Annotated in this window: 132 protein-coding genes, 1 tRNA gene, 8 pseudogenes and 1 riboswitch (1 of these 142 only partly in view); of the genes and pseudogenes, 73 read left to right on the top strand and 68 right to left on the bottom strand. The window is 24.0% G+C overall.

All coding sequences use genetic code 4. From position 1 onward, the window contains the following. Positions 1 to 179 (bottom strand): annotated as a pseudogene (locus tag ACI2WJ_RS05530) (IS5 family transposase); it reaches 610 nt to the left of the window's first position. 105 nt (positions 180 to 284) lie between these two features. Here ACI2WJ_RS05530 and ACI2WJ_RS05535 point away from each other — a divergent pair. Then, positions 285 to 1127: a hypothetical protein gene (locus ACI2WJ_RS05535; RefSeq protein WP_400255081.1), complete on the top strand. Its 843-nt coding sequence runs from the start codon at positions 285 to 287 to the stop codon at positions 1125 to 1127. 6 nt (positions 1128 to 1133) lie between these two features. On the opposite strand, the gene ACI2WJ_RS05540 is transcribed toward ACI2WJ_RS05535, so the two are convergent. The 4 genes from ACI2WJ_RS05540 to ACI2WJ_RS05555 all read right to left on the bottom strand — a co-directional run bounded on the left by ACI2WJ_RS05540 (position 1134) and on the right by ACI2WJ_RS05555 (position 2688). Then, entirely contained in the window at positions 1134 to 1421 is a 288-nt protein-coding gene (locus ACI2WJ_RS05540; RefSeq protein ID WP_400255082.1) for a hypothetical protein, read from the bottom strand. A gap of 191 nt (positions 1422 to 1612) precedes the next feature. After that, a complete protein-coding gene (locus ACI2WJ_RS05545; RefSeq protein WP_338956858.1) occupies positions 1613 to 2128 on the bottom strand; it encodes a hypothetical protein in 516 nt (171 codons plus the stop codon). A gap of 69 nt (positions 2129 to 2197) precedes the next feature. Beyond that, on the bottom strand, positions 2198 to 2437 hold the full coding sequence (locus tag ACI2WJ_RS05550; RefSeq protein ID WP_400255083.1) for a hypothetical protein: 240 nt from the start codon (positions 2435 to 2437) through the stop codon (positions 2198 to 2200). A gap of 26 nt (positions 2438 to 2463) precedes the next feature. After that, positions 2464 to 2688, bottom strand: coding sequence for a hypothetical protein (locus tag ACI2WJ_RS05555; RefSeq protein WP_400255084.1), 225 nt, complete (start codon positions 2686 to 2688; stop codon positions 2464 to 2466). A 282-nt stretch (positions 2689 to 2970) separates the two neighbouring features. Between ACI2WJ_RS05555 and ACI2WJ_RS05560 the strand changes: the two genes are divergently transcribed. The 9 genes and pseudogenes from ACI2WJ_RS05560 (at position 2971) to ACI2WJ_RS05600 (ending at position 11687) form a co-directional block, all read left to right on the top strand. After that, positions 2971 to 4329 (top strand): DEAD/DEAH box helicase, encoded by a 1359-nt coding sequence (locus tag ACI2WJ_RS05560; RefSeq protein WP_400255085.1) that lies wholly within the window; start codon positions 2971 to 2973, stop codon positions 4327 to 4329. Between the two features lie 19 nt (positions 4330 to 4348). Then, positions 4349 to 5248: a deoxyribonuclease IV gene (locus ACI2WJ_RS05565; RefSeq protein ID WP_400255086.1), complete on the top strand. Its 900-nt coding sequence runs from the start codon at positions 4349 to 4351 to the stop codon at positions 5246 to 5248. Continuing rightward, a complete protein-coding gene (locus tag ACI2WJ_RS05570; protein ID WP_338956847.1) occupies positions 5248 to 6345 on the top strand; it encodes a nicotinate-nucleotide adenylyltransferase in 1098 nt (365 codons plus the stop codon). The genes ACI2WJ_RS05565 and ACI2WJ_RS05570 overlap by 1 nt, the downstream gene beginning before the upstream one ends. 131 nt (positions 6346 to 6476) lie before the next feature. Beyond that, on the top strand, positions 6477 to 7313 hold the full coding sequence (locus ACI2WJ_RS05575; RefSeq protein ID WP_400255087.1) for a DNA-methyltransferase: 837 nt from the start codon (positions 6477 to 6479) through the stop codon (positions 7311 to 7313). 2 nt (positions 7314 to 7315) lie between these two features. Then, a pseudogene (locus tag ACI2WJ_RS05580) lies at positions 7316 to 7871 on the top strand (hypothetical protein). A 114-nt stretch (positions 7872 to 7985) separates the two neighbouring features. Continuing rightward, positions 7986 to 9746: an ABC transporter ATP-binding protein gene (locus tag ACI2WJ_RS05585; protein ID WP_400255088.1), complete on the top strand. Its 1761-nt coding sequence runs from the start codon at positions 7986 to 7988 to the stop codon at positions 9744 to 9746. Between the two features lie 23 nt (positions 9747 to 9769). After that, positions 9770 to 9922, top strand: coding sequence for a hypothetical protein (locus tag ACI2WJ_RS05590; protein ID WP_400255089.1), 153 nt, complete (start codon positions 9770 to 9772; stop codon positions 9920 to 9922). Further along, a complete protein-coding gene (locus ACI2WJ_RS05595) occupies positions 9882 to 10601 on the top strand; it encodes a hypothetical protein (RefSeq protein ID WP_400255090.1) in 720 nt (239 codons plus the stop codon). Before ACI2WJ_RS05590 ends, ACI2WJ_RS05595 begins: the two co-directional genes overlap by 41 nt. A 135-nt stretch (positions 10602 to 10736) precedes the next feature. Beyond that, positions 10737 to 11687 carry a hypothetical protein gene (locus tag ACI2WJ_RS05600; RefSeq protein WP_400255091.1) on the top strand — a complete coding sequence of 317 codons (951 nt, stop codon included), beginning with the start codon at positions 10737 to 10739 and terminating at the stop codon, positions 11685 to 11687. On the opposite strand, the pseudogene ACI2WJ_RS05605 reads toward ACI2WJ_RS05600, so the two are convergent. The 3 genes and pseudogenes from ACI2WJ_RS05605 to ACI2WJ_RS05615 form a co-directional block, all read right to left on the bottom strand. Continuing rightward, positions 11580 to 12818, bottom strand: a pseudogene (locus tag ACI2WJ_RS05605) (IS256 family transposase). The gene ACI2WJ_RS05600 and the pseudogene ACI2WJ_RS05605 sit on opposite strands and share 108 nt — an antisense overlap. Positions 12819 to 13187: 369 nt before the next feature. Then, the gene (locus ACI2WJ_RS05610) at positions 13188 to 13475 is read right to left on the bottom strand and encodes a hypothetical protein (protein WP_342267261.1); all 288 of its coding nucleotides are present in this window, start codon (positions 13473 to 13475) and stop codon (positions 13188 to 13190) included. Between the two features lie 372 nt (positions 13476 to 13847). Beyond that, positions 13848 to 14012, bottom strand: coding sequence for a hypothetical protein (locus ACI2WJ_RS05615; RefSeq protein ID WP_174481083.1), 165 nt, complete (start codon positions 14010 to 14012; stop codon positions 13848 to 13850). 291 nt (positions 14013 to 14303) lie between these two features. On the opposite strand from ACI2WJ_RS05615, the gene ACI2WJ_RS05620 reads away from it, so the two are divergent. Beyond that, positions 14304 to 14783: a hypothetical protein gene (locus tag ACI2WJ_RS05620; protein WP_339040048.1), complete on the top strand. Its 480-nt coding sequence runs from the start codon at positions 14304 to 14306 to the stop codon at positions 14781 to 14783. Position 14784: 1 nt separating this feature from the next. On the opposite strand, the gene ACI2WJ_RS05625 is transcribed toward ACI2WJ_RS05620, so the two are convergent. From ACI2WJ_RS05625 to ACI2WJ_RS05635, 3 genes and pseudogenes are all read right to left on the bottom strand, one after another. Next, a complete protein-coding gene (locus tag ACI2WJ_RS05625) occupies positions 14785 to 15498 on the bottom strand; it encodes a sugar phosphate nucleotidyltransferase (RefSeq protein WP_400255092.1) in 714 nt (237 codons plus the stop codon). Positions 15499 to 15508: 10 nt separating this feature from the next. Then, positions 15509 to 17947 (bottom strand): leucine--tRNA ligase, encoded by a 2439-nt coding sequence (leuS, locus tag ACI2WJ_RS05630; RefSeq protein ID WP_400255093.1) that lies wholly within the window; start codon positions 17945 to 17947, stop codon positions 15509 to 15511. 406 nt (positions 17948 to 18353) lie between these two features. Beyond that, positions 18354 to 19459 (bottom strand): annotated as a pseudogene (locus ACI2WJ_RS05635) (IS3 family transposase). 288 nt (positions 19460 to 19747) lie between these two features. On the opposite strand from ACI2WJ_RS05635, the gene ACI2WJ_RS05640 reads away from it, so the two are divergent. Continuing rightward, complete coding sequence (locus ACI2WJ_RS05640) at positions 19748 to 20977, top strand: amino acid permease (RefSeq protein WP_400255094.1); 1230 nt, start codon at positions 19748 to 19750, stop codon at positions 20975 to 20977. Positions 20978 to 21002: 25 nt separating this feature from the next. Here ACI2WJ_RS05640 and ACI2WJ_RS05645 read toward each other — a convergent pair whose 3' ends face one another. After that, positions 21003 to 21212, bottom strand: coding sequence for a hypothetical protein (locus ACI2WJ_RS05645; protein WP_400255095.1), 210 nt, complete (start codon positions 21210 to 21212; stop codon positions 21003 to 21005). A gap of 112 nt (positions 21213 to 21324) precedes the next feature. Further along, the gene (locus ACI2WJ_RS05650) at positions 21325 to 22305 is read right to left on the bottom strand and encodes an energy-coupled thiamine transporter ThiT (RefSeq protein WP_400255096.1); all 981 of its coding nucleotides are present in this window, start codon (positions 22303 to 22305) and stop codon (positions 21325 to 21327) included. A 127-nt stretch (positions 22306 to 22432) separates the two neighbouring features. Beyond that, positions 22433 to 22520: riboswitch (TPP riboswitch) on the bottom strand. 203 nt (positions 22521 to 22723) lie between these two features. On the opposite strand from ACI2WJ_RS05650, the gene ACI2WJ_RS05655 reads away from it, so the two are divergent. Next, positions 22724 to 24400 (top strand): hypothetical protein, encoded by a 1677-nt coding sequence (locus tag ACI2WJ_RS05655; protein WP_400255097.1) that lies wholly within the window; start codon positions 22724 to 22726, stop codon positions 24398 to 24400. A 156-nt stretch (positions 24401 to 24556) separates the two neighbouring features. Here ACI2WJ_RS05655 and ACI2WJ_RS05660 read toward each other — a convergent pair whose 3' ends face one another. Both ACI2WJ_RS05660 and ACI2WJ_RS05665 read right to left on the bottom strand, forming a co-directional pair. After that, positions 24557 to 24796 carry a hypothetical protein gene (locus ACI2WJ_RS05660; RefSeq protein WP_338957050.1) on the bottom strand — a complete coding sequence of 80 codons (240 nt, stop codon included), beginning with the start codon at positions 24794 to 24796 and terminating at the stop codon, positions 24557 to 24559. Positions 24797 to 24874: 78 nt separating this feature from the next. Next, positions 24875 to 26353 (bottom strand): ATP-binding cassette domain-containing protein, encoded by a 1479-nt coding sequence (locus ACI2WJ_RS05665; protein WP_400255251.1) that lies wholly within the window; start codon positions 26351 to 26353, stop codon positions 24875 to 24877. Positions 26354 to 26557: 204 nt separating this feature from the next. Between ACI2WJ_RS05665 and ACI2WJ_RS05670 the strand changes: the two genes are divergently transcribed. The 3 genes from ACI2WJ_RS05670 (at position 26558) to ACI2WJ_RS05680 (ending at position 28301) form a co-directional block, all read left to right on the top strand. Continuing rightward, positions 26558 to 26686 (top strand): hypothetical protein, encoded by a 129-nt coding sequence (locus ACI2WJ_RS05670; RefSeq protein WP_400255098.1) that lies wholly within the window; start codon positions 26558 to 26560, stop codon positions 26684 to 26686. 37 nt (positions 26687 to 26723) lie between these two features. Further along, positions 26724 to 27513, top strand: a protein-coding gene (locus ACI2WJ_RS05675; RefSeq protein ID WP_400254448.1) for an IS5 family transposase whose coding sequence is annotated in 2 segments (ribosomal slippage) — positions 26724 to 26984 and positions 26986 to 27513 — 789 coding nt in all. Because the reading frame shifts where the segments join, the coding sequence is not laid out codon by codon here. Between the two features lie 503 nt (positions 27514 to 28016). Then, positions 28017 to 28301, top strand: coding sequence for a hypothetical protein (locus ACI2WJ_RS05680; RefSeq protein ID WP_400255099.1), 285 nt, complete (start codon positions 28017 to 28019; stop codon positions 28299 to 28301). A 271-nt stretch (positions 28302 to 28572) separates the two neighbouring features. Here ACI2WJ_RS05680 and lon read toward each other — a convergent pair whose 3' ends face one another. The 4 genes from lon to ACI2WJ_RS05700 all read right to left on the bottom strand — a co-directional run bounded on the left by lon (position 28573) and on the right by ACI2WJ_RS05700 (position 33417). Then, positions 28573 to 30957, bottom strand: a complete 2385-nt coding sequence (gene lon / locus ACI2WJ_RS05685; protein ID WP_400255100.1) for an endopeptidase La — start codon at positions 30955 to 30957, stop codon at positions 28573 to 28575. 260 nt (positions 30958 to 31217) lie between these two features. Continuing rightward, entirely contained in the window at positions 31218 to 32528 is a 1311-nt protein-coding gene (gene tig, locus ACI2WJ_RS05690; RefSeq protein ID WP_400255101.1) for a trigger factor, read from the bottom strand. Between the two features lie 15 nt (positions 32529 to 32543). Beyond that, on the bottom strand, positions 32544 to 33305 hold the full coding sequence (locus ACI2WJ_RS05695) for a DUF3196 family protein (protein WP_400255102.1): 762 nt from the start codon (positions 33303 to 33305) through the stop codon (positions 32544 to 32546). Positions 33306 to 33341: 36 nt separating this feature from the next. Beyond that, a tRNA-Arg gene (locus tag ACI2WJ_RS05700) sits at positions 33342 to 33417 on the bottom strand. A 283-nt stretch (positions 33418 to 33700) separates the two neighbouring features. Between ACI2WJ_RS05700 and ACI2WJ_RS05705 the strand changes: the two genes are divergently transcribed. The 9 genes from ACI2WJ_RS05705 (at position 33701) to ACI2WJ_RS05745 (ending at position 38127) form a co-directional block, all read left to right on the top strand. Further along, on the top strand, positions 33701 to 34171 hold the full coding sequence (locus tag ACI2WJ_RS05705; RefSeq protein WP_400255103.1) for a hypothetical protein: 471 nt from the start codon (positions 33701 to 33703) through the stop codon (positions 34169 to 34171). Between the two features lie 214 nt (positions 34172 to 34385). Then, a complete protein-coding gene (locus tag ACI2WJ_RS05710; RefSeq protein ID WP_400255004.1) occupies positions 34386 to 35333 on the top strand; it encodes a rolling circle replication-associated protein in 948 nt (315 codons plus the stop codon). 222 nt (positions 35334 to 35555) lie between these two features. Then, positions 35556 to 35831 (top strand): hypothetical protein, encoded by a 276-nt coding sequence (locus ACI2WJ_RS05715; protein WP_281748222.1) that lies wholly within the window; start codon positions 35556 to 35558, stop codon positions 35829 to 35831. A gap of 59 nt (positions 35832 to 35890) precedes the next feature. Then, the gene (locus tag ACI2WJ_RS05720; protein WP_400255003.1) at positions 35891 to 36094 is read left to right on the top strand and encodes a hypothetical protein; all 204 of its coding nucleotides are present in this window, start codon (positions 35891 to 35893) and stop codon (positions 36092 to 36094) included. A gap of 217 nt (positions 36095 to 36311) precedes the next feature. Next, a complete protein-coding gene (locus ACI2WJ_RS05725) occupies positions 36312 to 37151 on the top strand; it encodes a hypothetical protein (protein ID WP_400255002.1) in 840 nt (279 codons plus the stop codon). Between the two features lie 25 nt (positions 37152 to 37176). Further along, complete coding sequence (locus ACI2WJ_RS05730; protein ID WP_400255001.1) at positions 37177 to 37596, top strand: hypothetical protein; 420 nt, start codon at positions 37177 to 37179, stop codon at positions 37594 to 37596. A 15-nt stretch (positions 37597 to 37611) separates the two neighbouring features. Next, on the top strand, positions 37612 to 37737 hold the full coding sequence (locus ACI2WJ_RS05735) for a hypothetical protein (protein ID WP_338956920.1): 126 nt from the start codon (positions 37612 to 37614) through the stop codon (positions 37735 to 37737). Beyond that, positions 37737 to 37925, top strand: coding sequence for a hypothetical protein (locus tag ACI2WJ_RS05740; protein WP_338960158.1), 189 nt, complete (start codon positions 37737 to 37739; stop codon positions 37923 to 37925). The genes ACI2WJ_RS05735 and ACI2WJ_RS05740 overlap by 1 nt, the downstream gene beginning before the upstream one ends. A gap of 1 nt (position 37926) precedes the next feature. Beyond that, the gene (locus tag ACI2WJ_RS05745; protein WP_338956925.1) at positions 37927 to 38127 is read left to right on the top strand and encodes a hypothetical protein; all 201 of its coding nucleotides are present in this window, start codon (positions 37927 to 37929) and stop codon (positions 38125 to 38127) included. A gap of 93 nt (positions 38128 to 38220) precedes the next feature. On the opposite strand, the pseudogene ACI2WJ_RS05750 reads toward ACI2WJ_RS05745, so the two are convergent. Beyond that, positions 38221 to 39461, bottom strand: a pseudogene (locus tag ACI2WJ_RS05750) (IS256 family transposase). 171 nt (positions 39462 to 39632) lie between these two features. Between ACI2WJ_RS05750 and ACI2WJ_RS05755 the strand changes: the two are divergent. The 12 genes from ACI2WJ_RS05755 (at position 39633) to ACI2WJ_RS05810 (ending at position 50025) form a co-directional block, all read left to right on the top strand. Continuing rightward, the gene (locus tag ACI2WJ_RS05755) at positions 39633 to 39806 is read left to right on the top strand and encodes a hypothetical protein (protein ID WP_400255104.1); all 174 of its coding nucleotides are present in this window, start codon (positions 39633 to 39635) and stop codon (positions 39804 to 39806) included. Positions 39807 to 39818: 12 nt separating this feature from the next. Then, entirely contained in the window at positions 39819 to 40142 is a 324-nt protein-coding gene (locus tag ACI2WJ_RS05760; protein ID WP_400255105.1) for a hypothetical protein, read from the top strand. Positions 40143 to 40351: 209 nt separating this feature from the next. Continuing rightward, a complete protein-coding gene (locus tag ACI2WJ_RS05765) occupies positions 40352 to 40543 on the top strand; it encodes a hypothetical protein (protein WP_342257242.1) in 192 nt (63 codons plus the stop codon). A 2-nt stretch (positions 40544 to 40545) separates the two neighbouring features. After that, on the top strand, positions 40546 to 41604 hold the full coding sequence (locus tag ACI2WJ_RS05770; protein WP_400255106.1) for a hypothetical protein: 1059 nt from the start codon (positions 40546 to 40548) through the stop codon (positions 41602 to 41604). A gap of 9 nt (positions 41605 to 41613) precedes the next feature. Further along, a complete protein-coding gene (locus ACI2WJ_RS05775) occupies positions 41614 to 41823 on the top strand; it encodes a hypothetical protein (protein ID WP_400254463.1) in 210 nt (69 codons plus the stop codon). Positions 41824 to 41840: 17 nt separating this feature from the next. Continuing rightward, positions 41841 to 42464, top strand: a complete 624-nt coding sequence (locus ACI2WJ_RS05780; RefSeq protein WP_400254998.1) for a hypothetical protein — start codon at positions 41841 to 41843, stop codon at positions 42462 to 42464. Positions 42465 to 42571: 107 nt separating this feature from the next. Beyond that, on the top strand, positions 42572 to 42832 hold the full coding sequence (locus ACI2WJ_RS05785) for a hypothetical protein (protein WP_342257245.1): 261 nt from the start codon (positions 42572 to 42574) through the stop codon (positions 42830 to 42832). A 175-nt stretch (positions 42833 to 43007) separates the two neighbouring features. Next, positions 43008 to 43247: a hypothetical protein gene (locus tag ACI2WJ_RS05790; RefSeq protein ID WP_400255107.1), complete on the top strand. Its 240-nt coding sequence runs from the start codon at positions 43008 to 43010 to the stop codon at positions 43245 to 43247. A gap of 31 nt (positions 43248 to 43278) precedes the next feature. Continuing rightward, positions 43279 to 43587 (top strand): hypothetical protein, encoded by a 309-nt coding sequence (locus ACI2WJ_RS05795; RefSeq protein WP_400255108.1) that lies wholly within the window; start codon positions 43279 to 43281, stop codon positions 43585 to 43587. 317 nt (positions 43588 to 43904) lie between these two features. Continuing rightward, positions 43905 to 48254 (top strand): PolC-type DNA polymerase III, encoded by a 4350-nt coding sequence (locus ACI2WJ_RS05800; protein ID WP_400255109.1) that lies wholly within the window; start codon positions 43905 to 43907, stop codon positions 48252 to 48254. 32 nt (positions 48255 to 48286) lie between these two features. Beyond that, entirely contained in the window at positions 48287 to 49102 is an 816-nt protein-coding gene (locus ACI2WJ_RS05805; protein WP_400255110.1) for a Pr6Pr family membrane protein, read from the top strand. Positions 49103 to 49185: 83 nt separating this feature from the next. After that, on the top strand, positions 49186 to 50025 hold the full coding sequence (locus tag ACI2WJ_RS05810) for a class II fructose-bisphosphate aldolase (protein WP_339040029.1): 840 nt from the start codon (positions 49186 to 49188) through the stop codon (positions 50023 to 50025). Positions 50026 to 50194: 169 nt separating this feature from the next. Here the strand turns inward: ACI2WJ_RS05810 and ACI2WJ_RS05815 are convergent, their stop codons facing one another. The 8 genes from ACI2WJ_RS05815 to ACI2WJ_RS05850 form a co-directional block, all read right to left on the bottom strand. Next, a complete protein-coding gene (locus ACI2WJ_RS05815) occupies positions 50195 to 51316 on the bottom strand; it encodes a site-2 protease family protein (protein WP_400255111.1) in 1122 nt (373 codons plus the stop codon). Between the two features lie 24 nt (positions 51317 to 51340). Then, complete coding sequence (locus ACI2WJ_RS05820; protein ID WP_400255112.1) at positions 51341 to 52345, bottom strand: phosphatidate cytidylyltransferase; 1005 nt, start codon at positions 52343 to 52345, stop codon at positions 51341 to 51343. A 34-nt stretch (positions 52346 to 52379) separates the two neighbouring features. Next, on the bottom strand, positions 52380 to 52922 hold the full coding sequence (locus ACI2WJ_RS05825) for a ribosome-recycling factor (protein WP_400255113.1): 543 nt from the start codon (positions 52920 to 52922) through the stop codon (positions 52380 to 52382). 142 nt (positions 52923 to 53064) lie between these two features. Further along, a protein-coding gene (locus tag ACI2WJ_RS05830) for an IS3 family transposase (protein ID WP_400255114.1) occupies positions 53065 to 54179 on the bottom strand; the annotation gives its coding sequence in 2 pieces (ribosomal slippage) (positions 53065 to 53936 and positions 53936 to 54179; 1116 coding nt in all). Between the two features lie 97 nt (positions 54180 to 54276). Then, positions 54277 to 54525: a hypothetical protein gene (locus tag ACI2WJ_RS05835; protein ID WP_252319735.1), complete on the bottom strand. Its 249-nt coding sequence runs from the start codon at positions 54523 to 54525 to the stop codon at positions 54277 to 54279. Between the two features lie 230 nt (positions 54526 to 54755). Continuing rightward, entirely contained in the window at positions 54756 to 55634 is an 879-nt protein-coding gene (locus ACI2WJ_RS05840) for a hypothetical protein (protein ID WP_400255115.1), read from the bottom strand. A gap of 760 nt (positions 55635 to 56394) precedes the next feature. Then, complete coding sequence (locus ACI2WJ_RS05845) at positions 56395 to 56652, bottom strand: nuclease-related domain-containing protein (protein ID WP_400255252.1); 258 nt, start codon at positions 56650 to 56652, stop codon at positions 56395 to 56397. Next, positions 56607 to 56951: a hypothetical protein gene (locus tag ACI2WJ_RS05850; RefSeq protein WP_400255116.1), complete on the bottom strand. Its 345-nt coding sequence runs from the start codon at positions 56949 to 56951 to the stop codon at positions 56607 to 56609. The genes ACI2WJ_RS05845 and ACI2WJ_RS05850 overlap by 46 nt, the downstream gene beginning before the upstream one ends. Before the next feature lie 564 nt (positions 56952 to 57515). Here ACI2WJ_RS05850 and nusA point away from each other — a divergent pair. The 11 genes from nusA to ACI2WJ_RS05905 all read left to right on the top strand — a co-directional run bounded on the left by nusA (position 57516) and on the right by ACI2WJ_RS05905 (position 67470). Next, on the top strand, positions 57516 to 58697 hold the full coding sequence (gene nusA, locus ACI2WJ_RS05855; protein WP_400255117.1) for a transcription termination factor NusA: 1182 nt from the start codon (positions 57516 to 57518) through the stop codon (positions 58695 to 58697). An 11-nt stretch (positions 58698 to 58708) separates the two neighbouring features. Next, complete coding sequence (gene rnpM / locus ACI2WJ_RS05860) at positions 58709 to 58999, top strand: RNase P modulator RnpM (RefSeq protein ID WP_338957115.1); 291 nt, start codon at positions 58709 to 58711, stop codon at positions 58997 to 58999. A 27-nt stretch (positions 59000 to 59026) separates the two neighbouring features. After that, positions 59027 to 60856, top strand: a complete 1830-nt coding sequence (infB, locus tag ACI2WJ_RS05865) for a translation initiation factor IF-2 (protein ID WP_400255118.1) — start codon at positions 59027 to 59029, stop codon at positions 60854 to 60856. A 1-nt stretch (position 60857) separates the two neighbouring features. Beyond that, on the top strand, positions 60858 to 61217 hold the full coding sequence (gene rbfA, locus ACI2WJ_RS05870) for a 30S ribosome-binding factor RbfA (RefSeq protein ID WP_252320089.1): 360 nt from the start codon (positions 60858 to 60860) through the stop codon (positions 61215 to 61217). Between the two features lie 191 nt (positions 61218 to 61408). Continuing rightward, positions 61409 to 62263, top strand: coding sequence for an agmatine deiminase family protein (locus ACI2WJ_RS05875; RefSeq protein WP_400255119.1), 855 nt, complete (start codon positions 61409 to 61411; stop codon positions 62261 to 62263). Positions 62264 to 62385: 122 nt separating this feature from the next. Then, a complete protein-coding gene (locus ACI2WJ_RS05880; RefSeq protein WP_400255253.1) occupies positions 62386 to 63618 on the top strand; it encodes an IS256 family transposase in 1233 nt (410 codons plus the stop codon). A 287-nt stretch (positions 63619 to 63905) separates the two neighbouring features. Beyond that, positions 63906 to 64343 (top strand): hypothetical protein, encoded by a 438-nt coding sequence (locus ACI2WJ_RS05885; RefSeq protein WP_400255120.1) that lies wholly within the window; start codon positions 63906 to 63908, stop codon positions 64341 to 64343. Further along, the gene (locus ACI2WJ_RS05890) at positions 64255 to 65817 is read left to right on the top strand and encodes a hypothetical protein (RefSeq protein ID WP_400255121.1); all 1563 of its coding nucleotides are present in this window, start codon (positions 64255 to 64257) and stop codon (positions 65815 to 65817) included. The genes ACI2WJ_RS05885 and ACI2WJ_RS05890 overlap by 89 nt, the downstream gene beginning before the upstream one ends. Beyond that, positions 65804 to 65980 (top strand): hypothetical protein, encoded by a 177-nt coding sequence (locus ACI2WJ_RS05895; RefSeq protein WP_400255122.1) that lies wholly within the window; start codon positions 65804 to 65806, stop codon positions 65978 to 65980. The genes ACI2WJ_RS05890 and ACI2WJ_RS05895 overlap by 14 nt, the downstream gene beginning before the upstream one ends. Further along, positions 65958 to 67235 carry a hypothetical protein gene (locus tag ACI2WJ_RS05900; protein ID WP_400255123.1) on the top strand — a complete coding sequence of 426 codons (1278 nt, stop codon included), beginning with the start codon at positions 65958 to 65960 and terminating at the stop codon, positions 67233 to 67235. The genes ACI2WJ_RS05895 and ACI2WJ_RS05900 overlap by 23 nt, the downstream gene beginning before the upstream one ends. A gap of 49 nt (positions 67236 to 67284) precedes the next feature. Continuing rightward, on the top strand, positions 67285 to 67470 hold the full coding sequence (locus ACI2WJ_RS05905; protein ID WP_400255124.1) for a hypothetical protein: 186 nt from the start codon (positions 67285 to 67287) through the stop codon (positions 67468 to 67470). Between the two features lie 600 nt (positions 67471 to 68070). Here the strand turns inward: ACI2WJ_RS05905 and ACI2WJ_RS05910 are convergent. The 5 genes from ACI2WJ_RS05910 to ACI2WJ_RS05930 form a co-directional block, all read right to left on the bottom strand. Beyond that, entirely contained in the window at positions 68071 to 68343 is a 273-nt protein-coding gene (locus ACI2WJ_RS05910) for a hypothetical protein (protein ID WP_174480666.1), read from the bottom strand. Continuing rightward, positions 68343 to 68528, bottom strand: a complete 186-nt coding sequence (locus ACI2WJ_RS05915; protein ID WP_400255125.1) for a hypothetical protein — start codon at positions 68526 to 68528, stop codon at positions 68343 to 68345. The genes ACI2WJ_RS05910 and ACI2WJ_RS05915 overlap by 1 nt, the downstream gene beginning before the upstream one ends. Beyond that, positions 68521 to 68703 carry a hypothetical protein gene (locus ACI2WJ_RS05920; RefSeq protein WP_400255126.1) on the bottom strand — a complete coding sequence of 61 codons (183 nt, stop codon included), beginning with the start codon at positions 68701 to 68703 and terminating at the stop codon, positions 68521 to 68523. Before ACI2WJ_RS05920 ends, ACI2WJ_RS05915 begins: the two co-directional genes overlap by 8 nt. Before the next feature lie 119 nt (positions 68704 to 68822). After that, positions 68823 to 69377, bottom strand: a complete 555-nt coding sequence (locus ACI2WJ_RS05925; RefSeq protein WP_400255127.1) for a hypothetical protein — start codon at positions 69375 to 69377, stop codon at positions 68823 to 68825. After that, on the bottom strand, positions 69370 to 69561 hold the full coding sequence (locus tag ACI2WJ_RS05930; protein WP_400255128.1) for a hypothetical protein: 192 nt from the start codon (positions 69559 to 69561) through the stop codon (positions 69370 to 69372). Before ACI2WJ_RS05930 ends, ACI2WJ_RS05925 begins: the two co-directional genes overlap by 8 nt. Positions 69562 to 69745: 184 nt before the next feature. On the opposite strand from ACI2WJ_RS05930, the gene ACI2WJ_RS05935 reads away from it, so the two are divergent. Together ACI2WJ_RS05935 and ACI2WJ_RS05940 are read left to right on the top strand one after the other, a co-directional pair. Further along, positions 69746 to 70024, top strand: a complete 279-nt coding sequence (locus ACI2WJ_RS05935; protein WP_400254803.1) for a transposase — start codon at positions 69746 to 69748, stop codon at positions 70022 to 70024. Positions 70025 to 70056: 32 nt separating this feature from the next. Next, positions 70057 to 70779 (top strand): IS3 family transposase, encoded by a 723-nt coding sequence (locus ACI2WJ_RS05940; RefSeq protein WP_400255254.1) that lies wholly within the window; start codon positions 70057 to 70059, stop codon positions 70777 to 70779. Here the strand turns inward: ACI2WJ_RS05940 and ACI2WJ_RS05945 are convergent. Then, positions 70766 to 72004 (bottom strand): annotated as a pseudogene (locus ACI2WJ_RS05945) (IS256 family transposase). The gene ACI2WJ_RS05940 and the pseudogene ACI2WJ_RS05945 overlap by 14 nt on opposite strands. A 57-nt stretch (positions 72005 to 72061) precedes the next feature. Next, entirely contained in the window at positions 72062 to 72235 is a 174-nt protein-coding gene (locus tag ACI2WJ_RS05950) for a hypothetical protein (protein ID WP_400255129.1), read from the bottom strand. 133 nt (positions 72236 to 72368) lie between these two features. Between ACI2WJ_RS05950 and ACI2WJ_RS05955 the strand changes: the two genes are divergently transcribed. Continuing rightward, positions 72369 to 73158, top strand: a protein-coding gene (locus ACI2WJ_RS05955; protein ID WP_400254448.1) for an IS5 family transposase whose coding sequence is annotated in 2 segments (ribosomal slippage) — positions 72369 to 72629 and positions 72631 to 73158 — 789 coding nt in all. Because the reading frame shifts where the segments join, the coding sequence is not laid out codon by codon here. Here the strand turns inward: ACI2WJ_RS05955 and ACI2WJ_RS05960 are convergent. The 4 genes from ACI2WJ_RS05960 to ACI2WJ_RS05975 all read right to left on the bottom strand — a co-directional run bounded on the left by ACI2WJ_RS05960 (position 73144) and on the right by ACI2WJ_RS05975 (position 77889). Beyond that, positions 73144 to 73818: a hypothetical protein gene (locus tag ACI2WJ_RS05960; RefSeq protein ID WP_400255130.1), complete on the bottom strand. Its 675-nt coding sequence runs from the start codon at positions 73816 to 73818 to the stop codon at positions 73144 to 73146. The genes ACI2WJ_RS05955 and ACI2WJ_RS05960 overlap by 15 nt on opposite strands. Positions 73819 to 73896: 78 nt before the next feature. Beyond that, entirely contained in the window at positions 73897 to 75741 is a 1845-nt protein-coding gene (gene typA, locus ACI2WJ_RS05965) for a translational GTPase TypA (RefSeq protein WP_338956865.1), read from the bottom strand. Positions 75742 to 75860: 119 nt separating this feature from the next. Continuing rightward, positions 75861 to 76526, bottom strand: a complete 666-nt coding sequence (locus tag ACI2WJ_RS05970) for a hypothetical protein (RefSeq protein WP_400255131.1) — start codon at positions 76524 to 76526, stop codon at positions 75861 to 75863. Between the two features lie 241 nt (positions 76527 to 76767). Beyond that, a complete protein-coding gene (locus tag ACI2WJ_RS05975; protein ID WP_400255132.1) occupies positions 76768 to 77889 on the bottom strand; it encodes an Mbov_0401 family ICE element transposase-like protein in 1122 nt (373 codons plus the stop codon). Positions 77890 to 78283: 394 nt separating this feature from the next. Between ACI2WJ_RS05975 and ACI2WJ_RS05980 the strand changes: the two genes are divergently transcribed. Further along, on the top strand, positions 78284 to 78469 hold the full coding sequence (locus ACI2WJ_RS05980; protein WP_400255133.1) for a hypothetical protein: 186 nt from the start codon (positions 78284 to 78286) through the stop codon (positions 78467 to 78469). Here ACI2WJ_RS05980 and ACI2WJ_RS05985 read toward each other — a convergent pair whose 3' ends face one another. Beyond that, positions 78470 to 79084, bottom strand: a complete 615-nt coding sequence (locus ACI2WJ_RS05985; protein WP_400255134.1) for a hypothetical protein — start codon at positions 79082 to 79084, stop codon at positions 78470 to 78472. Positions 79085 to 79192: 108 nt separating this feature from the next. Here ACI2WJ_RS05985 and ACI2WJ_RS05990 point away from each other — a divergent pair, with 108 nt between their 5' ends. From ACI2WJ_RS05990 to ACI2WJ_RS06005, 4 genes and pseudogenes are all read left to right on the top strand, one after another. After that, complete coding sequence (locus ACI2WJ_RS05990) at positions 79193 to 79471, top strand: transposase (protein ID WP_400254803.1); 279 nt, start codon at positions 79193 to 79195, stop codon at positions 79469 to 79471. Between the two features lie 119 nt (positions 79472 to 79590). After that, entirely contained in the window at positions 79591 to 79878 is a 288-nt protein-coding gene (locus tag ACI2WJ_RS05995) for an IS3 family transposase (protein ID WP_400255135.1), read from the top strand. A gap of 37 nt (positions 79879 to 79915) precedes the next feature. Beyond that, positions 79916 to 80705, top strand: a protein-coding gene (locus tag ACI2WJ_RS06000) for an IS5 family transposase (protein ID WP_400254448.1) whose coding sequence is annotated in 2 segments (ribosomal slippage) — positions 79916 to 80176 and positions 80178 to 80705 — 789 coding nt in all. Because the reading frame shifts where the segments join, the coding sequence is not laid out codon by codon here. A 4-nt stretch (positions 80706 to 80709) separates the two neighbouring features. Continuing rightward, positions 80710 to 81180: pseudogene (locus ACI2WJ_RS06005) on the top strand (IS3 family transposase); the annotation flags it as partial. Between the two features lie 2 nt (positions 81181 to 81182). Here ACI2WJ_RS06005 and ACI2WJ_RS06010 read toward each other — a convergent pair. Further along, positions 81183 to 81458, bottom strand: a complete 276-nt coding sequence (locus ACI2WJ_RS06010; RefSeq protein ID WP_400255136.1) for a hypothetical protein — start codon at positions 81456 to 81458, stop codon at positions 81183 to 81185. A 3-nt stretch (positions 81459 to 81461) separates the two neighbouring features. After that, entirely contained in the window at positions 81462 to 82673 is a 1212-nt protein-coding gene (locus ACI2WJ_RS06015) for a hypothetical protein (RefSeq protein ID WP_400255137.1), read from the bottom strand. Positions 82674 to 83057: 384 nt separating this feature from the next. Here ACI2WJ_RS06015 and ACI2WJ_RS06020 point away from each other — a divergent pair, with 384 nt between their 5' ends. Then, positions 83058 to 84296, top strand: a complete 1239-nt coding sequence (locus tag ACI2WJ_RS06020; protein ID WP_400255219.1) for an IS256 family transposase — start codon at positions 83058 to 83060, stop codon at positions 84294 to 84296. On the opposite strand, the gene ACI2WJ_RS06025 is transcribed toward ACI2WJ_RS06020, so the two are convergent. The 10 genes from ACI2WJ_RS06025 to ACI2WJ_RS06070 form a co-directional block, all read right to left on the bottom strand. Further along, positions 84283 to 84558 (bottom strand): hypothetical protein, encoded by a 276-nt coding sequence (locus ACI2WJ_RS06025; protein ID WP_400255138.1) that lies wholly within the window; start codon positions 84556 to 84558, stop codon positions 84283 to 84285. The genes ACI2WJ_RS06020 and ACI2WJ_RS06025 overlap by 14 nt on opposite strands. Before the next feature lie 126 nt (positions 84559 to 84684). Further along, positions 84685 to 85758: a hypothetical protein gene (locus ACI2WJ_RS06030; RefSeq protein ID WP_400255139.1), complete on the bottom strand. Its 1074-nt coding sequence runs from the start codon at positions 85756 to 85758 to the stop codon at positions 84685 to 84687. A gap of 18 nt (positions 85759 to 85776) precedes the next feature. Next, a complete protein-coding gene (locus tag ACI2WJ_RS06035) occupies positions 85777 to 86061 on the bottom strand; it encodes a hypothetical protein (RefSeq protein WP_400255140.1) in 285 nt (94 codons plus the stop codon). Continuing rightward, positions 86054 to 86182: a hypothetical protein gene (locus tag ACI2WJ_RS06040; RefSeq protein WP_400255141.1), complete on the bottom strand. Its 129-nt coding sequence runs from the start codon at positions 86180 to 86182 to the stop codon at positions 86054 to 86056. Before ACI2WJ_RS06040 ends, ACI2WJ_RS06035 begins: the two co-directional genes overlap by 8 nt. Then, the gene (locus ACI2WJ_RS06045) at positions 86175 to 86351 is read right to left on the bottom strand and encodes a hypothetical protein (RefSeq protein ID WP_400255142.1); all 177 of its coding nucleotides are present in this window, start codon (positions 86349 to 86351) and stop codon (positions 86175 to 86177) included. Before ACI2WJ_RS06045 ends, ACI2WJ_RS06040 begins: the two co-directional genes overlap by 8 nt. Positions 86352 to 86456: 105 nt before the next feature. Next, on the bottom strand, positions 86457 to 86660 hold the full coding sequence (locus ACI2WJ_RS06050) for a hypothetical protein (RefSeq protein WP_400255143.1): 204 nt from the start codon (positions 86658 to 86660) through the stop codon (positions 86457 to 86459). Continuing rightward, positions 86653 to 87018, bottom strand: a complete 366-nt coding sequence (locus ACI2WJ_RS06055; RefSeq protein WP_400255144.1) for a hypothetical protein — start codon at positions 87016 to 87018, stop codon at positions 86653 to 86655. Before ACI2WJ_RS06055 ends, ACI2WJ_RS06050 begins: the two co-directional genes overlap by 8 nt. Continuing rightward, positions 87011 to 87133 (bottom strand): hypothetical protein, encoded by a 123-nt coding sequence (locus ACI2WJ_RS06060; protein ID WP_400254871.1) that lies wholly within the window; start codon positions 87131 to 87133, stop codon positions 87011 to 87013. The genes ACI2WJ_RS06055 and ACI2WJ_RS06060 overlap by 8 nt, the downstream gene beginning before the upstream one ends. 18 nt (positions 87134 to 87151) lie before the next feature. Continuing rightward, positions 87152 to 87364 carry a hypothetical protein gene (locus ACI2WJ_RS06065; RefSeq protein WP_338957990.1) on the bottom strand — a complete coding sequence of 71 codons (213 nt, stop codon included), beginning with the start codon at positions 87362 to 87364 and terminating at the stop codon, positions 87152 to 87154. A gap of 319 nt (positions 87365 to 87683) precedes the next feature. Beyond that, the gene (locus ACI2WJ_RS06070; RefSeq protein ID WP_400255145.1) at positions 87684 to 87860 is read right to left on the bottom strand and encodes a hypothetical protein; all 177 of its coding nucleotides are present in this window, start codon (positions 87858 to 87860) and stop codon (positions 87684 to 87686) included. A 326-nt stretch (positions 87861 to 88186) separates the two neighbouring features. Here ACI2WJ_RS06070 and ACI2WJ_RS06075 point away from each other — a divergent pair, with 326 nt between their 5' ends. The 3 genes from ACI2WJ_RS06075 (at position 88187) to ACI2WJ_RS06085 (ending at position 90493) form a co-directional block, all read left to right on the top strand. Further along, positions 88187 to 88849, top strand: a complete 663-nt coding sequence (locus ACI2WJ_RS06075; protein WP_338956870.1) for an FMN-dependent NADH-azoreductase — start codon at positions 88187 to 88189, stop codon at positions 88847 to 88849. A gap of 237 nt (positions 88850 to 89086) precedes the next feature. Further along, a protein-coding gene (locus ACI2WJ_RS06080) for an IS5 family transposase (RefSeq protein WP_400254448.1) occupies positions 89087 to 89876 on the top strand; the annotation gives its coding sequence in 2 pieces (ribosomal slippage) (positions 89087 to 89347 and positions 89349 to 89876; 789 coding nt in all). A 191-nt stretch (positions 89877 to 90067) separates the two neighbouring features. Beyond that, a complete protein-coding gene (locus ACI2WJ_RS06085; protein WP_400255146.1) occupies positions 90068 to 90493 on the top strand; it encodes a BspA family leucine-rich repeat surface protein in 426 nt (141 codons plus the stop codon). A gap of 49 nt (positions 90494 to 90542) precedes the next feature. On the opposite strand, the gene ACI2WJ_RS06090 is transcribed toward ACI2WJ_RS06085, so the two are convergent. Together ACI2WJ_RS06090 and ACI2WJ_RS06095 are read right to left on the bottom strand one after the other, a co-directional pair. Continuing rightward, the gene (locus ACI2WJ_RS06090) at positions 90543 to 91781 is read right to left on the bottom strand and encodes an IS256 family transposase (RefSeq protein WP_338980932.1); all 1239 of its coding nucleotides are present in this window, start codon (positions 91779 to 91781) and stop codon (positions 90543 to 90545) included. 127 nt (positions 91782 to 91908) lie between these two features. Then, positions 91909 to 93174, bottom strand: coding sequence for a rod shape-determining protein (locus ACI2WJ_RS06095; RefSeq protein ID WP_400255147.1), 1266 nt, complete (start codon positions 93172 to 93174; stop codon positions 91909 to 91911). Positions 93175 to 93471: 297 nt separating this feature from the next. Here ACI2WJ_RS06095 and ACI2WJ_RS06100 point away from each other — a divergent pair, with 297 nt between their 5' ends. The 8 genes from ACI2WJ_RS06100 (at position 93472) to ACI2WJ_RS06135 (ending at position 97527) form a co-directional block, all read left to right on the top strand. Further along, entirely contained in the window at positions 93472 to 94239 is a 768-nt protein-coding gene (locus tag ACI2WJ_RS06100) for a fructose PTS transporter subunit IIA (RefSeq protein WP_400255148.1), read from the top strand. Continuing rightward, positions 94196 to 94633 (top strand): hypothetical protein, encoded by a 438-nt coding sequence (locus tag ACI2WJ_RS06105; RefSeq protein WP_400255149.1) that lies wholly within the window; start codon positions 94196 to 94198, stop codon positions 94631 to 94633. Before ACI2WJ_RS06100 ends, ACI2WJ_RS06105 begins: the two co-directional genes overlap by 44 nt. Beyond that, positions 94608 to 95531, top strand: coding sequence for a hypothetical protein (locus ACI2WJ_RS06110; RefSeq protein WP_400255150.1), 924 nt, complete (start codon positions 94608 to 94610; stop codon positions 95529 to 95531). The genes ACI2WJ_RS06105 and ACI2WJ_RS06110 overlap by 26 nt, the downstream gene beginning before the upstream one ends. Positions 95532 to 95540: 9 nt before the next feature. Then, entirely contained in the window at positions 95541 to 95879 is a 339-nt protein-coding gene (locus ACI2WJ_RS06115) for a hypothetical protein (protein WP_338956877.1), read from the top strand. A gap of 145 nt (positions 95880 to 96024) precedes the next feature. Then, complete coding sequence (locus tag ACI2WJ_RS06120; protein ID WP_400255151.1) at positions 96025 to 96384, top strand: hypothetical protein; 360 nt, start codon at positions 96025 to 96027, stop codon at positions 96382 to 96384. Positions 96385 to 96535: 151 nt separating this feature from the next. After that, on the top strand, positions 96536 to 96793 hold the full coding sequence (locus tag ACI2WJ_RS06125) for a hypothetical protein (RefSeq protein WP_338956883.1): 258 nt from the start codon (positions 96536 to 96538) through the stop codon (positions 96791 to 96793). A gap of 60 nt (positions 96794 to 96853) precedes the next feature. Beyond that, positions 96854 to 97132 (top strand): hypothetical protein, encoded by a 279-nt coding sequence (locus tag ACI2WJ_RS06130; protein ID WP_342258150.1) that lies wholly within the window; start codon positions 96854 to 96856, stop codon positions 97130 to 97132. Positions 97133 to 97290: 158 nt separating this feature from the next. Continuing rightward, positions 97291 to 97527 carry a hypothetical protein gene (locus tag ACI2WJ_RS06135; RefSeq protein ID WP_400255152.1) on the top strand — a complete coding sequence of 79 codons (237 nt, stop codon included), beginning with the start codon at positions 97291 to 97293 and terminating at the stop codon, positions 97525 to 97527. A 394-nt stretch (positions 97528 to 97921) separates the two neighbouring features. On the opposite strand, the gene ACI2WJ_RS06140 is transcribed toward ACI2WJ_RS06135, so the two are convergent. The 4 genes from ACI2WJ_RS06140 to ACI2WJ_RS06155 form a co-directional block, all read right to left on the bottom strand. Continuing rightward, positions 97922 to 98140: a hypothetical protein gene (locus tag ACI2WJ_RS06140; protein WP_400255153.1), complete on the bottom strand. Its 219-nt coding sequence runs from the start codon at positions 98138 to 98140 to the stop codon at positions 97922 to 97924. Continuing rightward, complete coding sequence (locus ACI2WJ_RS06145; RefSeq protein ID WP_400255154.1) at positions 98112 to 98465, bottom strand: AAA family ATPase; 354 nt, start codon at positions 98463 to 98465, stop codon at positions 98112 to 98114. Before ACI2WJ_RS06145 ends, ACI2WJ_RS06140 begins: the two co-directional genes overlap by 29 nt. Positions 98466 to 98513: 48 nt before the next feature. Further along, positions 98514 to 99482: a hypothetical protein gene (locus tag ACI2WJ_RS06150; RefSeq protein WP_400255155.1), complete on the bottom strand. Its 969-nt coding sequence runs from the start codon at positions 99480 to 99482 to the stop codon at positions 98514 to 98516. Between the two features lie 237 nt (positions 99483 to 99719). Next, positions 99720 to 100142, bottom strand: a complete 423-nt coding sequence (locus tag ACI2WJ_RS06155; protein WP_338979546.1) for a hypothetical protein — start codon at positions 100140 to 100142, stop codon at positions 99720 to 99722. A gap of 218 nt (positions 100143 to 100360) precedes the next feature. On the opposite strand from ACI2WJ_RS06155, the pseudogene ACI2WJ_RS06160 reads away from it, so the two are divergent. Beyond that, positions 100361 to 101603: pseudogene (locus ACI2WJ_RS06160) on the top strand (IS256 family transposase). A 142-nt stretch (positions 101604 to 101745) separates the two neighbouring features. Here ACI2WJ_RS06160 and ACI2WJ_RS06165 read toward each other — a convergent pair. From ACI2WJ_RS06165 to ACI2WJ_RS06185, 5 genes are all read right to left on the bottom strand, one after another. After that, positions 101746 to 103332: an ankyrin repeat domain-containing protein gene (locus tag ACI2WJ_RS06165; protein ID WP_400255156.1), complete on the bottom strand. Its 1587-nt coding sequence runs from the start codon at positions 103330 to 103332 to the stop codon at positions 101746 to 101748. 146 nt (positions 103333 to 103478) lie between these two features. Next, positions 103479 to 104294 carry a cation transporting ATPase C-terminal domain-containing protein gene (locus tag ACI2WJ_RS06170; RefSeq protein ID WP_400255255.1) on the bottom strand — a complete coding sequence of 272 codons (816 nt, stop codon included), beginning with the start codon at positions 104292 to 104294 and terminating at the stop codon, positions 103479 to 103481. Next, positions 104239 to 104769 (bottom strand): HAD family hydrolase, encoded by a 531-nt coding sequence (locus tag ACI2WJ_RS06175; RefSeq protein ID WP_400255256.1) that lies wholly within the window; start codon positions 104767 to 104769, stop codon positions 104239 to 104241. Before ACI2WJ_RS06175 ends, ACI2WJ_RS06170 begins: the two co-directional genes overlap by 56 nt. Further along, complete coding sequence (locus tag ACI2WJ_RS06180; protein WP_400255157.1) at positions 104770 to 105966, bottom strand: HAD-IC family P-type ATPase; 1197 nt, start codon at positions 105964 to 105966, stop codon at positions 104770 to 104772. After that, positions 105947 to 106204: a cation-transporting P-type ATPase gene (locus tag ACI2WJ_RS06185; RefSeq protein ID WP_400255257.1), complete on the bottom strand. Its 258-nt coding sequence runs from the start codon at positions 106202 to 106204 to the stop codon at positions 105947 to 105949. Before ACI2WJ_RS06185 ends, ACI2WJ_RS06180 begins: the two co-directional genes overlap by 20 nt. 403 nt (positions 106205 to 106607) lie before the next feature. On the opposite strand from ACI2WJ_RS06185, the gene ACI2WJ_RS06190 reads away from it, so the two are divergent. From ACI2WJ_RS06190 to ACI2WJ_RS06205, 4 genes are all read left to right on the top strand, one after another. Beyond that, a complete protein-coding gene (locus ACI2WJ_RS06190; protein WP_400255158.1) occupies positions 106608 to 107141 on the top strand; it encodes a hypothetical protein in 534 nt (177 codons plus the stop codon). Positions 107142 to 107271: 130 nt separating this feature from the next. Beyond that, positions 107272 to 107679 (top strand): hypothetical protein, encoded by a 408-nt coding sequence (locus tag ACI2WJ_RS06195; RefSeq protein WP_338956939.1) that lies wholly within the window; start codon positions 107272 to 107274, stop codon positions 107677 to 107679. Positions 107680 to 107701: 22 nt separating this feature from the next. Continuing rightward, on the top strand, positions 107702 to 108172 hold the full coding sequence (locus tag ACI2WJ_RS06200; protein WP_400255159.1) for a metallophosphoesterase: 471 nt from the start codon (positions 107702 to 107704) through the stop codon (positions 108170 to 108172). 134 nt (positions 108173 to 108306) lie between these two features. Next, positions 108307 to 108651, top strand: coding sequence for a hypothetical protein (locus ACI2WJ_RS06205; RefSeq protein WP_400255160.1), 345 nt, complete (start codon positions 108307 to 108309; stop codon positions 108649 to 108651). 56 nt (positions 108652 to 108707) lie between these two features. On the opposite strand, the gene guaB is transcribed toward ACI2WJ_RS06205, so the two are convergent. The 5 genes from guaB to ACI2WJ_RS06230 form a co-directional block, all read right to left on the bottom strand. Next, complete coding sequence (guaB, locus tag ACI2WJ_RS06210) at positions 108708 to 110174, bottom strand: IMP dehydrogenase (RefSeq protein WP_400255161.1); 1467 nt, start codon at positions 110172 to 110174, stop codon at positions 108708 to 108710. Positions 110175 to 110177: 3 nt separating this feature from the next. After that, positions 110178 to 111719, bottom strand: a complete 1542-nt coding sequence (gene guaA, locus ACI2WJ_RS06215) for a glutamine-hydrolyzing GMP synthase (protein WP_400255162.1) — start codon at positions 111717 to 111719, stop codon at positions 110178 to 110180. Positions 111720 to 111919: 200 nt separating this feature from the next. After that, positions 111920 to 113560: an APC family permease gene (locus ACI2WJ_RS06220; protein ID WP_400255163.1), complete on the bottom strand. Its 1641-nt coding sequence runs from the start codon at positions 113558 to 113560 to the stop codon at positions 111920 to 111922. A 299-nt stretch (positions 113561 to 113859) separates the two neighbouring features. Next, a complete protein-coding gene (locus ACI2WJ_RS06225) occupies positions 113860 to 114612 on the bottom strand; it encodes a hypothetical protein (RefSeq protein WP_400255164.1) in 753 nt (250 codons plus the stop codon). Between the two features lie 2 nt (positions 114613 to 114614). Beyond that, a complete protein-coding gene (locus tag ACI2WJ_RS06230) occupies positions 114615 to 114806 on the bottom strand; it encodes a hypothetical protein (protein WP_400255165.1) in 192 nt (63 codons plus the stop codon). Positions 114807 to 115343 lie beyond the last annotated feature (537 nt).

Below are 115343 nucleotides of genomic sequence, written 5' to 3' on the forward strand. Positions count from 1 at the left end.
GGAAAATCTTTTGGTAACATTCTTCATTGACAACCACTTTTTAATACATATAAAACTGCACAAAATACTTCATATAAATCTAAGCTTCTTGGTTTAGTTCTCTTTTTAGTATTTTCTAAAATTGATTTTATATTTTCAAATTGCTCTTTGCTAACATTACTAGGATAATTTTTACGCATATATACCTCTTATCTTAAAATATATAATCATTTTACCCTATTTCTCTAAAAGATTTTAAACAGGTTCTTAGAGCAATTAGTTTAATTATAGGTTAGGAGTTTATTATGCCTTGATATGGTTATGTGTTATTAGTTATAGGTTTGATTATAATTATTTATCCAATTCTTATAACTATTCGTAATGTTAAAATTTTAAAACGAGTTGGTAGTTATATTATTTCAGCACCTCCAAGAACTGGTAAGTCTGCTCTTGCTTGTTGTTTAGCACAAACTCATAAGAAAAGAGTAGTTAGTCCTTTCCCTATTAAGTTAAAGACTGGTTATTCTTATTTGGTTAATTATAATGATGTTTTTACTTTTAATCAGTTAGCAAGTAATTATGCTTTTGAGGAACAAGATTTAATAATTTTAGATGAATTAGCATTAAAAATAAATTCTAATGATTTAGGAGTACAGTTTAAAAATCAACAAGAAAGTTTAGGACAATTTTGTAAGTTAATAGGTCATATGTTTAATGGTACTATGTATTTGATTGAACAACACCCTAATAGAATACCAGTACAAGCAAGAGAAAAAGTAGAATATGTTGTTCAAGTTAAGCGTATGCGTTTTTTTGGTTTTATTGTTATATTTAATCTTAATTTATATACTAATATTGACGATTATAATAAAGTAGTGTTTTCACGTCGTAGAACAAAGAAAATGATTAAAAGAGGTATTATGCCTCCAAGTTATAGTGGTGAAGCAATGGCTATGACTTTATTTTTTCCTAGACACTGGTTAAAAAGGTATAATTCACGTGCTTTACATTATGTGCATGAACTTAAAAGTGAATTGTCACCTAAGAAATACCTTAAAGAAGCAAGTAGTATTGATATGACTTATAGTGATATTAAATCTGCTGGTTTGGATAAATTAGATAATATTTTAAAGAAAAAAGATAAATAAAAATAGTTATAGTCGCAGTGAACCTACTGCGACTATAATTTGGGTGAGCCACGTAGTGGCGAGGGACGTAGTCCCTATATACTTGTTAATATTATTTTTTAATCTCTTTTCAATATTTTGAATTTTTATATCAATTTCATGATATCAAGTGGTATCTAAAACATTGCAAAGTGGTTCTTGTACTCAAGCATGGTACATTTTTCTTTCTTCAAATCCTTCTGGAAGTTTTATTTCTTCTTTAATTTCAGCAATTAATTTATATATACTTTTTATTTTTTTAACTTTACTATACATATCTTTTAATCTTCCTTTCAAAAAAATAAAAAACCCATATACTTTAAAAAAAAAAATAATGAGTTGAAAACTTAAATTAAGTTTAAAGAATTATATCATAATATCTAGAATATTTGGTGTTAAATTTTTATACATATTTTTAAAAGATAAAAAATAGTTATAAATAAATAAAACTACTCAGTTGAGTAGTTTTATTTATCTTCTTCAATTTTTACTGTCATTTCTTGATCATCAAAAACAAATTTAACTTTTTTATCATCTTTTTTATTAACAGCATCACTGGGTTTATCATTTTTTTTATTTTCAAATAAAGGTTTTGGTTTTTTCTTTAATTCTTTTTCATTTTTTAAATAATATTTTTGAACTATATCAAAAAGTTCATTATTTAAACTACCATCTTTATATCTCTTTTTAAATTTATAAAAATACTTATAACGCTTATCTAAAATTATTGATTTAATTTCATTAAAGAGTATAAAAGCATTTCTACTTGAAAATTTATAATTATTTTTACCTATTTTTACTAAATTATCACTTATAATATTGTTTATTTTAAACTTAAATCTTTTTCTTTTAAAAAGAAAAATAACTAAAATAAAAATAAAAGTTATTATTAATAATAATATTGATAATCCTATGATTATTCAGTCCTTTATTGAAAAATCTGATCAATTAACTAAAAACATTATATTTAAATTATTTTGCATATAAATAACCCCCTAAATTTTCTTAATATATAAATTTGCGTCATTTTATAAACAAGTTCTTCTTATCTTTTATTTTGGATAAATTACATTTAAAATTACACTTCCAATAACTAAAGGGTCATCATAAGTCATTTCAACTGTTAAAGTAGTTGGTTTAATGTTCATATTATTATATTTTAAATTACCTAAAATAATTTTTTCTTTTATTAAATTTGATTGTGGATTACTTTCAATTAGTCTCTCTTTAATAACCTCCTTTACAGTTTCTGGACTTGTCATTTTCAATTTGTCTTCAGTTTTTAATTGCAAATTTGTTTTGCTTTTTAAAATTACTGCTAAAATTCGTTTATTATCACTAATTGATGATTGTTTAGAGATCGAACCATTTGATTTTTTTTATTTTTTTCTTCCTCTTCTTCTTTTTCTCCTTCTGTTTCAGCAATAGCTGTCATACCACCAGCAATGGTGGCTCCAATTAAAGCTGCAGAGCCGATAAGACCAGCAATAATTTTTGTTGATTTCTTCTTCTTTTTCTTTTCTTCTTCATCTTCTTCTGACATAAATTACAAACCTCTTTTCTAAGTCCTTAAATTTTTTCTAAGTTAATTTTACATGATTAAAAATAATCTATTGACATTTTACTTTTATTAGATTAGAAATTTAGATAAACAATTAGTTGTATAAATTACTGATGTATTTTTTTATTTTTTGAAAATTAATAATCTTAAACATTAAAATAGTAATTATTATTAATTTTAATAAAGTTTTTTATCTTATTTTTTAAAGAACTTAGTAAAAATAAGATAAAATATTAATATTGCATTAAAGAAAAAGGTGAACGTATGTCATTTCAACAATTTAATTTACAACCATGACTAATTGAAAATTTAAAAAAAGAAAAACTAATTAATCCAACACCAGTCCAAACCGAAATCATTCCTTTAGCATTAACTAATAAAAACTTAATTATTAAAAGTACTACTGGTAGTGGTAAAACTCATACTTATTTAATTCCAATTTTAAATAATTGTAATGTTACTTTAAAAGTAACACAAGCAGTTATTATTACACCTACTCGTGAACTTGCTCAACAAACGTTCAATTTTTTAAAAGCTTTAATCAAAGATCAAAATATTAGCATTGCTTGTTTAGTGGGTGGCAAAGATATTATTCGTCAAAGTAATAATTTAAGTAATAATCAACCACAAATTGTAATTGGCACTCCAACTAGATTAAAACGTTTATATGAACTTAATATGTTAGCAATTACTACTACTAACACTTTAGTTATTGATGAATGTGATATGTTATTTGATATGGGATTCATGGAAGATTTAGATTTTTTAATTACTAAAATGAATAAAAATACTCAAATTATGACTTTTTCAGCAACAATATTACCCCAACTAGTTACTTGATTAAAAAAATATATTACTAATGCTACTACAATTAGTATTGATAACAAATCTCAAAAAATTCAACATATTTTTATTAATCGTCATCATCAAGATAGTAAAAAACAACTACAATCATTATTAACAATGTTTGATCCTTATTTATGTTTAATTTTTGTTAATAACAAAGAAAATATTGAAGAAATTGCAAACGTCTTAATTGAAGAAAATAAAAAAGTAGCAATCTTACATGGTGGATTACCAGCACGAGAACGTTCTCAAACTTTTAAACGTATTAAAAATTTTGAATATCAATATGTTGTTTGTTCAGATATCGCAGCACGTGGTATTGATATTGAAGGGGTATCTCATGTTATCTCTTTACAATTACCGACAAATAATCTAGAATATTATTTTCATCGAGCAGGGCGAACAGGACGAGCTAACTATTCAGGTATTTCTTATGTATTTTATGATAAGAGTGATAATTCTACTATTCATAAGTTAAAAAATTTAAACGTTCCAATAGAATACTATAAAATTAAAGATAATAAGTTACTACCAGAAATTACTAATGACAACATCATTGCTCATAAACGAAAAATAGAAAGAAATAAAGAAGAGCAATATGTTATTAATCGCTTTAAAAAAAATAAAAATGTAACTCCTGGTTATAAGAAAAAATTTAATAAAGATTTAGAAGCAATAAAAAAAGAAACAAGAAAACAACACATTAAAGCATCAATTAAGAAAATTAAAAAAACACAAGCAATTGCAAGAAGAAAAAAAATTTTTGATGAAAATTAATAATGGAAGAGGAAGCAAGATGGAAAATGACAAATTAATTATTGGATCTCATGTTTCAATGAAAGCACCAAAATATTTATTAGGTGCTCTTGAAGAAGCTCTAAGTTATAATGCAAATACGTTTATGTTTTATACAGGTGCTCCACAAAATACAATTCGTAAACCAACCAAAGCATTATTTATTAAAGAATTTACAGAAAAACTAATTGAAAAAAATATTAATATTAATAATCTTATTGTTCATGCTCCTTATATTATTAATCTGGCTAATAGTATTAATAAAAGTACTTATCAATTAGCAGTAGATTTCTTACGACAAGAAATAATTCGCTGTCAAGATATTGGCATTAAAACTTTGGTTTTACATCCAGGTAGCGCTGTTGGTGCTTTACCACAAACTGCTTTAGATCAAATTGTTAAAGGACTAAATGCAGCATGTTTAGAAAAACAAACTGTAAAAATTGCTTTGGAAACAATGTCAGGAAAAGGTAGTGAAGTAGGAACTATTTTTGAACAACTTCAATATATTATTAATAATGTAAAAAGACCCGAACTAATTGGTGTTTGTTGAGATACTTGTCACTTATCTGATGCTGGTTATGATCTTAATAATAATTTAGAACAAGTAATACAACAATTTGATCAACTTATTGGATTAGATAAATTATTAGTTATTCATGTTAATGATTCTAAAAACCCAATCAATGCTCATAAAGATCGTCATGCTAACTTAGGAATGGGTTACCTTGGTTTTCAAACTTTAATTAACATTATTTATCATCCATTGTTGCTTACTAAAATAAAAATTTTAGAAACGCCATGAATTAATGGACATCCACCTTATTTACATGAAATTAAAATGATAAGAACAAAAAAATATAATAAAGAAATTTTAGAATCATTAGGAACTAGCAAATAATGAAAAGAATTGGCATTTTTGGTGGAACTTTTGATCCATTTCATAATCAACATTTAAACATTGCAAATACAGCTTATCATAAACTTTCACTTGATGAAGTTTGAATTTTACCAACAAAACAAAATCCGTTAAAAGACAGTGTCAGTGCCAGCGATCAACAAAGAGTCGATATGATTAATTTAGTTATTAAAAACTATTCTTGAATAAAATTAAATGATTATGAACTAACAAGTAAACAACCTAGTTATACTATTAATACTATTAACTACTTTATTGAAAACTATCCAAATCACAAATTCTTTTTTATTATCGGTTCTGATAATTTATATACCTTAAATAAATGACAAGGAATTGAACAGTTAATTAATTTAGTTAAAATTATTGTTGTTAATCGCCCTCATTATCGTAAAACATTAGAACTAATGTCAAAATACAAGTGTCAAAATTTAGTAGTTCGACCAAGTAGTGATATTAGCTCTGCCAAAATTAGAAATGGTGAAATTATTAATCAAATTGATATAAAAATTAATAATTATATTAACAATAATTTAATATATAGTTATGAGCGTTTAAAAGCAAATTTGGATAACAATAGAACTGAACATTGTATTAATGTTGGTAAAATGGCTGTTAAATTAGCAATCCATTATAACGAAGATGCTAATAAAGCCCTAATTGCAGGAACTTATCATGACCTTTGCAAACAATGAAGTAAAAATAAAATGACTAAATTTTTAACAAAATATAATAAAGAAATTTTACAAGAACCATTTCCAATTTGACATGGTTATGTAGCAGCATTGTATTTAAAAAATCATTATCAGTACCATGATGATTTAGTTCTTCATGCAATTGCTAAACATACTACTGGTGCAACTGAAATGAAACCTTTAGAATTAATAGTATTATTAGCAGATAAAATATCAATTGAACGTAACCATTATTATGTTGAAGAATTAAGAAAACTTGCCTTCCAAGATTTAACTGTTGCTTTTAAATACTATCTAGAAATTTTAAAAAAGCATTTACTAGAACAAAAAAAACCATTAAATAATAAGTTTTTAACAATATATGAAACGTGAAGTAATAAAAATTAACAAATAGTATCTACAGTAAAATACTTATTTATTAATTATTTAATATATAATATTAAAGAAAAGGAAAGTATAATAAACTAAATAGTATTGTAATAATATAAACAAATAATTGTAACTAAGGAGTACTAATAATGAGTTTAGTGAGTAAAGAATTAGAAACCAAAAATGGAAAAACAATTAAACTTAAAATAGATAATTCAAATTCAAATCAAGTTAAAAAAATAAATCTTATTTTTGGAGATAGTTTTGTTGAAATGAAAAAAATGAAAAATGAATTAGTTGATTTTATATTTATCGATCCACCTTATTTTTTATCAAATAATGGTTATAGTGTTAACGCTGGCAAAAGAACATCTGTTAATAAAGGTGAATGAGATAAAAGTAAAGGTTTTCTTGAAAATTATAAATTTCATCAAAAATGAATTAAAGAATGCAAAAGAATTTTAAAACCAAATGGAACTTTAATAATTACTGGAACTTATCATTCTATTTATATTTGTGGTTTTATTTTACAAGAACTAAATTTTCACATTCTTAATGACATAGTTTGATACAAACCTAATTGTACACCTAATATTGGTTGTAGAAATTTTACTGCTAGTCATGAAACATTAATATGAGCAAAAAAAGATAGTAATTCTAAACATGTTTTTAATTACAAAGATATGAAATATTCTAAATGAGAAGAAGATAATTTTAAGAATGAAGATAAGCAAATGCAAAGTGTTTGAGCAATAACCACCCCTAAACCATTTGAAAAAATTTATGGTAAACATCCTTCACAAAAACCATTAGATCTTTTAAAAAGAATTATAATTGCTTGTACTAATGAAAATGATATTGTCTTAGATCCGTTTATGGGCAGTGGCACAACTGGTCTTGCATGTAAAATACACAATAGAAATTTCATAGGAATTGAAAATAATATTGAATATTTTAATCTAGCAAAAAAAAAGATTGGATGATAATAATGGTTAAAAATGGAATCGGTGGTGCAAATACAAAAACTGGTCTCGCTTTTGAAGGAGAAAAAGAGTTATATTCATTTTTTAAAAAACAGGAAAATTATGAAATTAAAAATATGATTGGAATTCACAATTTAAAAAGAAATGATGCATTTGAATTGTTTTATATGGGAGAACATGTTGCTAATATTTTCAAAAAACATGCAATCTATGTTTATTTAGAAAAACACCACAATTTAAACTGAAATTACTTTTTATCAAAAAAAATTACTAGCAGATGACAGTATTTTTGTATATAAGAATAATACTTTTTTCATTATTGAAATTAAAACACAAAATGTTGCTGGAAGTGTTGATGAAAAACTACAAACTTGTGATTTTAAAAGAAAACAATGACAAAAACTTTTATCAATATTAAATTGCAAAATTGAATACTGATATTTATTAAGTGATTGATTTAAAAAACCAGAATATAAAGATACTTTAAATTATATAATAGATAGTAATTGTCGTTATTTTTTTAATTATATTCCATTAAAAGAATTGGGTTTACCACTATAACAAATAAAAATAAATTATTAATAAGGAGATCAAATATTATGTCCAAAAAAAATAAAACAAAAATTACTGCTTCGCCGACAAAAGAAAAAACAACAGCAAAAATAAAAAAAAAGCATGATTGATTATAATGAATTAAAAATAAAAAAAAGTGGTTTCTTAAGCGCAGTTATTAAATACTTTAAAAAATATCCACTACTTTATCTAATTGCAATACTAACTACTATTGCTTCTTCAATAATTTCAGTGATTATTCCTAAAATTACTAATAATTTTTTAGCTACCCCCGATGGTTTTCAATGAGAAAAAATTACTACTTTAGCTTATATTTTAATTAGTTTACAAATTGCATCAGGATTATTTATGTACTTTCGTAATTTAACAGGAAGCATCATTGGTGTTAAAGTTGAAATTGAATATCGAAATAAAGTTTTAAAACATTTACTAGATTTAGATATGTCATATTATGAAGATCGCAAAATTGGTGACACTTTAACAAAACTAATTAGTGATACTAGTGTTATTGGTGAAAATATGCAATCTATTCCTTTAACTATGCTTAGTTCAATTGTGACTTTTTTTGGTTCAATTTACGTTATTTTTTCTTTAAATTGACAATTATCATTAATTGTTTTAGGTATTGTTTTATCAATTTTAATAATATCAGTATTAAATGTTCAAATTATTCGTTATTTAAACTATAAATGAAGAAAAGTTTACACTGAAGTTAATGCTGATATTACTGATCGACTAAATACTATTACTTTAATTAAAAGTAATGCTACAGAAAAAAGTGAAAATAAAAGATTTTCTAATGAACATCTTAAATATTACCAAGCAGCAAAAAAAACTATTACTTTTGAAAGTTTTACTAGAGCATTACTAATTACATTGCTAACAGGAATTAACATTGTTGGTTTAGTTGCTGGTTTCATGTTTGTAAGTAAACACATCATTAGTGTTCCAACACTAATTGCTTTTTTATTAGCAGTCAACACTTTAATTTTCCCAGTTATTCAAAGTATTCAATTCTTAGGTAATTGAGCTAAAACATCAACTTCAATTTTAAGAGTTAATGAAATTCTTAATATTAAACCAAAAATAGTTAATAAAGAAAAAGCCTTACCAGTAAAACAAATTACTAGTGATATTATTTTTGAAAATGTTAATTTCCGCTATGATGAAAAAGAAGACTGAATTTTAAATAACTTCTCTTTCACTTTTGAAAAAGGTAAAAGTTATGCTATTGTTGGTGCAACTGGTGTCGGAAAAACTACTATTTCTAAGTTATTACTACGTTACTATGACCCTGCTAAAGGAAGAATTTTAATTAATAATAATACTGATTTACGTGATATTGACTTAGCACAATACTTACATCATATTGGCTATATTGAACAAGATCCACAAATTTTATTTGGCACATTTTCCGAAAACATTAGTTATACTAAGCAAGGAGCAACTTTAGAAGAAATCAAAATTGCTGCAAATAAAGCTAACTTACATGATTACATTGAACAATTACCTAATGGTTATAATACAATTTTAGGTGAACGTGGGATTAACTTATCTGGTGGTCAAAAACAAAGAGTAGCTATTGCTCGTATCTTTTTAAAAAATCCAGAACTATTAATTTTAGATGAAGCTACTAGTGCTTTAGATAATATTGTCGAAAAGGAAATACAAGCACAATTTAATAAATTAATGATTGGTCGTACTAGTATTATTATTGCCCATCGTTTATCAACAATTAAAACTGTTGATAAGATTTTAGTTTTAGAAAAAGAAAAAGGTTTAGTTCAAGTTGGTACTTTTGATGAATTAAAAGTTAAAGAAGGTCACTTTAAACATTTATATGAAGCTGGAATTATGGGGTAATAAAGATAGGAAGATAAATTATAATGAAAGAACAAAAGCAACAATTAAAAGAAATGTCTTCTTTTTTTAAACAATTATTAAATCAAGATTCTTGAATTAAAGAACTTCATTCAGTTACTAATACTGAAGAAAAGAATGAGAATAAAAAAAATAAAAAATATTCATCTCATTGATAATAAACTATTAGCTTCTTTTTGAAAAAAATATTCAATTTATAATATTGAAATTTATGATCTTTGAAAAGCATTTAAAAATATTTCTTTAAATAATATGCAGCAAGTTAATAATAAAAATATACTTCAAACTTTCTTGTCAACAGAATTATCAATTTTTTTAATAAGATTAATTAAGACAGAAAATAAAATTAACTTTAATCAAACTTATGATTTTTTAGATTATGAATATATTCAAATTCAAGATATATTTAATTCACTAGTTAATATTTTAGATAAATTAAATTTAATACCCATCCAAATTAATTTAATAAAAGAAAATAAAGAACAAGCAATAAAAATTTCAAAAAAACAAAATTGAACTGAATTTGATGCAGAAGATATTCAATTTTTGAAAAAAGTTAAAACTGATTATTTTAAAAACAGATTCTATAAAAAATATTTCAATAAAAACATAGATAAAATTAATTTTTACGAACATTACTTAGCAGATGCTAGAAATCAAATTACACACTATCCAATTATTAATCATAGTTTAAAAAATAATGAAGAATTCAAAATAATTTTATTTAACTTACAAAATAATACAAATAATAAAATTCCATTTAAAACTAGTTTATTATTTTTATCTTTTAAGCGTGGTATTGTTTTAGCAACCTTATATTTATTTTTAGTTTATTAAGAAATGCTAAAAATAGATATTAAAAATATAGATTTATTTTTTTAATATTTGATAAAAATAAACCCTAAAATTTTTAATAAAATAAAAAATTGTTAATAAAATAAGAAAAAATATTCTTACTTAAGGAAATATATAATGTCAAATAATACATGAAATCAATTATGAAAAAATATAGTAAATAATTATAAAGAAATTTTAAACATAAACAAAAATTCTGAAATTATAAACAGTGATAAAAATATAAAAAAAATATATATTAAAAAAATTAATAAAAGATTTAAACAAGATAAAAATTCAAATAAAATAATTATAAATTTGAAAGATCAAATTTACTTAGAAACTAGTCAATGATATTTAGATGAAACAAAAAAATTAGAAACACAAATAATAAAATTCAATCAAAATGATATAAATTTTAAAAACGCTTCTTATCAAAATTCTATAAATGAATTTTGTCAAAAAATATTCAATAAAGAAAAAGATTATATTAATATTATTAATAATAAATGTAAATTTTTAAAAAAAACTACATTTGACTTCTTAATTGGTTTAAAAAAATATTTTTTTCTTTATCAAAGAATTATTAAAGAAACATATGATGCTGGTTATAATTTATCTAAAAATCCAAATCAACAAAAAAAATTATTAAGTAAAATTAAAACTAAAATACCTACAGTTTTTAATGAAGATATAAAATTATTTATGACACTATATTCTCTTCTTGATAAAATTACTTGAGAATATAGTATATCTAAAATTAATGAAAGTGAAAACATTAGCATACTTAAAAAACATCCAACAATGTATTTATATTTTAATAATTTGTTAGCAATATATAGAACAAAAAATGATAAATTTAAATATTGAATTGTAAAAAAAATTAATTTAGAAAATGAAATAATAGAATTAATAGAAGAAAAAACTATTTTAAAAAAAGGAGGCTTTTTAATAATCTGTGTATCTTTGTTTTGCAAAGTACTAGTTCAGATTAATTCTGTCTTCAAATTTTATCATAAAATGAGCAATTGCTGTATTTCAATTTTGAATGGGCATTGTTCATTTTTTTGTTATATTTTCAATTGCTAAGTAAAATATTTTGAAAACTGCCATATCATTTGGAAAAACTTTTTTATTTCTGATGACTTTTCGTAATTGACTATTAACAGATTCAATAGAATTTGTAGTATAAATCACTCTTTTGATTTCTGGAGGATAACTAATAAAAATCATTAAATTATCTCAATTTTTATATCAAGATTTAGCAATTTGAGGATAGTGTTTATTTCATTTACTTTCAAATGATTCTAAAGCTTGCATTGCTTGTTCTTCACTACATGCATTATAAATTGGCTTTAAATCTGTAACTAGTGATTTTCGATGTTTGTATGAAACATATTTTAAACTATTTCTGATTTGATGAACTATACATAATTGATGTTCAGTTTTAGGATAAACTGATTGTATTGCTTCTGACATGCCTGTTAAGTTGTCACTACAAGCAATAAGAATATCATTTAAGCCACGATTTTTCATTTCTGTGAAATTTGCTAATCAAAATTTAACGCCTTCATTTTCACTAATTCATAAACCTAAAACATCTTTTTTACCTTCTAAATCAACACCTAAAGCTATATAAACTGATTTGTTAATAATGCGTTTATCTTGTCGTACTTTAACTACTATACAATCAAAATAAACAATGGGATAAATGCCTTCTAATGGTCTATTTTGTCATGCTTTGACATCATCAATCACATCATCAGTTAATTTGACTAATAACACTTTCACTAATATCAGCACCATGATATAACTCTTGTAACTGCATTCTAATATCTGATAATGTCATACCTTTTGCATATAAGGAAAGAACTTGTTGATCAAAACCATCAAATCTTCTCTGTCTTTTTGGCACTATTACAGGAGTAAAATTACTATTACGATCTCGTGGTACATCAATCTCAATTTTACCTTGTTGAGTTATTAATTTTTTTGAACTTATACCATTACGAGCATTGTCACTATTACTATGTTGATTTTTTTCATATCCTAAATAATTTTGCATCTCAGAATTCAACATTTTTCAACTAAACGTTTTGTTAATTCTTTATATAAACCCCCTTCTTTAAAAACTGTTGTTAAATCTTCAGTATTTTCTAATAATAAATCTACTGCTTTTGATATTTGATCATTATTATTAAAGTTATCTTTTTTAGCCATCTGTAACTCACTCTTTCTAGTCATTTAATTATATTTACTAGAATTAATTAAACATAGTTATTTTTGTAAGTTACACAGATTACTAAACATTACCTAAAATACCAATACCAGCCCAATCAACTACAAATATTGTTATTTTTAATACTTGTCATAAAACTTTTCTTACTTTTTTATTTTTTATATCTACTTGTTCTTCTTTTTGTTTCTCATTAAGGTTATTAATGAAATCAAAAAATGGTATTCTAATAATAGTTGTATCCTTATTTTCTTCTAATTTAATAAAACTTTCATCATTTTTTACTTCATTAGAAAATTGTTCATAACTTAAATGTCTAATTTGTTTAATTACTTGATCTGCTTCAAGATAAATTAGTTGTTGTCAAATTTCTTTTTTTCATCATCATGAATTTCTAATAATAAAACTGGTTTATTATTAATTTCTATTATTTCATCATAAACAAAATACTCTTTACCTCCCTCTACTATAGAAGTTTCAAATTGAAGATATTTTAGTTCATTATCTTCACCTGATTGATTTTCAAACATAAACGTTTCACCATTATGTCAATTTTCATTATTTTTCTTGAATTTATTAGTGAACTCACTTTCTGCAGTTTTGAATTGTTCTGCAAGAATTGTTTTTATTGGTAAAGCCATTTTGGTATCTCCTTTTATTTAAAAACCCATTTACTTTAAAATAAAGCAATGGGTAAAAAACTTATATGTTTAATATTTACATTTTATCAAATATTATATAATTTACAATATTTTATTTAAATTAATATTTATTTAATTTATGAAAAATATCTATTGTCAGTAAGTATATTAACATAGTAACTAAGCTTTTAATTATTTTAATTTATGGATATTTTTTGAATTTATAAATGTTATTTAATTTTTCTGAATAACCTTTAATTTCAATATATTTATTTTTAAAATAAAAAAAATAATAAATTTAAAATTGTATTAAAACTATATAAAATTACAATTTTATTACATGAGTTTTTATCTAAAATTAAATAATGAAATTTAAATTTTCGGATTTCTTGATTTATGTTTGTTTATTTGTTTTTCTTCTTCAATTTTTTTTAATGTCTCTTCTTGTTTTTTAGCTTTTGCAAGTAATAAATCAAGTTTTCTACTTTCTTGTTCTACATCATGTAATAATTTTGCTGCTTTTTCTTTTTCATTCATAATATTTTTTCTCCCTTTCTTTTAAATATTTATTTTTAAAAATATCCAAAATACAGTATAAAATTTTTCATAAAAATTAAAAGATAAAATAAATATTTTTAAATAAAATTATGATTTATTAACTCAAAAGTAAGGATGTTATTTTTTTAAATTGTTGTGCTTAAAAATTGAAAATATGTTATACTAACATCATAATAAACTAAATTATTAAAGACCATTAGGTTCGACTTATTCTTTTTTATTAGATAAGTGGAACCTAATTATTTTTAAATAAAAAAGGATGTGAAAATTATGTCAGCACAACAACAGCAACAACCAAGTAAAGAAATTTTTGATAAATTACAAGGTGAAAAAGATAAAAAAGAAAAAGCAACTTCTTCTGGTGGTGGTAGTAGAAATTGAATTGTAAAATTTGCAAAAGATGTCGCTTATATTTCTTTTTTTCCATACATATGATTAAAAAAACTTTTAGTTTCACTATTTAATAATCGAACTAAAAAGCCTAAACTAAATCAATCAGTTAATATTATTAAAAATAAAGATAATGTTAATCAAAAAAATAATGTTTCTACAAATAGTAATGGACAAGTTAGTTTTAAAGAAGTAGATGCACTAGATCCAGAAAATGAATCAGTAGCAGAAACAACAGCAGAAGCACTAAAATTAAATGGTAATACTACTAATCCATTCCAAAATGTTGCACATAGTTGTAATCGTGAAGAAATTCCAGTAGTTTCAACAACAACTTCTGGAAAAAAATTAACTACTTAAATTATTTAAAATATTTATTAGTTCGTTCTAAATTAATAATATTATCAACATCCCAATGACAATCAAATGATAAAACATAAGGTTTTAATTCAAAATTATGTTTAATACTATTACTAATTAAATATTTACCAACCATTGTTGTTTGCAATACAAGTTCTTGTTGTGGATTTATTAAATCTTCACCAAGAACTTTTGCTCATTTTTTAGTAATATAACTTCATTCTCCCGCCAAGAAACTATCCTTTTTTTTACTTTTAATAATATCAATAATATTACCATTCTTGTTTAATTTATAACTTCAATCTTCTTTGATATTATCATGATCACGCTTAATAGCGGCCATCATATTAGTTGAAAAATTATTTAAAAAAATATTTTTTGTACTAATCATATCACCAGAAATAATAAAAATATCATCTTGACCATTAAAATATGATGATACTAATGTCAAAGCATAACCACTATTATAATCAAGGAAATGTTGATTATTTATTAAGATTAATTTTGAATATTTATGAGTAAGAAAATTAAATTCATCTTTTAAATGACCAGTAATGACAATAATTTTTTTTAAATCATGTATTTCAATTAAATGATTAATTATATGTTCAATTAAAGTTAAACCTTTAAATTTAATTAACGATTTATGAACATTATTTGAGACAGGTTGTAATCTACTGCCAATTCCTGCTGCAAAAATAATAGCAACTTTCATTATTCCTCCTTTACTTAACAACAAAATTAATAATCTTATTTGGTATACAAATTGTCTTAATAATTGTTTTATCTTGCAATCAATGTTTTACTTTTTCTTCATTATTAACTGCTTTTAAAAGTTCTTGATTATTTAAATTTTCTTTTACTACTAAAGTTATTTTTGTTTTACCATTAATCTGAATAGCAATAGTAACTTCACTAGTAATCAAAAATTTTTCATCATAACTTGGAAACTGACTTTTATTAATACTTTCTTTATTACCAAATTGAAATCATAATTCTTCAGCAATATGTGGAGCAAATGGATTTAATAATTTTAAAAAATTAACTAAATATTGTTGATAAATAGTTGGTGCTTTATAACAAGCATTGATAAAAATCATAAGTTGTGCAATAGCAGTATTAAAATTTAAATCATTAATATCATTAGTTACTTTTTTTACAGTTTGATGATAAATTGTATCTAATGATTTATCATTCTTAGTAGTAATTTTTATTTTATACTCATCTTTATTAACAAGACGATAAATACGCATTAAAAACTTATAACAACCAACTAAACCACTATTTAATCACGGTAAAGATGCTGTTAATGGCCCCATAAACATTTCATATATTCGCAAAGTATCAGCACCATATTCATTAATAATATCATCTGGATTAACAACATTACCGCGTGATTTAGACATTTTTTCATTATTTTCACCAAGAATCATACCCTGATTTACCAATTTTAAAAATGGCTCTTTAACATTAACTAACTTTAAATCATATAGCACTAAATGTCAGAAACGAGCATACAATAAATGTAAAACAGCATGTTCTTGACCACCAATATATAAATCAACCGGTAATCAATAGTTAAAACGTTTTTGCGCAATAGCACTATTAAAATCACAATAAGTACCATCATCATTTTTTAAAATATATGCTAAATAATATCAACAACTACCTGCTCATTGTGGCATTGTATTAATTTCTCTTTTTCCTTTTACACCATCTTTTCTAGTTACATGTAATCAGGAATTTGGTGCATTAGTTAAAGGTGCATTCCCCGAATTAGATGGCTTAATATTAGTCATTTTTGGTAATAATACTGGTAATTGTTGTTTATCTACTGTTGAGATTGTACCATCTTCTCAATAAATTATCGGAAAAGGTTCACCTCAATAACGTTGACGAGAAAAAAGTCAATCTCGTAACTTATATGCAGTATGTACTTTTCCTTGTTTTAAAGTTAGTAATTTTTTAACAATTAAATTAGTAGCTGTTTCTAAATCCTTACCATTAATAAAATCAGAGTTAATATATTCACTAGTACCCAAAAATGGTTCATTTTTATTATTAGTTTTCATAATAAAATTGATTGGTAACTTTTTATTTTTAGCAAAAATAAAATCACGACTATCATGTGCAGGAACACCCATAATGGCTCCTGTCCCATAATGATTTAAAACATAATCACCAACTCAAATTGGTAATTTACTTTTAGTAAAAGGATGAATAGCATAACTTCCAGTAAAAACACCAGATTTTAAAGTATCATCTCCTTGACGCATTAAATCTGTTTTAGTTTTAGCAGCTAAACAGTATTGAGTAACTGCTTGCGAATATTCACTAGTTGTTAAATCATGAATTAATGGATGTTCAGGGGCAAGTACTAAAAATGAAACACCAAAAATAGTATCAACCCTTGAAGTAAAAATAGAAACCTTACATTTATTATTTTCAACTATAAAATCAACTAGTGTTCCAACACTTTTACCAATTCAATTACGTTGTAATTCCTTAACACTATTTGGTCAGTCTAAATCATCTAATCCTTTTAATAATTTTTCAGCATACTTAGTAATTTTTAAAACCCACTGACGCATTGGTTTTTTAATAACTGGGAAATTACCACGTTCAGAAACCATATGACCATTAATGTTAATTATTTCTTCATTAGCTAAAACAGTTCCTAACTGTTCACAAAAATTAACTTCAACATCTTTAATTTCAGCTAACCCTTGTTCATAAAGTTTAATGAAAATTCATTGTGTTCACTTATAATATTGAGGATCTGTAGTATTAACTTCTTTATTATAATCAAAACTTAGACCAATACTTTGTAATTGTTTACGAAAATTATTAATGTTTTGTTTAGTAAATGTCTCTGGATTATTACCTGTATTTAAGGCATATTGTTCAGCTGGTAAACCAAAAGCATCTCAACCAATTGGATGCAAAACATTAAAACCATTCATTATTTTAACTCGTGAAATAACATCAGTAGCACAATAACCTTTAGGATGGCCAACATGTAAACCTGATCCTGAAGGATAAGGGAACATATCAAGAATATATGATTTTGGTTTTTTATTATCATCAATGTTTGTTTTAAAAGTTTCATTTTTTAATCAATACTGCTGTCATTTTTTTTCTATTTGTTGGTGATTATAACTCATGTTTTTCTCCTTTAATATGTTCAGGTAAAGTAATCATAAAACCATAATATCATAATCATTTAACAAGTTGCAATGTTTACTTATTGATTAAATTATATTTTAAATATTTTGTTAATTATCAATCAATGTTATTAAACTATTTACTAATATTTATTTTCTACAAAAATGAAATAGTTTTTATTGTATTTCAAATAAAATATACTATATAATTATCGTTAATATTAAATAAATTCAAAGGAGGATTCTATGAACACACAAAAAGTTTTAAATAAGTCTTTAAAACAAAAAACAAAGCAGCAAAAAATAGGCTTAGGAGAACTGGTGTGACTTTGGATTTAATTATACTTGCACAATAGCTTTTCCTATGTCTTTTATAGGAATATTGGAATGGCAACCCTTTTTAGGACTATTTTTTGGTAGACATTTTTTCATGATATTTAACTGGAGTTAGGTAGTTTAAAGTGCTGTGGATTCGTATGTTGTTGTATCAATTGATATAATCAAATAATTCTAATTTTAATTGGATTAATGATGTAAAATTTTTATCATTAATAAATTCAGTTTTGAAAGTTTTGAAAGTTGCTTCAGCAACAGCATTATCATAAGGACAACCTTTTTTGCTTAAAGAACGGGTAATATTGAATGCTAATAAAAGTTTATCAATAGTTTTATTATTGAATTCATTACCGCGATCACTATGAAATATTTGAATATCTTTTAAACAGCGATTTGATTGAATAAATGCTTGATATACTAATGATGCATCTTTTTTAGTACCTACACACTATGTCCAATAATTTCGCGGTTAAATAGGTCGATTAATAAGCAAATATAGTTTCACTTACCATTAACTTGAACATAAGTTAAATCACTAACAATAACTTCATTTTTAAGCCTATTATTAAAGTTTCTATTCACAAGATTGCTTATTTGGCTATCATTGACTTTGTTATGATGATTTTTATTTAAATGATAATTTAGTGTATTTTGATATTAAATTATGCTGATTCATAATTTCTTTAATTTTTTTGCGTGATAAATAAATTTCTTTATTTTCTAGACTGACTTTTAATCTTCTTGTTCCATAAACTTCTTTATTTTGTTTAAAAGCACTAATAACAGCTTCATCATACATATTATTTTTGATTTTATCTTCTTTTTTCTTTAAATTAAAATAATATGTTGATTTAGAAAGTTTTAAAAAACGACAAATTGGACGAATTTTATATTTAGATTTATTATTTGTAATAATCTCTACTTTCTGCCTATTATTAGTGCTGCTTGCTTTAAAATATCATTCTCCATTCTTAATTGTTTTAATTCTTTATTTGCTTGAATTAATTGTTTTTCTAAATCCGAAAGATTATCTTTAGTTTTAAAACTGCCTGAATTTGTAAATTGCTTAATTCATTTATAAGTAGCTGCTCTTGTAACGTTGTATTCTTTAGCAAGGCAAGATACTGATTTGCCATTTTGATATAAAGATACTATTTGTTTTTTTAAATTCATCATTATATGAGTTAATATTGGCCATAATTATATTTCCTTTCTTTTAACTAATTTGTTCACTTGTCTACGTAATTAGTGTCCAATAAAGTGTAACCCATCCAATATATTATTGAAATAATGGTGGAGTTGGATTACATCTAATCTGAATTATGATTTTAGGAGCTATAATGGCTAGTATTAGTGCATGTGCTTTTTTAAAATGTAGTAAAGTTTATGCTGGTAATAATGGTTGGAGCATATATTTATGTTAGGGCAACTTTTGGTCGTTTTTGAGGATGAATAATCGGCTTTATGCAATATATCATTTTACCATCTACTGTTATTGGTGGTATTATTTCAATGTTTAGAATTAACTTAAACCAATTATCATTTTTTTCTTGATTACCTGATAGATGATCTAATTTATTTATTGATAGTTTAGGAATTATAGTTTATTGTTTGGTTACAAGTTGTATCTATTTTGGATTAAGAGGTTTTCGTTGATTTGTTAATATTTCAGGAATCATTAAATGACTGTCAACTTGTTTTTTGATTATTTGTGCCATTATTCTGGTAATCAAAAATGGCACTATAGTTTATCAACAAGCATTTGTTGGTACTAAACATCTTCATTTTACAATTAATATTTTTAATAATGCTTTTAGCAATTTTTTCTACTTTTTCCTTGGTTTTGAGACCTTTACTGTTATTGGAAAAAATGTTAAAAATCCTAATAAAAATTTAGGTAGGGGAACAATTATTGTCTTATTTTTGACAACTATTTTTTATTTAATTATTACAATTTTAATTATTGGTGCCATCAGTTCACAGGGACCTAATGGTAATAACGGATGAGCAAATGGTGATAATAATTATAATCCAAATAATGTTATTGTTGGGATTGCTGGTACAACAGGTATCATTTTACTAGTTATTTGTACTTTATCAATTAAATTGAATGGTGTAATACAAGTAACGCTATATTCTGGAGCTATGCTACAACCATTAGCGAAAGAAGGATACATTAGTGAAAAAATAGCCAAATTAAATAAAGAAAATATTGCAATGTATGGTAATACTATTAATTTTATAATTACAATTATAGTTTGTATTATTATGCTAATAATTCCGGATTTAATTGGAATTAGTTTTAATTACAACCAAATGTTGGGATTTACAACTAATATAACAATCTTTGTTTATCTTTTTGTTATAACAGCAACTTGTGTTATGGGTTATTATAAAAAAATAAAAATAAAAGTTATCGAATGAATTATGTTTATTATCTGTTTATTATTTTTAATTAGTCAATTCATTATTTTTAATTATAATATGATTCATGATTTAGTAAGCAACAGAGGAATCATATTAATTGCAATTACAATTAAGTTTTTAATGTTTTGAGTATTTATTATAATTGCTACTATTATTTATTTTACTTATTATAAACCAAAACTAAAACAAAGATTAATAACAAATCCAGAATATCAAAATCAATTAGATAAAGAATTTATTTTTAATTCTCATCTAGTAGTTAATTAAATTATTTAAAAATTATATTATCTTATTATCGTCAAAAATAAACTAAATGAGTTGCTGGTTTTTTACAAAAACAAGTACCAGTAGTAGTTGTACTTTTTAATTTAGCATATGCTTGAAAATGTTCAGATCAACCAATATCAATTGTATGTTGAGCATGTTTTCCTAATTCAATTGCTGCTAATACAACCTTTTTCTCATTTAATGCTTTATTCATTAATTTAATATTACCATCCATAATAATAATATCTTCTTTGAATTATTTCATCATTTTTCATTATAATCACCCTTTCTATCAATTAATATTATAACGCTATTTAAAAAAAGAAATAGTAATTGGAATTACTATTTTAACGATATCTTTCTACATAGTGACTAACTAAACCACGATAAATAAAAGGTATTGTTAATTGCATAATTGGATAAGTAAACAAAAAAATATGAATAAAATTGTAAACTAATGAGTAAAAAAGAGGATTAAATCCTGATCAAATATTTTTACTTCCATCAGCATTAGTAATTTGTGATCAAATAAAATATCCTGCTATTGTTTGTCAAAAATAAATAATTAAACAAACTAAAAAACAATGTAAAAAATAATTAATATAAGTAAAAATTGATTTATCAGATTTTAAATTAAAACGTAATAATGAAATAATAGCGGGTGTTGTCATTGGCAAAAAATAATCTAATAAATAACTTCAAGCACTAATAACATAACCACCACTAATAAATAATAATGACATTAAAGCACTAATCATACCCGTTAATCATCCACCTGCAAAGCCAATAATATAACTAATAACCATTAAAGGTATATATTTAATAGCAATACCGCCGCCGTATGGCATTTTTGGTAATAAATTTTGTTCAATAAAAGCACAAGCAATAGTTACACCAGTAAATAAACCAATAATTGTATAATCAATAACTAATCATCGTTTAATACCAAATGCAAATTTAAAATTAGTTCATCATCTTGTTTTTAAAATGGCAAAAGTTTCTTCTTTTTGTCATTGATAATGTTTAATTAAATTAAAAATTAATGCAATGGGATTGATACTAAAAATTGATAGTAATGTAACAATAACAATATTTTTATGAATATCTTCTATTTTAACTGTTCATGTAATAACAGATAATAAAATTGATGAAATTAATAATAAACAAAGAATTAATATTAAATAAATTTTACTGCTATAAAATTGTCAACCAGTAATAGTAGTAACTTTAAAAAAGTGATTAATACTACTAGCAGGTAAAATACTAATAATAAATGTTAATGTTAGAAAAGTAATTAAACTAAAAATGGCTGATGCTTTAATTAACATTCCTATCTCCAGTTTGCTTTTAACTTTATTATAATTGATAGTTGTTAATAGTTGTTCTTTAAACATAATAAAATGATAACTCCTTTAATTTATCTTACATAACAAAAAAGGAGTTATCATTTTTTAAAATATAAAAAATAAAGTCTCCCTCCGCTAGTACTAACTAGATCAGGTTATAGGGTATTTCTCAGGCAATGCCACCCCTGCTTTATATAATATATGCAAATTAATCCATATTTACTACTATTATAACATTCAAAATATTTTTTTAAATATAAAATATATTTTTTTTATGATTTTTAGTTTAAATTAAAATTTGCTCTATTTTTATTTGAAATTTATTTGAAAAAAAATAAAATATATTCACTTCTTAAAAATAAGAAGTTATTGGGAAAAAATAAAAAGGAGTTTTTAAAATATGAAAAAGATATCAACACTAATTACAACAACAATTTTAGCAATAGCAAGTACAAACAGTTTAAATACCTTATTTATCAATAACACAAATAATAAAATTAAAACAAGTATTAAAAATGAAAATAATAATTGAAAAATAAATGAAATTAAGTCTTTAACAACTGATAGAAATAGAAATATTTATGCACTTGCTAATAATACTGTTTATAAATGTTTAGCAGAACAAACAGAGTTCAAACAAATGATAGTACCTAAAGAATTTGCTAATGGTAAATTTATAAAAACTGATAAAGATAAAAATACTTATGTCGCAACTAATAATAATATTTATAAATGTCTTGCAACACAAACATATTTTCAACAAATGATAATACCTAAAGAATTAGAAAATATTAGATTTTTAAAAATTAATGAGAGAGACGGAAATGTTTTTATAATAGCTAATAATAATATTTATAAATGTTTAGCGGGAGAATGAGAATTTAAAAAAATGACATTACCAACTAATATTAATTTTCTGAGTCACATAAGTATTGATAAATATGGAAATATTTATATCACTGCTAATAATACTCTTCATGTTCCTTTTGCGAATAGTATTTATAAGTGTTTAGAAAATGACAACGAATTTAAACAATTAAATATAGATACAAATAAAGAAACACTACAAATTTCTCTTTTAACAACTGGTAAAGACGGACACATTTATGTAATTGCAAATAATAGTATTTATAAATGTCCAGCAGAACAAACAGAATTTATAATAATAAGTGAACATTGAGGACTACCTGTTAATGCTATTTTAGTAACAGATGAAAATGGAACTATCTATATTGCAGATAATAATAATATTTATAAGTATTCAGTAAAACAAAAAGACTTTAAGAAAATAAATAATTCATCAATAGATGGAATAATCAAAAAAATAATAATAAATAATAAAAATATTTATATAATAACTAATAATAACTCTGTAATAAATAAAGTTTATAAATTTGATTTTTTACAATCAAATTTTATTGAAATGAAAGTAATTGATAATGATACATATGATGTTAGTAATATTACTTTTGATAGTAATAAAAATATTTATGTTTTAACTATTAATGGCATTTATAAATGTCCAGTAGAACAAACAGAATTTAAAAAAATGACAAAAATATGATGAAAAACAACAGAATTTCATTTTAATAACGGAAAACTAACTGATATAAGTTATTGAAAACAGACTAGAAATAATTCATTTATCCATACATTTGAATGAAATACAGAATATGGTTTACCAATTGATTATCGATATATTACTTTTTTTAATGAAAATGGTACAGAAGATTATGTAGATTCATCTTATAGTTGAGGTGATACAGGATATCCAACTATTAACATTAATCAAGTTGTTAAAAATCTAAATTTTCAAAAATATTTAATAAATGCAAAAGTAACAAAAAATGGACCTATTAACCCAGCAAATTTTTGTAATATTATCATATGTAATAATAAAGAAAATTTCCTACTTGCCAGTTTATTAATAACTATTAAATTAGGGTTAACTTTTTATGAAGAAAATGGAAAATGATTTTTTCAAATTATCATTGCTCATTATGGTGAAACATGAGGATCTGAAAGTGGAGGACAAATTAAAACAATTTTAGGAAACGGTTTTCGATTATACTCATAATTTATTTTTTTAAATATTCATACTCCTTTAAAAATAAATTTAAAGGAGTATTTTTAATAAACCTATTGTTTCAAAATATTGTTAATATATAAAAAATCTAATTATTTATAAAAAATAATTAGATTATAAATTAATAAAAATAAGTAAGTTATTATGTTAAAACATTTTCAATTTTTGATTTAAATTTGAAACATTTGCCAAATATTTATTTTCTAATTGATTTATTACTTTAGTATTTAACTTATCACTTTGTTTTAAATAGTTTTGTTGAGATGCAACTTCTGACAATAGTTCTAAATTTTCAAATTTATTTTGATTATCTAATCATGCTTTAACTTTATCAAAATAATTAATTGGTTGTTCATCAATAACATAATTTCTTATATTTTTAGGCATTGTATATTTTCACTCCTTTGTTATTTTATAATTCATTACATACTTTTATAAAAATTAATCAAATCATTTAAATAGTTTTTAAGTTAAATAATAAATGCCACAACTAATAAGATTTAAAGCAATAAATATACCTACTAAAATACCAACAACAGCACCAACACCAATACTTGAAACTAATCCTTCACCAATAAGACTAGCTAAAAAGTAAGTTAAAATAATTAATGGTGCAACAATTAATAAACTAGTAAATAAACTAACAATTGCTTGTCCAGTACGACTTTTAATAATAACTGACATTAGCAAAGCAATACTAGTAATAGTAATAGAAAAAAATAATGTAAATAAAATAATAATTAATAATTGTCAATTAAAAATGGAACTAATCATTCCAGATAAAGGAACAACATAACCAATAATAATAACACCAATAAAAATAATAATATCAGAAATTAAAACTAAAGCTAAATTAAATATTGATGTTATAATAATAAAGTTGGTTTTGCTAATTCTTGTTAAACCAATGCGTCGATAAACTACGCTTTGTTTTAAATCTAATAAAATAGCTAAAAAAGTTTGAATTGAAAAGGAAGCAGTTTGTGTCAATCAAATAATCATCAAAATAAATCGTCCAATGTTTTTACCAGCAGGTGATGATAATATTTGATTATTTCCACCAATTGATGCACCAATAAAAATCAATGGTGAAACGAAAACTGAAAAAATAATAATTGAACGATTACGTTTTAAATAACTTCAAAATAAATTAAGAAGAGATCAATCGTTATTTTTGTTTTTTAAGGTGTTTTTTCAAGACTTAGCTCATTTTTCATTATTTTCCCCTCCTAATCTTTTTAATAACGCTTCGCTATCATACATACCTATTTTATATTCTTTAAATTTAGTTTTAACATATTTTTCAATACTTCCATATTCTTTAACAACAGTTTTAACATCATTTATACTAATAATTGAACCTTCAAACATGAAGATAATTTGTTGACAAAAACGTTCAATTTCTTGCATATTATGTGAAACAATTAATACTGAAAGATTAGGTTTAATAAAAACTTCTTTTTCTAGTAATTCATAAATTCGCTCACGTACCTCTAAATCTAATCCCGTAGCTAATTCATCTAAAATTAATAAATCTGGTTCAACAATTAATGCTAATAAAATATTTATTTTTTGTTGTTGACCACCCGATAAAGTAATAATAGGTTTATTAATAAATGCTTCGGCGTCCAAATAGTACAATAACTTTTGAATGTCTTCAACAGACTTATTTAAACGATAAGCTCTCATATAATATTGGGCCATATCTCAACCAGTTAAACCACGAGGAAATTTAGTTTCTTGTAATTGCATGCCTATTTTTAAATCAGATTTAATATTAATAGTACCTGTTGTTGGTTTACGAAGTTGGGAAATCATTTCACATAATGTTGTTTTTCCAGTACCATTGGGGCCAACAATACCAATTTTGGCACCAATAGCAATATTCAGACTAACATTTTTAATGACTTCATTACTATCATAGTTTTTACTGACATTAATGATTTCAACATTATTTTTTTATCTTTAATCATAATTACTTCCTTCCTATAACTTTATAATTTTATCATAATTACTACATAAATATTACTTGTTTTTTAAGATATAAAAATTAAAATATAATATAATATAATGTAAACTTCATTAGGTTTTTACTCATTATTTTCATAAAAAGTAAATGAGTTTTTATTTTTAAAAAAGGAGAAAATTATGAAAAAAAATGTACAAAAAAAAGAAATAAAAAAATTAAAAAAAGAGAAAAAAGAATTAGAAAAAAGTTTGAATCCATTTAACAAAAATTTTAGTCTTAGAACCTGTTTAGAATCTTTTCGAAAATAATGTAAAATGATTATATATTTTAAAATAAGAGGTATATATGCATAAAAATTATCCAAGTCATGTCACCAAAGAACAATTTGAAAACATAAAATCAATTTTAGAAAATAGTAAAAAGAAAACAAAACCAAGAAGTTTAGATTTATATGAAATATTTTGTGCAATTTTATATGTATTAAAAAGTGGTTGTCAATGAAGAATGTTACCAAAAAATTTTCCAAAATGACAAACTGTATATTATTATTTTCAAATTTGAAGTAAAAATAATGGTAAAGAACCTAGTGTATTGCAATTAATTTTAAAAAAAATTAGTTAAAAAAGTTCGTATCAACAATAATCGCAAAGAACAAACTAGTTTTTGTATAATTGATTCGCAAAGTGTTAAAAATACAGATACTACTGAAAATAAAGGTTATGATGCTGGTAAAAAGATTTCAGGCATAAAACGTCATATTGTTGTTGATTCTCAAGGTTTACCACATGCAATTTACATAACCACGGCAGAAAAAACAGATCGTAATAGCGCTATAATAATGATTGAAAATGAAAAAGAAAATCTTTCTGCAGTTCAAAAAATAATAGTAGATGCTGGTTATACTGGTGAAAAATTTGCTTCTGAAATCAAAACAATCATAAATGCAAATGTTGAAGTGATAAAACGCAATGAATTACATACTTTTGTAGTATTACCAAAAAGATGAATTGTAGAACGAAGCTTTGCTTGATTAGAAAAATACAGAAGATTATGAAAAAATTGTGAAAGAAAACTAAATACTAGTTTACAAATGGTTGTTCTTTCATTTATTTCAGTTTTATTAAAAAGATTCTAAACAGGTTCTTAATAATAAAGAAAAGGTATTAAAAGAAATTGCTTTAATCAATGAAAAAATTATTAACTTAAAACAAAAATTATTAGTAGATTATGAAGAAGATTTAGATGAAATTGAAAATGGAAATCTAGAATTTAATTTTAATATCCAACAGTTAAATAATGAAGATCAATATTTAAAAGATAGTACTTTTCTAATAACTAATGATGATATAAATAGTATAAATTCAGAAGAATTAATTAATATGCAATATGGTAAAAAATGTTGTCCACCATGCACAATTTTCTAATTTTAAACATTTTTATATAAAAGTTTAAATAATTATTAATAACAACACTTTTATTATTTATAATTTAATTTTTGAATTATAAAATTAAAATAATATATAATATAAAAACAAACTTGATCAAAGTTTTAATCAAAGTTTTAATCAAAGTTTTAACCCATTACTTTATTTTAAAAGTAAAGGGTTTTTTATTTTTTAAAAGAGGAGACATTAAAAAATGGATATTAATGACTTAGAAAGAGAAGTTAACTTTATAGCAGATAACTATCATATTATTAATCTTTATTTACATTTTCCAATTGAAACTTATAGTAAAGATTACAATGATATTTTTGACTTTTGAGAAAATAATAAAAAAAATACTCAAAATCATTATCAATTTTTAAATAAAAAAATAAAAACTTTAGAATCTTTAAAAAAATTAGAAAATAATTTTATAAATTCAATAAATAACCTATCAAAAAAATTAAATAATAAAAGTACTTACTATTGGATTATTTAATTGAAATAAAAAAATAAAAACAAAAATAACTATTTTAACAAAAATCAAAGAAATTAAACAACAAAATTTAGTAAAAATAAATGAACTAATATTACGAATTAACAAAAAAAATATAATTAATAATGTAAATTCAGAAATTAATTTTTCTGTAACAAATAAAAGCAAATCAAATTTATCACAAATATAAAAAAATTTTATATAAAAAAAGTAAATACTTGTTTTTAGTATTTACTTTTTTTAAAGTTATAGTTATTAATAATTTAATTAGATTTTAACCTTCATCAATAATACTTGAAGTTGGTTTAATATTATTAATAGGTGAGTGAATTTTTGCTTTATGTTTATTAAAAATAAAATCATATACTTCAGAATAAAATTCAACTGAAACAATATTTAATTTTTTCTTTACTTCTTCTGGAATATCTTCTAAGTCTTTTATATTAGCTTTTGGAATTAAAATTGTTTTTAGTCCACTACGATGAGCAGAAATTGATTTTTCTTTTAATCCACCAATTGGTAATACATGACCACGAAGTGTAATTTCACCTGTCATACCAATATCTTTTGATACAGGTCTACTTGTCAGAGCAGAAATAATTGCAGTTGTTAAAGTAATACCAGCACTTGGACCATCCTTTGGCACTGCTCCTTCAGGAACATGAATATGAATATCATGTTCTGCAAAGAAAGTATCAGGAATATTGAAAGTAATAGCATTTGCTTTAATATAATCTAAAGCAATAGTAGCAGATTCTTTCATGACCTCACCTAATTTACCAGTTAATACTAAATTACCTTTTCCTTTAAAGTAGTTTACTTCAATTGGTAAGATATCACCACCATATTGAGTATAAGCAAGACCAGTTACCACTCCAATTTGTGATTCATTTTCTTTTTTAGTATAATCGAAAATTTGTTTTCCTAAATAATCTTTAACATTATCACCAACAATTTCTTCAGTACTAATTTTTTTATTTAAAAGTTTAACAATAAATTTACGAGCAATTTTATTTAATAATCTTTCTAACTGTCGAACACCTGATTCTCTTGTATAATATTTAATTATTTCTTCAATTGAATTTGGTTTAAATTTTAACATTTTATTATTTAAACCAGTAATTTCAATAACACGAGGAATTAAATATTTTTTTGCAATTTCAAGTTTTTCTAATTCTGTATATGAAGAAAGTTCAATAATTTCCATTCGATCTTTTAATGGTTCAGGGATACCTTCCATATAATTAGCTGTTGCTAGAAACATAACTTGTGATAAATCATAATTTTCTTCAATATAATGATCTGAAAAATTAGCATTTTGTTCAGGATCTAATACTTCTAACATAGCACTAGCTGGATCACCACGATAATCAGATGACATTTTATCAATTTCATCTAATAAAAATAATGGATTAATAACTTTAGCACGTTTCATACCTTGGATAATTCTTCCTGGCATCGCACCAATATAAGTTTTACGATGACCACGAATTTCAGATTCATCTTTAACTCCACCAAGTGAAATTTTAACGAAAGTACGCCCCATCGCTTCAGCAATTGATTTAGCTAAAGAAGTCTTGCCAACACCAGGAGGGCCAACTAAACAAATAATTTGTCCTGGAATTGCCTTAGCCATTTTTTTAACAGCAAGATATTCAATAATTCTTTCTTTAACTTTTTCTAAACCATAGTGATATTTATCAAGAATTTTTTTTGCATTAATTAAATCAAATTTTTCTTCACTTTTTTGAAATCAAGGTAAAGTCATCATTCAATCAATGTATGTACGAATTATATTTGATTCACTTGAAGCTTGTGGCATATCTTCATAACGACTAATTTCTTCTTTAACACGCGTTTTGATTGCTTTAGGAAACTCTTCTGTTTCTAAGCGTTCTAAATAACATTTCATTTCATTAGACTTACCATCAATTTCGCCTAATTCTTCTTTAATAGCACGCAATCTTTCTCGTAAATAATATTCACGTTGTTGTTCATCAATACGATCTTTAATTTTAGCTGTTAAATCCTTTTCAATGGCACCAACTTGTTTTTGACCACCAACATCTTTCAATAATAAATCTAAACGTTTATTAATATCAGTTTCTTGTAAAATTTCTTGGCGTTTATTGATAGTTAAAAATGGTAAAAATTGAGCCATTTTATCAATAATTTCACTAGCTTTCATTCCATCGGTGATTTGACTAATTACACCTTGTGGAATTGAACCATGAACATCTAAAATCTGTTGTAAATTATTTACAATTCTTTGAATCAACTCTTCTTCTAATGATTTTGAAACATTAGGACTAACTAAAGTTTCAGCATCTCCTGTATAAAATTTATCATCATAAAACTTAGAAACTTTAACTCTTTGTTGTCCATAAAAAGATACGGTAAGTGTACCATCATTATGACTTTTTTGAATTTGCACTTTACACAAAGTACCATGATTGTAGACTTCACTTAATTGCGGATTATCTACTTTCGGATCCTTTTGCGAAACTAAAATAATTTCTGAATTAAACTTAGCTACCGATTCATTAATTGCCGCTACTGATTTATGTCTGCCAACTTCTAGTTCTATTTCAACTGTTGGGAAAACAAAACTTCCTCTTGTTACTAGTACTGGAATATTAGTAATATTTTTTATCTTCATTGTCTCACCTCAAATAATGTATTAACTGGATTATAATATAAAACATTAGCACTTGCAATAGTTAATTGCTAAAATATCTAATTTTTGATTTATACTATACTATTACAGCAGCACTTATTAATTCATATTTAATTTATACTAGTAGTATTTTATTACATTTATTTTTTTTTTGATAATTTTTACTTTTTGAAAAAAATAAACGATAAAATAACCTAATTATTAAATTGGTAATTAGGTTATATAATAATTATCAAATTAAATTAAGCACTTGTTGTTTGCTTTTGGTTTTTACCGTTACTTTCTCATAATAAATCAAAGGCTTTATTACGTTTTAGGGTAGTAGTAATTAAACTTAAATCTTTAATATTTGCTTTAACTTCTTCAATACTTATTTTAAATTGGTCGGCAAATGTTGTTAATTGTTTTTGAACTTCTTCTTCGGTAATTTCTATTTTTTCTTGTTTAATAATTTCTTCAATAACTAAAAAATTCTGAAGTTGCATAATTGCATCCTTTTTTATTTCATTAATAATTTCTTCATGAGATAAACCAGTTGCTGCCATATAGTTTTCAATTGTAAAGTTTTGATTAGCTAATTGTTTTTTAAATTCATTTTCTAAACGTTCAGTTTCATTTTTAACAGCAAAATTTGGAATTATTATTTTTGAATCTTTAACAATTTTAGCAATAAGTTCTTCCATAAATTGTTCCTTAATTGTCATTGTTTTTTGTACTTCAATTTGTTTTTTAATATTTTCTAATAATTGTTCAGTAGTAGTAAGATCTGGAATGTTAACATCTTTTACTAATTCTTCTAAATCTTCATTAATAACTTTTGTTTTTATTTCGTTTAATTCAATTTCAAATTGTACTAATCGACCTTTTAAATTTGGAACATGATAATCTTCTGGGAAAGTTACTTCAATAGTTTTTTTAGATTTAGGTTCCATACCGATCATTCCTTCTTCAAAACCAGGAATAAATTTACCAGAACCAATTTCTAATTCCATGTTTTTAGCTTCACCGCCAGGGAATTTTTTACCGTCTAAAAAACCAGTGAAATTAAAAACTGCAGTATCATCTTTTTCTAATTTTCCTTTTTCTTTTGGATTAAAAATAGCAAAACGATCTTGTAATAGTTTAATTTGAGTATCAATTTCTTCTTGATTAACAGTTGCTACAGGTTTTACTATATCAATACCACGATATTTACCAATAGTAATTTCTGCTGGTAAATCAAATACAAACATTATTTCACACTCTTTAATAGTAGATTTTTCCACATTAACTTCGGGTTGATTAGTAGGCATTAAGTTAGGTTTTTGTTTTAAGGCAAAATCATAAGCAATAGTAATAACTGCTTTAGTTGCTGTTTGTAAAGTTTGTTCTTCAGTTACATGTTTTTTAGCCATTTTAGTAGGAACTTTTCCTTTACGAAATCCAGGAATTTCTACTTGTGCAATCAATTTATTTTCAGCTTTTGCCAATTGATCTTTTCAAGTTTTAGCATCAATGGTAACATGTCATTTTCCAAGACCATTTTTTTCATCTTTTATAATATTTAATGTCATTTTTCAAATCTCTCCTTATGTAATTTGTTGTTGAATCATAATACTTAAGTATTTTTTTATTAAAGTAGTAGTAGTTTTAAATTTTTTAGCACTTTCTATCAATTTTACACTAATAAACTGGAAACTACAAGCACGAATATACAAAGCAGCTGCTAATGCTGCTGCTTGATTTTTATTAGGTAATGTTGGAAACAAATTCTCAAAATAACTATCCAATAAAAATAAGCAAATACCATAAATACCTGGATTATCAATATGAACTTCATCTTCAAATATTTTTGTAATTTTTAAATAAACGAGTGATTCTTGTCATTGTGTTATTTTTTTTGGATTAATTTTAAATGTATCATGACCTTTTATTACTTCTATTTCTTCATCAATACCTTGATTATTTAATATAAATAATAGTTGTGTTTTATTTATATTATTTATATTTTTATTTGTAAGATAAATCTTAATTGTTGGCAAAATTAACCTAGCATTATGACTTTGTAAATAATAAAATGCCACCGGATGAAGATCTTCATCAAATGGATTCATTAATACACGACTTATTCTCTCTAAATTTCACTCATGACTTTCATTTTTACTATTTAATCTAATATGAGTAGTAATATTATGATGTAACTCTTGTAATGTAATTTCATGATGAATAGGAATATAAGGCATCTCTAATTCATGTTTGACCAACTTCATTGCTTGATCTCATTTATTTTCACTAATGAGGTGGTTAATTTTACCAATAATGTCTTGATAATAATTGTCATGATTTATCATTATTTAGTTAAACCTTCTTAGTATTTTAAAATTTAATGGCGCCCACGAGAAGATTCGAACTTCTGACCCCCGCCTTAGAAGGGCGGTGCTCTATCCACTGAGCTACGTGGGCATAACATTTACCATAAGTAATCTTAACTTGTTTGATTAAAAAATGCAATTATTAATTGGTTACTTTTCAATAAAAAAATAATATTATTATATTTAATATTATTTTGATATTTCATTATGTACTTTTAAACAATAATTTTTTTTAAAAAAATAAAATATTTTCATTTTTTTATATTATAATAATTTTTGTAATTTAATAATTGTTCATTCCTAATATAGAAATTATTTCTATATTAGGATTTTTATTAAATTAAATATTGAAAAAGAAAAGGAAGAAAAATATTATGTCTAGTGAAATAAGTACAAAAAGAAAAGTAATTGCTGGTGTCACAATAACTACAGGAACATTAACAACAACCGCAGGAATAACAGCAGCTTGTGTTGCTGCAGCACCTATGACTGGTGGTGCTTCATTATTACCAGCTGCTATTGGTGGAATTGCTGTTGGTACAACTTTAATAGCTAGTGGAATGGCTACTACTACAAATTTTGAAAGAAAAGAATCAAGAATTAACAAATTTTTAAGAACAAATCCTACTATCCCCACAGTAAGAGTATCAAAAGAAAATGTTAATCCTAATGACATTAAAGAATCACGATTTAACGAATTTTTAAGATTAAGTGGTTTTGTTTCTACAAAAAGAGTATCAAAAGCAAATATTACTCCTGATTACATTAAAGTATCTAATGAACTAGCAAATTCATCAAAAGAACCAGTTATGAGAACCAGAAGTTTAACAGTAACTTCTGTCTAAAAAGAAAACAAATTACATATTCATTTAAAAAACATTAAATTATAATTCATAAAATGCATAATATAACAAAAATAATTAATTTATATTATAATTACTTTATAAATTAAGTATCGTTTTTGTTTATGTTTGCTTTTATAATTTTTTATGTTAAAATTTGTTTGTTATTAAAATATATAAAATTAGTTTTTAAAACTAGAATTACGGAGTTTTATATATGAATATTCAGCAAGATTTTTATGTTAAAAAGATTTTTTATGCTTGTTATGTTAAAAATGTAGTTTTACCTATTTCTTTTTTGAATAATATTGGAAATAAGAAAGGTAAATGTTATGTTGGTAATAAACAAAAGTTAAGAAATAATACTGTTCGTACTAAAACTAATTTAATTCAAAAAGCATTACATAATTTTTATGATAGTAAAATGTTGAGTTTTGTTACTTTAACTTATAAAGATAATATACAAGATATTAAAAAAGCAAAAAAAGATATTCGTTTATTTTTTCTTAAATTAAAAAAATGATGAAATGACCCTAAACGTTTTGAACATTTGGGAGAATTAAAATATTTTTATGTTTATGAATATCAAGAACGTGGGGCTATTCATTTTCATATAATTTTTAATAGAAAGATATATAAAAGTATGTTAGCAGAATGATGAACTCACGGTTTTAATGATTTAAAAGTAGTTAAAAAAGGTACAAATGAATTTGTTATTAAATATTTAGGAAAATATGTTACAAAAGCATTAGATGATGTTAAATCTATAAATCAAGCAGATGTAGGTGTAAAGGCTTATGCTTTTAGTCGTAATTGTAAAAATCCTATTGTAGTTCGTGGAATTAAGAAATTAACAATTGGAGATATAATTAAAGCAAGTTTTAATGCTACAAATGTATTTTATTTTAAAACTCAAAGAGATAGTAGTGGTGATACTGTTATGATTGGTGGTATTATTGAAAGTACTGTTGTAAATGATTATTTTAAAGAATATGAAGATTACGAAAGATATGTATATTTAAGTGCTTTATCGTATAAGCATTATTTACGAACTAGTGAAATCGGTTATTTAATTCAAAGAGATAAAGATGTTTTGATTTGGGCAGAGAAAGTTTTTGGTAATAAAGTTGAAAAAATAGATTTTAAGAAAAAAGTTTTACATTAGAAAAAAAACTAGTTTTTCTATATTTTTACTTGTATATATATATATATATATATATAATGGTTAATGAATACTAGTAATTACCGTAATTCTTACTAGTGTTCGTTTTTTTTATTGTATTTTTATTTTTTATGTTATAATAATTTTGTAAGTATAGGTTTACCCTACTATGCTTAACTTATTAAATTTTTAATTTAATGAATTACGGAGGTTAAGTATTTTTTTATGTTTAAAGTACAGTTAGTTAATATTGAAAAAGGGCGTATTATTCCCGATAAAAATAATAAAGGTCAAACATTAAAGTTTGATGTTTTGAAGTTTGTAGAAATAAATAAACAAACAAGCGTGCCAACTGGTCAAACACGTGATAAATGATATAATCCGGAATTTGCTAGTGATTTTAATAATTGTTTATCTACTGTTGATTTAAAAGTTGGTAATTTTTATTCACTTGAACTTGATTTAAGCGGTAATATTAAAAAACTTTCTAATTGAAAATAATTATTTTTAAAAGGGTAATTTTAAATAATTATTAATATGTTAGGAGTTAATTTTAAATTATGGTTAAAAATGATAATTGTTCATGTGAACAAGCATTTCATTTAGCAATTTATATATGTAAACTTTGTGACCAAGTTATTTGTCCTAAAAGAGTTTTACAAAACTTATATACTAAAAAATATTATTGTCCGAATTGTATATTAGATATTGCTTTAAATAAATCAATGAGACAACAAGAAAGTAAGTTAAATTATGAGACATAAGTGTAGTGATTGGACTTATGAAAGAGTATTTGGTTGTGAAATGTGTTACAGAGTTGCTAATGAAATGCAACGAATAAGAAAAGAGAATAAAAGAAAAAAGTAAAAATTAAATAAGGGGCTTATATATGGATTATATATTTTTCATTAAGCCCCAATGGATTAGATTATAATTCATAAATAAGCTCCTTATTAGTATATAAAGTAAGGAGTTTTATTTATGCCCAATGAGTTAGAACAAACTAGCAATTATACTTTAACTAAAATTTTAAGAACTGGATTAAGTCCATTAAGTGCTATGGTAGGAGTTAGTGCTTATTATGGTCAATATTTAAAAGACCCAATTTTAGGTTCTATTAATTCTTTGCTATTTAGTAAAAAATTAGGTTTAGATATATGAAATTTAAATCAAAGACCAAATACTAAAACTAAATTAATTAATAGTAGTAAAAAAATATTATTAGGTTTAGGAACAATTGGTTTAATTAATTATGCTAAGTTTGTTCAGTATGTAGATAAGTCTGTGTCTTTATTAAGAGATGAACCTTGTTTTTGACCACCTTGTCCAACTGAACCACCTAAACCAACGTATCCACCATTTACAACTGTTAAACCGATAGTTGATAATCCTTTTGTAGATTGAGATACTTATATATCTTTAAATAGTTTTGGTATATCAAATCTTATTAGTGGAATAACTGAGTTAATACCTAATAAATTTGAAGCAATAAGAAAAATTTGTAATATGGCAACTGGTGGTTGTTTAATTTCAAGTGGTGTTGCTATGGGTATAAATAATGATTTTAATAATGCTTATGCAGTACCTACCATAATTGCTGGTGCAAGTGAGATTATTAATACTTTATTGTTACCTTTGGGAAGTACATATAATAGTACGGAATTACAAGAAGTATTTACAGATGAAAGAGCAAGATTAATTAATGGTAGTGTTAATGATTATCAAAGTACAAATGACAGTATGGTTGATGTTGATTTAAATGATGATAATATGTCGGAGATTAATTTAGATAGAGCAAGTTTAAATTGGGATTATTCTTAAGCTTATACACTAGGTGGTGTTTAAAATGAGAAAATATATGCTATGAATTTTAAAATTTTTGGTATTAACTGGATGTATTACATTTGGTTTATTTTTAGGATTAATTCCTAGTATTGTAGTTTTAGGAATAGTTGCAATTAAACCGTTAGTATTTGTTGTTAGTATAGGTATGGGTTATATTGCTATTCCATGAAATAAAATGAAAAATAAAATAATGGATTGAGTATTTAAAAAGAAAGAAAATAAATTTATTAAAAATAATGATTTAAAAGTTGAAAGAAAAAGATATGAAAAACAAAAAATAGAAAGAAAATTTGAAAATTTAAATAATCAAATAAAAGATTTAAAACAAACATTAGAATTTCAAAATAAATTATTGGAAATTAATAATGAAATTCCAAAGATTAATGAACAAAATAAAACAATAAAAACGTTTATTTTATAAGGAGCGAATTAATTTATGAAAAAAGATAAATGAAAAAATATGCCAAGACAAAAGTTGCATAAGAAAAAGGCAAAAAGAAATTTTGAACAGAGATTATATGAAAATATGAGTTTTGATAGTTTTTTAGGAGGTAAAAAATAATGGTTAAATGAATAGTTGTGATAATTGCTGTGCTTGGTACTTCTTGGGCTTTTAAAGGTACTATTAAAAAGTTAGTTTGAAAATTTAAACATAGAAAACACAATGTAGTTGACCCAGATTGTTGATATTGTAAAGAACAAAAGCGTAAAGAAAGAGCAAGAAAAGAATTAGAGGAGGGAGGTGATTAGTATGCCAAAAGGATTAAGTGCTTTAATAGAAATGATTGGAGGTATTGGCCAAAAATTATTAGAATCTTTTAGTTATGTTTTTAACTGAGTATTTGCGGGTGATTCTATAATGACAAATTGACCGGTATTAATTCCAATATTTATGATGGTCTTAGTATTTATTAAAGAATTTATTGGACATATTATTCGTGGATTTAGATAGAAAAAATTAAATTTGTTTTTGGGAGGTAATAGTTATGATTAAATTATTTTTTGAGGCTTTTATGTAATCTGTGTATCTTTGTTTTACAAAGTACTAGTTTAGATTAATTCTATCTTCAAATTTTATCATAAAATGAGCAATTGCTGTATTTCAATTTTGAATGGGCATTGTTCATTTTTTTGTTATATTTTCAATTGCTAAATAAAATATTTTAAAAACTGCCATATCATTAGGAAAAACTTTTTTATTTCTGATAATTTTTCGTAATTGACTATTTACAGATTCAATAGCATTTGTTGTATAAATCACTCTTTTAATTTCTGCAGGATAACTAATAAAAACCATTAAATTATCTCAATTTTTATATCAAGATTTAGCAATTTGAGGATAGTGTTTATTTCACTTATTTTCAAAGGATTCTAAAGCCTGCATTGCTTGTTCTTCACTACATGCAGTATAAATTGGTTTTAAATCTGCAACTAGAGATTTTCTATGCTTATATGAGACATATTTCAAACTATTTCTAATTTGATGAACTATGCATAATTGATGTTCTGTTTTAAGATAAACTGATTGTATTGCTTCTGACATGCCTGTTAAATTATCACTGCAGGCAATAAGAATATCATTTAAGCCACGATTTTTCATTTCTGTTAAATTTGCTAATCAAAATTTAGCACCTTCATTTTCACTAATTCATAAACCTAAAACATCTTTTTTACCTTCTAAATCAACTCCTAAAGCTATATAAACTGATTTGTTAATAATGCGTTTATCTTGTCGTACTTTAACTACTATACAATCAAAATAAACAATAGGATAAATGCCTTCTAATGGTCTATTTTGTCATGCTTTGACATCATCAATCACATCATCAGTAATTTGTGACTAATAATACTTTCACTAATATCAGCACCCTGATATAACTCTTGTAACTGCATTCTAATATCTGATAATGTCATACCTTTTGCATATAAGGAAAGAACTTGTTGATCAAAACCATCAAATCTTCTCTGTCTTTTTGGCACTATTACAGGAGTAAAATTACTATTACGATCTCGTGGTACATCAATCTCAATTTTACCTTGTTGAGTTATTAATTTTTTTGAACTTATACCATTACGAGCATTGTCACTATTACTATGTTGATTTTTTTCATATCCTAAATAATTTTGCATCTCAGAATTCAACATTTTTTCAACTAAACGTTTTGTTAATTCTTTATATAAACCCCCTTCTTTAAAAACTGTTGTTAAATCTTCAGTATTTTCTAATAATAAATCTACTGCTTTTGATATTGGATCATTATTATTAAAGTTATCTTTTTTAGCCATCTGTAACTCACTCTTTCTAGTCATTTAATTATATTTACTAGAATTAATTAAACATAGTTATTTTTGTAAGTTACACAGATTACTAAACATTACCTATTTTTTGCAATAATTTTTGTTTTTCCTTTATTAGGTAAACTTTTACCTTCTTTAAATAATATTGTGCAAAATATTTTGCAAAGTTATATTACTGATTTTTCTGGTTTACATAATTTGTCTTTGGTTATTAAAAGTTTTATTTTTGGTGATAGTTCACAACAAATAGTTTCAATGCCAGCACCATTGTTAGCAATTATTTTAGTGCTTTTTACTTTTTCATTAATTTTAAAATTATTAAAAATAATATAGGAGTAGTTTATTATGGGTGTTGCTTTTATTTCAAAAGTTTTAGAACTATTTGGACAAATTTTTATGAAATTTTGAAATTTGCCAATAGCAGATTTAGGTTTTAATTTGGGAACTTTTGTTGTTTTTATTCTTTTAATAAAGTTTGCTATGTCAGTTTTTTTAAATATTGATATTCAGCCAGTTTCTACATCGGGGACTGTAAAGCAAAGTTATAGAAATATTAAAGGCAGTTCAAAATTTGTTGGAAAGCAAATTGCTAAACAACATGAAAGAAAACGTTTAAGAAATAAGGCTAAGGGTGTTGAAAATAAAAAAGGGAAGTTTGTAGGTACTTAATTATGAGTGATTTTGTGAATAGTATATTGCATTTAATTTTTATATTTTCTAGTAATGATATTGGTATATTTTTAAATCAAACTAATATTACTGATGAAGTTTATATTTTGTTTAATTTGACTTTTTGGTTGGTATTAGGTGTTTTTTTTAATTTTATTTATCGTAGTATTAAATTTATTTTTAGGTCATTGTTTGGGTAGGTATTAAGTATGAGTGTTTGAGATATTTACAATAAAATACATCAATGTATAGTTGATTATTGAACTATGTTTATAGGTAATCCAGTTGATGATTTTACTACTATTTTATGAAATTTAGTAGTTTATGGAACTCAGTTTTTTATTGGATTTATTATATTTTATGGTTTATGATGAGTTTTAAGATGTTTGTTTGGTAAATAATTATGTGATTTAAATTTGCTAAATTATTTTTTGTTGTAAATACTTCTGTTCAAGCACCAACTAGTTTAATTGCTTCAAATGACCCTAATGTTGTTAATTATGATATTACAAAAGAAATGGTTAAGCATGTTAAATACCATAGTTTTGATGATTGAGCAACAATTCCATGAAATTCTGCTTATTTTGATGTTGACCAACCAGATTTAAAATTAGTAAGTGGTGAATTTATAGGTAATAATGAAGGTTTATATACGTGTTATTATTATAGTGATACAGTTGGTGTTCCGTCACAAATGATAGATATGGGAACTGGTGTTTATACTTTTAATAGAAAACAATTAGATGAATTTTCACGTATTATGTTTAATCATAATTATGTTGCAAAGAATAATACTAATAATTTAAATTTTGTTAATATTGGTAAAAGTATTATAAATTTTCAAACACAATTAAATTTTGAAATTGATAAACCTTTAAGTTTTTATATTCAAGGTTTTATGTTTTATTTTGAATATGAATATTTTAAAACTTTTACTGCTAATTTTACTTTTAGTTTTTTAGATTATGTTGGTGATACAAAATATGTTTTTAAAGGTAAAGTTGATAATGATATTTATCAGCAAGATTTATATAATTTTGTTACTATGCCTATTCGTGTTCCAAATTTAAGACATTTAACAGTATTTTTTGATGTTCATGGTGAATCAACTAGACCAACTTTTTCACCACAGTTGAATTTTGGTCAAATCAATATTTTTTCAAGTGAAAATATAACGCCAGTGCCACCAAATAGTCCTTTTAATCCCGAATATGAAAGACCAAGTTGATATGATGTTTTTGCACATTTACGTAATGCTTTTAGATGAGTACTTTATGGTGTTGTTGGTAAAGTTTTACCAGTTGAACCATTAAGACAATTTCTTTTTACAACAGATAGTTTATTACGACATATTTTTTCAGATACGATTAGTACTGCTTTAAATGTTGATATTGTTAGTGGAATAGAAAATATTATACCTTTATGATTATTTGTTAGAGCAATTAGTTTAATTATAGGTTAGGAGTTTATTATGCCTTGATATGGTTATGTGTTATTAGTTATAGGTTTGATTATAATTATTTATCCAATTCTTATAACTATTCGTAATGTTAAAATTTTAAAACGAGTTGGTAGTTATATTATTTCAGCACCTCCAAGGACTGGCAAATCTGCCCTTGCTTGTTGTTTAGCACAAACTCATAAGAAACGAGTAGTTAGAGTCCTTTCCCTATTAAGTTAAAGACTGGTTATTCTTATTTGGTTAATTATAACGATGTTTTTACTTTTAATCAGTTAGCAAGTAATTATGCTTTTGAGGAACAAGATTTAATAATTTTAGATGAATTAGCATTAAAAATAAATTCTAATGATTTAGGAGTACAGTTTAAAAATCAACAAGAAAGTTTAGGACAATTTTGTAAGTTAATAGGTCACATGTTTAATGGTACAATGTATTTGATTGAACAACACCCTAATAGAATACCAGTACAAGCAAGAGAAAAAGTTGAGTATGTTGTTCAAGTTAAACGTATGCGTTTTTTGGGTTTTATTGTTATATTTAATCTTAATTTATATACTAATATTGAGGATTATAATAAAGTAGTATTTTCACGTCGTAGAACAAAGAAAATGATTAAAAGAGGTATTATGCCTCCAAGTTATAGTGGTGAAGCAATGGCTATGACTTTATTTTTTCCTAGACACTGGTTAAAAAGGTATAATTCACGTGCTTTACATTATGTGCATGAACTTAAAAGTGAATTGTCGCCTAAGAAATATCTTAAAGAAGCAAGTAGTATTGATATGAATTATAATGATATTAAGTCTGCTGGTTTGGATAAATTAGATAATATTTTGAAGAAAAAAGAAAAAAATAAATAAAAAAATAGTATAATAAATAAATAAAAATTATAATAAATATAAGTTTTTAACTCATTATCTTTTTTAAAAGTAAATGGGTTTTTTTATTTTGAAAGGAAGATATAATTATGAAAATAGAAAATAATTATAAGGAAAATCAAGATTTGAATAATAATTTAAATTTATTAGCAGATGTTGCTTGTAAACAAACATTATTGTTTTCAAAATGTGATGAAGTTAAAGAATTTGTTTTTGGAGAAATTAATAAATTAAAAGAATATGCAATATATTATAATAAAAATATTAAAAATTTAGATATTAAAGAAATAAATAATTTAATTGAAAATGAACTTTTAAAAAATGAAAATTCAATCTTACTAAAAATATAAACAAAAATATAGTTCCAGCGAACCTGCTGGAACTATAAATTGGGTGAGCCACATAGTGGCGAGGGACGTAGTCCCTATATACTTGAATAAATGTTCATACCTAATATAGAAATAATTTCTATATTAGGATTTTTATTAAATTAAATTTAAATGAAAAGGACAAAGATTAAAAGATATGCCTACAAAAAATCAAATATTATTTAGCAAAGCAGAACTTAAAGGGCTTACTAAAACACAAATACAATCATTTACAAACACTGTCAATAAACAAGAAATTGATAAATTTATTTTAAGTATCATTAAAGCAAATGATAATAATGGGTTACCAATTTGAAGACAATTATTGCAACTATTAAGTCCATATCAAGTTTCAACAATTAACACCAACTTAATTCCCTTATTTACAAAAAAATAATTTACTGCTTTATGCTTTTTCAAAAAAACAAATGAAAGCACTTACAAAAAAACAAATTCAAGCATTTACAACAGAACAAATAAAAAATTTCAGTTATAATAAGTTTTCGCTACTAGAAAAAGGAATGAGAAAAGCATTAAAAACAATTAATAATCAATTAACAATAGAATATGATTTTTATGAATTTAAATTTCAAATTGAATCATTAACTCCAAAACAATTAGAATGATTTACTTCTAATCAAAAGGCAGCATTTACCAAAGAACAAATACAAGTTTTTACAAAAGAACAAAAAAAGCTTTTAATAAACCATCTATACAAACAAGAAATCAACAATTAAATTCAAATTTTAATGTGAATAATATAAATGCTATTTTTGAAACTGAACCATTACCTAAAACAAATAATTCAATAATACCTTCATGATAAAAAGTAATGCCTAATATTTAGGCATTACTTTTTATTGCAATTAAATTATTTTGTTTTTATTTTTTATAACTAAAATTTCATACTTTTTTTTATATAAGAATAAGAATTTTAATTAAGTTATAATTAAAATATGAAATTTGATTAAACATTAGAATAATGATTTAATATATTTTAATTAAAATATAGTTATTATTGTCAATTATTTAGTATTAAGAGAGGGAAAAATATATGAATCAAGATTTACAAAAACTTTTCCATGAAATGGATTTTAATGATGTTAATAATGAATTTAATCATGCTACTATTAAAAAAGTACAATATTTTCATCATAATCAACAAGTAATAATTACCATCAACTTACCTAATTTTCTAACAACTACTACTTTAAAAAGTTTTGAACAACATTTTGAAAAATTACCTGTTTCGAATATTAGTGTCGATTTTAATGTTTCCCTTACTGCTGATGAATCAACTGTATTAACATATTTTCATTATATTAAAACTCATAAATTGCAACTATTAGCTGGCATTTATTATTCTTTACCCGACTCAGCAATTAATTATAAAAATAATATTATTACCATTACCATTCATAATAGTATTGAAGAAAAATTAATAACTAATGAATTTTTACAATTTATTAACTACTTTCAACAATATGGTTTTAAAAAAATTCAATTAAAAACTAAAATAAATAAAGCAGAGCAACCATTTATTAGTTATGAAAATGAATCTAAAGCAGAAATTATCAAAATTACTAACAATTTAAAAACTAAAATTCCTAACAATAATATAAGTAAAAATTTTAATACAACTACTTATCGCAAAAAAGCAAAAGTTAATTTAGAAATAACAGACCCAACTCATAGCATTAAAGATATCATTGGCGATGAACCCAATATTATTATTAGTGGTAAAGTTTTTAAAATTAATAAATTTTTAACTAAAACTCAAAAATGATTTTATTCATTTTGAATTACTGATTATAGTGATGCAATTACTTGCAAAGCATTTATTAATAGCGATCAACCAGATGAGAAATTTGATAATATTAAAGTTGATGATTGAATAAAAATTAATGCTAATAGTCGTTATGATAATTATAGTAAAGAACAAGTACTATGAATTGATGATTTAATTATTGATTTAAATAATAAAAATACTAACAATAATGATGATGCTAAAACTAAAAGAATTGAATTTCATACTCATACTAAAATGAGTGCTATGGATGGTATTACTTCAGCAAGTGATTATATTAATCAAGTAGCTAAATGAGGACACCAAGCAATTGGTTTTACTGATCACTTAAATGTACAAGCATACCCAGATATTGCTAATGCCGCTAAAAAACATCCAAACTTAAAAGTAATGTATGGTGTTGAAATGGATTTAATCCCCAATAATATTAGTATTACTAAAAATAATATTAATACATCATTATTAGATTTAGAATACATTGTTCTTGACTTAGAAACAACTGGTTTATCAACCAATTACCACGAAATTATTGAATTTGGTTATACAATTGTTAAAGACAATATGATTTTAAAACAAGATACAATTTTAATTAAACCAAATAATTCCGTACCTGAACATATTACTGAACTTACTAGTATTACCAATGTTATGTTAAAAGATAAACAAACATTACAACAAATATTGCCAACAATTATTGAAATAATTGGCAATAAAACAATAGTTGCTCATAATGCTAACTTTGACTTTGGTTTTTTACAAGCAGCAATGAAACAATTGGGTTTCATGCCTTTAAATAATCCTGTCATTGATACTTTGCAATTATCTAGAGCAATTCTACCACAACTAAAATATTATCGATTAGGTACTATTTGTCGTACTTATGGCATTAAATATGATGATGAAATTGCCCACCGTGCTGATTATGATGCTAATGTATTAGCACAAGTATTTTTAAAAATGTTACAACAATTAAAAACAGAATTTAATTGTATTAATTTACAAGAAATTAATAACTTAATTAATGAACAAATTAATTTTAAACTTCGTGGTGAACATATTACTATTTTTGCAAAAAATCAATTAGGATTAAAAGATTTATATCAATTAGTTTCACTATCTCATACAAAGTATTTTTATAAAACACCAAAAATCATATCAGAAGCAATTAATGAAAATAGAAAAGAATTATTAATTGGTAGTAGTTGTATAAATGGTGCTGTTTTTGAAACAGCATTAAATAAAAGTGAAGAAGAACTAATTAAAATAATGAAATGATTTGATTTTATTGAAATCCAACCACCTGCTGTTTATAAACACTTAATACAGTTAGGAAATATTACTAAAGAACAATTACATGATACTATTAAAAAAATTATTAATAATGCTCTTAAATTAAATAAATTAGTAATTGCTACTAGCGATGCCCACTATTTACATCCCCATGAAAAAATGTATCGTGATGTTATTATTAATAGTAAAGCAATTGGTGGTTTGTTACACCCATTATTTGATCGTAAAGGTAAAGTTACATCATATCCCGATCAACATTTAAGAACTACTAATCAAATGTTAACAGAATTTAACTTTTTAGATGACCCTAATTTAATTAATGATATTATTATTAATAATCCTTTGCAATTAGCAAAACAATTTGAAATGGTTAAACCAATTAAAGATGGATTATTTACACCAAGTATTGTTAATGTTGATACTAAATTACGTAATCTTTGTTATGAACAAGCATGAAATCGTTACGGTAATCCATTACCAACATATGTAGAAAAACGTTTAACTCGCGAATTAGATGCAATTATTACTCATGGTTTTGCTGTTGTTTATTGAATTGCACACAAATTAGTAGAAAAATCTTTACAAGATGGTTATCTTGTTGGTAGTCGTGGCTCAGTTGGTTCATCTTTAGTAGCTACTTTTGCTAACATTACTGAGGTTAACCCACTACAACCACACTATTTATGTCCACAATGTAAAACTAGTGAATTTATTAGTAATGGTTCTTATAAGTGTGGTTATGATTTACCAAAAAAAATATGTTCACAATGCAATATTGATTTAATTACTGATGGTCATGATATTCCTTTTGAAACATTCTTAGGATTTGATGGTGATAAAACACCTGATATTGATTTAAACTTTTCTGGTGAATATCAAAATAAAGCTCATGATTTTACTAAAGAAATGTTTGGTGAAGAAAATGTTTTTCGTGCTGGAACAATTTCAACAATTGCCAATAAAACAGCTTATGGTTATGTTAAAGCTTATGCAGAAAAAATTGGTCAATCAGATATGCGTGCAGCAAAACTAGAGTTACTAAGTCAAGGATGTGTTGGTATTAAAAGAACAACTGGTCAACATCCTGGTGGTATTATTGTTGTACCAAAAGAATATAATATTAACGATTTTACACCAATTAATTTTCCAGCTGATGATACTAGTTCTACATGAAAAACTACCCACTTTGATTTTAATGCTATTCATGATAATTTATTAAAATTAGATATTCTAGGTCACGTTGATCCAACAGCATTAAAAATGTTAGAAAATTTAACTGGTATTGATCCAAAAACTATTCCTAATCAAGATGAAAAAGTTTTATCATTATTTTCTAATTTAAGTGCCTTAAATATTACTAGTGATGATTTACTTGGCGAAAAAACAGGAGCAATTGGTATCCCTGAATTTGGTACTGGTTTTGTTCGTAAAATGTTAAGTGATACATTACCTACTTCATTTTCTGAATTAGTACAAATATCTGGTTTATCACATGGTACTGATGTTTGATTAAATAATGCTGATGAATTAATTTCACAACAAGGTTTAAAACTAAAAGATGTAATTGGTTGTCGTGATGATATTATGACTTATTTAGTATATCAAGGGTTACCAGCAAAAATTGCCTTTAACATTATGGAAGATGTCCGTAAAGGAAAAGGCATTAAACAAGAATATGAAAAGTTAATGCAAGAAAAGAAAGTTCCTAATTGATACATTAAATCTTGCAAAAAAATTAAATATATGTTTCCTAAAGCACACGCTACTGCTTATGTATTAATGGCATGAAGAGTAGCTTGATTTAAAGTTTATTATCCGCATGAATATTATGCTACTTATTTTACAACAAGATGTGAAATTTTTGATATTAAAACTATGTTACAAGGCATTGGTGCTATTACTAATAAATTAAAAGATATTAATAACAGATTAAGAAAAAATGATGGTCAAAAAAATACAGTTACTACTAAAGAAAAAGATTTAATCCCATTATTAGAAGTAGCATTAGAAATGAATGCTAGAAATATTAAATTTAGCAATATTAGTTTAGAACATTCTGATGCTAAACTTTTTCAAGTTAAAGTAATAAATGGTGAAAAACAAATTTTACCACCTTTTATTACTTTAGATGGATTGGGTGAAATTGTGGCTAATTCAATTGTTAAAGCAAGGAGTGAACAAGCAATTACTTCAAAAAATGATTTACAACTACGAACTAATATTACTAAAACTAATTATCAACTATTAAATGAGTTAGGAGTATTAGAACATTTAGAAGAAAATACACAATTAATGTTAGAATTATAATACAAAGAAAAAAGAAAAGATGTGGGATTATTATGTATAAATTAAGTAACAAAGCCAACTTTTATATACGTTTATCTGCATTAATAATGATAATTTTATTTTTAATTATTGATTTAATTAGTGCAATATATTATCCAATGGAAAAATTTGAAGATTTAGGATATGGTGAACGAGTAAGTAACTACTATGCTTTTTTTACTACTGAGAGTAATTATATGGTTGTTATTTATTTTTGTGTTTATTTATTTGATTCTTATTTTCGTGGTACTAAACCAAGTTTTCAAACTCGATTAGCAGTAACTGTTTATATTACTATTACGATGTTAGTATTTTGAATAGGTATTTTCACTGCTGAGCAAGATCCAAAACAATACAGTGCTTATAATTGAATTGCAACATTAATTTTACACTTATTAATGCCAATAATTATGATTACTAGCTTTATTGTTACATCAGGTCATAAATATATTAATATGAAACAACAACATAAAATATATTTATGATTAATTGTTATTTATCCAGCAATTTATTGTATTGTTATTCTAATTAGAGGTCATTTACGTTATTTAGATTTTATAGAAACTGGTCATCCACCAAGAGATACATGATATCCATATTTTTTCTTTGATTATTCAAATGGTGAATATGGATGATTAATCGCTGCTAGTGCCGTTGTTTTTGTTTTTGGTTTAGTTTTCAGTTTACAATATTTTTATATTTGAATTAATAACTTAATGTTCAAACGTTATCAAACTTCTGAACATCGTTTATATGATTTTTATCAAAAAATATTACGTCAACTTAATAAAAAAAAGAAAAGCAAAATTAAAAAGAAAAGAAAAAAGTAAAAATTTAAAATATATCTTATATTCCTTACATGATAAATATTATTGATATAATTAAATAAAAAAGAAAAGTTAGGTGATTGTAATTGAAAATTAACTTGAAAACAATGTTAAAACATGCACAAATTAACAAATACGCAATCCCAAGTTTTAACTTTGATAATTTAGAAATGTTAATTGCAATTACTAATGCAGCCGAAAAACAAAAAGCACCAATATGTTTAATGATAACACCTAACACTATTAATTGTATTGATTTAAAATATGTACTTGCTATTACTAACAATGTTATTAATCGTGCAAAAGTACCAATTTTTTTACAACTAGACCACTGTCTTGATCCACACTTTATTAAAACTAAAATTACATCTGATTTTAGTTCAGTTATGTTAAATTACAGTAACTATCCAATTAAAGAAAATATTGAAAAAACTAAAGATATTGTTCATTTTGCTGCTCCTTTGGGTATTATTGTTGAATCAGAGATTTTTTACAATAATACAAAAGGAGATATTACTAATGATATTAATTTAATTGAACAAGCAATATTATTTAGAAATAAAACTAATATTAATGGTCTTGTATTTACTGCTATCAATAGTCATCATCAAGATAATAGACAAGATTTAAAAATTTCTCTAATTAAAGAAATTGCTATTAAAATGCCTGAAATTTTTTTAGTATTACATGATAATGTTACTATTAATAATGAACAATTAACTCTAGCAATTAAAGCTGGTATTACTAAAGTTAATATTAGCAGTGATTTAAGAAAGATTTATGTTGAAAGTCTAAAAAAAAGTTTGCAAACTAACTCTAATTTATCTAATATTAATACCTTAATAGAAAATGCAATGATAGCTATTCAGAAATTTGTTGAAGAAAAAATAATTCTCTTAGGAGCAAATAATCGATATAAATTTTAGTTTTTATACTTATAGATTTTATTTCAAAATAAAAAGTGAACAATATTGTTCACTTAAAATAGTAACTATTTTATTTTTTTAAAATATAAATAATTAAGAAAATTGCTCAAAACTTTTTCATTCAAATTTATTATCCTATTTATAATAGGATTTTATTATAAAGTAAAGATTAAAAAAATATATCTTTAATAGTAATAGCAATAAAGATAACTAAAAATAATATAGCTCCAGCAATACTGACAATAATTTTATATTTTTCATTTAATTTTTTTCTTGTTACCGCTTCAACTGCATTTTCAACAAATTTATAACCATCCAATGGCGGAATTGGTAACATATTTAATAAAAATAAATTAGATGATAATAATGCTGCTCAACGAAAATATGTACTTGCTGCTTGTGTTGATGATAAATCAGGATTTAAAAAACTATTAGTTGATTTAACAATACCAACAGGTCCTGATAAATTTTGTCAATGAAAAGTAACTAATTGTCCTAATGCTTGTAAAAGACTGTAACTATCTTTAAAAGTATCAATGATACCATTACTAATAACTTGCCCTGCATTTAAATAATAACTACCTTGACTAACACCAATGAATAATACTCCTTTTTGTTCTACAGGTTTAAAAGTAACAGTTTTATCATCTTTACTATCAAAAGTAATTTTGTAGTCAGCAATAACTGTACCATTAGTAGTCTTTTTATTATATTTACTTAATCATGTTTGTAAATCATAATATGATTTAATTGATTGTTTAGATTCAATATCACCAGTATTATAAATACCAGTAATAGCATCAGTATCTAAAATTGGTAAACTTGGATTATCTTTATTATATTTTTGAACAGCTTCATATAATGGTCCTGTTGTTGCATAGGTTGGTGGCAAGTTAGGATCATATTTATGTGGATAAATTCCATATCCAATCATTAATAAAATAAAAGCTAATAATAAATTCATTAGTGCACCTGCACTAATGAAAGCTGCTTTTTTACCACGTTGCAAGTTTTCCATCATTCGTTTACTATCAATTACTTCATCTTCTCGTCCTTTAGGAGCATCAGCAATTTCTGAAGCAATAGAAACATAACCACCCAATGGTAATAGTCTTAAAGTATAACGTGTTTCTTTTTTACCTCACTGCAAAAGTTTTGGTCCCATACCAATAGCAAATTCATATACATATGCTCCTGATAATTTAGCAATTACAAAATGAGCAAATTCATGCAAGGTAATTAAAAATAATATTGTAAATAAACCAATTAAAATGGCAAAAAATATATACATAACTTCATCCTTAAATTTTATATATTAAGCAATAGCTGCTAGAGTAATTAGAAAACCAAAAATAACTACTGTTGAAAATGAATCTAAACGATCTAATAATCCTCCATGTCCAGGTAGAATATTTGAAAAATCCTTAACATGATAATTACGTTTCAAATAAGAAAATAATAAATCACCCATTTGACTAGCAATTGAAAGAATAAAACTAGTAGCAAAATAAGCAATATAGATTGGTGCTTTACTATTAACTTCTAAAAAAGGTAAGGGATTATAATTACTTGTTTCTAAAAAAACAGTTACTGTTATCATACTTAAAATAATTGCTGTTATTAAACCAGTAATAGCACCTTCTCAAGTTTTATTTGGTGATACACTTGGTGCCATTTTTATTTTACCATAAATTATACCACCAATAAAAGCACCAACATCATTAGACATAACAATAATGAATAAAAACAATAATGTTGGTCATCCTAGTTTTGAAAGTTTAATTTCTGATAACATTAAAAAATTAACAGCTTTAACAACAAACACTAAATAAATAATTCAAGTAAAAATAAAAATAACATCACTTAATTGAAAATTTTTACTTCGTCAAGCAATTAAAATAAACATACAAATGAAAAGTAATAAAGTCATTCAAGTTTCAAATCAATAATGATTATAAATATATGGACCAAAAGTTTCTTTACCAAGCGGAACTCATAAAAGTATGATTCCTGTTAAAATTATAGAAATTTTAAGTACAATTGATCAATTTGATTCTTTTTTTAAATTAATAATTTCTCATAAACAACCAATAAAAATTAAAGTATTAATTATCATAAATGTATACGCTGATCACTGTGGTTTATTACCAAAAATTGGTTCTAAATAAACTGCCCCAATAAACATTCATAATACACCACAAGCAATTAACATAAAGCTTGTAAGAATACGATTTCGATAGGTTCTAAAAAAATTACTAAGTTTTGCAAAAAAAGAAACTTTAGATTTTATATTTTCTTTATTTATTATCTTTTTTTTCACAATATTTAACCCCTAACTATTTATTGCTTTATTGCTAAATTTTCATTAAATCGGCTTTTTTATTGTTTTCTATTAATACAAGTTCTTTAATTTTACTATCAGTTAAATCTTGAATTGTAGTTTCTGCATGCTTTTCTTGATCTTCTGGTAATTTTATTTTTTTCAGATTTTGAACAGCATCACGTCGACAATTACGGATTTTAACTTTATATTCTTCAGTTTTTTTACTCAAATCTTTAACTAAAGTTTTACGAACGTCTTCTGTTAATTGTGGGAAAATTAAACGTATATTCTCTGCTTCGCTTTTAATTTGTAATTTCAAATCAGCTTTTGTAACAGCTTCTGTAATGTCTTTAATTAAACTACGATCATATGGTTTAATTAATAATTGATGTGCTTCTGCTAGTTTAACTTGGGCAATATTACTTAAACTATCAACACCACCATAACATCTAACATTAATTCCTTCTAAGATATTAGGATTAGCTCTTCTGGTGCGAATTTTGTTAATTTCATTTTTATAACGTAAAATTATTTCATTCATCAGATTTGTGGCTTCTAAAATAATAACTTCCATATTTGTTTTCCTCCTAGTTAATAATTTTAAGTTGTTTTTAAATCAAACTATAAAAATTATATAATAATTTTTATTAAAACCAATGGAAAACTATTTAAAAAAATAAAAAACATCATTAATGGAATGGTAACCCTTTTTAGGACTATTTTTTGGTAGACATTTTTTCATGATATTTAACTGGAGTTAGGTAGTTTAAAGTGCTGTGGATTCGTATGTTGTTGTATCAATTGATATAATCAAATAATTCTAATTTTAATTGGATTAATGATGTAAAATTTTTATCATTAATAAATTCAGTTTTGAAAGTTGCTTCAGCAACAGCATTATCATAAGGACAACCTTTTTTGCTTAAAGAACGGGTAATATTGAATGCTAATAAAAGTTTATCAATAGTTTTATTATTGAATTCATTACCGCGATCACTATGAAATATTTGAATATCTTTTAAACAGCGATTTGATTGCATAAATGCTTGATATACTAATGATGCATCTTTTTTAGTACCTACAACACTATGTCCAATAATTTCGCGGTTAAATAGGTCGATTAATAAGCAAATATAGTTTCACTTACCATTAACTTGAACATAAGTTAAATCACTAACAATAACTTCATTTTTAAGCCTATTATTAAAGTTTCTATTCACAAGATTGCTTATTTGGCTATCATTGACTTTGTTATGATGATTTTTAAATGATAATTTAGTGTATTTTGATATTAAATTATGCTGATTCATAATTTCTTTAATTTTTTTGCGTGATAAATAAATTTCTTTATTTTCTAGACTGACTTTTAATCTTCTTGTTCCATAAACTTCTTTATTTTGTTTAAAAGCACTAATAACAGCTTCATCATACATATTATTTTTGATTTTATCTTCTTTTTTCTTTAAATTAAAATAATATGTTGATTTAGAAAGTTTTAAAAAACGACAAATTGGACGAATTTTATATTTAGATTTATTATTTGTAATAATCTCTACTTTCTGCCTATTATTAGTGCTGCTTGCTTTAAAATATCATTCTCCATTCTTAATTGTTTTAATTCTTTATTTGCTTGAATTAATTGTTTTTCTAAATCCAAAAGATTATCTTTAGTTTTAAAACTGCCTGAATTTGTAAATTGCTTAATTCATTTATAAGTAGCTGCTCTTGTAACGTTGTATTCTTTAGCAAGGCAAGATACTGATTTGCCATTTTGATATAAAGATACTATTTGTTTTTTAAATTCATCATTATATGAGTTAATATTGGCCATAATTATATTTCCTTTCTTTTAACTAATTTGTTCACTTGTCTACGTAATTAGTGTCCAATAAAGTGTAACCCATCCATTAATTAATGATGTTTTTTTATTAATATCTTTGGATTTTATTTTCATCATTGTTTAAATCAACTAATATAAAAATACCACCAATAATACCTAATGCAGCACCAAAGATAATTCCTAATATTGCTAAAGCAATTTTTTGATCAGTAGTCGCTTCACCTTTACTTACTTTTTTGTATAAAATAAAACCGGGTATTGTTCATAATAAAGGAATTATAAATATTGATTCTAAAATAAAAACAATAAATATTAATATACTTCCTGCTTTTAACATTTTTTTTCTCCTTCTTTAATTTTTATAATTAATAATATCACTTAATAAAATTGAAATATACAATTGTGTCCTCATTTAAAGTTTAGTTTTTTAACTTATCAATGTTATCACTTTAATTACTATCGATTTCAAATGTCTAATTATTAATAATTTTCATTTATATTAATAGTAACAAAAAAATATGATAATTAACAACAACTGTCATTATATTTTTTAAAATATTTAATGATTTAAACAGTTGATGGTATACCACAGTCTATTCTAGGTAAAAGATGAACATCACCAAAATATATTGCTAAATAAACTTTTAAATTTCTAAAATTTCCTGTTACTAATAGACCATCAGCAACTCTAGCATGAAACTGGGTACTAACATTTGTATTTAATAGTTGAACTAGAGAATCAAATTGTTTTTGTTTACTTTCTGATTTTATTACTAATTTAAAATCAGTAACAGATTCACCTTGTTTAAATCCTTGCGCAGCAGTTAATTTTAAACCATTTTTATCACTAATAAGTTCAGTAATAACTATTTTTGAAATGTATAACCCATCATTTTTAGCAGTATTGATAGTATAAGATTTTAATACACTATCATCATCTTTACTTATAATATCAATTTTACAAGTACCAACAAGAACTTTAAAATCAGTTCCTGTATTATTTTCTTCAGTTTTACCTGCTTCAGTACTTGTAACTTTTGCAGATAAGGTAGTAATTTTTTTAACATCATCAGGTGAATATTCTTCATTTTCACTACCACTTGTAATTCCTAATTCTTTCAAAAATGCTGCAGCATCAGCATCTTTTGCTTGATTTGGATTTCTAATTTCGTTTGCGTTTAATAAACTGTTTTTAAAATTAGTCATTATAATTTTTGTGTCATCAGCCTCAATTGAATACTTCTCTTTACCAGTAGTATCATCCTTCTTTAATTCTTGATTAATTAAACTTGTATTTTCATCACTATATCATCCTAATAATTTTGCATATTTACCATTTAATATTGGTGCTTTTGTTTCAAAGTCACAGGCAACAATTGAACTTGCTGCAGTTGTAGTTAAAGCAGTAGCAGCCATTAATCGTAATAATGTTTTTATATTTTTCATATAATGTTTTCTCCCCTTTTAGATAATTTTCTAAAAAATATAAATTATTTTCTGCTATTTATTATACATTCTTTTTTATTTGGTGCTCTTTTTATAATATTTTTCATTATTAAGTGTTATTTTTATTTTTTTAAGAAAATAATTTCAAAAATGTTAGGATTAAATTGTTTATTAACTGAACATTCTTATTATTTTTTATATATACTCTACAGTACTTCCAAGATTATTGAGTAATATAATGTAAAAAGACCTGAAAATTTTTCAGGTTTTTTTATATTTAAAAATTAAGAACAGAAAATAAAAATACATTTTTTTAATTAAAATTTCAAGGACAGAAAATTATTAGAAAAATTAATTTATTAAATTTTGTTCGCTTATAACTGTGTTTTTAATAGTCTAATTGTTCTTTATGAATTTGAATGTTTTCTGGATTATTATTATTTAAAATAATTTGATTCATTATATTTCTTTGACTATTAGAAGTAGAAGTACATTTTCCTGAATTTTCTTCAATTTTATTTTTAATATATTCAGATAATTCAAATAAATTTAATGCTTTCTCATTTATTTTTAAGTTACTATTTTCAGTAATTTGTAAATTATTTTGAACAAATACTACAAGGCTAAAAAATTTAAATTGTTTTAAATTAATGTTTTCTTTTTTTAAAAGATACAGAATAGTTCTAACATGACTTCTATTTTGATAAAGAGGTGATGGAATAAATTCTTGTCTTTCACCATGATATTGGATTCAGTTTTTTTAAAAATAATCTCCATAAGTTTTTAAAGATCAATTTTTAGTCTCAATTATAAAAATACAACTATTTAAAATTAATAAATGATCAATTTGATTAATTTTTCCTTCAATAGATGGTAAATATAAATTGTTAAATAATTGTAAATCTTCTTCATTAAACATACTTATTATTTTTTCTTTAACAATTAATTCACCTTTAATACCTAACGTATTATTTAAATTATCATTATATTGATAAGGATGTTCAAAATTTTTTCATAATTTTTAATTCGATTTTCTAATTCTATCATTTGATAAGAATATTCTATTTCTTTACTTTTTTCTAAATTAAAATAATTTTTTTTATATTTTAAATATTTATTTGTCAATATAATAGTAGTTAAAATTGAAACAATAATTATAGAAAATATAATAATTATAGTTATTCAAACATTATTAACAATTCATTTTTCTAAACCTTTAAATAATGACTTAATCAAAAATATAATAGTGATAATAATTATTAAACAAATAAAAATTATAATACCAATATTTTCATTCTTTTTCTTATTTTTACTCATAATATTTACTCCAAATTTTTATTATTTAATAAAATTTAATAAATAAATCTTAACATTTTTACTAATGTTTGAAAATATTTTAAAAAAATGTCTAATCTTTGATAAGCAGAATATATAGGAGATTAATATCAATATAAGAACAAATTAGTATTGAAAAGCAATTTAGTTCCCATTGATTTTAAAAAATAGAAACTTTAAAATGAATGTTATATCTTTCAATGATAATAGAACAAAAACAATTACTACTATATAAATAATTATATTTAATCAGTTTAAAACTTGAAAATTACCATTAATATAATGAAAGATATTTATACAATATAATCTACGATAATAAAACTCTATCATTTAATATAATAAATTTCTATTGTTTTCAAATTAATAATATTGTATAATGAACAATGAATTAGAATTATAGCAAGACAGCTACCAGCTGTCTTTATTATTTCTAGTGTAATATATTTTATTTTTTTATTTAAGTATATTTTCATTTTGAAATAAATCTATTTCAAATACTATTAAATAATAAACAACAATGTTTATAAAAAACAAGGAGGAGAAAAAGTGGACAAAGAAATTAGTCAAATCATTTTAAATGCCATAAATGAAATTGCTGAAGAAAAACAAATAGCAAAAGAAGATATCATTGAAGCTTTAAAAGAAGGACTAAAAAAAGCATATGAATATCAAAGTCATCGTGATGATAGTACAAATATCAGAATTGAAATTGATCAAAATAAAGGTACTATTAAAATTTTAAAGGATTTAATTGTTGTTCCAAAAGTTGAAGATCCTGAATTAGAAATTGCACTTTCAACTATTAAAACAAAGAATCCCGGCTTAACAATTGGTGATACATATACGCAAATAATTCCTAGTGATCAATTCTCTCGTTTATCAATTTTTAAAGCTATTCAAGTAGTGAAACAATCAATTCGTGAAGCAGAAAAAACATCAATTTATGATGAATTTATTGATAAAAAAGATCACATATTAATTGGTACTATTGAAAGCGTTGAAGAAACTTATATGTTAATTAAAATTGGTAGAGCCTATGCTTTCTTACCAAAACAAAATCAAATCCCTAGTGAGATCTTACCAAAAAATAAACCAATCGCTAATAATACTTACATCAAATTTTATGTTGAAGATATTATTAAAAATAAAAACTATGGTCAAATTTTAGCATCAAGAACTCACGTTAATTTTTTACGTTGTTTACTAGAATTAGAAGTTCCTGAAATAGCACAAGGTGTAATCGAAGTTAAAGATATTGCTCGTATTCCTGGAATTAGAGCTAAGGTTGCAATTGTTAGTCATGATCCAAGCATTGATGGTATTGGTGCATGTATTGGTCCAAAAGGCGAAAGAACAAAATTAATTACGCAAGAATTAAGTGGCGAAAAAATTGACATTATTGCCTGAAATCCTAATATAAAAGAATATATAATTAACGCTTTAACACCAGCTAAAGTTATTTCAATTGATATTAATGAAGAAGAAAAACAAGCAAATATTATTGTTCCTACTGAACAATTATCATTAGCTATTGGTAAAAATGGTATGGCTGCTAAATTAGTTGCCGGTGTAACTCACTGAAATATTAATATTACTTCATTAGAACAAGCAAATGAAAATAATATTAAATTTACTTGAAATGGTAATATTAAAGAAAGTGAATATGAAAAGTTTATATCTGAATTATTAAAAAAACACAATGAAAAAATAAAAATCAATAAACAATAAAGTAGGTCGTTATGAATAAAATACCTTTAATTCAACGTAAAAAAATACCAATGCGTAAATGTATAGTTACAAATACTATTTTACCTAAACGTGAATTAATTAGAATTGTTATTAATAAAGAAGGACAATTATTCATTGATAAAACTGGCAAACAAAATGGTCGAGGTGCCTACATCCAACCTAAACTTGAATTAATACCTTTGCTTATTAAAAATAAGGCATTAGAACGAGCATTAAAAACAAAAATTCCAAATGAATTTTATGAACAATTAATTAATGAAATTAAAAAAAATTGAGATTAATTTTCCCAAGCGAAAGGCGGGATGCAAATGGCAAAAAAACGAATATCTCAACAAACACAAAATATTAATCAACAACTAAAACAAAAAACATCTCAAATTAATGAAAAAGGAGTATTTTTATATAACGAACCTTTAACTATTTCAGAATTTGCTAAAGCATTGCATCATCCAGTAACTGACATTATTAAATACTTCATGAAACAAGGCAAACTATTTAATCAAAATCAAATATTAACTCAAGAATTAATGCTTGAACTTTGTTTGGAATGAAATATTGATTTTGAAAAAGCTAAAGTGGTAACATATGAAAACTTATTAGAAAATATTAATCTAGAAGATGATAAAAAAAATTTAGTAACTCGACCACCTGTTGTTACAATTATGGGCCATGTTGATCATGGAAAAACAACACTATTAGATACTATCCGTAATTCTAAAGTTACTAATCAAGAACACGGTGGTATTACTCAACATATTGGTGCTTATCAAATTAAAACTAATAATAAATTAATTACTTTTATTGATACCCCAGGTCATGAAGCATTTACTGAAATGCGTTCACGTGGTTCTAAAATTACTGATATTGTTGTTCTAGTAGTTGCTGGTGATGATGGTGTGATGCCACAAACTCGTGAAGCAATTGACCATGCAAAAGTAGCTGGTGTTTCAATTATTGTTTTTGTTAATAAAATGGATAAACGAAATGTTAATACTGATCGCATTATGAATGAACTAGCTAATTGTGATTTAACTAGTGAAGAATGAGGTGGCGATACTATTTTTGTTTATGGTAGTGCTTTAAAAAATCAAGGAATTGATGAATTATTAGAAGCCATATTAGTAATTGCTGAATTAAAAGAACTAAATGCTAATCCAAATCGATTTGCTAATGGAACTGTTATCGAATCTCATCATGATAAAAATGTTGGTTCAATTTGTACTTTATTAATACAAGGTGGAACACTAAAAGTTACTGATATTGTAGTTGCTGGTAGTGTTAAAGGAAAAATTAAACGCCTTATTAATGATACTGGTAAAATAATTACTAAAGCTGGACCTTCAATGCCTGTTCAAGTTTTAGGATTTGAAACAGCCCCTACTCCTGGTGAATCTTTTATTGTTTTTAATGATGATAAATTAGCAAGAAAAGTAGCACTAGTACGACAAACAGAAGAAACAAATAAAATTAGAAATAATCGACAAATTAGTTTAGGTAAATTAACACAAGATGTTGCTACAGGTGAATTAAAACAAATTAATGTTATTTTACGAGCAGATACTCAAGGTTCAGTGCAAGCAATCGTTCAAGCAGTAAATAAAATTAATGTTAATGATATTACTGTTAAGTTTATTAGAGCAACTATTGGTGGTATTAGTGAATCAGATATTAAACTTGCTCAAACTTCAGGAAGTATTATTTATGGTTTCAATGTTCGTCCCAATCATGTTATTCGTGAAGCTGCTAACAATGCCGGTGTTGAAATTAGATTACATAATATCATTTATAAAATAACTGAAGAATTAGAATTGGCTGCTAAAGGTTTATTAGAACCAACTTATGAAGATAAAATTCTTGGTCAAGCACGAGTTATTAAAACTTTTCATTTTTCAAAAGTAGGAACAATTGCTGGTTGTGTTGTCATTAATGGTTTCATTCAACGTAATAGCAAAGTTCATATCATTCGTGATGATGTTGTTATTTATAACGGTGAAATCAGTGGTTTAAAACATGAAAAAAATGATTTAAAAATTGCTAAAAAAGAAACTCAATGCGGTATTACTATTAAAAATTTTAATGACTTAAAAGAAAATGATATTATTGAATCATATTTAGTAGAAGAAGTGGAGACAAAATAGGATGTCTATCATTAAATTTGAACAACAAGAAAGTTTCTTAAAAAAAGAAATTACTAATATATTAAAAAAAGAATCAAAAAATATTCTTTTCAAAGATATCACTATTACTAATGTAAAAATAACAAAAGATAACAGTTATGCTACCATTTATTGAACAGTTTACTTAGATAATTTAGATATTAAAACTATTAGTAATGCTTTAGAAAAAGCGAAAGGTTTTTGTCGAAGCGCACTTGCCAAAACAAGTAATAAATATAAAGTTCCAGAATTACGCTTTAAATATGATAATACCAACACTAGAGTTAAAAACATTGAAGAAATATTAAAAAATATCAAAAATAATAATTCTTCAAATGAATAAAAATAATTAAAATGAGATTATAAATCTCATTTTAATTTTTTAAATTTAAAATTTTTTTATAGTAATTATTAAATAATTACTATAAAACACTATTTAAAAAAATAAAATTATTAGTATAATAAAAAAGGAATCATCAATAAAATAAGGGAATTATTCAGTAGCTACTAAGTAAGAAAGGAAAGCTACTATTAATGGCACAAAAAATTTATTCAACACCAAATAGTGATGATTTTTATGTTATTCCTGAATTTTTAGAACATCAACAATGTTGAATGGTATGACCAGAAAGAACTGATAATTGAAGATTAGGCGCTAAACCAGCACAAGAAAAAATAAGTAAACTTGCTAATATTATTAGTGAACATGAACATGTAAATATGATTGTTAGTAAAAATCAATTTAATAATGCTAGAAATTTATTAAATAAAAATATTACAATTATCGAAATGTATACTAATGATTGCTTTATTCGTGATTATGGTCCAATCTTTCTTCAAAATAAAGAAACAAAGAATATTAGAGGCTTAAAATTTAATTTTAATGCTTGAGGTGGAGAAATAGCAGGTATTTATTCACCTTGAAATTATGATGATATGGTAGCATACAAAATATTTGAACTACAAAAAATTGATTACTATTTTCTACCAATCATTTTAGAATCTAGCATGATTATGTTAGATGGTGAAGGTACTTGTTTTGCTAGTTATGAAGGTATTTTATGCCAAGAACGTAATCCTAATTTATCACAAGAACAAATAGAAATATATTTAAAAGACTATCTAAATGTTGTAAATATTATTTGAATACCTTATGGATTACCATATGATGAAACCAAAGGAAGATTAGATAATATCATGTGTATAGTTGATAGTAATACTATTTTATTAAGTTGAACAGAAAATACTATTGATGATCGTTATCTTGCTGTTAAAAATTGTTGAGATGTATTATCAAAATCAATAAATGCTCATGGCAAAAAATATAAAATTATAAAAATTCCTTTACCAAAAAATGACGTTCGTAATAGGGTGATGGGTAATGTTTAGTAATCTGTGTAACTTAAATAAGAAATAAGGTAATGTTTAGTAATCTGTGTAACTTACAAAAATAACTATGTTTAATTAATTCTAGTAAATATAATTAAATGACTAGAAAGAGTGAGTTACAGATGGCTAAAAAAGATAACTTTAATAATAATGATCCAATATCAAAAGCAGTAGATTTATTATTAGAAAATACTGAAGATTTAACAACAGTTTTTAAAGAAGGGGGTTTATATAAAGAATTAACAAAACGTTTAGTTGAAAAAATGTTGAATTCTGAGATACAAAATTATTTAGGATATGAAAAAAATCAACATAGTAATAGTGACAATGCTCGTAATGGTATAAGTTCAAAAAAATTAATAACTCAACAAGGTAAAATTGAGATTGATGTACCACGAGATCGTAATAGTAATTTTACTCCTGTAATAGTGCCAAAAAGACAGAGAAGATTTGATGGTTTTGATCAACAAGTTCTTTCCTTATATGCAAAAGGTATGACATTATCAGATATTAGAATGCAGTTACAAGAGTTATATCATGGTGCTGATATTAGTGAAAGTGTTATTAGTCACCAAATTACTGATGATGTGATTGATGATGTCAAAGCATGACAAAATAGACCATTAGAAGGCATTTATCCCATTGTTTATTTTGATTGTATAGTACGACAAGATAAACGCATTATTAACAAATCAGTTTATATAGCTTTAGGTGTTGATTTAGAAGGTAAAAAAGATGTTTTAGGTTTATGAATTAGTGAAAATGAAGGCGCTAAATTTTGATTAGCAAATTTCACAGAAATGAAAAATCGTGGCTTAAATGATATTCTTATTGCTTGTAGTGACAACTTAACAGGCATGTCAGAAGCAATACAATCAGTTTATCCTAAAACTGAACATCAATTATGTATAGTTCATCAAATCAGAAATAGTTTAAAATATGTTTCATACAAACATCGAAAATCACTAGTTACAGATTTAAAGCCAATTTATAATGCATGTAGTGAAGAACAAGCAATGCAAGCTTTAGAATCATTTGAAAGTAAATGAAATAAACACTATCCTCAAATTGCTAAATCTTGATATAAAAATTGAGATAATTTAATGATTTTTATTAGTTATCCTCCAGAAATCAAAAGAGTGATTTATACTACAAATTCTATTGAATCTATTAATAGTCAATTACGAAAAGTCATCAGAAATAAAAAAGTTTTTCCAAATGATATGGCAGTTTTCAAAATATTTTACTTAGCAATTGAAAATATAACAAAAAAATGAACAATGCTCATTCAAAATTGAAATACAGCAATTGCTCATTTTATGATAAAATTTGAAGACAGAATTAATCTGAACTAGTACTTTGCAAAACAAAGATACACAGATTATTAAAAAGCCTCGAAAAATTTAAAGCTTTAAATTTAAGTGATGATTTTCAATCAATTATTAAAGACGCATTTTTAAATATTACTACTGCAAATTATGTAAAAGGTGGTAATGGTGGAGTTGATATTGTACAAGGTAATCCAAAATTTGGTGAATATTGACTTGATTATAATGGTACAGCAAAACAAATATTTAATGGTGCTGGTTATGATTATGATGAATTTAATGGTATTAATTATAAAAATAAAACTAAAACATTAATGAATAATAAATTTGATATGCAAACAACAGAAGTTAAAATAACACATTATACAACTTATTTATATAGAATGTTTGATATGTTAGTAACTTTTTCTAAAGATGAAAATGGAAAAGTATATTGAAATGGTAAAGGTGAAAGACCTTATAGTTTTGAATTTATACCAATTGCTATGGTTGACCAATTAGTACAAGATGAATTAATTAATAGTAGATTAAATAATGGAACAATGTCAATAGTTGAAGCAATTAGTTTATATGAAAATATTGATACATTAATGGCAAAACAAAAATTAGAACATATTATTAATGAAAATAAATTTTTAAATAAAAATTTAGGAGATAATACAAATGATAATGAACAACGCAGTAAGAATTCAATTAATGAAACAAGCACATCTAGCATTAAAGCAAACTCAACAATTAATAAAGAGATGTAGTTATTGAAAAATATTTCCATTTGTTATTAATAATGGAGCAATTCCTTTAACTGAAACTGGTTATAAACCAATTAATAGTAAAATTAGTGATTTTGGTCAATATGAATTAATATTAACTGGTACTACTCCAGTTGTATGTATTTGAAAAAATAGTACAAAAATATATCAAAAAAATAAAGGTAAAATTAATGAAGAAATACATAAAGTTAATGGTCAAGATGAATTTTATACAAAACAATATAAAATTGGTGATTATTGAAATGCTTATTTAATTGATGATACAAGTGGTGTTGATTTTAGTAATTTACCAAATAATCAAATATTTAAAACAGTACAAACAAAAAGACAATATACTTTAGTAATGTTTGAAGAACATATTACAATTGATGATTATTTACAATTTTTTTGTGTATTTAATGATGAAAATGAAAATATTGGTGGTAATAGTGGTAAAAATCAAGATAGACAATTATTATATATTTCAAATGTAACAAATTATTATAGTCCTTATAATGGTGCATTTAGTATGCAAGTATTAACTTTTAGTAGTTTAAATGATAGAGTAGTTTCTACTGGTCAAAATACACTTGATTTTGTACAATATGCAAGCCCAGGTAGTGGTTATGCTTTCCCTACTATTCAACAAGGAAAAGTAACTTTAAATCGTACTTTAATGCGTGATATAGGAGTAAGATATAGTCATAGACAAAGTTATGGATTAGAATTATTAACAAGTTGTTATTATTATGGAAGACCAATAATTCAAGGTAAAGAACCAATACAACAAAATAATGAAGAAATATTTGAAAGTAAAGTATTTTCTTCAAGAAGATTATTTATTGCTGGTAATAATGAAAAATCTACAACTGAAGTTAAAAATAATGGTGGTTTACTTGCTGGAATAAATGATAAAATAACTACAAGTAGTCATCCAGAAACAACATTTTATAATATTATGGACGCTAAACCTACTGGATTTACTAATTTTAAAAATTTTACAGAATGATTAAAAACTTCATTAAATTTTCAAGATAATTTATTTGTAACAAAAGATTTTAAAGGTATGTTATCTTTTGATAAAGATAAAGCAAGATTAAGTAATGGTACATCAGTAGGAGAAGCAAAATTCTTTTGAGATAGTGAATGAAATATAAATAATTTAACTGGTAATTATAATGTTGATATGAGTAGTAATTTTAAATATAAAGACCCAGAAAGTGGATTAATTATAGGAAGTCCAACTGTAGATTATAGTAAAATAAGTCAAAAATATATGTCTGCTATATTAAATTTTAATAGTGTAGTATTTAGTCCATTAATACAAATGCCTTATGATAGTCAACAATGATTACCATTTGCATTAAGTGATATTCCTTTAATTGGTAAATTATTAAATGCTTTAACATTAGGTATATGAAGTAGTTGAGTTATTACTCAAAATGCTCAACAATATAAAAAAAATGTTATATTTTAATGGTTTTATGAGTGCATTTTTTACAAGTAATTTAGAAAGTATTATTGGTAATGGTGGTTTAATTCCTTTAAATGCATTTACAAATGATAATGATTTTACTATTGGTAAATTATTAAGGTGCAAATGTTTCAACAACTGCTATGACAATGAAATTAAGTGATAGAATAAGTGTTTATCCATGAGATGCTAAAACTGGTAAAAAGTTAGAAGTAAAAGAACAAATAAGTACAGTTGACTTATCACAAAAGAAAACAAAAGAAATTTTTAATCATATAATAGATGATAAAGTATATATAATGGCAGAAGATACTGAATTTTTAGATATTTCTTCACCATTAACTCATGAAGATAAAGATTGTCAATGAAATCCGACAAGTAATGGAGTTATTGATGGTTCAAATTATGCTTATATTATTGATACAATTGTAACTCAATCATTACATCAAGGTGAAGAAAGACATACATTTTATAGTGATAATCCATTTACTTATCAAGGTGATTATAATGAAATATCAATTGCACAATTTCGTTATAATAATATGGGTTATTTAACTGGTAATGCTTTTAATTGAACAACTTTATATAAATTAAATCATGATGAATACTCAGAAAGTGAAGAAACTACATTTAGTTATCCAGCAAAAATATTACCACCAAGTCCTCAAAATATAGCAAAATCAATAATTATTAATCCAGATTTAAAAATCGATATGACAGCGAATGATGTATCTTTAATAAAAAAAGGATATAGCAATATAAAAGAATGAGAAGAAAAAAATATAAGTAAATTTAGTAAATATGAAATTGATTTAAATTCATTATTAGACTCTACATTATTAATTAATACTTTTAATGATTTACAAAGATATTATAAAAGTGTAACTATTTATTATAGTTATAATATTGAAACAATATTCAATTCAAAAAGTTCTGATTTAAATACTATTGATATTAATAATGAAACTTTTAATCCTTCAAAAGAAATAAAAGCTACAAGTATAACTATTAATTTAAAAGATTTAAAAATAAATAAAGGCAATTTTCCAGAGGTTGAATTTTTAAGTAAGTTTGGTACAATTGCTCCTAATGAAGTTACTGATTATTTTGCAAATGCTTATTATAAAAGTTTTAGTAATTATAATGTTTTTACTTCATATTCTTTCTGTAATTACGAATTTGATTTAAAAATTAAGAAGAGTTATAATTCTTATGAACAAAAAATAAATAATAATTTTCCTATAATATTTAGCATAGTTAATAACTCTGAAAAACTAAATTGAATTATTTATTTACAAGGTAATTTAGGTAAAATAGAATATACCAATTCTGCACAAAGAGAACCTGATAAAAGTTGAGCATATAGATATATATCAAATATTAAATCTAATATTAATAAAATAGTTTTAAATGCAAGATAATTTGATACAATTAAAATATAATTAGGTAATATTTAGGAAGTGATTAAATATGTATTTTTTAAATCGTAATGAATTTTGACCATGATGAGATGATTTTGTTAATTCTCCTTATACAATTTCAATTACCTTATCTATAACATTTTTGTTTTTAATGTTTGTACCGTACAAATTATTTATTCGTTTTTGTGATAATAAAAATATTAAAAACTATATATATATATATATGCTACTTTAACTTTTTTTCTTATATGTCCTTTACTTTTTTATTTTTTTAATAATAACTTAAATATAAAAAGTGTTTATTATGTTTTCATTATTTTCGGATGTATTGAGTTATTATGTTTTTATTTTATTCCAAAAATTTTAAAATTAATTAAGAAATTTCCAAAATTAAAATATATTTTTAAATTTAAAATAAAATCTAACGAAAATAATATTCCCCCACAATCTTAAATAATGTATAATTATATTACTTACTTATGTAAGTATATGAAATAAAAAGTTCTTAATATTATATTGTTGTTAGGTTGGCACCTAATTAAAAAGTTACCAATTAAGGTAACTTTTTTTATATTTATCTAAATAAAAAAAGAAGACATGAAATTCATCATATATCACCAGTGTACAGATTAATTATAATCCTATAGCTATCTTCTTTTATTAATTATATCATATTTTCTATATTAAATATAGATAATTTAGTTATATTATCAATAATTAATAATTTTAGTTATAATATCTGTTAGTACTGAAATTATCATTAAAAATAATATTACTGATACTGATACTATTGTTAATATTTCTCATCAAACCATTATTTACTCCTTATTATAATTTAATCTTTCTTCTTTTGTATCTGGAAATAATCTGGAAAATGATTATAATTTTGCATTAATTGATTATCTAATTTAATAAATACCATAATTTCATTTGGATATTGTTTATATGATAATACTTTTCAGTCTGCTAATTCATAACCTAATAAAGTACGGTCATCATCTAATTCACTACTTCCACCATTTCATGAAAAATATATTTCTTTATCTTCAGTAAATATTTTAAAAACATTATATTTATCACTATATTTTAAAAAGTCTCATAAATTCATTACTTATTTTCCTTTATGTCAATAACATAATCAATTGTTATATTTTTATAATTATTTAAATGAGTTTTACATAATCCTAATTTTGTATCTTTTTTAATTGTGCAAACATATATTTCTTGATTACTATTGTTATTTTTACAACCATAACTATCACAATATCATAGTCATTCATAATCATTAATCATTATCAAAGTCTCCATTTTCTATAAATTCAAGTACTTTATAATAAGCAGTAACTTTACCTACTTCTTTTAAAGAATCACATAAACAAATACTAATTTGTTTATTTAATCAAATAATTAATATTTGTTTATATTCGTTTTTATATTCATCAATAATATCTTCAGTAGTAATTTCCATTATTTATTCTCCTTTTATTAAATCTATTAAATATACAATAAATACAGTAATTCCAAATAAAATTAATACTCCAATTATTACTGTTACTAAACTAAGTATTCATATTTCTACTGCTGTCATTATTTATTCTCCTTATTTAAATAATATCAACCAATTAATAAACTATCTGCTTCATCATGATTTGATATTGTTATATTTCAATTATTTTGTTCAATTAATACTTTTGCTAGTCTTATTGAACTTTCTTTATCTCATTCATCATTAATTAAAATATTTATAAATGATTTTTTTACATATCATTTTTTTCATTCACTTGGACTTATTAACATATCTTTTGTTATTAATTTATTAAATTGTCCTGCAATAAAACCACGTAAATGTTCTTGAGTTTCATAACCAATTCCATTTTTTGAATGAAAAGTACCACGTTCAATAATTAAATTTAAATTATTTTTAGAATTAGTTAATTCATCTTTTAATTCTAAAGTTCCATATACAACATAATGCATATCTCTATTAAAATTCTCAATACCATTTTTTTTAAAACTACAACTACCAATTCAAATTGGTTTTCAATTTCAAAAATCATATTTATCATGTAAATAAACTTTTTTTCATAAAGTAAATCCAGTATTTTTTATACTTGGGTCAATTGAAAGTAAATAATTAGTCATAATTTAATCTACCACAACTTTCACATTTTGTTTCTTCTCTTCATGGACTTACATTACCTTCATTTTCTAAATCTAAATCTCTTGCATATATACTACATATTGCTTTACATTTTAAACATTCAAAATATAATATTTCATCAATTACATCTTCTAATTTATATGTTTCATGTTTACATTTATTCATTATCAAATTCACCATTTTCTATTTTTTCAATTAAATCTTCTACTTCAAATAATTTTGCTTGTAAATATAAAATCTTATCACTATTTACTGATTGTATAATTTGGTCTCTGGATGGGTTACACTTTATTGGACACTAATTACGTAGACAAGTGAACAAATTAGTTAAAAGAAAGGAAATATAATTATGGCCAATATTAACTCATATAATGATGAATTTAAAAAACAAATAGTATCTTTATATCAAAATGGCAAATCAGTATCTTGCCTTGCTAAAGAATACAACGTTACAAGAGCAGCTACTTATAAATGAATTAAGCAATTTACAAATTCAGGCAGTTTTAAAACTAAAGATAATCTTTCGGATTTAGAAAAACAATTAATTCAAGCAAATAAAGAATTAAAACAATTAAGAATGGAGAATGATATTTTAAAGCAAGCAGCACTAATAATAGGCAGAAAGTAGAGATTATTACAAATAATAAATCTAAATATAAAATTCGTCCAATTTGTCGTTTTTTAAAACTTTCTAAATCAACATATTATTTTAATTTAAAGAAAAAAGAAGATAAAATCAAAAATAATATGTATGATGAAGCTGTTATTAGTGCTTTTAAACAAAATAAAGAAGTTTATGGAACAAGAAGATTAAAAGTCAGTCTAGAAAATAAAGAAATTTATTTATCACGCAAAAAAATTAAAGAAATTATGAATCAGCATAATTTAATATCAAAATACACTAAATTATCATTTAAAAATCATCATAACAAAGTCAATGATAGCCAAATAAGCAATCTTGTGAATAGAAACTTTAATAATAGGCTTAAAAATGAAGTTATTGTTAGTGATTTAACTTATGTTCAAGTTAATGGTAAGTGAAACTATATTTGCTTATTAATCGACCTATTTAACCGCGAAATTATTGGACATAGTGTAGGTACTAAAAAAGATGCATCATTAGTATATCAAGCATTTATGCAATCAAATCGCTGTTTAAAAGATATTCAAATATTTCATAGTGATCGCGGTAATGAATTCAATAATAAAACTATTGATAAACTTTTATTAGCATTCAATATTACCCGTTCTTTAAGCAAAAAAGGTTGTCCTTATGATAATGCTGTTGCTGAAGCAACTTTCAAAACTTTCAAAACTGAATTTATTAAGAGGCTTTTTAATAATCTGTGTATCTTTGTTTTGCAAAGTACTAGTTCAGATTAATTCTGTCTTCAAATTTTATCATAAAATGAGCAATTGCTGTATTTCAATTTTGAATGGGCATTGTTCATTTTTTTGTTATATTTTCAATTGCTAAGTAAAATATTTTGAAAACTGCCATATCATTTGGAAAAACTTTTTTATTTCTGATGACTTTTCGTAATTGACTATTAACAGATTCAATAGAATTTGTAGTATAAATCACTCTTTTGATTTCTGGAGGATAACTAATAAAAATCATTAAATTATCTCAATTTTTATATCAAGATTTAGCAATTTGAGGATAGTGTTTATTTCATTTACTTTCAAATGATTCTAAAGCTTGCATTGCTTGTTCTTAACTACATGCATTATAAATTGGCTTTAAATCTGTAACTAGTGATTTTCGATGTTTGTATGAAACATATTTTAAACTATTTCTGATTTGATGAACTATACATAATTGATGTTCAGTTTTAGGATAAACTGATTGTATTGCTTCTGACATGCCTGTTAAGTTGTCACTACAAGCAATAAGAATATCATTTAAGCCACGATTTTTCATTTCTGTGAAATTTGCTAATCAAAATTTAGCGCCTTCATTTTCACTAATTCATAAACCTAAAACATCTTTTTTACCTTCTAAATCAACACCTAAAGCTATATAAACTGATTTGTTAATAATGCGTTTATCTTGTCGTACTTTAACTACTATACAATCAAAATAAACAATGGGATAAATGCCTTCTAATGGTCTATTTTGTCATGCTTTGACATCATCAATCACATCATCAGTAATTTGACTAATAACACTTTCACTAATATCAGCACCATGATATAACTCTTGTAACTGCATTCTAATATCTGATAATGTCATACCTTTTGCATATAAGGAAAGAACTTGTTGATCAAAACCATCAAATCTTCTCTGTCTTTTTGGCACTATTACAGGAGTAAAATTACTATTACGATCTCGTGGTACATCAATCTCAATTTTACCTTGTTGAGTTATTAATTTTTTTGAACTTATACCATTACGAGCATTGTCACTATTACTATGTTGATTTTTTTCATATCCTAAATAATTTTGCATCTCAGAATTCAACATTTTTTCAACTAAACGTTTTGTTAATTCTTTATATAAACCCCCTTCTTTAAAAACTGTTGTTAAATCTTCAGTATTTTCTAATAATAAATCTACTGCTTTTGATATTGGATCATTATTATTAAAGTTATCTTTTTTAGCCATCTGTAACTCACTCTTTCTAGTCATTTAATTATATTTACTAGAATTAATTAAACATAGTTATTTTTGTAAGTTACACAGATTACTAAACATTACCGATTTTTCTTTTTCTACTTTTTCTTTATTAGCTTTTTCTATATCTTCGCGTGTTAATCTTTTTTCCATATTTGCAACTCTTCGTTTAGCTGATTTATTAAGTTCTTTTTCTACTTTTTCTTTTTCTTCTTTATTCATAACTTTATCTCCTTTTTAGATTATAAAGATATTTGTCTCATCTTTCTACTTGGTGACTTTTCTCTAAGAACCTGTTTAGAATCTTTTCGAAAATAATGTAAAATGATTATATATTTTAAAATAAGAGGTATATATGCATAAAAATTATCCAAGTCATGTCACCAAAGAACAATTTGAAAACATAAAATCAATTTTAGAAAATAGTAAAAAGAAAACAAAACCAAGAAGTTTAGATTTATATGAAATATTTTGTGCAATTTTATATGTATTAAAAAGTGGTTGTCAATGAAGAATGTTACCAAAAAATTTTCCAAAATGACAAACTGTATATTATTATTTTCAAATTTGAAGTAAAAATAATGGTAAAGAACCTAGTGTATTGCAATTAATTTTAAAAAAAATTAGTTAAAAAAGTTCGTATCAACAATAATCGCAAAGAACAAACTAGTTTTTGTATAATTGATTCGCAAAGTGTTAAAAATACAGATACTACTGAAAATAAAGGTTATGATGCTGGTAAAAAGATTTCAGGCATAAAACGTCATATTGTTGTTGATTCTCAAGGTTTACCACATGCAATTTACATAACCACGGCAGAAAAAACAGATCGTAATAGCGCTATAATAATGATTGAAAATGAAAAAGAAAATCTTTCTGCAGTTCAAAAAATAATAGTAGATGCTGGTTATACTGGTGAAAAATTTGCTTCTGAAATCAAAACAATCATAAATGCAAATGTTGAAGTGATAAAACGCAATGAATTACATACTTTTGTAGTATTACCAAAAAGATGAATTGTAGAACGAAGCTTTGCTTGATTAGAAAAATACAGAAGATTATGAAAAAATTGTGAAAGAAAACTAAATACTAGTTTACAAATGGTTGTTCTTTCATTTATTTCAGTTTTATTAAAAAGATTCTAAACAGGTTCTAACATCTTCTTTCACAAGATTATCACTTTTTTTATTATTTTTCAAAATTTCTTCTATTTCATTGGTAAAAGCAACAACTTCTTTCTCAAAAATTCTTAAATCGTGTTCATCAGATTGAGGTTTTTGATTTTCTTTTTCAATTACACTTGCCACAAAAGTAATCATTTCTAATTTATTTTGTATTGCTCCATTTTGCTCTGCACTTAAATCTTTTTTTGCTGCTTCTACTTGTTCTTGTAATTCATCTTTTCTTTTATAAATATTTTCCAAATTTTGCTGTTTTAATTCTCTTTTATTTTCTTCAAATCTTTGACTTAATTCATTTTGCATATCCATAAAATTTTTATTTTTATTATTATTTCAAATTTGTTGAAAACTATTCAAAATTCTTTGTTGTTTTGCTTCTGGAGGTAAGCTTAAAAATAATTCTTCTTGTTGTTCTCTTTTTAATAATAATCTTTGTTCTTGTAGTTTATTTTCTAGATTTATTTCACTTTTTGATTTTCAATTAGGCAAAAAGAATTTTTTTATTTTTTCTTTATACTTTTCTCATCCTGTAACAACTCCACCAACAATAACTCCAGAAATTAAAGCACATATTGACGGTGCATAAAAAGTTGCTACAACAGGAGCTACTAATGGAGTAACCACTAAACTACTTAAAATACGAGTATCTACAGTTAACTGTGTAAATTATAATCCTTTTAATCTTTAAAAAAATCGTAAGTATTACTTACGATTTCTATTTTGTTTACGTTCATTTTCAGTCAAGAATTTTTTACGCATACGAATATTTTGTGGTGTTACTTCAACTAATTCATCGCTAGCAATAAATTCTAAAGATTCTTCTAAACTAAAAATAGTTGGTGGTGTTAATCTAACAGCTTCATCATTACCTGAACTTCTAGTATTTGTTAATTGTTTTGCTTTGCAAGGATTAACATCTAAATCTTTATCACGATTACTTAAACCAATAATCATTCCTTCATAAACTTTAGTTTGTGGTTTAACAAATAAAGTACCACGTTCTTCTAAAGAATTTAAAGCATAAGGTAATGTTGTCCCTGTAATCATACTTACTAGAACGCCATTTCTATTATTATTAATTTCGCCTTTTAATGGTTCATATGTAAGGAAACTACGAACCATAACACCAGTTCCGCGAGTAATATTAACGTATTGACGACCAAATCCAATTAATCCTCTTGTTGGAATATGAAAAATAATTTTATCACGAACATTATCAGAATCCATATTAGTCATAATACCTTTTCTTAGATTTAAATTATTAATAACAGTACTACTATATTCAGTAGGATGATTTAAAATAATTTCTTCGACTGGTTCAGTGGTGTGTCCTTTTTCATCTTTTTTAAATACTACTTCCGGTTTAGAAATACCTAATTCAAAGCCTTCGCGACGCATATTTTCAATTAAAACAGATAAATGTAATTCACCACGACCAAAAACTTTAAAACCATCAGCATTACTTCCAGATAATTGTTCTATTTTTAAACCAACATTAGTTTCTAATTCTCTTGTTAAACGTTCTTTAATTTTATTACTAGTTACTAGTTTACCTTCAGTTCCAGAAAATGGTGAATTATTAACAAGGAAATTCATTGACATTGTTGGAGCCTGTATTGTAATTGGTTCCATTGGCACAACATTATCTTTATCACAAATAGTATTACCAATTGTTATATTTTCAATACCCGCTATGCAAACAATATCACCAGCAACAGCGTTTTTAACAGCTACTCGTTTTAATCCTTGATAAACAAATAAATATTTTACTTTAGCTTTTCTTTTTAAATCATAATCATCAACAACAATTATTTCTTGTCCTTCAGAAATAGTACCTTGAAATAATCTACCAATTCCAATTCTGCCAATAAAACTATCATAATCTAATGAACTAATTTGCATTTGTAAAGGCTCATTATATTTTACTAATTTAGAAATTTTAGCATGTTTAATAATTGTTTCAAATAATGGTTCTAAATTTTCACTTGGTTGATTTAATTCATATTGGGCAATACCTTGTTTAGTAATTCCATAAAGTGTTGGAAAGTCTAACTGTTCATCATTAGCATTTAATTCCATAAAAAGTTCTAATACTTCATCTTTTACTTCTTCAATTCTTTGGTCTTTTTTATCAATTTTGTTAATCATTAAAATTGGATTTAAGTTATGTTCTAGTGCTTTTTGCAATACAAAACGAGTTTGTGGCATTGGTCCCTCAACACTATCAACTAGTAAAATAACACAGTCTACTGTTTTCATAATTCTTTCAACTTCAGAGGAAAAGTCAGCATGACCAGGTGTATCAATAATATTAATTTTTGTATTACCATGCATGATTGAACAATTTTTAGAATAAATAGTAATTCCTCGTTGACGTTCTTGATCATTACTATCCATTATTTGTTCAACAATAACTTGGTTTTGATGAAAAATATTTGATTGCTTTAATAAAGCATCAACTAATGTTGACTTTCCAACATCGACGTGTGCTATCACTGCAATATTAATAATTTTTTGTTCAGCAGAAACTTTTTCTTGTTCAGACATTTTTCATTCTCCGTTATTCTTAAATTTTGACATTATATAAATTATACGCAATATTTTTAAATTTAGTAAAATAATTAAAAAAATAATTTATTTAAAATGATTTTTTTGACATATAATAATTATTTAAATCTTATGATTTGTGATTTTTTTTCATTTTCATGAGTTTTATTTCTATATTTACTTTTTTCATTATTATTTAAAAAATTATTTTGTTGTATTTGTTCGGTTAATAAATATGTTTGTATATCATTAAAATTATTTGTATATATAAAACTACTACTAGGTTTTGATATTTTTATTTCGATAAATAAACTGTCTTTAGTGTGTGTTTCTAATGTATTAGTATAATGTTTTTTATTAATTAAAGATGTGTTAATTTTTGTTGTTAATTCTCATATTTGATTTTTATTTGGTAATGATAAATCTAATGGTTCTTGTTGCAGTCTTTGTTTTTTATTTGATAGTGATAAATCTAATGGTTTTTCATTTTTTAATTGTTCTGAAAATTGATGAGATATTGTAAATAAATATTGTAATTCTTCATCTGTTATGTTTTCTTGATTTATTAATTCACCTACAAATAAATTTAATTCACTTAATATTTCAAATAATTGTTGAGGTTCTTTTTTATATTTATTAATAAAAAAACTAAATTTTTTTATTTGTGCTAAATATTTGTTTAAAATTTTATTTAATTTCTTTTTTATCTTTTTGTTTTTATTAAATTTTCTTTGAATTTTATTTCTGTATTTTCTAATATTTTCTAAATATTGGGAGATTGTCAAAAATCCGGAATAAATTAAATCGTTGTAGTCTTATTATAAATTTAGACAAGAAATAATTTGGATTTTTATGAAATTGTAAATTTATCTTACTACTAATTTAAAAATATTACAATTAAAATACTCAATTTTATAAATTATAAAAACATTTTAATAATTTAATTAACATAAATATATAACAAAAATTCTTATTAACTTTTAATTTAATAAGTTTTTTTAATTTTTTATTTTAAAATAAGTAAAATTATGTTTTTAAATTTATTTGATTACATTTAAAAATAACCATTTTTATATAAATAAAAATACTATATGTTCTATTAACAATCATTTCTTTTAAAACATGTCAAATATTTGTTTCAGTAAAACAACCAATATTTCATTTTGCACCTTGATTAACAATACCTTTTTTATTATTTTTAAAATATTGTTTTTTTAACTTTTTATGATTATCTAATTCTTTATATAAATAATCAATTAATTGTTCATATTGACCATTATTAATGAAATCTTTACAATTATTATATTCACTTCAATATTTTCCTTTATTTCCCGCCATTATACCAAGATATAATGTTCTAATTAAATGGAATTTATCTAAAACAAACTCAGCACCAAGATAATCTGCTACATCTTTAATTCATCCAGCACTATCTCCACAAATAATTATTTTTGCTTGTTCAACATTTTCATAAAATTTTTGACAATGTTCTTTAACAAATTCAGCAATTTTTTTAACTCCAATTGCTGTTCTTGTTGGTCTAATAATTGCTTTTACTCTTTTATTTTGTACTTTATGATTAATATTATCTGTATATGTTGTTATTAATCTCATAGAGTGTTTTATACCTTTACGTTTAAAATCTCAAAACTTTCGATGTCCATCATCAATTGCTACAAAAATAGGTTGATTTTTTTCTAATTTTACTTTTACTGGATTTGCTTCAATTACTTCTAAATTTTTAAAAACTCTATGAACAGTACTAACACTAATACCTGCTTTTTTACAAATAGCACAAATATCATGATATCTTTTTCCATCAGCAAAATATTCAATAATAGTTTGTTCAACATCTTCACCAATTCTTTTATATTTAGGTAATTCTAGTCATTCATCAACTAAACATACTCGAGTTCATTTTTGTAATTTTTCATCAAAATATTCATAAATTCTTCTTTTATAAGTTACTAATCCATACATTATTTTTCTTGTTCGATATTGATAATCAACAATTTTATATTTCTTTTTATCTCTTGTATTTTTTATTCTTCAATCTCATTTTTCTCATTTTTTTGTTATATGTTCTAAAACTAATTTATCAATTTTTGCACTTTGTTCTCTAAAATTTCATTTATAATTAAAATTCACATTTACTTCTCCTAACTATTTTAAAAAAATCTAAATTTATTGTAAATATATTTAAAAAATTAATTTACTTAATTATTATTTAAATATATAAGTGTAATTTTAAATAAAATAAAAATTATTTAAAAAACCACTTTCATATTTAAAATATAATAAATAATTTCAATACAATTAATAGTATAGGTATTACAAAATAAACGCCTTTAATTTAGGCGTTATTTTGCATTTAAAAGCATACTTGTAAAAATAATTAAAAATAGTACAATTTAAAAGTAAAATCAAGGAAAAAAGGAGTAATTTAATATGAAAACATGAATAAAAACAAATTTAAGTAAAATAACATTAGCATTAGCACTAACTGGTGCTACAACTGGAACAATAGGATTAATCATGGGGGGTGCTTACCCATGAAAATAACAATAAATTTTTAACACCATATCATGAATGAGTTTTTGGAGATACTACTATTTGATGAAATAAATGATATAATCCCGATAAAACTGATTTATATTTTTCTAAATTTAAGCATCATGATGAAGATGTAAAATGAGATGGTACTTATACAGATAATTATTTTGAATAATTATATTTCTAAATTTATATAAGAAATATTTTCGTTATATTTATCAAATAAATTAATATTATTTAATTCTATTTCTTGTTTATCTGTAATTAAAATTAAATCATAATTACCAGCACCAAATATGCCACTGATTTCAATCCGATTTAAGTTATTAATCGGATTTTCAATTTTTAACTCAAATTCATTATTATTATCAATTTGTGAAATTTCTTTATAAAATTCTAATTTAGAAAATAACTGAGATTTATTTGAACCATATAAATTTAATGCATTTTCAATTTTCATTTTTCCAATAATTGCTCTTGTAAAGTATTTTCCATATTCACCATTTGCTAATGTTCAATCTGCTGGGATTAATGATGGTATATTATTACTTTCTAATTCATTTGTTATAGATAATCAATTAAATTGGTTATCATCTAGTTTAAATAATTCATTTTGACTAATATCATTGTTTTTTAATTTAATATTATTAATATCTGTAAAATCAAAATATGGAGATTTTAATATTACTTTTATATCTTTATATTGTCAAATATCATTTTTACTAGGTTTTATTGGACTTGATTTTAATTCAAAATAATAAGGCAATAAAATTTTATTATCATCATTCAAACCTTTGTTTATTGATAATGACGAATAAATATTGGATGGGTTACACTTTATTGGACACTAATTACGTAGACAAGTGAACAAATTAGTTAAAAGAAAGGAAATATAATTATGGCCAATATTAACTCATATAATGATGAATTTAAAAAACAAATAGTATCTTTATATCAAAATGGCAAATCAGTATCTTGCCTTGCTAAAGAATACAACGTTACAAGAGCAGCTACTTATAAATGAATTAAGCAATTTACAAATTCAGGCAGTTTTAAAACTAAAGATAATCTTTCGGATTTAGAAAAACAATTAATTCAAGCAAATAAAGAATTAAAACAATTAAGAATGGAGAATGATATTTTAAAGCAAGCAGCACTAATAATAGGCAGAAAGTAGAGATTATTACAAATAATAAATCTAAATATAAAATTCGTCCAATTTGTCGTTTTTTAAAACTTTCTAAATCAACATATTATTTTAATTTAAAGAAAAAAGAAGATAAAATCAAAAATAATATGTATGATGAAGCTGTTATTAGTGCTTTTAAACAAAATAAAGAAGTTTATGGAACAAGAAGATTAAAAGTCAGTCTAGAAAATAAAGAAATTTATTTATCACGCAAAAAAATTAAAGAAATTATGAATCAGCATAATTTAATATCAAAATACACTAAATTATCATTTAAAAATCATCATAACAAAGTCAATGATAGCCAAATAAGCAATCTTGTGAATAGAAACTTTAATAATAGGCTTAAAAATGAAGTTATTGTTAGAACCTGTTTAGAATCTTTTCGAAAATAATGTAAAATGATTATATATTTTAAAATAAGAGGTATATATGCATAAAAATTATCCAAGTCATGTCACCAAAGAACAATTTGAAAACATAAAATCAATTTTAGAAAATAGTAAAAAGAAAACAAAACCAAGAAGTTTAGATTTATATGAAATATTTTGTGCAATTTTATATGTATTAAAAAGTGGTTGTCAATGAAGAATGTTACCAAAAAATTTTCCAAAATGACAAACTGTATATTATTATTTTCAAATTTGAAGTAAAAATAATGGTAAAGAACCTAGTGTATTGCAATTAATTTTAAAAAAAATTAGTTAAAAAAGTTCGTATCAACAATAATCGCAAAGAACAAACTAGTTTTTGTATAATTGATTCACAAAGTGTTAAAAATACAGATACTACTGAAAATAAAGGTTATGATGCTGGTAAAAAGATTTCAGGCATAAAACGTCATATTGTTGTTGATTCTCAAGGTTTACCACATGCAATTTACATAACCACGGCAGAAAAAACAGATCGTAATAGCGCTATAATAATGATTGAAAATGAAAAAGAAAATCTTTCTGCAGTTCAAAAAATAATAGTAGATGCTGGTTATACTGGTGAAAAATTTGCTTCTGAAATCAAAACAATCATAAATGCAAATGTTGAAGTGATAAAACGCAATGAATTACATACTTTTGTAGTATTACCAAAAAGATGAATTGTAGAACGAAGCTTTGCTTGATTAGAAAAATACAGAAGATTATGAAAAAATTGTGAAAGAAAACTAAATACTAGTTTACAAATGGTTGTTCTTTCATTTATTTCAGTTTTATTAAAAAGATTCTAAACAGGTTCTTAGTGATTTAACTTATGTTCAAGTTAATGGTAAGTGAAACTATATTTGCTTATTAATCGACCTATTTAACCGCGAAATTATTGGACATAGTGTAGGTACTAAAAAAGATGCATCATTAGTATATCAAGCATTTATGCAATCAAATCGCTGTTTAAAAGATATTCAAATATTTCATAGTGATCGCGGTAATGAATTCAATAATAAAACTATTGATAAACTTTTATTAGCATTCAATATTACCCGTTCTTTAAGCAAAAAAGGTTGTCCTTATGATAATGCTGTTGCTGAAGCAACTTTCAAAACTTTCAAAACTGAATTTATTAATGATAAAAATTTTACATCATTAATCCAATTAAAATTAGAATTATTTGATTATATCAATTGATACAACAACATACGAATCCACAGCACTTTAAACTACCTAACTCCAGTTAAATATCATGAAAAAATGTCTACCAAAAAATAGTCCTAAAAAGGGTTGCCATTCCACATTACATAAACCATATCTCTTAATGTTTCTTTAATTAATTCATCTTTAAAACTATCAAAAGGAAATTTAGATAAAATAAAATCAAGATAAGCATTAATATCATTTTGAGCACGAATAGCAAAAGTTTTAAATCAATCATTAACATTAGGTCATGTCTGTATATATTGCTGTGGGGTTTCTGTAATTTTTCCAGTTAATGGATATCAGTTATTATAATTTTCAAGACTGACATCAGTTCAAAGTTTATTAATCATAATTTATCATTCCTTAAAAAATGCTTGTTTATAATGATGAGTATGTTTTTTTGTTTTTTTATGTGTTATATGTTCAATTTCTTTTTGTATTTTATTTTTGCCTTTTTTTAATTTTTTCTTACTTTTTGCTACAACTTGACTATATGCAAACTTTTCTAAATGATGTAATAATCCAGTACCAAATAAAGTATTTACTGAAAATTTTAAACCAACATTTTTAAATGATTTGTTAATATTTTCAATAGGATTATTAATAACATTTACTACTTTATGATAAGTTCTTATTATTCTAAATATTTCTCTATATACTTTAAAACTATCTTTAATTACTTGTTGAACAACTGGCGGAGCAAATGCTATTGCTTTTAATCATTTATTATGATTTACTCCATAACCAATGTATCAACCACTATATCAACGATATCAATGAAATGGATGTATTTGAGTAACAAAAGTTTTTGCTTTAAGAATACTATCAACAACTGTAATTGGTTTATATTTAGGATTACGATGATAAATAGTAATTGCACATTTATCTAATGATAAAGGTTGAATTTTACAACCCATAAATACTGGTGAATTTAATGGAATTAATTGTACGTGTTTAATTGCTCTTTTTTCTACACTAGTAAATAAATCAGTTGTTTTTTCTTTTAATTTATTAATTTTTTCAAATGCATGTTTTTCTAACTTTTCAAATTTTTCTTGTAATTTATATATACTTTGTCGTATTTTTTCAAAATATGGTGTATCTTTTCAAAATTTATTTAAACCTTTTTTTAAATAAAATCTAATATCAAAATATTTAAAACTTTGATTTGCTTTTAAAACAAGTTGATGAATAACATTATTTTTAAAATTAAATTTAATAGCATTAGCACGAATTTTTTGTAAATCTAAAATTAAAGTTTTTCCATATCTATTTTCTGAATGTATTGTATGAACTAAATTTAATCAATCATGTTGGTTCATAGATAGTACTTTTTTTAAATCAGTATTAAATTTTTTTAAAAAGTTATTTGCTTTTTCAATATCTTTAATTTTAAATTTAGGAGTTAATTGTGGACTTAATTTTATTAATGTATTTTGTAATAATAAATAATCTTTTAATTCTTGTGCTTCTAATTTTTGAAAATTATTTTTATATTGTCTTTCAGCAACATAACCTAAATCTCGTAATACTGTTTCACGATTAGGACTAAAACTATAATTCATTAAATAACGTTTATTACCAATAATTTTATCTGTTAAAATTTCTTTTCCACTTACTTGACTAATAACTTCTTGTAAATTTTTGGCTTCTTTAATACCAACTTGTTCTAATGTTTTAGTTTCTTGTGCTAGTTTAATAAATTTAGTAGTACGATAACCACGACTAATTTTATTAAGTCCAGCAAATGCAGGTAATAAATTTAAGAAAGTATTTAATTTTGTTACATTTCCTTTTAAATAATCATAAACTTGATTAATAGTAAAATCAGTTGTAGCATAAATACCAAAATAGTGGTAATGTTTAGTAATCTGTGTAACTTACAAAAATAACTATGTTTAATTAATTCTAGTAAATATAATTAAATGACTAGAAAGAGTGAGTTACAGATGGCTAAAAAAGATAACTTTAATAATAATGATCCAATATCAAAAGCAGTAGATTTATTATTAGAAAATACTGAAGATTTAACAACAGTTTTTAAAGAAGGGGGTTTATATAAAGAATTAACAAAACGTTTAGTTGAAAAAATGTTGAATTCTGAGATGCAAAATTATTTAGGATATGAAAAAAATCAACATAGTAATAGTGACAATGCTCGTAATGGTATAAGTTCAAAAAAATTAATAACTCAACAAGGTAAAATTGAGATTGATGTACCACGAGATCGTAATAGTAATTTTACTCCTGTAATAGTGCCAAAAAGACAGAGAAGATTTGATGGTTTTGATCAACAAGTTCTTTCCTTATATGCAAAAGGTATGACATTATCAGATATTAGAATGCAGTTACAAGAGTTATATCAGGGTGCTGATATTAGTGAAAGTATTATTAGTCAAATTACTGATGATGTGATTGATGATGTCAAAGCATGACAAAATAGACCATTAGAAGGCATTTATCCTATTGTTTATTTTGATTGTATAGTAGTTAAAGTACGACAAGATAAACGCATTATTAACAAATCAGTTTATATAGCTTTAGGAGTTGATTTAGAAGGTAAAAAAGATGTTTTAGGTTTATGAATTAGTGAAAATGAAGGTGCTAAATTTTGATTAGCAAATTTAACAGAAATGAAAAATCGTGGCTTAAATGATATTCTTATTGCCTGCAGTGATAATTTAACAGGCATGTCAGAAGCAATACAATCAGTTTATCTTAAAACAGAACATCAATTATGCATAGTTCATCAAATTAGAAATAGTTTGAAATATGTCTCATATAAGCATAGAAAATCTCTAGTTGCAGATTTAAAACCAATTTATACTGCATGTAGTGAAGAACAAGCAATGCAGGCTTTAGAATCCTTTGAAAATAAGTGAAATAAACACTATCCTCAAATTGCTAAATCTTGATATAAAAATTGAGATAATTTAATGGTTTTTATTAGTTATCCTGCAGAAATTAAAAGAGTGATTTATACAACAAATGCTATTGAATCTGTAAATAGTCAATTACGAAAAATTATCAGAAATAAAAAAGTTTTTCCTAATGATATGGCAGTTTTTAAAATATTTTATTTAGCAATTGAAAATATAACAAAAAAATGAACAATGCCCATTCAAAATTGAAATACAGCAATTGCTCATTTTATGATAAAATTTGAAGATAGAATTAATCTAAACTAGTACTTTGTAAAACAAAGATACACAGATTACATAAAAGCCTCTTAATAGTACTTGCAATAAAATCACTTGCACCTAATCCAAGGGCTACACTTTCACTTAATCCACCAGTAAAAGGAGCAAGTGCTACTGCTATAACTTGTACACCAATCATTTCTAAAATTTCTCATCAAAAACTTTTATTTTCTTGTTGGTTACTTGTTCTAGTATGTTTTGGTTTATTTATGTTTAAAAGTATTGCTGTACTAGTTGTACCAATTGGCATGATATTAATTTCCTTTATTTAAGAGTTATTTTAATTGGATTTGTTGAACCTTTATAATTTAAGTCATTAACATTTGCAGTAATAGTTATATATAAGTCACCTGCTTTTTGTTTTTGATTACTTACATTAGTTTTTTCCTTGTGCATCACTAAAATATTTAATAGTTGGATTTGTTAAATTTGGATTTAATGATTTAAGTTCATTAGTACTTTTTATTTCTGTATTTAATTCATTGTTATTGTTATTAACATTTGCAGTAATATTTGTTGTTAAAACTGTAATTTTAGTTTTTAAATCAGTTTTTTCTGTTTTAATAACTCCACATAACATTCAATGTGATGTTGTTTCATTATTAGAAATATATGGGATTGCTTCTCCAACAACTTCACCAGCAACTTTATATGCTCTTCCTGCTTTATCATCTTTAATAAAATCTACATAAATAACTGTATTTTCTATCATGTATCTTTTCATTGCTCTTGGTGTTGCTAAAATAAAGGTCATTAATTGTTGTTCATTTTTATCATTAGTAAAAATCATATAGTCATCAAGAACGATTTCACATAATACGCCTTTTACATATAAATTATTTCCATTTAAACGTAATTGTTGTGCCAACTGATTATCGGTAATTAAACCTTTATTATCTGCTAAATAAACTAAACTATCATAAAGACCATTAGTAATAAAAAATTTACTATTTGCAATATTTCTAAATTGAAACAAAGTATTTCAAGCAGATAACATTGATTTTAAATAGCCTACTGGTGTTGTATCTTCAATATCGATTTTAGTAGCAAATTTTGCAATTGCTTGTGTATCATCAATTGCCAATTTATCTGCTAAATCATTTGCAACTTCATATTGCATACTATCTAATAAATTTTGTGCATTATTTGCTTTTAAATCTACATCTGCAATAATTTCTCCTGCAAGATATTTTTTAGTTATTTTTTTACTAATTTTATCTGTATCAACATATGGTAATTCATATCTTTTACTTTTATCATCTCAAGCAATAATTTTAACTTCTGGTTTTTTTGGTTTTTTAACAATAAACTCAATATTTACTGAGTCAACAATTTCAGTAGGGAAAAAGTTTGCCCATGGACTATTTGAAATTTTAAAAAACTCTATAAATTCTGGTGCTTCTACTAATCTCTCTGTATTGTCTAAATTTTGATTAAATGGTACTGACATTTTATTTCTTCCTTTCGTTTATAAATAATTTTTCTTTTTATAATTAATTAAAAAATTTTCTTTATCATTTGGTTTATTATTAATAATTATTTGTTTATTGTCACCTGTATTAATTGTTTCTTTAAATACTGGTTGTTCTTTAATCATTTTTTTAATAGTTTCTTCAATTTTTGAATTTTCTAAATTATTAGTTTTAAATTTTAAAAAATCATAAAATTCAGTTTTAACTTGATATTTTTTAAATATATTATTATTACTTTTAATAAAATTAGGAATTTTTAATTCATTTTTATTATTACTCATTAGTTGATTCTCCTTTTTTATTTAATATTTCTAAAATTTCATCTAATTTTTTATTAATTTTGCCTATATGTTTTAATAAAATTAAAATTGATTTATCCATACCAGAACTTTTTTTATCCATTATTTAATAGTTCCTTTCGTTTTTTATTTTTTTCAATTATTAAATCTTTTATATGAATAAAAAGTAGAATTAATAATTCTATTATTAAAATAATTGGAGCAATTATAATTAATCCAATGAGTACTCAAGTTATAGGTCAAATATCATTAATTGTAGTAATTAAAATCATTTTTTAACTCCTTTAAATCTATTATCTAAATGTACTTCAATTTTTTCTAAACATTTTAGACATCAAAATTTACTTAACCAAATTCTTTTATTACAATATTTACATTTATTCATTATTTTCTTCATTTTTTTCTAAAATTTCTCTTATTATTTTTAATTCAGTTAATCTTATTTCATTTGATTTAATAAAATTATTAAAATGATTAATATCATCTTGCAATCTTGATATTCTTTGTTTATGTTCATTAATATTTTCTAAATGTTTATTAATTCTGTTATTAATATATTCTAACGGTGTATTTTTAATCATTTTTATTTTCTCCTTTAAAATAATTTATTTTTGCTTCTAATCATTCATTTATTAATTCATTTGTTATTTCTATTTTTATTTCTTGTTGAGTATTTTTATTAGTTAAATAAACATAAGTTTTATAAGATGGAATTATGCCATTATCAAGTAACATACAATAATAAGCCGTTAATTGTAATTTAATTCTTTTTAATTTATCTTCATCTTTATCACGATTTGAAGCATTTTTTAATACTTCTGGTGCTATATGACTATAACCAAAACCTAAATAATTATCAATAATTCTAGAAACTGATATTAATTCTTTATCTTCTAAAAAATATTGATGAGTTTCTTTTTTAAAAATTAATTTACTCATATTTATTTCTACCTATTAATATTCAAAAACATTTATTACATAATCTATTACCAAAAGAAGATTGTTTTCTACATTTATCACAAGAACCATTCATTCTATATTCTCTATATTCCATAAATATTTTTACCTTTCATTAATTAAGTTTTTCTTTAAGTTTTTCTTGATTTGGATATTGCATATCTAATTCAAATGCTAATATTTCATAATGTATAATATATGCATCTTCTAATAAATGATGTTTATAATTTTTATGAAAATTATTTGCTTCCTTAAATGTATAAAAAACTTTATATTTTGTTTCAAATGTATAATTAACTTTGTATTTTACTAAATAAACGTATGTCATATTTATTTTTCTCCTTTATTTTTTATATTGTGTTATGATATTGTTAATGAGGTATGTATGTATATAACCCCCTTTGGTGCAATTATTTAAAAAAAAGAAAATAAAACGGGGTTTGTGGTTGTGTATTTCTATGCAAAATTAATCTCAATTTCATACATCAACAATTCTATTAACATTCTTAAATAACTCTTTTATCCTGATATAGAAGTATTTACATTTCGTACTCACTATTAGACTTCTACGACAGTTTTATTAAGTTTTAATCTTTTAACAAAAAAAGAACAATAGTTATATCGTTCTTTGTTATCCAATTATGAATCTAAGGGTTAAAGTGATGCGCCCTTTGACCAAAATATTTTTGTTGTTTATATAAATCATTATTGATACTTGCAATTGCATTAGTTATTTCAGAAATTTTAAATTTGTAATTAATTAAAGTACTAATTTTTAAATTTCTATTCATCAATTCAAGTAATTTTTGTCTTCTTTCATTCATATTTTTGCCTCTTTCTATATTTTTGATAGTCTAATCTCAAATTTCTTAATAATTATAATTTGTGTACAAATACTAAAATTTCTATAATAACTACTTATATCTATTTTTTAGAATTAATATCTATTTAATTTAAAATTTTTCTATAAACTTTTTTAAAAGTTTTACACACTTTAATGATAACACTTTATAGAAATTGATAAAATTATAATAAATATTTCATTTTTTTATAAAACTATATTTTTATTTATTATTTTTTAAAAAATAATAAATAAAAACTGATAAAATCAAATTATAAAGTTATTTTAGATATTTCGGAGGCAAAAATAATGGCAAATAAAATATTAGTAATTCGTTCTTCTATGATTAAAAAAGAACTATCTTATTCTGAAAGTTTAGTATCTCGTTTTGTTAAATATTATCGTGAATTTCATCCAGAAGATTCAATAATTGAATTAGATTTAAATCAAATACCAATGGCAAGTATTACTATTACGCAAAAAAACTTTACTTCATATTTTAATGAAAAAGATTCTGATTATTATATTAATCAACTAAAAAATGTTAATAAAGTTATATATACAACACCAATGACAAATTTTAATGTTACTAGCATGACAAAAAATTATTTAGATCACATCTTAGTTGCTGGTAAAACTTTTGATTATAAATATACCAAACAAGGTGAAGCTAGAGGATTATTACCACATTTAAAAGTTCAAATTTTGGCGACACAAGGAGCACCATATGGCTGATATTTATGAGGTAATCATGCAACTTATTTAAAAGGGACATGAGAATTTGTAGGTGCTAAAGTAGTAGAACCAATTCTTATTTGTGGTACTAAGGTTCAAGAACTTCATCAAAATGATGCTAATTTACTTATTGGTTCTAAAATATTAGCAAAAGGTGGAGGTTTGTCAGCATTAGGGCCAGAAAAAACGATGGATAAATTTGAACAGTATATTAAAGAAGCAGCAAAAAAGTTTTAACTTTAAAAAATATAATTTTTGTGAATTTGTCTTCAAAAAGTAGTAAAGTAAAATTGACTTCTTAAATAAAGTCAAAATAAAATAGAAGGATGGAAAAATGAAAAAATATTAACAGCATTAAGTGTTTTAACATTTGCATCAACTATAGGAAGTTTAACTATAACTGTCTTAGAACCTGTTTAGAATCTTTTCGAAAATAATGTAAAATGATTATATATTTTAAAATAAGAGGTATATATGCATAAAAATTATCCAAGTCATGTCACCAAAGAACAATTTGAAAACATAAAATCAATTTTAGAAAATAGTAAAAAGAAAACAAAACCAAGAAGTTTAGATTTATATGAAATATTTTGTGCAATTTTATATGTATTAAAAAGTGGTTGTCAATGAAGAATGTTACCAAAAAATTTTCCAAAATGACAAACTGTATATTATTATTTTCAAATTTGAAGTAAAAATAATGGTAAAGAACCTAGTGTATTGCAATTAATTTTAAAAAAAATTAGTTAAAAAAGTTCGTATCAACAATAATCGCAAAGAACAAACTAGTTTTTGTATAATTGATTCGCAAAGTGTTAAAAATACAGATACTACTGAAAATAAAGGTTATGATGCTGGTAAAAAGATTTCAGGCATAAAACGTCATATTGTTGTTGATTCTCAAGGTTTACCACATGCAATTTACATAACCACGGCAGAAAAAACAGATCGTAATAGCGCTATAATAATGATTGAAAATGAAAAAGAAAATCTTTCTGCAGTTCAAAAAATAATAGTAGATGCTGGTTATACTGGTGAAAAATTTGCTTCTGAAATCAAAACAATCATAAATGCAAATGTTGAAGTGATAAAACGCAATGAATTACATACTTTTGTAGTATTACCAAAAAGATGAATTGTAGAACGAAGCTTTGCTTGATTAGAAAAATACAGAAGATTATGAAAAAATTGTGAAAGAAAACTAAATACTAGTTTACAAATGGTTGTTCTTTCATTTATTTCAGTTTTATTAAAAAGATTCTAAACAGGTTCTTAAACACAAGTTCACAAAAAAATGATGTTTTAAATAATAAAACTCAACAAGACACTATTTACATTGATGAAAATGGCAAAAAAGTAATAACTAATAAGCATAATCTATCAGATATAAAAACTACCAAAATTACTCAAATTGGATTTTATAAAAATGATCAGGGAGAAATTCAAGTTGTTAATATGCCAAGAACAATTAAAGAAGTTCCAGAACAATTACCACCAGAAATAACTTCTTTGAGTTATATGTTTACTCATACAACATCATTTAATCAAGATTTATCAAAATGAAATGTATCTAATGTAACAAATATGAACAATATGTTTAGTAATGCATGAGTATTTAATCAAGATTTATCAAAGTGAAATACATCAAACGTAATAGATATGAGTTGAATGTTTTGCAGTACTTTAAAGTTTAACGGTAATATTTCAACTTGGGATACTTCAAAAGTAAAAAATATGAGTTGAATGTTTTCCGCTGCAAATGCATTTAATCAAAATATATCAACTTGAGATACTTCAAATGTTATGAAATACGAAAGTTTTTCTTTTGATTCAGGACTTCATAACTCAAAAAAATTACCAAAGTTTAAAAAAAATTTTTAATAATTTAAGAGGCTTTTTAATAATCTGTGTATCTTTGTTTTGCAAAGTACTAGTTCAGATTAATTCTGTCTTCAAATTTTATCATAAAATGAGCAATTGCTGTATTTCAATTTTGAATGGGCATTGTTCATTTTTTTGTTATATTTTCAATTGCTAAGTAAAATATTTTGAAAACTGCCATATCATTTGGAAAAACTTTTTTATTTCTGATGACTTTTCGTAATTGACTATTAACAGATTCAATAGAATTTGTAGTATAAATCACTCTTTTGATTTCTGGAGGATAACTAATAAAAATCATTAAATTATCTCAATTTTTATATCAAGATTTAGCAATTTGAGGATAGTGTTTATTTCATTTACTTTCAAATGATTCTAAAGCTTGCATTGCTTGTTCTTCACTACATGCATTATAAATTGGCTTTAAATCTGTAACTAGTGATTTTCGATGTTTGTATGAAACATATTTTAAACTATTTCTGATTTGATGAACTATACATAATTGATGTTCAGTTTTAGGATAAACTGATTGTATTGCTTCTGACATGCCTGTTAAGTTGTCACTACAAGCAATAAGAATATCATTTAAGCCACGATTTTTCATTTCTGTGAAATTTGCTAATCAAAATTTAGCGCCTTCATTTTCACTAATTCATAAACCTAAAACATCTTTTTTACCTTCTAAATCAACACCTAAAGCTATATAAACTGATTTGTTAATAATGCGTTTATCTTGTCGTACTTTAACTACTATACAATCAAAATAAACAATGGGATAAATGCCTTCTAATGGTCTATTTTGTCATGCTTTGACATCATCAATCACATCATCAGTAATTTGACTAATAACACTTTCACTAATATCAGCACCATGATATAACTCTTGTAACTGCATTCTAATATCTGATAATGTCATACCTTTTGCATATAAGGAAAGAACTTGTTGATCAAAACCATCAAATCTTCTCTGTCTTTTTGGCACTATTACAGGAGTAAAATTACTATTACGATCTCGTGGTACATCAATCTCAATTTTACCTTGTTGAGTTATTAATTTTTTTGAACTTATACCATTACGAGCATTGTCACTATTACTATGTTGATTTTTTTCATATCCTAAATAATTTTGCATCTCAGAATTCAACATTTTTTCAACTAAACGTTTTGTTAATTCTTTATATAAACCCCCTTCTTTAAAAACTGTTGTTAAATCTTCAGTATTTTCTAATAATAAATCTACTGCTTTTGATATTGGATCATTATTATTAAAGTTATCTTTTTTAGCCATCTGTAACTCACTCTTTCTAGTCATTTAATTATATTTACTAGAATTAATTAAACATAGTTATTTTTGTAAGTTACACAGATTACTAAACATTACCTAATTTAAATTAATTTAAGATTTTTATAGTTTTTTATCCTAAATCTTCGTCCTTTATTAGAATTTCACGATTAGGATTTTGTTCAATTATTAATTGTTTGTAAATTGTATCACGATATTTTACACAACCATCAATAACATTATCTAAAGGATTTAGAGCAGTCCGCACTTCAAAAAGATCTCCTTCATATTTTTGACGCATTGGTTTTGTACCTTTTTCAGTTTTAACTTCAATATAATATTCTTTAGCTAATTCTTCTTGAATAAATTTATCAACTTTTTTAATATAAGCTCCACCACCACAAATTGTGATTCCCTTACCTTTTTTCTTTAAATCACTAATACTTCCAGCAGCCTTGTCACCAGCAGTTCTTAGTACTCTGCGAATGGCTGGAATAATATGTTCTTTGAATTGAACTTGCATAACATTTTCACGAATTTCTTCTGGTGTAATTTCAATAGTTTTAGAAATTGACATTGTTTCTCCTGGTTGAGAATTTAATCTAGGTAATGAAAAACCCGAAATTGTGTATGGTTTTTCATCTTGATATTTCATAAGTGAGCCAATATTTTTAATAACATCTTCAGCTTCTTTTATTCCAACTTTTAAGGCATGTTTTTTTATAATATATTCTTGAACTTTTTGTATTAAATAGCCACCAGCACAATGTGTTGTATATGAATATAATATTGAATTATTACTAATAATAGCAACATCAGTACTGCCACCACCAATATCAATACACATAATTGCACTTCCAAAAATATCTTGCCCTGAACCTAAGGCTGCCATTTTTACTTCTTCTTGTACAAATCCACGGAGTGCTCCTAAACGATATACAATATTTTCTAAAGCTTCTTTTTGTACTGAATTAATTTCACTTGGTGTTGCCATCAACACAATCAAATTACGATTTTTATCTAATTTTTCATGTTTTTTTATAGAATTGTTATTAATTTCTTTTAAATTTTTAATTTCAAGTCTGAAATCTTGAAAAATTTTAGTAAGAATACGTTGTAAAGCATCTGGATCAGCAATATTACCATCACGAACTGGACGTTTAATAATAACGTTTTCATTTGTTTTGTCAGTTAAAGCCTTAGCCTCTTCACCGTAAAGAATTCTATTTTTTTCATAGTCTTCAGCTAAATAGGTTGGAGCATCATATCTAAGACCTATATTAATATGTCTAGCTTTAAAGTTTTCTGTTCCGATATCTAAAGCTAATCATTGATAATCAGTTATTGATTTAAGTTTGTTATTTTTCTGATTTAAATTTTCTTTTCTTGTTTTAAACATTTCTCTAATTTTCCCTTTCTTTAAATACTTAAATTTTATCTAAATTAATTTTACATTATTTTATAAATAAGTTATTTATATTAATTTATAAGGAAATATGGGATTAATGTTGATAATTTTTATTTATTATATTTTGTTTAAAAAACAGCAAAAACTTTGAAGTATGTAATATATCTAATTTTATAAATATTAAATTTAATTGAATAAATAGTTAAAAATATATTTTAATTATCTGAAAAAATCTCTGGTTTTTATTAAAAAAAGGAGATAAAATAATCATTGGAAAGGAAGGTAAAATTGAAAATAACTAATGATTTATTAAACAACTCACATATTATTTTTGAATCTAATATTAAAAATCAAATAGAAGCACTAACTAAAATTACTGATTTGGCATTTTCATTAGGTTATATTACTAATCGTGATGAATTACTAAAAGCATTTCTTGCTCGTGAACAAGAATCATCAACAGGTTTTGAAGGTGGAATTGCAATTCCACACGCTAGAATTAAATCAATTAAAAAACCTGCAATTCTAATATTATGTAATAATAATGGTGTTGACTGAAAAGCAATAGATGGACAATTAACAACTTTTATTATTGCTTTAATAATTCCTGAAACACAAGCAGAAAATTTACATTTAGATATTTTAAGTACACTTGCAATTAAACTTGTAAATGAAGATTTTCATAAAAAATTAAAAAATGCAAAAAATTTACAAGAAATAATATCGCTTATTAATGATGAAACAGTTAAAAATAGTACTAAAAAAGAAATAAAAACAATGAAAAATAAGGAAACAAAAAAAATTATTGGAGTTTCTTCTTGTACAACTGGAGTAGTTCATACTTACATGTGTAAAGAATTATTAGAAACCGCAGGAAAAGAACTAGGCTATCAAGTACATATTGAATGTCAAGGTCAAAAAGGACCAGAATATGTACTAACAGAACAAGAAATTAAAGAAGCGGATGTCGTTATTTTAGCAACAGATGTTGCAATTGACTTAGAACGTTTTATTGGTAAAAAAAACATATACTTGTGGTACAAAACCAGTAGTTAAAGATGCTAAACAAACTATTAAAGAAAGTTTAACAAAAGCAAAAATATACGCTGAACCTAATGGTAATAGTGGTGATTTCATTTTAAATGCTTCGAAAGGTAAACCAGCAATTTTAAAACATTTATTAAGTGGAGTATCATATATGATACCATTTGTTGTTTTTGCTGGTTTAATTTTTGCTATTGTTGGTGGTATCGCAAAAAGTACTTTTGGTAATGGATTTGAATTTAAAAATTCATGAGAAGAACAACTTGTTTGATTAAAAACAAATTCACCAGGAGTTAATTCTGGATTAATTGGTGGTACAACGCTAATGCATGTATTAATGATTATTACATTTTTATTAGTATCACCTGCCTGGTACGGGAATGTGATTTGGATGAGGAGTATTTAATCTTAATCTTACTGCTAGTTCTAAAATTGATGCAAGTCAACCTTTTCAGGGTAACGCTAATGTTTCATGAACATTATTTGGTGCTCTTTATGGAGGACTAATGGCTGGTTATTTAGTTAGATTTGTAAATTCATGAAAAGTACCAAAATGATTATTACCAATTATGCCAATTATTATTATTCCTGTTTTTTGTACAGCAATTATTGCAATTCCAACCGCTTTCTTTTTAGCAGCACCGTTTGGATATGTAATGGGTGCATTGGATTATGGTTTAAGTTGAATGGGGTTACATCCAAATATAGGGTTTTTAGTTGGATTATTATTAGGAGCAATGGTTGGATTTGATATGGGTGGTCCAATTAATAAAACAGCTGTTCTTGTTGCAACATCATTAATGGTACAAGATGGTGGTCGATTAATGGGACCAGTAGCAGCAGCGATTCCGATTGCACCATTGGGTTGTGCATTAACATCAACAGTATTTAGTCGTAAATTATTTACAAAACAAGAACAATCATTAGGGTGAAATGCCTGATTATTAGGGTTTATGGGAATTTCTGAATCTGCTATTCCATTTGCAGTGAGAGATACATGAAGAACAATAGTTGCTAATGTTATTGGTAGTGCTGTTGCGGGTGCTTTAGCATTTGGTTTTGGTGTACTTGGTCATGTTGGGGCTTGAGGTTCTTTTATTATTGCTTTATTTGGTGGTGTTACTAATATTGATGGTAGTTATATTGGTATTTTATGATATGCAGTAGATATTATTATTGGTACGGTAGTACAATCTATTATTTATACTTCACTTTTATTGCAAAAGCAAGGATTATATAGATCTTCAATTTTAACGTTATTAAATAAAATTGGAATTATAACTAAAAATAAAAAAAGAAAATAATATTAATATATGAATAATAAAAAAAATTGATGATTTGAAAATCAATATAGTCGAAGTTCAATAACTATTGATGATAAAAAAATAACTATTTATCATAAAGGATTAACAACTTTTAGTTTAAAAAAACAAACTAAAAATATTATTATGATTAATAATATTAATTATTTAGTTCTTAGAAAGCCAACTTTTTGACAGTGTGGGTACCTTTATTTTGTTTTAAAAAATGAAATTGAAAAAACTAATAATCAAGAAATTTTATTATCTAATTTATGTATAGCCTTCAAACGAAAAAATGAATTTAAAGAAGCAGAAGAAATTAAGAGTATTATTGATAATTTAACTATTTAAACTAAAAAAAGCATTTTAATTGACACATTAAAAAAATAAATTACAATTCTAATTATAATTTAATAGATGTCCAATCCTAATATAGATATTTCTCTATATTAGGATTTTTATTAAATTAAAATATTTGAAAGGAAGATTAAAAGATATGCCTAAAAATATACAAAATATACAAATGACAGAAAAAGAATATAAAAATTTTAAAAATTATAAAAAACAAAAAGCAATTCAAGAAGAAATGATATTAAAAACAAAAAGTACATCAAAAAAAGCGGGGAAAATTGCTATTAATCATGCGCCAACAATAGGTGGTACGTTGGGGTTTTTAGCGGGTGGATTTGGTGCAGGACTTACTGATAATAATTATAATACTATTTTTGATATACCTGTTGCAATTTCTTCAGGTGTTGGTGGAGCAATAATTGGATCTGTTGTAAAACAAAATTACAAAGCTAATATTGCTGAAAAAAAGCAAAACGACAAGAAAAATTACAATACATGCTATTAGAAAATATAAATAATTCATCAGATTCAGAATCCGAAGAAGAATCAGAACAAGAATTTGAAAAAAACAAAGAAAATAGTTTGTATACTGATTTTGAAAAAAAATAACATTAAAAGAAGAAGCAATAAAAAAGAGAGAACTTTTATTACGAAACATGAAATTAGATGCAAAATTTCAAAAGCAAGAACAACAATTAAAAGAATTGAGTATTCAAAATAATTCAGTCGATGATATTCTTACAAAAGAATTAGCAAACACATTATCTACTGTTCCTATGACTTTTGCTACTTTAAATAAGGGTAATCCTATTTCTCAAGATGTAATAAATGCTGCTAATTTAATGTCTATAAGTCCATCTTCAAAACCTGTTGCTGATAAACAAGAAAACCAAAAACCTCTTATTTCTATGTAATATCATATACATTAATGAAACAAATAATAAAATCAGATATAGTTTAAAGAAGGATTACTTATGCATTTTGATCCTATCGAAGACTTGTTTAATGATTTAGGTTCACAGTTTCAGTCTTTTGGAAATGATACTGAAACTTTATTTAATAATTTTGGTGATAATATAAGTTCAGAATTTGAAGTATTTACAAAAGATTTAAATACTAATTTTCAATCTTTTAGCAATGATGCAAGTAATGTCTTTAATGATCTAGGTAAGGAGTTTCAATCTCTGGGTAATGAGATTAGTGAAGGTTTTCAAATTGTTAGTAATGATGTAGAATTTTTTTTAATGATCTAGGTAAGGAGTTTCAATCTCTGAGTAATGAAATTAGTGAAGGTTTTCAAACATTTGTTCATAATTTTGAAACTGCCTTTAAAGATTTTGGTAATAATATTGAATCATTTTATAACGGTATTACTTCATTTTTTTTAGGAATTGAAAATTTAATTAAAATTATGCCCTATGCAATTGGTGGAATAATTGGATCAGTTATAGCATTTAAGATTTATAAAGCAAGAAAGTCAATGTTAAAAAATGAAAGAATAAGAAAAATATATAAAATTTGTAAAAATCAAGAACTAAATAATGATATTAAAAATGTTAATTTTGATAAATTAAAACCAGTAGTAAATAATACAAAACTTACAACAAGTAAATCAAAAAAGTTTACTAAAAAAATTTTAGTAAAATAAAAAATAAAATGCACCGTAATTAGATTATAAAATCAATATGGTGCATTTTTCATTTTAAAATATAAATTTTACTTAACTTCACTAAAGTAGTCATCCATTTTAAAATAATCAATACTATGATCAAAAGTTGATGAATAAATGATTTTAAAATTTAAAGAAATGCGATGTTCTTTATTTAATTCATCAACTTTATTATTTAATTTCTTTTTAATTCTTTTGATATTTCTAATATTACGATCAGTTTCTCTTCTAATATTAAATACAAAAAAACATTTAATTTTGTCAAAAGAAATTTCATGTTTTTTATCAATATTATGTTGAAAACAAATAAAGGTATCAGTAAATTTTTTTGATAAATCATTAATAATGTCTTCATGAAAATGTTTTTGAATTTTTATTCATTTCTTTTATTATAAGTGATAGCATCAATTGATTTAATACCACGTGAATGACTACAACATAAAAGTTTAAGATTATCACCATCAATTGCATATTCTTCAGATTCTGAAGAATATGTTTTAGAAGCAGTACTATAAGATAACAAACGAAATGTTTTTTTATTTTTTTTATAAATAAATATTAAATTATTTTTTAATGTCTCATTTAAATTCATATTCGTCTAACTCCCTATATGGATAACTTAAAGCTTCATTAATGTGATCTAAACTATTCTCTTCAATTATACAAGAATCAAAATTTTTATCTTTGTTAATAAAATTATATTTAAAATTTAAGTTTTTAAAGTCACGACTTGCTAGTGAAGTTATTGTTTCAAGAATATATGGACTATGTGTTGAAATAATTAATTTAAAATTAATTATTTTAGCAATATTTAATAATAGTTTAGTAAATAAATATTGTCATTCTGGATGAATATAGGCTTCAGGTTCATCAATAATTACTAAGTTACCTTCTTTAAAAAAGTCACTTTTAACCATTTCTTTAAATGATTCAATAATTTTTAATCCACGTGAGGAGTTAGCAAGTTAAATAGTAATACCATTCTTAGTTAAACTACCATTTTCAAAGTTAATTTTATTTTCATTACCAAAATAGTTTTCAAGTTCTTGATTAATTTTTTGTTTAATTAATACTAATTTCAAATTACTATACTGTTCAATATTTTTTTGAATATTAATTTTATTTTTAAAATCATCTAAGTAGTGACACTTTTTAAATTTGAAAATGTTATTTAATGATAATTTTAATTTTTCACTCTCTAACATATATGATGATTGTTTTTTACTAAGACTTTCTTCAATCATTAAATTTAAAATTTGGTCAGTATCACTAATATAAGTAGCATCAATTATTGGGTTTTCAATATTTAAGTAATTAAACTCATGTTCTAAAGAAAATTTATTATTTTCATTAATATTAATTGTTAAACTTTTGTTATTGTCTAAACTAAGTTTTAAATAACTATCTTTATTATTATATTTTTTATTTCTTAAGTTTTCACCATGAAAGTTTTCACGAAGAATATTAGCCATTAAATATGAAATGATATCAGTATCTTTATTATTAAATAATTCTAAGGTTTGTAAAATATCATTATTAATAATATTAATTGTATATTTAATAATTTTAATTTTGTAACTATCTTTATTAGTATCTAATTCAATTCTTTGTAATGTTTTGGTAATTAAATCATCATTTATTTTTAGCAATTGATGATAGTCTGTTAATAAATTAATTCAAAAATTATTAAATTTTTCAATTTTATAATTAAAATTTGTTATTCATTTTTGCATAAATGTTTTATTATTTAAATTAATATTATTATAAATAGATTCAATTTCTTTAAATAAAGCACTTTCTTTTTCACTACTATTAAAATTTGTTTCAAGAAAATTACTACCAGTATTTTCAATTTGTGTAAAAGTATCTTCAGCAAAGTTAAAAAAATTCTTAATTATTTCTGACTTAATATCACTAGTAGCAATTTTTACCATTGCAAAAACTAACCTACTTAAGTAACTTTTACCAGTGTCATTAACACCAGCAATAATAGTAATATCGCCAATTTATATTTAAAGAAGTATCATTAAAAGGACCAATATTTTTTATTTTTAATTTCATTTATATCACCTATATATCATTTTAAACTATATAAATATAATAACATTTAACATTATTGAAATGTAGAAAAATAATAATAGTAAAAAATAATAAATATAAATTATTAAATTTTAATGAATATAGTAATTGTTAATTATTTCACAATTTTCGATTGCATCTCAAAAATTGTTATTTCTTTTATTTTTTATTTTTAAACAAATATTAGTAAAAATTAATAAAGTAATTACATAAAATAAAGTTGGTACTAAAATTATACAGAAAATAACTCCAATTTGTAATTCTACTCAATTATAATAATTTCCAATATTTTGACTTATATAACATACGTATTTTGGTGAATATTCTAAAATATGATATATGCTGGTTGTAGCTAATATTTGAAATCCATTTCTTTCTATATTTTCAAACTTTAACGTTGTTTGATTACGCATATGAGAATGATAATCACAAAAATCTATGAGAATTAAACCAGAAATTATAAGTAAAATAGTTAAAATAAATAATAATATTGTTATTATTTGTATTTTTTTCATTTCTTTTTACTCCCTTAAATCTAATATAATAAAGAAAATTAATATATATTTTGAAAAATAAAAATATTTTTATTTATACAACGTAACAATATTAACAAATTTAATTAACTTTACAATAATTTTTGGTAATGTTTAGTAATCTGTGTAACTTACAAAAATAACTATGTTTAATTAATTCTAGTAAATATAATTAAATGATTAGAAAGAGTGAGTTACAGATGGCTAAAAAAGATAACTTTAATAATAATGATCCAATATCAAAAGCAGTAGATTTATTATTAGAAAATACTGAAGATTTAACAACAGTTTTTAAAGAAGGAGGTTTATATAAAGAATTAACAAAACGTTTAGTTGAAAAAATGTTGAATTCTGAGATGCAAAATTATTTAGGATATGAAAAAAATCAACATAGTAATAGTGACAATGCTCGTAATGGTATAAGTTCAAAAAAATTAATAACTCAACAAGGTAAAATTGAGATTGATGTACCACGAGATCGTAATAGTAATTTTACTCCTGTAATAGTGCCAAAAAGACAGAGAAGATTTGATGGTTTTGATCAACAAGTTCTTTCCTTATATGCAAAAGGTATGACATTATCAGATATTAGAATGCAGTTACAAGAGTTATATCAGGGTGCTGATATTAGTGAAAGTATTATTAGTCACAAATTACTGATGATGTGATTGATGATGTCAAAGCATGACAAAATAGACCATTAGAAGGCATTTATCCCATTGTTTATTTTGATTGTATAGTAGTTAAAGTACGACAAGATAAACGCATTATTAACAAATCAGTTTATATAGCTTTAGGTGTTGATTTAGAAGGTAAAAAAGATGTTTTAGGTTTATGAATTAGTGAAAATGAAGGCGCTAAATTTTGATTAGCAAATTTCACAGAAATGAAAAATCGTGGCTTAAATGATATTCTTATTGCTTGTAGTGACAACTTAACAGGCATGTCAGAAGCAATACAATCAGTTTATCCTAAAACTGAACATCAATTATGTATAGTTCATCAAATCAGAAATAGTTTAAAATATGTTTCATACAAACATCGAAAATCACTAGTTACAGATTTAAAGCCAATTTATAATGCATGTAGTGAAGAACAAGCAATGCAAGCTTTTTAGAATCATTTGAAAGTAAATGAAATAAACACTATCCTCAAATTGCTAAATCTTGATATAAAAATTGAGATAATTTAATGATTTTTATTAGTTATCCTCCAGAAATCAAAAGAGTGATTTATACTACAAATTCTATTGAATCTGTTAATAGTCAATTACGAAAAGTCATCAGAAATAAAAAAGTTTTTCCAAATGATATGGCAGTTTTCAAAATATTTTACTTAGCAATTGAAAATATAACAAAAAAATGAACAATGCCCATTCAAAATTGAAATACAGCAATTGCTCATTTTATGATAAAATTTGAAGACAGAATTAATCTGAACTAGTACTTTGCAAAACAAAGATACACAGATTATTAAAAAGCCTCTAATTTTTATCTATTTTTATAAATAATACGGAAACTATTTACTATTATTTTGCAGTTATTTTTATTAAAATATTAATTTTTAAGAAAAGTTTTAGCAGTAGTTATGCAATTGATAACTTTCTTCTTTTTTTGCTATCATTTTTTTCTGTATTTTCTAATTTACGCTTTTCTTTGTTAACTTCTTCTTTTGTTAATCATTCTTTTACTTTATTAAAATCTGTTTTCTTTTCTTCTGATCAATTTGTATCATCTTCATCTAATATTGCATCTAGGTATATCTTAAAAATTGCTTTTTCATTATCAGATAAATTTTGATCAGTTTGATATTTTTTGAAATTATGGATAGCAGTTACTCGTTGTTCTAAAACATCTTTTTGTAATTCATTAAAATTCGTCCAATTTGGAAGTTTTTTAATAGATGTTATAATTTTTGAATCAACATATGATAAATCATCTAACATACTATCTACTTCTTCTTTTATCTCATTATCAAAAAGATAATTTTTATTTTTAAAAGGATTACTATCTATTTTGTTAATATCAGTTAATACAATATTAACCAAATAATTAGTAACTTCTTTTAAGTTATATTTAATAGCTAAAGTTCATCAAGTTAATCCTTCTCTAGTTATGTAATTATTATAATTACATTCATTTGTTATTAAGAAATCAATAATCATCATTTCAATTTGATTTTGATTTCTTGGTAATTGATGTAATCAATCAATTATCATATCTTCAAATTTAAAAGGTTTTTCATTATTTTTATTTTTAATATCAAAATTAATTTCTAAATCACCATTTTCATTTTTTAATAGTAGTGTTCTTATAATTTTTTTATTATTACTTTTAATTGCTCTATGTAATATAGTGTTATTAAACTCATCAATAGGTGTATTAATATCAAAATATTTGCAATTTTCTATTATTTCTAACATATCAAAATTGTTGTTTAGGATTGCTATTTCGTAAGGTATATTACCATTATCATCTATTTGATAAAAATTAGTTTTTTTAGTGATGGCAAAATTAATTCTAAAATCAGTTTTATTACCCTCTTTAGCAATAATATGTAAAAGATTTTGATTTTTATTATTAATACTATTAATATTAAAATGAGAATTATTTTGAAAATCATTAACTAATTCACGAATTTCTTCATTTGTCGGATATGCATCAGCTTTATTAATCTCTTGTATTAATAATTTGCAAAATGGGGTTTCATTTTGCAAATTTACTAAATTGGGATTAACTTGTGAATTATTAATTAGTTGTTTTGCTATATTTTTAAATTCTCCTCCAAGTTTTCAGTCTACAATATATTGTTTCATAATTGCTAAATGTAAGGGTGAATTTCCTTCAATATCTTGTTGATTTAAAAAATTTTTATCATTTTTTTTAAAATTTATTAATCAATTAATAAGTTTTATTTTATTAGTTGTAAATTCTATTAATTCACTTGAAGTTTCTCAACCTTCCTCATGTGGATCATAGTTATATTCATCTTCTATTTCTGCTCCTTCATCTAAATCTAATAAAAAACTATTATGAAGGGCATTTCTATTGTTATTATCTAAACTAATAACTTCCTCATCACTAATGTTTGGATTATTCATAAAATCTTCAATAATAGAAAATTGAATTCTTTTCTTTTGAAATTGATTAATAAGGTAATTTAATGTTAGCATACTTTTATCTGTTCCTATCTATAATATGAAATTCCTGTTACTTTTAATAAAGTAACAGGAATACAAAAACTTTCTTTAGTTTTACATTTATTTGTATCATAATTTTAAAAAAATCCAATACATTTTTCTTAAAATTAAAATTTAGTTTATAATCAGCGTTTATTAACCTTTATATATATCATTTTTAATAATTGACTAGCAATGAAATAAACAATGACAACACCAGCTAAATAAGCATAAAAAATTAAAGGAATTGGTGTTAAACCAATAGTAGCTCCTAATTGTGTATATGGAATACTAATGCCAATAATAGTAATTATAATTGTTGTTAAAAATAACTGATGAGATGGCATACTTTGAATAAAAGGTACCTTAGAAGTTCGTAATAATTGTACAATTAATGTTTGTGAAGTAACTCCTAAAATAAATCTTCCAGTATGAAATAATGATTGTTGATATATGCCAGCATCACTATTAGGATCTACATTAGCAAAATTGGCAAAGATATGTAAACCATATCCTAAAAATAAAAAGGTGGTTATATCAAATATTGAACTTAGCGGTCCATTCCAGAATGCAAAAGGTAAAATACTTTTTGCATTTCATTTTTGTGGTTTTTTAATAAAGTCTTCATCAACCCTATCTCAAGGAATTGCTAATTGAGAAATATCATATAATAAATTTTGTAGTAAAATTTGAATTGCCATCATTGGTAAAAAAGGTAATCAAATTGAAGCAATTAAAATACTTAATGAATTACCAAAATTAGAAGAAATAGTAATTTTAATATATTTTAAAATATTACCAAAAGTATTTCTGCCACTAATCACTCCTTGTTCTAAAACATCTAAATCTTTTTCTAATAAAATAATATCAGATGCTTCTTTGGCAATATCAGTAGCACTATTAACAGATATTCCAACATCAGCGTGATGCAAAGCAACAGCATCATTTAATACCATCACCTAAAAAGCCAACAGTGTGACCATTTAACTTTAAAATATCAATAATTCTTGATTTTTGTAATGGATCCATTTTCGCAAAAATAGTAGTTTTATTTACTAATGCTTGTAAATGTTGATCATCCATATCTTCAATGTCACTACCTAATAAAGGAATTCCTGGCTCTAATCCCACCTTTTTACAAATTGCTTTAGTAACAATTTCATTATCACCAGTCAAAATTTTAACATCAATTCCGTGTTGATTAAGAGTTGTTATTGCTTTAATAGCACTAGGTTTAGGTACATCTAAAAAACCTATATATCCTAATAAAACTAAATTAGATTCATCTTCTATTTTAAAAACTGTTTTGTCACTAGCAAAATCTTGATAGCCAATTGCAATTACTCGTAAACCATCATTATTTAATTCCGTACTTAATTTTAAAACATTTTCTTTAATTTTATCAGTTAAGGTAATTACTTTCCCTCCAATTTAAACTTTAGTACAAATTTTTAATATTTCTTCTACTGCTCCTTTGCAAATTAAAGTATTATTAATTTTATCTTTTGAAACTACTATTGACATTCATCTTCTTATAAAATCAAAAGGTATTTCATCAATTTTACGATAGGGCATTTCAACTATTTTATTATGATGATCTTTAATGTGTTGGACAATTGTTTTATCAATATTATTTTTTAATCCAGTTTGTAAAGAACTATTTAAATATGCCATTTCTAAAACTTTGTTTGATTCAACACCTTCTGGATCTAAGTGTTTAACTAACTCAATTCTATCCTCAGTTAAAGTACCGGTTTTATCAGTGCATAAAACATCCATTGTACCAAAACTTTGAATACTAGTTAAATTTTTAACAATTACTTTTTTATGTGATAATCTAATTGCACCTTTTGCTAAGTTAGCACTAACAATCATTGGCAGCATTTCGGGGGTAATACCAACAGCAACTGATATTGAAAATATTAACGCTGTTAAAATATTATTTTTAGTAATTACATTAACAATAAATATTAATGGTACCATTACACACATAAAACCAATAAGAATGTAGGTAACTTTTTTAATACCTTTACTAAAACTAGTAACAGGACGTTTACTAGTTACTGCACTAGCAATTGATCCAAAATAAGTATTAACACCTGATGCAATAACAATAGCAATAGCACCGCCCGAAACAATACTAGTACCCATAAAACATATGTTTTCTAATTCTAGGATACTACTTTTTTTATTATCATCTTTAGTATTAATAGCATGTTTTTCAACAGGAAATGTTTCACCAGTTAGTGCTGATTGATTAATAAATAGATCGGTTGAAACTAAAATTCGAACATCAGCAGGAATCATATCACCAGAAGATAAGAAAATAATATCACCTGGTACTAAATTTTCAATTAATACTTCTTTTGTAAAATTGGCAACACTATTTAAAGCATTAAAATCAATTTTTTTATTTTTATTACTAAATCGAAAAACACTGGCTGTTGTTTCAATTAATTGTCGTAATTTTTCTGAAGATTTATAGGAACGATAATCTTGAAAGTAAGATATAAAAACACTCAAAATAATCATTACTAAAACAATAATAGCACTGTACAAATCAACATTTTTATCAGTATTAGTATCAATAATACTATAACTAATAAAATTATAGATAACTATTATCATTAAAACAATAATAAAAAGGATTAAAAATATTGTGCATTAATTTTTTGTATCAAACAAATCGTTTATGAGAAAAAACATTTTTACCATATTTTTTAAGTCTGTCTTCTACTTCTTCCTTTTTTAATCTGTACATACTACCATCTAATTGTTGGATAACTTCTTCTTTCGATAGTTGCGAAAATTGTTTAAACATGGTTGTTGTTTTTTGTTCTATATGCTTCTTTTTAAAAAATTGCATTATCAACCAACCTTTCTTCAAACGTATAATTTAATTGTATACTAAAATCAAAAGAACTTTATTTTAGTGAATAAAGTTCTTAAAACTACCAAATATTTAAGAATAATATTCTTCTATTTTCAATAAAAAATTTGTATTATTTTTAAATACAATTATTTATATCAAAAATAGGAGTAAACATCAATGATTTAAAAGGAGTTGAAATATAATTATAAATCTTCTAATCAATTTTCTATATTTATTAATCAAATATGATAGTATTTAGTTAAACTTGATATGAGTTTTTAATATGAGTTTTTAACCTATTATTTTTAAATAAAAATAATAGTTTTTTATTTAGAAAAATGAAAGGAAATATAAATTAATTATTTTTTAAATAATTAATTTATAAAGGGTAGTTAAAATGACTGAAAAACAGAAAATAGAAATTAATCAACTAAATTTAGAAATTAAAAAATATCATGAATCAATATGAATTCTTATCGACAAATTTAATGAATTAAATAATCTTTATAAACAGCAAAAAATAAAAATATCAAATACTAAAAAAGAACAAGAAAAATTATATTCTAAATATAAAATAATACGTAATAAATATTTAATTGAAGATAATCCAAAATTAAGTAAAAAATGAGGACAAGAAATGAAAATTAGTGGACAAAGACATACAATGAAATGAAAAAAAGTAATGGAGCAAGAAAAAAGAGCACTAAAATTAAAAGAAGAATGCCAAATTTTGGAAAAAGAAATTAATGAATTAGAAATAATACTTAACCAAAAATTAGAAAAAATACCTATCATTCTTAATGATAATTTTAATCATATAAAAAATAAGGCAAATGATGAAAAAATAGATAATTTACAAAATATACAACATACAGTAAAAGAATATAAACCAAATTTACCAATTTTATTAATTTATTACACATATATCTAATTTCTTATATCTTTTATTTTTTCTGATATAGTACTTAATTGTAAACTGAATATAAGTTTTAAATTTTAACCATTACTTTAGTTTAAAAGTAAATGGTTTTTTATATTTTAAAAAGGAGATAAAAAGAAAAATGAAAATACAAAATAAAATTATACTAAGTTCAACCATTTTCGGTGAAGTTATAGGAAATATTGCTGGATGATATTCAATCCCAACAATGATTGCTGAATGATTAGATATTATGGAATATGATTTTATTGATAATTATATAAACAATGATTTTAATCCATATCGTTCTACAGTTAAAGGTGTTTTAATATGAGGTTTAATTTCAGCAGTAACAATGGCAATAACTTCAACTGTTAGTGTAAAAACTGTTGAATATGTAAAAGTACTTTATAAAAATTGAAGACAAACAAATAGTAGAGAAATTGATGAAACAACACCTTTACTATCACAAACACAAATAAATTCAATAAATAATAATGAAGTAGAACCACCATTAGTATTAAATCCAGCAATAAGTGTAAGTTTATAATTAATATGGAGCGGAAAAAGATATGAAAAAAATATTATTACTACTTGCAATAAGCAATACTTTATCAATGACCAATAGTAATTTTTCTTATAATATTAATTCAAATTTAACAAGCACAATAAAAAGTAGTGATGAAATTAATTTTTTAGCTACAGCAGATATTCATGCTGGATATCCTCAATCAGTTAGTGACAAAACAATTAGTGTCCTTGCTAAACATTTACCAGAAAATAATAATAGAGGTGTTATTATTTCTGGTGATTTAACAGGTTATGTTAAATATACAGGGAATTTATTTTCTTATAAATTAATGTTAGCATCAATCTCTAATCATCTTTTAGCAGGTTTTGGTAACCATGATTCTGATACTACTTGTAAAGTTAACCAAACTTGACTTAACCAAAATATTGTTAAACAAAATGCTATGACAGCAGCTCACTTACTCTATTATACTTCAAAAATGAAGTTTCTGTATATTCTTGAAATTGATTAGGTATACATTTTGTTCAATGCAGTTTAGCGCCAATTAATAAAGATACTTCAGGTTGAAATTTTGGAAGAAGTGATCCTGGGCCAGCATTAACTGAATTACAAAAAGATTTAGAAATAAATGTTGGTTTGAGTAATATGCCAATTGTTTTAGCTTTTCATTATGGATATGATGATTTTTCAATTGATCAAGAATGATGAAGTAAAGAACAAAGAATTGAATTTGAAAATGAAATTTTAGCAAAATATAATGTTATTTTAATGTTAACTGGACATCAACACTTTGTATCAACCAAATATGATGAAAAAATAATTGCAGTTAATGTTGGTAAAAAGACAATTTATGATGTTTTAAGTGGTACTGCACTTTTTGGTGGTTATTCTGAAATTTCTATAAATAAAACTAACAAAGAAATTACAATTAAGCGTCATAACGTACAACAAAACGATGAAATTGTTATTAATAAAAAAATTAAATATTAATTAAAATTAAAAACTAAGTTTTAATAAAACTTAGTTTTTTTAAATATACAAATTTTTTATTTATTATAATTTGGTGCTTCTTTTGTTAGTTCAACATCATGAGGATGTGATTCTTTTAAACCAGCACTTGAAATTTTTACAAATTTAGAATCTTGGATTAAAGATAAAATATTTTTAGCACCAACATAACCCATACCACTTCTAATACCACCAACTAATTGAAAAACAACATCTTGTACTTTTCCTTTAAAAGGAACGCGTGCTTCAATTCCTTCTGGCACTAATTTTTTAATTCCTTTTTGAAAATAACGATCACTACTACCACGTTTCATGGCAACTAATGAACCCATACCAACATAATTTTTATATTTTTTACCATTGACAATAATTTCCTCACCTGGTGATTCTTCTGTTCCAGCTAAAATGCTACCTAACATTACACAATTGCTACCAGCAGCAATTGCTTTTACAATATCACCAGAATATTTAATACCACCATCAGCAATGACAGTTACGTTTTTATTTTTTGCTCAATTATAAACATCATTAATAGCAGTAATTTGTGGCACACCAACTCCTGCTATTATTCTAGTAGTACAAATGCTACCAGGACCAACACCAACTTTAATACAATTTGCGCCAGCTTCATAAAGTGCTTGTGCTCCAGCTGCAGTACAAATATTTCCAGCAATAATATCTAATTTTGGATAAGTTTTACGAATTATTTTAACTGTTTTTAAAATCCCTAAACTATGACCATGTGCTGAATCAACAACTAATACATCAACTTTTGCTTTAACTAATGCCTCAACTCTTGCTAAAGTGTCTTCACCAACACCAACAGCAGCACCAACTCTTAATCGTCCTTGATCATCTTTACAAGTATTTGGATAATCAATAGCTTTATCAATATCTTTTGTTGTAATTAAACCAATCAATTTATTATTTGAACCAACAATTGGTAGTTTTTCAATTTTATTTTTTAACATAACTTGTTTTGCTTGTTCGATTGTTGTTGTTTTATCACAAACAATTAAATTTTTGGTAGTCATAATATTTTTAACTAATGCATTATCATTATCAAGATATTTTAAATCACGATTAGTAACAATTCCAATTAGTTGATTTTCTTCATTTACAACAGGCAATCCAGAAATTCGATAAGTACTCATAATTGATTTTGCTTCACTAATTAAAGTTTGAACACCAATAGTAATTGGATCAGTAATAAAACCTGACTCATTTCTTTTCACTTTTTGTACTTCTAAAGCTTGTTCAGCAATTGATAAATTTTTATGAATAATGCCAATACCACCAACTCTTGCCATGGCAATTGCTAGATCAGATTCAGTAACTGTATCCATAGCAGCAGATAAAATTGGAATATTTAATTCAATTTTATTTGTTAATTTAGTTTTTAAAGAAACTTGATTTGGTAAAACTTCTGAATATCCTGGAACTAATAATACATCATCAAAAGTAATTCCTTCACATATTATTTTTTGATTTAAATCTTTATTCATAGTTTACTCCCATTCTATAGTACCTGGTGGCTTTGATGTAATATCATAAACTACTCTATTAACACCATCTACTTTATTAATAATCTCATTTGCAACTTCATCTAGAAATTCTCATGGTAAATGTGAACTTGTTGCTGTCATAAAGTCAATTGTATTAACACTTCTTAAACTAACAACATAATCATAAGTGCGATTATCACCCATTACGCCCACAGTTTTAACTGGTAGCAAAGTGGCAAATGCTTGTGATACTTGATTATATATATTTTTTTCTTTCAATTTGGTAATAAAAATATGATCAACTTCTTGTAAAATTAAACATTTTTCTTTTGTTACTTCTTCTATAACTCTAACTCCTAAGCCAGGACCAGGGAAAGGATGACGATTAATTAATGTTTCAGGTAATCCAAGTTTTAAACCAATTTCTCTTACTTCATCTTTAAATAAGGTTTTTAATGGTTCTAACAATTTAAATTGTAAATCATCAGGTAAACCACCAACATTATGATGAGTTTTAATTATTTTTGAACTTGCATGTTTACTTGAAGATTCAATAATATCCGGATAAATTGTTCCTTGTGCTAAAAAATCAGCCGTTTTAAATTTTCTTGCTGCTGTTGTAAATACATCAATAAATTGTTTACCAATAATTTTTCTTTTTTCTTCAGCATTTTTAACACCTTTTAAAGCAGTAAAAAAATGTTTACTTGCATCAATCATTTCAAGATTAAGTTTAAAATTTTGTTTATAAATTTCCATGACATCAATTGCTTCATTTTTTCTCAATAAACCTGTATCAACAAAAATGCAAGTTAACTGTTTACCAATTGCCTTAGAAATAATGGCAGCGGCAACTGAAGAATCAACTCCACCACTTAAACCTAAAATAACTTGTTTATCTTGGACTTTATTTTTAATTTCTGAAATTTGATTACTAATAAAATCATCTAAACTTCAATCTTTTGTACAATTTGCTATTGTAAATAAAAAATTTTCGATTATTCGCTTACCAAATTCTGAATGGGTAACTTCAACATGAAATTGGATACCATAAATTGGTTTAGTCAAATGTGCAATTGCTGAAATTGAAGAATCAGAATGAGCTATTTGTATAAAATCTTTTGGAATTTTTGTTACATGATCAGCATGACTCATTCATACTTTTGATTGATTAGCAACTTTTTTAAATAATTTATTATTTGGTTGATCAAGATATAAAATTGATTTTCCAAATTCTTGTTCATCTGCCAATTCTACTTTCCCTTTAAAATGATTTGTTAATAATTGCATGCCATAACAAACTCCTAAAATGGCAACTGGTAAATTAAAAATCGCTTGATCAATTTTATAAGCATTTTGTAAATAAACACTTGATGGTCCACCAGATAAAATAATTGCTTTTAAGTTGGGATATGTTTTTATTTTTTGATAACTAATATTAAAAGATAAAACTTCAGTATAAACATTTGCTTCTCTTACTCTTCTTGCTAATAATTGTGTATATTGACTTCCAAAATCTAAAATCAATACTTGTGTATTTATCATTTTTTTTCCTCCAAATATAATAGTAATTAAATCATTTTTTAACAAAAAATAAAATAGATTACAGTAATAATTATTTTATGATAGATTTTAATTTCTTTAAAATATAATTAAAAATATTGATATTAATGATAAGAGCATATGAAAAAGAGTAATCATTAATAAATGATTACTCTTAAAAGTTAAAATATAATTTAAAGAAATTAAGCTGTAACTGATCTGGCTTCATTTTCATGAATTTTAATTCGTTCTAATTCTGTTTCGGGTTCATTAAGTAAATATTTTATTGCTTCTTCTTCAGTCATTGGTATGAATTCTTGATCTAATTGATTTTGATAATCTAAATTTGATGCTAAACGCATTTTTAATTTTGGTTGATAATAAATAAAATATCAAATAACAGCAATTACAATAAACATTCAAAACATTAAGAATTCAATAATAACAACTATTAATACTTCCCCTCTTTTATTAATCATGTCATTAATCATACCATAGTTAAAAACAACAAACTGACTAAGTAAAAATAAACCACAAGCAACAAAAACAATTCATTCTCAAATTTTAATTTTAATTTGTTTACGATAACCCATAACACACGTGGCAGCTAACACAAAAATATATACAGCAATAGTAATGTTAGTAGAAAATCCTAGTACTGTATTAAAATCAAAAGGTGCACCAATTAAATCTGGGATTATTAACATAATAATACAAGCAATAATAGTAATAATTAAATTAGCTGTACTAGCACGCATTGCAATATTTTCTTTATTTAATTTGGCTAATTTTTCGGTAATATATCCTTCTTTGGCTAATGGTTGAATCATACCACCAGAATATAAAGAATTTTGCATAGCACCATTTAATTTCAATGATAAAGTAGAAATAACTAGTACAATCATACCAGTAATACCAGTAATACCAGTAATACCAGCAATTCCTGATATAACATTATTTGGATTATATTCATTAGTAGCTCCAGATCAACCATTTTGGCCATTTGTACCGTCAATAGTAATGGCACCAAATACTGATACTGATACAGCTAAATAAAAAATAGTTGATAATAATAAAACTATTAAAATACCTTTACCAAAGTTTTTGGTTGGATTTTTAACATTTTTTCCAACAACAATAAAAGTTTCAAAACCAATAAAGAAATAGAAGAAGCCACTAAATGCATTATTAATTTTTGGTAAAGTTAAATTAATGTTTTTTGTTCCTTCAGCCGCTTGTGAAAATGCTAAACCTTTATTAGTTACTACCAAAATAATAGCACAAACAATTAAAAACAAAGCAGAACCTCATTTAATAATACCAGAAATATTAACAAATCAACGAAATCCCTTCATTCCAAAATACATGCAACTAGCAACAGCAGCATAAATAAAAATACCAATACTATCAATCATTAAACTCGATCATCGTTCAGGAACTCAATTAAAAATTGATAATTGATCTAAATTCACTCGAAACATAGAAATAATAGTTGAAGGTAAAGTAATATATTGAATAAAACCAATTATTCATCCTCAAAAACGACCAAAAACTCCACGAACATAAACATAAGCACCACCATTAGTGTCGTCATGATAAACACGACTACATTTAGTAAAAGCAAGTGCAGTTCCCGCAGCAATTAAAGCACATAATAAAATAACTCATAGCATATGTAAACCAACGCCACCATTATTTCAATAATAAATGCCAATTAATGCCATTGGAAATGCAATACCACAAGTATAGTTAAAACCAATTCATATTAATTCATTAAGACTAATTTTTTCATTATTAGCACGAGATGATTTTGCTCAAAATTTTAATTTTTTTAAATTAAACATTCAATTAGTAATTCCTTTCAAAAAATAAATTATTTTTAATTATAACTTAAAAAAAATATTTTTTATCATAAAAATATTTTTATTTTTTAATTATCAAAATTTTATGATATTAGAACAAAAGTAGTTTTAAAGTGATTAGCAAATTGAACAATAAAATATAACAAATTATAATAATATAATTTGTTATATAAATAATTACTAATTATTTTAGTTTTAATTTTCCCTAAATAATGAGTAAAAAAACTTAATTTCTTTTTATTTAAATTTTGATATTTTTTATAATAATTATCAAAAAAACATTAAACTTTACGAACTGGACTTTTTACTCAATAAGTTCAATTACCAGTAAAAACATTTGAAAAATCACCTTCATTTAAATATTTTAATCCGTGATTATTTGTTCCTCAAACTTCATCTATCTTACCATTACTATCACGATTTAGTGATCATATTCTAATGTTTGCTAATTTATTTGTTTGTGCTCAATTATATAAATCTTTAGCATCTTCTAAAGTAAAATAGTTATTATTTACATCATTAATACCAATCATTGGTGTAATACCTAGTTTTTGATAAACATCAGTAAGTAATAAATTAGACTTTGGAAAATATTGTTTTATTAATTCAAAATATTGGTTAGCAGTACTTTTAATTGCTTGTTTAGCAATATCAAAAAAAGTTAAACCTTTATCAATTACTTCTTGTCCAACAATTTCACCATAATCCATAGCCATAATGTTAATTGTAAATAAATCTTCAACTTTTAAATCTGCTTTTTGATATATTTCTAAAGCTATTTTAATAACATTCTCAATATCTCTACCAACTAGCCCCGTTGGCATTACTGGTAATGTAACACTAAAGTTTCAATTTTGATTATTTCTTTTCATTTTTGTTAATGTAGTAAATAAAACCTTCATTCCATTAATATGATCACTATCAAAGTTTATACCTTCAATATCTAAGTCTAAATTTAACGGCATATCTTTAGTTTCAAAACCTGCAAATTTAGTAATTCGTTCTTGATACTCAATCAAAGCTGGTTGTAACATTGCTACTGCTTTATTAATATCTTTATTAGATAGCCCACACCATATGCAACATCTCATGGATTATATCCAACCGCTGAAGCAGCAGCTCCACCATATGCAACAACAATATTATTAAAGCCATCATTCTTTACTAAAGGTTTAAGCACTTCTGGTTTTAATTTATTTTCTACTCAATAATCATATCCAGCGCCCAAAGACTGTCCAGCAATAGTTAATTCTATAACTTATCTTTAATTGCAATTGCTTGCTGAACAAAAGACAAAGTAATAGATTTTAAATCTTTTATTTTATTAAAAACTTTTTTACCATCATGTAATATAATTTCTTTACCATTAATTAAGTCTAGGAGTTGTTCCTATTCATAATCCTCCATCATAATAAGGTTGGAATAAATAGTTAGCATGTTGTTTAACTTTATTAGTAACTGATTGACCATCACGATTGGGGTTAACTTTAATTTAATTACGAATTAAACCTTTTCACGCTTCTAAATTTATTTTTATCATAATTACTTTTTTCCTTTCATTAAAATAATAAGATTTATTAAAATATTAATTTTTCTAAAGTTATTTCAAAATAAAAAATAATTGGCAATTTAGCACCAATTTTAAAATGTTATTAGGAAAATTAAATTAAAATAAATCTTAATTCTAATTTTATACTTGAAAAAATTAATATGTAATAAAAAATTTCTTATAAAAAAATATTTTTTTATAAGAAATTTTTTAACA

It is taken from the genome of Spiroplasma endosymbiont of Cleonymus obscurus, from assembly GCF_964273375.1.
Taxonomy (GTDB): Bacteria; Bacillota_I; Bacilli_A; order Mycoplasmatales; family VBWQ01; genus Spiroplasma_E.